The organism is Pseudomonas sp. FP215, from assembly GCF_030687795.1.
In the GTDB taxonomy this organism is placed as follows: Bacteria; Pseudomonadota; Gammaproteobacteria; order Pseudomonadales; family Pseudomonadaceae; genus Aquipseudomonas; species Aquipseudomonas salmasensis.
The window spans coordinates 6,010,086-6,125,428 of sequence record NZ_CP117447.1 but is presented as its reverse complement, the minus strand read 5'-3'; the positions used below and the strand labels follow the sequence as shown (position 1 = coordinate 6,125,428).

At 59.4% G+C, this 115,343-nt stretch carries 97 protein-coding genes, 7 tRNA genes, 3 rRNA genes and 1 pseudogene (2 of these 108 cut by a window edge); 56 read left to right on the top strand and 52 right to left on the bottom strand.

Annotated features, from left to right (window positions below):
- Both creD and PSH76_RS30855 read left to right on the top strand, forming a co-directional pair.
- Positions 1-5: the 3' end of a cell envelope integrity protein CreD gene (gene creD, locus PSH76_RS27845; RefSeq protein WP_098950170.1), read on the top strand. The gene continues 1,345 nt to the left of window position 1, outside the view; 5 of the gene's 1,350 nt are visible here — the last part of the coding sequence; its start codon lies off the left edge, out of view; its stop codon occupies positions 3-5.
- Positions 2-184: a hypothetical protein gene (locus PSH76_RS30855; protein ID WP_032894972.1), complete on the top strand. Its 183-nt coding sequence runs from the start codon at positions 2-4 to the stop codon at positions 182-184. The genes creD and PSH76_RS30855 overlap by 4 nt, the downstream gene beginning before the upstream one ends.
- On the opposite strand, the gene PSH76_RS27835 is transcribed toward PSH76_RS30855, so the two are convergent.
- From PSH76_RS27835 to PSH76_RS27800, 8 genes are all read right to left on the bottom strand, one after another.
- Positions 169-798 carry a glutathione S-transferase family protein gene (locus tag PSH76_RS27835; RefSeq protein ID WP_032894974.1) on the bottom strand — a complete coding sequence of 210 codons (630 nt, stop codon included), beginning with the start codon at positions 796-798 and terminating at the stop codon, positions 169-171. The two genes, PSH76_RS30855 and PSH76_RS27835, sit on opposite strands and share 16 nt — an antisense overlap.
- Before the next feature lie 106 nt (positions 799-904).
- On the bottom strand, positions 905-1,075 hold the full coding sequence (locus tag PSH76_RS27830; RefSeq protein WP_138762863.1) for a DUF4175 domain-containing protein: 171 nt from the start codon (positions 1,073-1,075) through the stop codon (positions 905-907).
- Positions 1,072-2,175, bottom strand: a complete 1,104-nt coding sequence (locus tag PSH76_RS27825; RefSeq protein WP_032894975.1) for a PepSY domain-containing protein — start codon at positions 2,173-2,175, stop codon at positions 1,072-1,074. The genes PSH76_RS27830 and PSH76_RS27825 overlap by 4 nt, the downstream gene beginning before the upstream one ends.
- Positions 2,176-2,237: 62 nt before the next feature.
- Positions 2,238-4,667 carry a TonB-dependent siderophore receptor gene (locus PSH76_RS27820; RefSeq protein WP_305493266.1) on the bottom strand — a complete coding sequence of 810 codons (2,430 nt, stop codon included), beginning with the start codon at positions 4,665-4,667 and terminating at the stop codon, positions 2,238-2,240.
- 208 nt (positions 4,668-4,875) lie between these two features.
- Positions 4,876-5,844: a FecR domain-containing protein gene (locus tag PSH76_RS27815; protein WP_305493265.1), complete on the bottom strand. Its 969-nt coding sequence runs from the start codon at positions 5,842-5,844 to the stop codon at positions 4,876-4,878.
- Positions 5,841-6,359, bottom strand: coding sequence for an RNA polymerase sigma factor (locus tag PSH76_RS27810; protein WP_003194824.1), 519 nt, complete (start codon positions 6,357-6,359; stop codon positions 5,841-5,843). The genes PSH76_RS27815 and PSH76_RS27810 overlap by 4 nt, the downstream gene beginning before the upstream one ends.
- A 154-nt stretch (positions 6,360-6,513) precedes the next feature.
- Positions 6,514-7,221, bottom strand: coding sequence for a PolC-type DNA polymerase III (locus PSH76_RS27805; protein ID WP_305493264.1), 708 nt, complete (start codon positions 7,219-7,221; stop codon positions 6,514-6,516).
- Positions 7,218-9,140: a putative nucleotidyltransferase substrate binding domain-containing protein gene (locus PSH76_RS27800; protein ID WP_098952599.1), complete on the bottom strand. Its 1,923-nt coding sequence runs from the start codon at positions 9,138-9,140 to the stop codon at positions 7,218-7,220. Before PSH76_RS27800 ends, PSH76_RS27805 begins: the two co-directional genes overlap by 4 nt.
- Positions 9,141-9,386: 246 nt before the next feature.
- On the opposite strand from PSH76_RS27800, the pseudogene PSH76_RS27795 reads away from it, so the two are divergent.
- A pseudogene (locus PSH76_RS27795) lies at positions 9,387-9,824 on the top strand (response regulator); the annotation flags it as partial.
- A gap of 231 nt (positions 9,825-10,055) precedes the next feature.
- Here PSH76_RS27795 and PSH76_RS27785 read toward each other — a convergent pair.
- Positions 10,056-12,233, bottom strand: a complete 2,178-nt coding sequence (locus PSH76_RS27785; protein ID WP_305493263.1) for a malate synthase G — start codon at positions 12,231-12,233, stop codon at positions 10,056-10,058.
- Positions 12,234-12,553: 320 nt separating this feature from the next.
- Between PSH76_RS27785 and PSH76_RS27780 the strand changes: the two genes are divergently transcribed.
- Positions 12,554-13,066: a glycine cleavage system protein R gene (locus PSH76_RS27780; RefSeq protein WP_003194815.1), complete on the top strand. Its 513-nt coding sequence runs from the start codon at positions 12,554-12,556 to the stop codon at positions 13,064-13,066.
- A gap of 222 nt (positions 13,067-13,288) precedes the next feature.
- On the opposite strand, the gene rarD is transcribed toward PSH76_RS27780, so the two are convergent.
- The 5 genes from rarD to PSH76_RS27755 form a co-directional block, all read right to left on the bottom strand.
- A complete protein-coding gene (gene rarD, locus PSH76_RS27775; protein ID WP_305493262.1) occupies positions 13,289-14,173 on the bottom strand; it encodes an EamA family transporter RarD in 885 nt (294 codons plus the stop codon).
- A gap of 183 nt (positions 14,174-14,356) precedes the next feature.
- Positions 14,357-15,331, bottom strand: coding sequence for a serine/threonine protein kinase (locus PSH76_RS27770; RefSeq protein ID WP_003194811.1), 975 nt, complete (start codon positions 15,329-15,331; stop codon positions 14,357-14,359).
- A 165-nt stretch (positions 15,332-15,496) separates the two neighbouring features.
- On the bottom strand, positions 15,497-17,395 hold the full coding sequence (locus PSH76_RS27765; protein ID WP_305493261.1) for a PhoX family phosphatase: 1,899 nt from the start codon (positions 17,393-17,395) through the stop codon (positions 15,497-15,499).
- Positions 17,396-17,475: 80 nt separating this feature from the next.
- On the bottom strand, positions 17,476-18,240 hold the full coding sequence (locus tag PSH76_RS27760) for a TOBE domain-containing protein (RefSeq protein WP_305493260.1): 765 nt from the start codon (positions 18,238-18,240) through the stop codon (positions 17,476-17,478).
- A gap of 58 nt (positions 18,241-18,298) precedes the next feature.
- Complete coding sequence (locus tag PSH76_RS27755; protein ID WP_305493259.1) at positions 18,299-19,036, bottom strand: ComF family protein; 738 nt, start codon at positions 19,034-19,036, stop codon at positions 18,299-18,301.
- Positions 19,037-19,128: 92 nt separating this feature from the next.
- On the opposite strand from PSH76_RS27755, the gene bioB reads away from it, so the two are divergent.
- The 10 genes from bioB to PSH76_RS27705 all read left to right on the top strand — a co-directional run bounded on the left by bioB (position 19,129) and on the right by PSH76_RS27705 (position 31,620).
- Positions 19,129-20,184: a biotin synthase BioB gene (gene bioB, locus PSH76_RS27750; RefSeq protein WP_032894995.1), complete on the top strand. Its 1,056-nt coding sequence runs from the start codon at positions 19,129-19,131 to the stop codon at positions 20,182-20,184.
- Positions 20,185-20,249: 65 nt separating this feature from the next.
- Entirely contained in the window at positions 20,250-21,431 is a 1,182-nt protein-coding gene (bioF, locus tag PSH76_RS27745) for an 8-amino-7-oxononanoate synthase (protein ID WP_305493258.1), read from the top strand.
- Positions 21,424-22,155: an alpha/beta fold hydrolase gene (locus tag PSH76_RS27740; protein ID WP_032894997.1), complete on the top strand. Its 732-nt coding sequence runs from the start codon at positions 21,424-21,426 to the stop codon at positions 22,153-22,155. The genes bioF and PSH76_RS27740 overlap by 8 nt, the downstream gene beginning before the upstream one ends.
- On the top strand, positions 22,148-22,960 hold the full coding sequence (gene bioC, locus PSH76_RS27735; RefSeq protein ID WP_305493257.1) for a malonyl-ACP O-methyltransferase BioC: 813 nt from the start codon (positions 22,148-22,150) through the stop codon (positions 22,958-22,960). Before PSH76_RS27740 ends, bioC begins: the two co-directional genes overlap by 8 nt.
- The gene (gene bioD / locus PSH76_RS27730) at positions 22,957-23,637 is read left to right on the top strand and encodes a dethiobiotin synthase (protein ID WP_032895002.1); all 681 of its coding nucleotides are present in this window, start codon (positions 22,957-22,959) and stop codon (positions 23,635-23,637) included. Before bioC ends, bioD begins: the two co-directional genes overlap by 4 nt.
- A gap of 107 nt (positions 23,638-23,744) precedes the next feature.
- A complete protein-coding gene (locus tag PSH76_RS27725) occupies positions 23,745-24,026 on the top strand; it encodes a hypothetical protein (RefSeq protein ID WP_020302162.1) in 282 nt (93 codons plus the stop codon).
- A 324-nt stretch (positions 24,027-24,350) separates the two neighbouring features.
- The gene (locus tag PSH76_RS27720) at positions 24,351-26,156 is read left to right on the top strand and encodes a phenylacyl-CoA dehydrogenase (RefSeq protein ID WP_014720204.1); all 1,806 of its coding nucleotides are present in this window, start codon (positions 24,351-24,353) and stop codon (positions 26,154-26,156) included.
- Between the two features lie 317 nt (positions 26,157-26,473).
- The gene (locus tag PSH76_RS27715; RefSeq protein ID WP_305493256.1) at positions 26,474-27,763 is read left to right on the top strand and encodes a diguanylate cyclase; all 1,290 of its coding nucleotides are present in this window, start codon (positions 26,474-26,476) and stop codon (positions 27,761-27,763) included.
- A gap of 90 nt (positions 27,764-27,853) precedes the next feature.
- Positions 27,854-29,623 carry an acyl-CoA dehydrogenase C-terminal domain-containing protein gene (locus PSH76_RS27710; RefSeq protein ID WP_305493255.1) on the top strand — a complete coding sequence of 590 codons (1,770 nt, stop codon included), beginning with the start codon at positions 27,854-27,856 and terminating at the stop codon, positions 29,621-29,623.
- A gap of 218 nt (positions 29,624-29,841) precedes the next feature.
- Positions 29,842-31,620, top strand: coding sequence for an acyl-CoA dehydrogenase C-terminal domain-containing protein (locus tag PSH76_RS27705; protein ID WP_138762849.1), 1,779 nt, complete (start codon positions 29,842-29,844; stop codon positions 31,618-31,620).
- 226 nt (positions 31,621-31,846) lie between these two features.
- On the opposite strand, the gene PSH76_RS27700 is transcribed toward PSH76_RS27705, so the two are convergent.
- Entirely contained in the window at positions 31,847-32,746 is a 900-nt protein-coding gene (locus PSH76_RS27700; protein ID WP_305493254.1) for a LysR family transcriptional regulator, read from the bottom strand.
- Positions 32,747-32,955: 209 nt separating this feature from the next.
- On the opposite strand from PSH76_RS27700, the gene PSH76_RS27695 reads away from it, so the two are divergent.
- From PSH76_RS27695 to PSH76_RS27680, 4 genes are all read left to right on the top strand, one after another.
- Positions 32,956-34,218: an aspartate aminotransferase family protein gene (locus tag PSH76_RS27695; RefSeq protein WP_305493253.1), complete on the top strand. Its 1,263-nt coding sequence runs from the start codon at positions 32,956-32,958 to the stop codon at positions 34,216-34,218.
- Between the two features lie 225 nt (positions 34,219-34,443).
- Positions 34,444-34,809, top strand: coding sequence for a type II toxin-antitoxin system RelE/ParE family toxin (locus PSH76_RS27690; RefSeq protein WP_305493252.1), 366 nt, complete (start codon positions 34,444-34,446; stop codon positions 34,807-34,809).
- The gene (locus tag PSH76_RS27685; RefSeq protein ID WP_034133912.1) at positions 34,793-35,110 is read left to right on the top strand and encodes a DNA-binding transcriptional regulator; all 318 of its coding nucleotides are present in this window, start codon (positions 34,793-34,795) and stop codon (positions 35,108-35,110) included. Before PSH76_RS27690 ends, PSH76_RS27685 begins: the two co-directional genes overlap by 17 nt.
- Positions 35,111-35,203: 93 nt before the next feature.
- Complete coding sequence (locus tag PSH76_RS27680; protein ID WP_003194776.1) at positions 35,204-35,362, top strand: YqaE/Pmp3 family membrane protein; 159 nt, start codon at positions 35,204-35,206, stop codon at positions 35,360-35,362.
- Positions 35,363-35,367: 5 nt separating this feature from the next.
- Here PSH76_RS27680 and pqqE read toward each other — a convergent pair whose 3' ends face one another.
- The 14 genes from pqqE to rpsU form a co-directional block, all read right to left on the bottom strand.
- Positions 35,368-36,498, bottom strand: a complete 1,131-nt coding sequence (pqqE, locus tag PSH76_RS27675) for a pyrroloquinoline quinone biosynthesis protein PqqE (RefSeq protein WP_019817403.1) — start codon at positions 36,496-36,498, stop codon at positions 35,368-35,370.
- On the bottom strand, positions 36,491-36,766 hold the full coding sequence (gene pqqD / locus PSH76_RS27670; RefSeq protein ID WP_003194772.1) for a pyrroloquinoline quinone biosynthesis peptide chaperone PqqD: 276 nt from the start codon (positions 36,764-36,766) through the stop codon (positions 36,491-36,493). The genes pqqE and pqqD overlap by 8 nt, the downstream gene beginning before the upstream one ends.
- Entirely contained in the window at positions 36,763-37,515 is a 753-nt protein-coding gene (gene pqqC, locus PSH76_RS27665; protein WP_003194770.1) for a pyrroloquinoline-quinone synthase PqqC, read from the bottom strand. Before pqqC ends, pqqD begins: the two co-directional genes overlap by 4 nt.
- An 11-nt stretch (positions 37,516-37,526) precedes the next feature.
- Entirely contained in the window at positions 37,527-38,438 is a 912-nt protein-coding gene (gene pqqB, locus PSH76_RS27660; protein WP_014720194.1) for a pyrroloquinoline quinone biosynthesis protein PqqB, read from the bottom strand.
- A 71-nt stretch (positions 38,439-38,509) separates the two neighbouring features.
- A complete protein-coding gene (pqqA, locus tag PSH76_RS27655) occupies positions 38,510-38,584 on the bottom strand; it encodes a pyrroloquinoline quinone precursor peptide PqqA (RefSeq protein WP_003194766.1) in 75 nt (24 codons plus the stop codon).
- A gap of 158 nt (positions 38,585-38,742) precedes the next feature.
- Positions 38,743-41,112 (bottom strand): pyrroloquinoline quinone biosynthesis protein PqqF, encoded by a 2,370-nt coding sequence (pqqF, locus tag PSH76_RS27650; RefSeq protein ID WP_305493251.1) that lies wholly within the window; start codon positions 41,110-41,112, stop codon positions 38,743-38,745.
- A 48-nt stretch (positions 41,113-41,160) separates the two neighbouring features.
- Positions 41,161-41,955, bottom strand: a complete 795-nt coding sequence (locus PSH76_RS27645; protein WP_305493250.1) for a carbon-nitrogen hydrolase family protein — start codon at positions 41,953-41,955, stop codon at positions 41,161-41,163.
- A 10-nt stretch (positions 41,956-41,965) separates the two neighbouring features.
- Entirely contained in the window at positions 41,966-43,669 is a 1,704-nt protein-coding gene (locus PSH76_RS27640) for an NAD(P)/FAD-dependent oxidoreductase (protein ID WP_098950192.1), read from the bottom strand.
- Positions 43,670-43,816: 147 nt separating this feature from the next.
- Positions 43,817-44,263, bottom strand: a complete 447-nt coding sequence (locus PSH76_RS27635) for an Lrp/AsnC family transcriptional regulator (protein WP_003194755.1) — start codon at positions 44,261-44,263, stop codon at positions 43,817-43,819.
- Between the two features lie 113 nt (positions 44,264-44,376).
- A tRNA-Ile gene (locus PSH76_RS27630) sits at positions 44,377-44,453 on the bottom strand.
- Between the two features lie 15 nt (positions 44,454-44,468).
- Positions 44,469-48,212, bottom strand: coding sequence for a bifunctional diguanylate cyclase/phosphodiesterase (locus tag PSH76_RS27625; RefSeq protein WP_305493249.1), 3,744 nt, complete (start codon positions 48,210-48,212; stop codon positions 44,469-44,471).
- 135 nt (positions 48,213-48,347) lie between these two features.
- Complete coding sequence (rpoD, locus tag PSH76_RS27620) at positions 48,348-50,195, bottom strand: RNA polymerase sigma factor RpoD (protein WP_003194751.1); 1,848 nt, start codon at positions 50,193-50,195, stop codon at positions 48,348-48,350.
- A gap of 67 nt (positions 50,196-50,262) precedes the next feature.
- Positions 50,263-52,233: a DNA primase gene (gene dnaG / locus PSH76_RS27615; protein ID WP_138762841.1), complete on the bottom strand. Its 1,971-nt coding sequence runs from the start codon at positions 52,231-52,233 to the stop codon at positions 50,263-50,265.
- Positions 52,234-52,675: 442 nt separating this feature from the next.
- Positions 52,676-52,891: a 30S ribosomal protein S21 gene (gene rpsU / locus PSH76_RS27610; protein ID WP_002551877.1), complete on the bottom strand. Its 216-nt coding sequence runs from the start codon at positions 52,889-52,891 to the stop codon at positions 52,676-52,678.
- Positions 52,892-53,094: 203 nt separating this feature from the next.
- Here rpsU and tsaD point away from each other — a divergent pair, with 203 nt between their 5' ends.
- Entirely contained in the window at positions 53,095-54,120 is a 1,026-nt protein-coding gene (gene tsaD, locus PSH76_RS27605) for a tRNA (adenosine(37)-N6)-threonylcarbamoyltransferase complex transferase subunit TsaD (RefSeq protein ID WP_098950195.1), read from the top strand.
- Between the two features lie 30 nt (positions 54,121-54,150).
- Here tsaD and plsY read toward each other — a convergent pair whose 3' ends face one another.
- On the bottom strand, positions 54,151-54,720 hold the full coding sequence (plsY, locus tag PSH76_RS27600) for a glycerol-3-phosphate 1-O-acyltransferase PlsY (RefSeq protein WP_032895027.1): 570 nt from the start codon (positions 54,718-54,720) through the stop codon (positions 54,151-54,153).
- A 74-nt stretch (positions 54,721-54,794) separates the two neighbouring features.
- Here plsY and folB point away from each other — a divergent pair, with 74 nt between their 5' ends.
- Both folB and folK read left to right on the top strand, forming a co-directional pair.
- A complete protein-coding gene (gene folB / locus PSH76_RS27595) occupies positions 54,795-55,148 on the top strand; it encodes a dihydroneopterin aldolase (protein WP_032895029.1) in 354 nt (117 codons plus the stop codon).
- Positions 55,139-55,657, top strand: a complete 519-nt coding sequence (gene folK, locus PSH76_RS27590) for a 2-amino-4-hydroxy-6-hydroxymethyldihydropteridine diphosphokinase (protein WP_305493248.1) — start codon at positions 55,139-55,141, stop codon at positions 55,655-55,657. Before folB ends, folK begins: the two co-directional genes overlap by 10 nt.
- A 72-nt stretch (positions 55,658-55,729) precedes the next feature.
- Here folK and PSH76_RS27585 read toward each other — a convergent pair whose 3' ends face one another.
- The 11 genes from PSH76_RS27585 to PSH76_RS27530 form a co-directional block, all read right to left on the bottom strand.
- Complete coding sequence (locus PSH76_RS27585; protein WP_305493247.1) at positions 55,730-56,962, bottom strand: multifunctional CCA addition/repair protein; 1,233 nt, start codon at positions 56,960-56,962, stop codon at positions 55,730-55,732.
- A gap of 63 nt (positions 56,963-57,025) precedes the next feature.
- Entirely contained in the window at positions 57,026-58,591 is a 1,566-nt protein-coding gene (locus PSH76_RS27580; protein ID WP_003194736.1) for a SpoVR family protein, read from the bottom strand.
- Positions 58,588-59,859 carry a YeaH/YhbH family protein gene (locus PSH76_RS27575; protein WP_098950197.1) on the bottom strand — a complete coding sequence of 424 codons (1,272 nt, stop codon included), beginning with the start codon at positions 59,857-59,859 and terminating at the stop codon, positions 58,588-58,590. The genes PSH76_RS27580 and PSH76_RS27575 overlap by 4 nt, the downstream gene beginning before the upstream one ends.
- A gap of 113 nt (positions 59,860-59,972) precedes the next feature.
- On the bottom strand, positions 59,973-61,895 hold the full coding sequence (locus tag PSH76_RS27570) for a PrkA family serine protein kinase (RefSeq protein ID WP_003194732.1): 1,923 nt from the start codon (positions 61,893-61,895) through the stop codon (positions 59,973-59,975).
- Positions 61,896-62,180: 285 nt separating this feature from the next.
- Positions 62,181-62,510 carry a thiosulfate sulfurtransferase GlpE gene (glpE, locus tag PSH76_RS27565; protein WP_032895035.1) on the bottom strand — a complete coding sequence of 110 codons (330 nt, stop codon included), beginning with the start codon at positions 62,508-62,510 and terminating at the stop codon, positions 62,181-62,183.
- Positions 62,511-62,519: 9 nt separating this feature from the next.
- The gene (locus PSH76_RS27560; protein ID WP_305493246.1) at positions 62,520-63,371 is read right to left on the bottom strand and encodes a symmetrical bis(5'-nucleosyl)-tetraphosphatase; all 852 of its coding nucleotides are present in this window, start codon (positions 63,369-63,371) and stop codon (positions 62,520-62,522) included.
- Entirely contained in the window at positions 63,371-63,751 is a 381-nt protein-coding gene (apaG, locus tag PSH76_RS27555; RefSeq protein ID WP_003194726.1) for a Co2+/Mg2+ efflux protein ApaG, read from the bottom strand. The genes PSH76_RS27560 and apaG overlap by 1 nt, the downstream gene beginning before the upstream one ends.
- Positions 63,752-63,963: 212 nt before the next feature.
- Positions 63,964-64,776: a 16S rRNA (adenine(1518)-N(6)/adenine(1519)-N(6))-dimethyltransferase RsmA gene (rsmA, locus tag PSH76_RS27545; protein WP_305493245.1), complete on the bottom strand. Its 813-nt coding sequence runs from the start codon at positions 64,774-64,776 to the stop codon at positions 63,964-63,966.
- The gene (pdxA, locus tag PSH76_RS27540) at positions 64,773-65,762 is read right to left on the bottom strand and encodes a 4-hydroxythreonine-4-phosphate dehydrogenase PdxA (protein WP_003194722.1); all 990 of its coding nucleotides are present in this window, start codon (positions 65,760-65,762) and stop codon (positions 64,773-64,775) included. Before pdxA ends, rsmA begins: the two co-directional genes overlap by 4 nt.
- Positions 65,759-67,093: a peptidylprolyl isomerase gene (locus tag PSH76_RS27535; protein ID WP_138183599.1), complete on the bottom strand. Its 1,335-nt coding sequence runs from the start codon at positions 67,091-67,093 to the stop codon at positions 65,759-65,761. Before PSH76_RS27535 ends, pdxA begins: the two co-directional genes overlap by 4 nt.
- Positions 67,074-69,875 (bottom strand): LPS-assembly protein LptD, encoded by a 2,802-nt coding sequence (locus PSH76_RS27530; protein ID WP_278918223.1) that lies wholly within the window; start codon positions 69,873-69,875, stop codon positions 67,074-67,076. The genes PSH76_RS27535 and PSH76_RS27530 overlap by 20 nt, the downstream gene beginning before the upstream one ends.
- Positions 69,876-70,005: 130 nt before the next feature.
- On the opposite strand from PSH76_RS27530, the gene PSH76_RS27525 reads away from it, so the two are divergent.
- The 3 genes from PSH76_RS27525 to PSH76_RS27515 are packed head-to-tail and all read left to right on the top strand — an operon-like array spanning position 70,006 to position 72,471.
- Entirely contained in the window at positions 70,006-71,031 is a 1,026-nt protein-coding gene (locus PSH76_RS27525; protein WP_305493244.1) for an aminoglycoside phosphotransferase family protein, read from the top strand.
- Entirely contained in the window at positions 71,028-71,702 is a 675-nt protein-coding gene (gene murU, locus PSH76_RS27520) for an N-acetylmuramate alpha-1-phosphate uridylyltransferase MurU (RefSeq protein ID WP_305493243.1), read from the top strand. The genes PSH76_RS27525 and murU overlap by 4 nt, the downstream gene beginning before the upstream one ends.
- A 1-nt stretch (position 71,703) precedes the next feature.
- Complete coding sequence (locus PSH76_RS27515) at positions 71,704-72,471, top strand: TerB family tellurite resistance protein (RefSeq protein WP_032895046.1); 768 nt, start codon at positions 71,704-71,706, stop codon at positions 72,469-72,471.
- Positions 72,472-72,615: 144 nt separating this feature from the next.
- On the opposite strand, the gene PSH76_RS27510 is transcribed toward PSH76_RS27515, so the two are convergent.
- Positions 72,616-73,590, bottom strand: coding sequence for an alpha/beta hydrolase family protein (locus PSH76_RS27510; RefSeq protein WP_032895047.1), 975 nt, complete (start codon positions 73,588-73,590; stop codon positions 72,616-72,618).
- 213 nt (positions 73,591-73,803) lie between these two features.
- Here PSH76_RS27510 and PSH76_RS27505 point away from each other — a divergent pair, with 213 nt between their 5' ends.
- From PSH76_RS27505 to trpE, 4 genes are all read left to right on the top strand, one after another.
- The gene (locus PSH76_RS27505) at positions 73,804-74,952 is read left to right on the top strand and encodes an iron-containing alcohol dehydrogenase (RefSeq protein WP_098950201.1); all 1,149 of its coding nucleotides are present in this window, start codon (positions 73,804-73,806) and stop codon (positions 74,950-74,952) included.
- A gap of 84 nt (positions 74,953-75,036) precedes the next feature.
- Positions 75,037-75,711, top strand: a complete 675-nt coding sequence (gene rpe, locus PSH76_RS27500) for a ribulose-phosphate 3-epimerase (RefSeq protein WP_032895049.1) — start codon at positions 75,037-75,039, stop codon at positions 75,709-75,711.
- Entirely contained in the window at positions 75,708-76,526 is an 819-nt protein-coding gene (locus PSH76_RS27495; RefSeq protein WP_138762834.1) for a phosphoglycolate phosphatase, read from the top strand. The genes rpe and PSH76_RS27495 overlap by 4 nt, the downstream gene beginning before the upstream one ends.
- 69 nt (positions 76,527-76,595) lie before the next feature.
- Complete coding sequence (gene trpE, locus PSH76_RS27490) at positions 76,596-78,077, top strand: anthranilate synthase component I (protein WP_003194700.1); 1,482 nt, start codon at positions 76,596-76,598, stop codon at positions 78,075-78,077.
- Positions 78,078-78,199: 122 nt separating this feature from the next.
- On the opposite strand, the gene estP is transcribed toward trpE, so the two are convergent.
- Entirely contained in the window at positions 78,200-80,122 is a 1,923-nt protein-coding gene (gene estP / locus PSH76_RS27485; protein WP_305493242.1) for an esterase EstP, read from the bottom strand.
- A 412-nt stretch (positions 80,123-80,534) separates the two neighbouring features.
- Here estP and PSH76_RS27480 point away from each other — a divergent pair, with 412 nt between their 5' ends.
- Genes PSH76_RS27480 through PSH76_RS27465 form a run of 4 tightly spaced genes read left to right on the top strand, consistent with a single transcriptional unit; the run spans position 80,535 to position 83,770 of the window.
- Positions 80,535-81,128 carry an aminodeoxychorismate/anthranilate synthase component II gene (locus tag PSH76_RS27480; protein WP_032895052.1) on the top strand — a complete coding sequence of 198 codons (594 nt, stop codon included), beginning with the start codon at positions 80,535-80,537 and terminating at the stop codon, positions 81,126-81,128.
- Between the two features lie 9 nt (positions 81,129-81,137).
- Entirely contained in the window at positions 81,138-82,187 is a 1,050-nt protein-coding gene (gene trpD, locus PSH76_RS27475; protein ID WP_003194694.1) for an anthranilate phosphoribosyltransferase, read from the top strand.
- On the top strand, positions 82,184-83,020 hold the full coding sequence (trpC, locus tag PSH76_RS27470; RefSeq protein WP_305493241.1) for an indole-3-glycerol phosphate synthase TrpC: 837 nt from the start codon (positions 82,184-82,186) through the stop codon (positions 83,018-83,020). The genes trpD and trpC overlap by 4 nt, the downstream gene beginning before the upstream one ends.
- 54 nt (positions 83,021-83,074) lie before the next feature.
- On the top strand, positions 83,075-83,770 hold the full coding sequence (locus tag PSH76_RS27465; RefSeq protein ID WP_305493240.1) for a lipoate--protein ligase family protein: 696 nt from the start codon (positions 83,075-83,077) through the stop codon (positions 83,768-83,770).
- Here PSH76_RS27465 and crp read toward each other — a convergent pair.
- Positions 83,767-84,411: a cAMP-activated global transcriptional regulator CRP gene (crp, locus tag PSH76_RS27460; protein WP_032895057.1), complete on the bottom strand. Its 645-nt coding sequence runs from the start codon at positions 84,409-84,411 to the stop codon at positions 83,767-83,769. The genes PSH76_RS27465 and crp overlap by 4 nt on opposite strands.
- 246 nt (positions 84,412-84,657) lie before the next feature.
- On the opposite strand from crp, the gene PSH76_RS27455 reads away from it, so the two are divergent.
- Entirely contained in the window at positions 84,658-85,080 is a 423-nt protein-coding gene (locus tag PSH76_RS27455) for an OsmC family protein (RefSeq protein ID WP_003194686.1), read from the top strand.
- A gap of 47 nt (positions 85,081-85,127) precedes the next feature.
- Here the strand turns inward: PSH76_RS27455 and coq7 are convergent, their stop codons facing one another.
- The 6 genes from coq7 to hemJ form a co-directional block, all read right to left on the bottom strand.
- A complete protein-coding gene (coq7, locus tag PSH76_RS27450; RefSeq protein ID WP_003194684.1) occupies positions 85,128-85,775 on the bottom strand; it encodes a 2-polyprenyl-3-methyl-6-methoxy-1,4-benzoquinone monooxygenase in 648 nt (215 codons plus the stop codon).
- An 85-nt stretch (positions 85,776-85,860) separates the two neighbouring features.
- Entirely contained in the window at positions 85,861-86,199 is a 339-nt protein-coding gene (locus PSH76_RS27445; RefSeq protein WP_003194682.1) for a histidine triad nucleotide-binding protein, read from the bottom strand.
- Positions 86,200-86,243: 44 nt separating this feature from the next.
- Positions 86,244-87,032: an SDR family oxidoreductase gene (locus PSH76_RS27440; protein ID WP_003194680.1), complete on the bottom strand. Its 789-nt coding sequence runs from the start codon at positions 87,030-87,032 to the stop codon at positions 86,244-86,246.
- Between the two features lie 61 nt (positions 87,033-87,093).
- Entirely contained in the window at positions 87,094-88,050 is a 957-nt protein-coding gene (locus PSH76_RS27435) for a DUF805 domain-containing protein (RefSeq protein WP_098950208.1), read from the bottom strand.
- A gap of 68 nt (positions 88,051-88,118) precedes the next feature.
- Positions 88,119-89,081, bottom strand: coding sequence for a nitronate monooxygenase family protein (locus PSH76_RS27430; protein WP_044269422.1), 963 nt, complete (start codon positions 89,079-89,081; stop codon positions 88,119-88,121).
- Positions 89,082-89,105: 24 nt separating this feature from the next.
- Positions 89,106-89,534, bottom strand: a complete 429-nt coding sequence (gene hemJ / locus PSH76_RS27425; RefSeq protein ID WP_305493239.1) for a protoporphyrinogen oxidase HemJ — start codon at positions 89,532-89,534, stop codon at positions 89,106-89,108.
- A 134-nt stretch (positions 89,535-89,668) separates the two neighbouring features.
- Here hemJ and argC point away from each other — a divergent pair, with 134 nt between their 5' ends.
- Together argC and erpA are read left to right on the top strand one after the other, a co-directional pair.
- Complete coding sequence (gene argC, locus PSH76_RS27420) at positions 89,669-90,703, top strand: N-acetyl-gamma-glutamyl-phosphate reductase (RefSeq protein WP_305493238.1); 1,035 nt, start codon at positions 89,669-89,671, stop codon at positions 90,701-90,703.
- 165 nt (positions 90,704-90,868) lie between these two features.
- A complete protein-coding gene (erpA, locus tag PSH76_RS27415) occupies positions 90,869-91,219 on the top strand; it encodes an iron-sulfur cluster insertion protein ErpA (RefSeq protein ID WP_003176443.1) in 351 nt (116 codons plus the stop codon).
- 65 nt (positions 91,220-91,284) lie between these two features.
- Here the strand turns inward: erpA and PSH76_RS27410 are convergent, their stop codons facing one another.
- Both PSH76_RS27410 and PSH76_RS27405 read right to left on the bottom strand, forming a co-directional pair.
- Positions 91,285-92,376 (bottom strand): anhydro-N-acetylmuramic acid kinase, encoded by a 1,092-nt coding sequence (locus PSH76_RS27410; RefSeq protein ID WP_138762828.1) that lies wholly within the window; start codon positions 92,374-92,376, stop codon positions 91,285-91,287.
- Between the two features lie 3 nt (positions 92,377-92,379).
- The gene (locus PSH76_RS27405; protein WP_032895066.1) at positions 92,380-93,792 is read right to left on the bottom strand and encodes a peptidoglycan DD-metalloendopeptidase family protein; all 1,413 of its coding nucleotides are present in this window, start codon (positions 93,790-93,792) and stop codon (positions 92,380-92,382) included.
- Positions 93,793-94,001: 209 nt separating this feature from the next.
- Here PSH76_RS27405 and tyrS point away from each other — a divergent pair, with 209 nt between their 5' ends.
- From tyrS to rpoC, 21 genes are all read left to right on the top strand, one after another.
- Positions 94,002-95,201 (top strand): tyrosine--tRNA ligase, encoded by a 1,200-nt coding sequence (gene tyrS / locus PSH76_RS27400; protein WP_305494495.1) that lies wholly within the window; start codon positions 94,002-94,004, stop codon positions 95,199-95,201.
- A 513-nt stretch (positions 95,202-95,714) separates the two neighbouring features.
- Positions 95,715-97,249 (top strand): 16S ribosomal RNA (locus PSH76_RS27395).
- 82 nt (positions 97,250-97,331) lie between these two features.
- Positions 97,332-97,408: transfer RNA gene (locus PSH76_RS27390), tRNA-Ile, on the top strand.
- A gap of 30 nt (positions 97,409-97,438) precedes the next feature.
- Positions 97,439-97,514: transfer RNA gene (locus tag PSH76_RS27385), tRNA-Ala, on the top strand.
- 247 nt (positions 97,515-97,761) lie between these two features.
- Positions 97,762-100,651 (top strand): 23S ribosomal RNA (locus PSH76_RS27380).
- Between the two features lie 157 nt (positions 100,652-100,808).
- Positions 100,809-100,924: ribosomal RNA gene (rrf, locus tag PSH76_RS27375) — 5S ribosomal RNA — on the top strand.
- The 16S, 23S and 5S rRNA genes sit together here with 2 tRNA genes alongside, the layout of an rRNA operon.
- A gap of 145 nt (positions 100,925-101,069) precedes the next feature.
- Positions 101,070-102,029: a bifunctional biotin--[acetyl-CoA-carboxylase] ligase/biotin operon repressor BirA gene (gene birA / locus PSH76_RS27370; RefSeq protein ID WP_305493237.1), complete on the top strand. Its 960-nt coding sequence runs from the start codon at positions 101,070-101,072 to the stop codon at positions 102,027-102,029.
- Entirely contained in the window at positions 102,019-102,768 is a 750-nt protein-coding gene (locus PSH76_RS27365; protein WP_305493236.1) for a pantothenate kinase, read from the top strand. The genes birA and PSH76_RS27365 overlap by 11 nt, the downstream gene beginning before the upstream one ends.
- 7 nt (positions 102,769-102,775) lie before the next feature.
- Positions 102,776-103,222, top strand: coding sequence for a hypothetical protein (locus tag PSH76_RS27360; protein ID WP_138761824.1), 447 nt, complete (start codon positions 102,776-102,778; stop codon positions 103,220-103,222).
- 142 nt (positions 103,223-103,364) lie between these two features.
- A tRNA-Tyr gene (locus PSH76_RS27355) sits at positions 103,365-103,449 on the top strand.
- A 24-nt stretch (positions 103,450-103,473) separates the two neighbouring features.
- A tRNA-Gly gene (locus tag PSH76_RS27350) sits at positions 103,474-103,547 on the top strand.
- 26 nt (positions 103,548-103,573) lie between these two features.
- Positions 103,574-103,649, top strand: a tRNA-Thr gene (locus PSH76_RS27345).
- 143 nt (positions 103,650-103,792) lie between these two features.
- Positions 103,793-103,868: transfer RNA gene (locus PSH76_RS27340), tRNA-Trp, on the top strand.
- Positions 103,869-103,913: 45 nt separating this feature from the next.
- A complete protein-coding gene (secE, locus tag PSH76_RS27335) occupies positions 103,914-104,282 on the top strand; it encodes a preprotein translocase subunit SecE (RefSeq protein WP_003194658.1) in 369 nt (122 codons plus the stop codon).
- A gap of 9 nt (positions 104,283-104,291) precedes the next feature.
- Entirely contained in the window at positions 104,292-104,825 is a 534-nt protein-coding gene (gene nusG / locus PSH76_RS27330) for a transcription termination/antitermination protein NusG (RefSeq protein WP_003176436.1), read from the top strand.
- Positions 104,826-104,941: 116 nt separating this feature from the next.
- Positions 104,942-105,373 (top strand): 50S ribosomal protein L11, encoded by a 432-nt coding sequence (gene rplK, locus PSH76_RS27325; protein WP_003176435.1) that lies wholly within the window; start codon positions 104,942-104,944, stop codon positions 105,371-105,373.
- Positions 105,373-106,068: a 50S ribosomal protein L1 gene (gene rplA / locus PSH76_RS27320; RefSeq protein WP_003176434.1), complete on the top strand. Its 696-nt coding sequence runs from the start codon at positions 105,373-105,375 to the stop codon at positions 106,066-106,068. Before rplK ends, rplA begins: the two co-directional genes overlap by 1 nt.
- 199 nt (positions 106,069-106,267) lie before the next feature.
- Complete coding sequence (gene rplJ / locus PSH76_RS27315) at positions 106,268-106,768, top strand: 50S ribosomal protein L10 (RefSeq protein WP_003176433.1); 501 nt, start codon at positions 106,268-106,270, stop codon at positions 106,766-106,768.
- 78 nt (positions 106,769-106,846) lie between these two features.
- The gene (gene rplL, locus PSH76_RS27310; RefSeq protein ID WP_003176432.1) at positions 106,847-107,212 is read left to right on the top strand and encodes a 50S ribosomal protein L7/L12; all 366 of its coding nucleotides are present in this window, start codon (positions 106,847-106,849) and stop codon (positions 107,210-107,212) included.
- A gap of 219 nt (positions 107,213-107,431) precedes the next feature.
- Positions 107,432-111,505 (top strand): DNA-directed RNA polymerase subunit beta, encoded by a 4,074-nt coding sequence (rpoB, locus tag PSH76_RS27305; RefSeq protein WP_010206926.1) that lies wholly within the window; start codon positions 107,432-107,434, stop codon positions 111,503-111,505.
- 64 nt (positions 111,506-111,569) lie between these two features.
- Positions 111,570-115,343, top strand: the 5' portion of a protein-coding gene (gene rpoC, locus PSH76_RS27300) for a DNA-directed RNA polymerase subunit beta' (RefSeq protein WP_305493235.1). Its footprint extends 435 nt past the window's final position; only the first 3,774 of its 4,209 coding nucleotides appear in the window; the start codon lies at positions 111,570-111,572; its stop codon lies off the right edge, out of view.

Sequence of the window (115,343 nt, the reverse complement as noted above, 5' to 3'; positions counted from 1 at the left end):
AATGATCGGACTGCGCGAAGACCAGCAAATGAAAGCCAAGATGGTCAACTTCCTCACCAACGCCACCTTCCACTGTAGGAGCGAGCTTGCTCGCGAAGAACGCAAGAACACCGCATTTAACCAGACGACCCGCGTTATCGTTGACGATTTTCGCGAGCAAGCTCGCTCCTACAGAGGCGGCTGAGTCTGCTGCATCGAAGGCCGCTGGCTGACCTCGGCGTACCAGGCGGCGAGCTTGGGAGTGTCCGAGCGCCATTGCAGATCCGGGTGGCGAAAGTCGATATAGCCCAGTGCACACGCCACGCTGATGGCGGCGATGTCGAAGTGGCTGGCCAGTTCGGCAATGGCGTCCCGCTCCAGTTCGGTGAGGGCGCGGCGGATCTTGTTGCGCTGTTCTTCCAGCCAGGGCGCCCAGTGTTTTTCTGGCGGGCGCATGGCGGTTTCGTAACGCACCAGCACGGCGGCATCCATGATGCCGTCAGCCATCGACGCCAGGGTCAGGCGCCGCCAGCGGGCCGAGCCGTCGCGGGGGATCAGCGGGTTGCCGACATGCTGGTGGTCGAAGTAATCGAGGATCACCCGGCTGTCGTGCAGTACCGAACCGTCGGCCAGGCGCAGGGCCGGGATTTTGCCGGTGGGGTTGCCTTGCACCACATCGGCGTCCGGGGTGATGGGCGTGGGCATGCAAGCGTGCAGGGCCACGCGGTCCTGTTGGCCGGTCTCGATCAGCAGCACGCGGACTTTGCGCACGAAGGGTGACGCCGGGTTGTGGAACAAGGTCATGCTGGGCGCGGACATGGGCATTCCTCTGTAGGAGCGAGCTTGCTCGCGAATAACGCCAACGATAACGCAGCTCGCTTGGTTTAACGCGGTGCTCTCGGGTTTTTCGCGAGCAAGCTCGCTCCTACAGCAGTTTGTAGACGGCAATGGCCGCGGGTATGCCCAACCCGACCCAACTCAAAGAATCCCACCACCCATCCCCCAGCAGCGCCGCAAACAACCCGGCAGCACTGAGCAGGCCAATCCCCAGCGGTAGGGCAAACACCTTCCAGAAATTCGACTGCCGCGGCTTCATACCTTGGCCGCCTTGCGCCGCACGATCCATAAGTAAATGCCGCTCACCAGCACGATGATGGTCAACACATCCAGCACCGCCCACAGGACCTTCATCGGCATGCCGCCGTAATCACCAAAATGCAGGGGTTGGGACATGCCCATGGCGTCCATGTACCAAGGCCGTTCGGCGATGGCGGTGACGGCCAGGGTACTGGCGTCGATCAGGACCGGTGTCAGCAAGTGGGAGGTCAGGTGCGTGCTGCCTTTCATGAACACAGCGTAGTGATGTTCGCTGGAAAAGCGCGTGCCGGGGAAGGCGATAAAGTCTGGCTCCATACCCGGTGCGGCCTTGGCGGCAATGCTCAACAGCTCGGTGGCGGGTGCGCGCTGGGTCAGCGGCGGGGCGCTCTTGTAGGGTTCGATCATGGCGCTGAGGCTGTCCTGGCGCCAGGCGGCGATGATCAGGTCGGCGCAGGCGCTGATCACGCCGGTTACCCCCACCACCAGCGCCCAGGTCAAAGTGACCACGCCGATCAGGTTGTGCAGGTCGAGCCAGCGCAGGCGAGTGGACTTGTCCTGGCGCACGGTGGCGAACTTCAAGCGGCGCATGAACGGCAGGTACAACACCGTGCCCGAGATAATCGCCAGCACAAACAGAAGGCCCATGAACGCCAGCAACAACTTGCCCGGCAGCCCGGCAAACATATCCACATGCAGGCGCAGCAGGAACAGGGTGAAGCCCCCATTGGCAGACGGCATTTCGACGGTTTCGCCAGTGCGGGCATCGAGCATGAAGGTGTGCGACGAGTTCGGCTCCGTGCCGGCGGTGGCCGCCATGATCGCGATCACGCCGTTGTTGTCGTCTTCGTCCCAGGCCAGGTACTGCATGGCCTCGCCGGGGCGATGGGCCTGGGCTTTGGCTACAAGCTGCTCGAGGTTGAGCCGGGGCGTATCGGCAGGCATCTGCGCCAGTTCGGGCTCGTTGCCCAGCAGGTGGTCGATTTCGTGGTGAAACACCAACGGCAGGCCGGTGAGGGCGAGCAGCAGCAGGAATACGGTGCAGATCAGGCTGGTCCAGGTGTGGATGAAGGACCAGCGGCGGATGGTTTTGCTTTTCATTGTCTAGCCTTCAGATGCACCAAAGCCGCCCGGTGGGGCGGCCTGGCTGTTAACTCAGCTGATTACCACTGGTAGGTGGCGCTGGCGACGACGCTGCGTTGGTCGCCGAAGTAGCAATAGGAGCCATCACAGGTGGAAATGTAGTCCTTGTTGAACAGGTTGGTCGCGTTCACTTTCACCGACGCGCCCTTGAGACTGTTGTCCAGGCGGCCGAGGTCGTAGTGCACCGCCCCGTCGAACACGGTGTAGGCGTTGGCCTTGCCGGCCCAGGTATTGGCCTGGTCGCCGTAGGTGTTGCCGGTGTAGCGGGCGCCGAAGCCGATACCGAAACCGTCGAGCGCGCCGGTGTGCCAGGTGTAGTCGGTCCACAAGGACGCTTGCTGGTTAGGCATCAGTTGCAGGCGGTTGCCTTTGAACTCGCCTTTTTGCACTTCGGATTTGGCCAACGTGTAGGCGGCGATCACTTTGAGGTTTTCGGTCACGTCAGATACGGCTTCCAGCTCCAGGCCTTTGACTTTCACTTCGCCGGTCTGGTCGGTGACAGACACACCACCGGACTGGAAGCTGCTGACCAGAACGTTCTTCTGGGTCAGGTCATACAGCGCGGCACTCAGTAGCGTGTTCGAACCCGGCGGTTGGTACTTGATCCCCAATTCCCACTGCTTGCCTTCGGTGGGCTTATAGGACTCTGTAGGAGAGGCACTGGCGTTGCTCGCCGGCTGGAAAGATTCGGCGTAGGAGATATACGGTACGAAGCCCGAGTCGAACACATAGCTCAGTGCCGCGTTCCCGCTGAAATTCTTGCTGCGGTCAGTATTGGTCGCGTCGTTTTTGTTGAGGTACGTAGTGCCTTGGTGCACCCAGTCTTCACGGCCACCCAGGGTCAAGCGCCAGTTATCAAGAGCCATCTGGTCCTGGACGTAGAGGCCGGTCTGGACGGTTTTCTGGTTGTAGTCGTAGAAAGCGCCGGAGCGTGCGGGGCGTTCAACTGGCGTGGTGTTGACCGGGTTGAAGATGTTGACTCGTCCGGCCTGCCCGTAAATCGACAAGTACGAGGTATCGGTACGCTGGTGGTCAAGCCCGAGTAGAAGGGTGTGGGTGACGTCGCCGGTGGAGAAGTCGGCCTGAAAGTTGTTATCTACCGCCAATTGTCCGATGTTCTCGTCCACGTTGGTCGAAGAACGGTCCATATTGCCTTCGGCGTCGACCGGTGCCCAGCCAAAGGCGCCCACGGTCAATTGTTGGAACGACAATTCTGATTTGGTGTAACGCAGATTCTGTTTGAACTGCCAGGTATCGTTGAAGCGGTGCTCGAATGCGTAGCCGAGTGCGTAATAGGTACGGTCGTAGAACTCGTAGTCCGGATCGCCCAGGTTTTTATGATGCGAAACGTCACCCAGTGGCGACTTGATCTTGGTGCCGACTATCGGCAGGAACTGGCTGGTCGCCCCGGTATCGTCACGGGTGAACTGCGACAGCAAGGTCAATTTGGTATCGGTGTCGATGTTCCAGGTCAGGCTGGGCGCGATGTTGTAGCGCTTGTTGTCGATATGGTCGATCTGCGTTCCGGCATCACGTACCACGCCGCCAACGCTGTAGAGAAACTGGCCCTCATCATCGATCTTGCCAGTGCTTTCGAAATCGATCTGGCGGTGGTTGTCACTGCCGTATTGCACCTGGATAGCACTGCTCTGTTCGGCGCTGGGACGGCGGCTGACCATGTCCAGCAAGCCACCAGGTGGAGTTTGACCATAAACCGATGAAGCCGGGCCGCGCAGCAGGGCGAGGCGGTCCAGGTTCCAGGTTTCGGCTTTAGGGTTGGCATACACGCCGCGAGGCAATGGCAGGCCATCAAGGAATTGCGTCGGCTCGAAGCCGCGCACACGCATCCAGTCGTAACGGGTGTCGCTGCCGTAGCTGGCGGACACAATGCCGGGCATGTACTTGACCGCGTCGTCGAGGTTCTGGACGTTACGGTCCTGCATCTGCTCGCGGGTGGCTACCGAGATCGAGCGTGGTGCCTCAACCAGCGCGGTATCGGTTTTGGTGCCGGCGGCGGTGCGCTTTGCTACATATCCCTCCACCGGCCCCCAAGCGCTTTCATAGCTGCCTTGGCCGGTGATGTTGGTGGTCGGCAAGGCGACGATGCCCTCCGGAACCGGCATCAGGGTGTAAGTGCCCGCACTGCTTTGTTCCAACTGCAGCCCCGTCCCCCGCAAGGCCTCACGCAACGCGCCCTGCGCATCGAACTGGCCTTTGACCGGCGCCGAGGTCTTGCCGGCAGCGAGTGCGGGGTTGAGGGTCAGGGCCAGGCCGGCCTGGCTGGCGATCTGGTTCAGGGTGGTGGCCAGTGGCGCAGCGGGCAGGTTATAGGCGCGCACACTGGAGGCTTGTTCTGCGGCGATCAGCGGGGTGCTGGCCAGCGGGGCGCTGAGGGCGATCGCCATGGCTAACAGGCTGGGGCGCAACAAGGTGTCTAGCGTGCGGGACATAGGGGCGGCTCCTGAATGGAAATATTTCTCAATTGCCTAGGTGCCGAGTGAGAATCGAAAAGTGATAGGGCTGGGTGAAAATATTTTTTCGCAGGTGTGCTTGAGGGCCTCATCGCAGGCAAGCCAGCTCCCACAGTTGATGGTGTTCGCAGTTCAAAATGTGGGAGCTGGCTTGCCTGCGATAGCAATCGCCCAGGCACTGCAGGACCTAAGGCTTACCCTTGACGGTCACCCACCACGGCGTGTGCTGCTCGATCTGCACCGGCAAGGTCGGCAACAGCGCATTCAATGCCAACGTGGTGTCGTGCAGCGGGAAACTGCCGGTGATGCGCAGGTCGGCCACGGACTTATCCACACCCAGGTAGCCGGTGCGATAGCGCGCCAATTCCTCGATCACATCCCCCAGCCGGGCGTTGTCGACCACCAGCATGCCGCGGGTCCAGGCATCGGTGGCCGGGGTGACGGCCAGCAGCGGGCCAAGGCCGTCGCTGCGCATCAGCACCTGCTGGCCCGCCTTGAACACCTGTTCCTGGTGCAACGCCTCGGGCTGGGCGGCCACGGCTGACTGCAACACACTCAGGCGCGTGGCATCGTCTTCGCGCTTGACGATAAACCGGGTGCCCAGCGCCCGCAGACTGCCGTCGCGGGTTTGCACGTAGAACGGGCGTGAATCGTCGTGGCCGGTTTCGACGAGGATTTCGCCTGCCTGCAACACGATCAAGCGGCGTGTTTCGTCGAAGCGCACATCAATGGCGCTGTGGGTGTTGAGGTTGACCCGTGTGCCGTCCGCCAGTTTCAGCGTGCGTTGTTCACCGGTGGCGGTGCGTTGGTCGGCCAGCCAATAGTGGATAGGTACGTAACGCTCACCGGCAAACAGCGCCAGGCCGCACACCACAACGATACTGGCCAGGCCCCGGCCCAGTTTGCGCACGCGCTGGCGGATGCCGTGGCGCGATTGCAGCAGCGCCGCCCGGGCCGGGCCTGAGGCCACGCTGAAACGCTGGTCGAGCATGCCCAACTGGCGCCAGGCGCGCGCATGTTCCTCATCGCTGGCCAGCCACTTGCTGAACTCTTCCCGTTCCACCGCGCTGCCGTCGCCCGAGTCGAGGGACAGTTGCCAGGCAATCGCGGCATCCAGCACGCGCGACGACACCGGTTTGGAGCCGATGGCGGTCACGACGGCTCGCCATACAGTGCGATGTAGCACTGGCGAATGCCCTGGGCCAGGTATTGGCGCACGCGGGGCACTGACACGCCCAGGCGCTGGGCGATTTCAGCGTGGCCCAGGCCGTCGAGGCGGTTATAGAGGAACGCAGCGCGGGCCTTGCTCGACAGTTTGCCGAGCAGGCGGTCGATGGCCTTGAGGTCTTCGAGGATCAGTTGCTGGGCTTCCGGCGAAGGCTGTTCGCTTTCCGGGATCAGCATCAATTCGGTGAGGTAGGCCTGCTCCAAAGCTGCACGACGGAAGTAGTCGAACAGCAAACCCTTGGCGATAGCCACCAGGAACGCCCGCGGTTCGCGGGGCTCGCGCAGCTCATCACGGCCCAGCAGGCGCATGAAGGTGTCCTGGCTCAGGTCTTCGGCACGGCTTGGGCACGCCACGTTGCGTCGCAGCCAAGCCAACAGCCAGCCACGGTGGTCGCGATATAACGCACCAACAAGCTCACTGCGTGGGGTCTGGACCGACGACAAGGCATCACCGAATAAACAAGAGGTTTAAACTAACGAGAATTATTCGCGATTGTCGCAGAGGCGTGGGGTGGGCGCAATTGGCGTCTGTCGGGAGATCGTCCCCACGCTCTGCGTGGGAATGCATCCCGCGATGCTCCGCGTCGGGCGCGAAGCGTTAAAGGGAAGGGGACTGTTTGCGCCGTTTCCATTGGGCCAAACGCGCTTGCAGCGCCTGGGGCGTGTCGATCTGTTGCTGCCGCGCCCGGCTGAACAGGATCAGCATCAGCTCCGCCGTCGCCAATGCATCGGCGCTGGCGTGATGGCGTTCGCCGGCCTGTAGCCTGAAGTGGTTGAGCCAATCATCCAGCCCGGCCTCGCGAATGTGCGCCTCAGGGCACAACAGCGGAGCCAGGTCTGCCACATCCAGGAATGGGTGGGCCAGGCGATACCCCAGGCTGTCCTTGAGCGCCCGGCACAGCATGTGTTGATCAAACGGCGCATGAAAGGCCAGCAGAGGGCTGTCGCCCACGAACGCCATGAAATCCAGCAACGCCTCGGCCGGGTCGCTGCCGGCGGCGATTGCACTGGGCCCCAGCCCGTGGATCAGCACACTGGGGCTGAGCTTGGTGTCGGTGCGTTGCAGCGTGCGTTCGAACAGCTGGGAAAAATCCACCGCACCGTCTTCGATGACCACGGCGCCGATGGACAGCACCTGGTCGCGGTGAAGGTTCAGGCCGCTGGTTTCCAGGTCCACCACCACCCAGCGCTGGCTGCGCATTGGGCCGTTGCCCAGCTCGGCGGGCTTGGGTAACTGCTCCAGGCGCTGCTGTTGCGCGGTGCTGAGCCCGGGTTTTTTGGCGCGCAGCCAGCCAAACAAACTCACAGCTGATACCGCAAGCTCAGGCTGCTTTGCAGGCGTTGGGCCTGGCGCAGGGACTCACGCAGGATGCGCCTGTCGAGGTGGTTGAGGCTGTCGGGGTCGACGCGGTTGGAATAGGGCAGGTTCTCGCGGGTCTGCAATTGATGCTGCTGCATACGGGTCTGCTGGATAAAGTGGTAGGCCTCTTCATAAGCGGCGCCATCCAGGGGCTCGATCACGGCCTTGTCCACCAATTGGCGCAGGCGTTCCAGGGTGTTGTTGGCGTGGATGCCATTGGCCAGCGCCAACAGGCGCGCGCCGTCTACAAAGGGCGTAAGGCCCTGCACCTTGAGGTCGAGGGTGGCTTTTTCGCCATTTTTGCGGGTCAGCACAAACTCGCGAAAACGCCCCACCGGCGGGCGGCGCAGCAGTGCGTTCTCGGCCAACATACGTTGGAACAAGCGGTTATCCGCCACCTGATCGAGAATGCCCTGGCGCAGTTGCTCGCAACCGCGCTCGTCGCCCCACACCACGCGCAAGTCAAAATAGATGCTTGAGCCCAGCAGGTTTTCCGGCGTCGCCTCACGAATGAACGCGCCGAAGCGCCGCGCCCACTCCACGCGGGACAAGCACAGCTCGGGGTTGCCGGCCATGATATTGCCCTTGCACAGGCTGAAGCCGCACAGCGCCAAGCTTTGGTTGATGTGCTGCGCCAGGGGCAGCAAGCGGCCACGAAAGTCGGCGGCTTCGACGGCGTCCTTGGCCTCGAACAGGATGCCGTTGTCCTGGTCGGTGTACAGCGTTTGCTCGCGACGGCCTTCGCTGCCAAAACACAGCCAACTGAAGGGCACGCCGGGGTCGCCTTTTTCCGCGAGGGTCAGCTCGATCACCCGGCACACGGTGTGGTCGTTGAGCAGCGTAATGATGTGGGTGATCTGGGTGGATGAGGCGCCATGGGCGAGCATGCGCTCCACCAACTGGCCGATTTCACCGCGAATCGCCACCAGGTTTTCCACCCGGGGCGCGTTGCGGATGGTGCGGGCCAGGTGCACCAGGTCCACGCGCTGCAAGGAGAACAAGTCACGCTCGGAGACCACGCCACACAAGCGCTGATCTTGCACCAGGCACACATGGGCGATATGCCGCTCGGTCATGGCGATGGCCGCGTCGAACGCGCTGTGCTCCGGGCTCAAGTAAAACGGTGCCTGGGTCATGTGCCCGGCAATGCTCTGGCTGAAGTCGCTGGTGCCGTCGGCGACCACCTGGCGCAGATCGCGCAGGGTGAAGATGCCCAAGGGCGCCTTGTGTTCGTTGACGATCACAATGCTGCCGACCTGCTGTTCGTGCATCAAGGTCACCGCTTCACGCAACGGCGTGTGCGGGCTGCAGGTGACCGGGTGGCGCATGGCCAATTCACCCAGGCGGGTATTCAAGGAGTATTGGGTGCCGAGGGTTTCCACGGCTTTTTGCTGTACCTGCTGGTTGACCTGGTCGAGCAGGCTGCTGACCCCGCGCAAGGCGAAATCACGAAACGGGCTGGACAGCGCGAACAGCTTGATAAAGGCCGGCTTGTTCAATTGCAGGCAAAAGGTGTCTTCAGCGGCTTTGTGTTCTGTGCGGGTCGCGCGTTCACCCAGCAAGGCGGCGAGGGGGAAGCATTCGCCGGTGGCGATTTCAAAGGTAGTGTCTGCCGAGTCTGGGCGCTCACCCACGACCCGCCCCTGCTTGACGATATAAAAATGCTCGACCGGGCCGCCCGACGGTTTGAGGATGCTGTCGCCAGGGCCGTAGAAACGCAGCTGGCACTGTTCCACCAGGAAGGCCAGGTGCGCTTGTTCCATCTGGTTGAACGGCGGGAAGCGTTGCAGGAATTGCAGGGTGCCGTGGATGTTCTGCAACACCGCGGTTTTACCCGCCTGTGCGAATGCATCAGCTTTACTCATAACAGTGACCGCAGTGTTTTTGTCGTTATCGTGCTGCATGGTCGACTCCTGCGCGGTGGGTGCCCATTGGACGTAAGTCTAGGTCGAGGAATACCGCGCAAAACTAGGGAAAAACCTTACATGACAATCGTCCAAAACCCGTAGAACGCCCACTAGGCAAACTTTCCGACGAAGTGCACATTGATCGCCCTTCCGCAGATGTCTGACGAGTGTGCTGGGAGATTGATGAGAACTGCTGAGAAACGTATGTCCGACCACGATATTTTGAGTGATGCCGAGCGCGAGGCGCTGAGCGCCGTGATGCTGGAGCCCGATTTACCCCCCCAACGCGTATTGATCGTGGACGACGACAAGGACGCGCGTGAACTGTTGGCGGAAATCCTTGGGCTCGACGGTATTCGCTGCATGACAGCCGAAAGTGGCGAGGCAGCGTGGGAGTTGTTGAAGACGCACAGTTCCATCGGTTTGTTGATCACCGACCTGCGCATGGCGCCCAGCAATGGCCTGGAATTGATCCGCCAGGTGCGTGAGTCCACCCGTGCGGCGTTGCCGATCATCATCATGTCTGGCGACGCGGAAGCCCCGGATGTGATTGATGCGATGCATTTGAGCGTGGTGGATTTCTTGCTCAAGCCGATTGATAGCGTGAAGTTGGCGAAGCTGGTGAAGCGGGAGTTGGGCATCGCAATGCCTGAAGGAAATGAAAAAACCCTTTCTCCCAAGCAACCGCAGAAGCCGCACAGACACCCTTGGGGCAAGAAAAAGTAGTTTCAATTAAAAAGCCCCGATCTTTCGATCAGGGCTTTTTTGCATCTGTAGGAGCGAGCTTGCTCGCGAAGAATGCACAGGCACCGAGTTTGTCCAAGGTGCCTGCGTTATCGTTGACGTTTTTCGCGAGCAAGCTCGCTCCTACCATTACAGGCCGTTCTTGGCCTTGAACTCCCGACGCCTGCGGTGCAACACCGGCTCGGTATAGCCATTGGGCTGCTTGGTCCCTTCAATCACCAACTCCACCGCTGCCTGGAACGCGATGTTGCTGTCGAAATCCGGAGCCAGTGGGCGGTACAACGCATCCCCGGCATTCTGACGGTCTACCACCGGCGCCATGCGCTTGAGGCTTTCCATCACTTGAGCTTCGTTGACGATGCCGTGGCGCAGCCAGTTGGCGATGTGCTGGCTGGAAATACGCAGGGTGGCGCGGTCTTCCATCAGGCCGACATCGTTGATGTCCGGCACCTTGGAGCAGCCCACACCCTGGTCGATCCAGCGCACTACATAGCCGAGGATGCCTTGGGCGTTGTTGTCCAGTTCGTTGCGGATTTCTTCCTCGGACCAATCGGTATTGCTGGCCAAAGGAATGGTGAGGATATCGTCCACCGAAGCGCGTTCGCGCTTGGCCAGCTCGGCCTGGCGGGCGAACACATCAACCTTGTGGTAATGCAACGCATGCAGGGCCGCGGCGGTCGGCGACGGTACCCAGGCGGTGTTGGCGCCGGCCAGTGGGTGAGCGATTTTCTGTTCGAGCATCGCCGCCATCAGGTCGGGCATGGCCCACATGCCTTTGCCGATCTGTGCACGACCTTGCAGGCCAGTGCTCAGGCCGATATCGACGTTCCAGTTCTCATAGGCGCCGATCCATTTTTCTGCCTTCATGGCCGCCTTGCGCACCATCGCGCCGGCTTCCATGGAGGTGTGGATTTCATCGCCGGTGCGGTCGAGGAAACCGGTGTTGATAAACACCACACGCTCGCTGGCCGCCTTGATGCAGGCCTTGAGGTTGACCGTGGTGCGGCGCTCCTCGTCCATGATCCCGACCTTGAGGGTGTTGCGCGCCAGGTTCAGCACCTCTTCGATGCGGCCGAACAGTTCGTTGGTGAACGCGGCTTCTTCCGGGCCGTGCATCTTCGGTTTCACGATGTACACCGAACCGGTGCGGCTGTTCTTGCGGGTGTTGTTGCCGTTGAGGCTGTGGATCGCCGCCAGGCTGGTGATCAGGCCGTCAAGAATACCTTCCGGTACTTCGTTGCCGTCTTTATCGAGGATCGCATCGATGGTCATCAAGTGGCCAACGTTGCGCACGAACAACAGCGAACGGCCGTGCAGGGTCACGTCGCTGCCATCCACGCCGGTGTAGACGCGGTCAGGGTTCATGGTGCGGGTGAAGGTCTGGCCGCCCTTGGCCACTTCTTCGGCCAGGTCGCCCTTCATCAGGCCGAGCCAGTTGCGGTAGATCACCACTTTGTCGTCGGCGTCCACAGCCGCCACGGAGTCTTCGCAGTCCATGATGGTGGTCAGCGCGGCTTCCATCAGCACGTCTTTGACGCCGGCAGCGTCGGTCTGGCCGACTGGGGTGCTGGCGTCGATCTGGATTTCGAAGTGCAGGCCATTGTGCTTGAGCAAGATTGCAATCGGCTCGGCCGCAGGGCCCTGGAAGCCGATCAACTGGGCATCGTCACGCAGGCCGCTGTTGCTGCCGCCTTTGAGGCTGACGATCAGCTTGCCATCGACGATCTTGTAGCCGGTGGAATCGACGTGGCTGCCGGCGCTGAGCGGTGCGGCTTCGTCGAGGAAGGCGCGGGCGAAGGCAATCACCTTGTCGCCACGCACTTTGTTGTAGCCCTTGCCTTTCTCGGCGCCGTTGGCTTCGCTGATGGCGTCGGTGCCATACAGCGCGTCGTACAGCGAGCCCCAGCGCGCATTCGAGGCATTGAGGGCGAAGCGGGCATTCATCACCGGCACGACCAGCTGTGGGCCGGCCATACGTGCGATCTCGTCATCGACGTTTTGGGTCGAGGCCTCAAAGTCTGGGGCTTCTGGCAGCAGGTAGCCGATGTCTTGCAGGAAGGCTTTGTAGGCCACCGGGTCATGGGCCTGGCCTGCGTGGGTCTGGTGCCAGGTATCGATCCGCGCCTGGAAGTCGTCGCGTTTGGCGAGTAGGGCTTTGTTCTTCGGGGCCAGGTCATGGATGACCTTGTCGGCACCGGCCCAGAACTGGTCGGCAGTGATGCCGGTACCGGGAATGGCTTCGTTATTCACGAAGTCGAACAGGACTTTGGCGACCTGCAGGCCACCGACTTGAACGTGTTCAGTCATTGCTTGCCTCACTCTGCGGAGCTTATGCGCTTTTTCAGATTTTCATTATGTAGTGCACGGTTGGGCATACTACATGATGACTTGCGGTTGTGAAAATTAGACTAAATACGTCGTTTAGCGACCCACTTTGGTCGTACGGTCACAGCGGAGAACCGAATGTTCTCAAAAAACTATTGGATTGTTCCAGATAAATATCAAAATGGTACACGATTTGTCTGTGGGAGCTGGCTTGCCTGCGATGGTCGTTAACGATCACGCAGACCTTCTGGATAAACGCGGCCTGTCTATAATCGAGGATCAACCAACCGAGGGACTGCGCCATGGACCATCTTGTACTCACTATTATCGCCGCCGACAAACCCGGCCTGGTTGAACGCATCGCGCAGAACATTGCCAGCCATGGTGGCAACTGGCTGGAAAGCCGCATGGCACACATGGCCGGGCAGTTTGCCGGGATCCTGCGGGTCAGCGTGCCGAGCGAGCAGCGCCAGGCATTGGTGGGGGCGCTGGAGGATTTATCCACCCACGGCATTCGCGTGTTGGTGGGTGAGGGCAGCAGCGGCCAGGCATCGGCGTCCAAGCCGATCCTGATGACCCTGGTGGGCAATGACCGCTCGGGCATCGTGCGTGAGATCACCGCGCTGTTGAGCCAGCAGGGCGTCAACCTGGAACGCCTGAGCACCGATGTGCGCCCGGCGCCCATGAGTGGTGATCCGCTGTTCAACGCCGAGGCGTTGCTGCAAGTGCCGGCCACGCTGTCGCTGGAAACCTTGCAAGAGGCTTTGGAAACCTTGGCCGATGACTTGATGGTGGAGCTGCGTCAGGAGGAATAACGATCCACAAGGTTATGCATCGAAATCTTGCATGGGCCTGTGGATAACCTGTAGAGACCCGACCCTAGGCCGCGCCGGCTGGGCGTTTGCGCAAGTTGAGCAAAAAACGAGCAGTTTCAAGGGCTTGTGCACAAATGGCGGGGATCAGGTTGTGGATAACCTTGGGGTGGAACGCTGCAAGCCACGAAAGCTGTGGCTTGCAGAGGTTTGTACGTTATTTGATCAGCGTTTGCGCACGGTCAGCCAGGCATCCAGGCTGTACACCACCAGCCCGGCCCAGATAAAGGCGAAGGCAATCAGCGTGCTCGGTGCCAGGTGTTCACCGAACAACAGCACGGCTTCGAGCAACACCAGCGTCGGCGCCACATACTGCAAAAAGCCCAGGGCGGTGTAGGGCAAATGCCGTGCAGCGGCGTTGAAGCACACCAGGGGAATCAGCGTCACCGGGCCTGCGGCCACCAGCCACCAGGCTTCGGAGGTGCTCCAGAATGCCAGTTGCGCGCTGTGGGCACTCGGGTTGAACAGCAACCAGGCGATGGCAATGGGTACCAGCATCCAAGTTTCCACCACCAGCCCTGGCAGCGCCTTGACCGGCGCCTGCTTGCGGATCAAACCGTAGAAACCGAACGTCAGCGCCAGCGCCAGCGACACCCACGGCAGGCTACCGACCTGCCACACCTGCTGCGCCACACCCGCCGCAGCCAACCCGACAGCCACCCATTGCAAACGGCGCAGGCGCTCGCCGAGGATCAGCATGCCCAGCAGCACATTTACCAGCGGGTTGATGTAGTAACCCAGGCTCGCTTCGAGCATGCGCCCGGTGTTCACCGACCACACATAGGTCAGCCAGTTAGCGGCGATCAACGAACCACTGAGGGCCAGGATCGCCAGGCGCTTGGGGTTGTCGCGCAGCTCGCGGAACCAGCCGGGATGTTTCCACACCAGCAGCAACAGCCCACCGAACAGCGCCGACCACAACACGCGGTGCACGATGATCTCGGCGGCGGGCACGCTGGCGATGGCTTTGAAGTAGAGCGGGAACAGACCCCAGATGACATAGGCGCTCAGGCCCAGGATGTACCCCTTGCGAGGGTTGGCGGCTTGCATTGCAGAATCCTTGCTTAGGCAGCTAACAAAGCGCAATTGTAAGGATATTTGTCAGACAACGCTCGTTCCCACGCTCTGCGTGGTAACGCCGCCTTGGACGCTCTGTGTCTGCTCTTAAATCGTGACGCGGAGCGTCACAGGATGCGCGCCCACGCAGAGCGTGGGCGCGATCATGGAACGCGTTCAGAAGAGCTTCAGCGGTTCTTCATTGAGCGCCGACAGTTGCTCGCGCAATGCCAGCACTTGGTCACCCCAATACCGCTCGCTGCCAAACCACGGAAAGCTATGGGGGAAGGCGGGGTCGTCCCAGCGTCGCGCCAGCCAGGCGCTGTAGTGCATCAGGCGCAGGGCGCGCAGCGGTTCGATCAGCGCCAGTTCGCGGGGGTCGAAGTCGTGGAATTCCTGGTAGCCATCCATCAGCTCCGAGAGCTGGCCCAGGCATTCCTGGCGGTCGCCCGCCAGCATCATCCACAGGTCTTGCACCGCCGGGCCCATGCGGCAGTCGTCCAGGTCGACGATATGGAACATCTCGTCGCGGCACATCATGTTGCCGGGGTGGCAATCGCCGTGCATGCGGATGTTCTTGTGCGGGGTGGCCTTGTAAACCTCTTCCACACGCTTGAGCAGGTCGCGGGCTACGGATTCATAAGCCGGCAGCAGGCTCTTGGGAATGAAGTTGCCTTCAAGCAGGGTGGTAAGGGAGTCATGACCGAAATTCTTCACCCCCAGGGCTTCGCGGTGTTCGAACGGGCGGGTGGAGCCCACCGCGTGCAAACGCCCGAGCAGTTGCCCAAGCCGATAAAGCTGATCGAGGTTGCCAGGCTCCGGCGCGCGGCCGCCACGGCGGGGGAACAGGGTGAAGCGGAAACCTGCATGTTCGAACAGGCTCTCGCCGTTGTGGACCAACGGGGCGACCACCGGTACGTCGCATTCGGCCAGTTCGAAGGTGAAGCGGTGTTCTTCCAGGATCGCCTCGTTGGTCCAGCGCTGGGGGCGATAGAACTTGGCAATCAGCGGTTCGGCGTCTTCGATGCCCACTTGGTACACGCGGTTTTCGTAGCTGTTGAGCGCCAGAACCCGCGCGTCGCTGAGGAAACCGATGCTTTCGACGGCGTCGAGCACCAGGTCTGGGGTGAGTGTTTCAAACGGGTGGGCCATGCGAACTCCTGCGCGCAGCAGGGCGCCGCGTCCGGCCGGGTATGGTAACGCTGTAGGAGCGAGCTTGCTCGCGAAAAACCAGAGAGCGGCGCGGGGAGTCAGGTTCCCCGCGTTATCGTTGACGGTCTTCGCGGGCAAGCCCGCTCCTACAGGGATAGCGGTGTGTCAGGCGCCTACGATCCCGCCGTCATCCCGCCGAATCGCCATCACCGAGGAACGCGGCTTGCCGTTGGGCAGGTGTTCCGGCCAGGTCGAACCACCGGTTTCCCCTGGGTGTTGAATGCCCACGAACAGCGTCTTCTGGTCCGGCGAAAAACTGATCCCCGTCACCTCACACGCCACCGGCCCCACCATGAAACGACGGATCTCACCGGTGCTCGGGTCGGCACACAGCATCTGGTTATTGCCCATGCCCGCAAAGTCGCCGGCGTTGCTGTAGTCGCCATCGGTGAGGATCCACAGGCGCCCGGCTTTGTCGAAGCCCAGGCCGTCGGGGCTGTTGAACATGTTTTGCGGGTTGATGTTGGACGAACCACCCTTGGGGTTGCCGGCATGTACGCCGGGGTTGCCGGCCACCACGAACAGGTCCCAGGTGAAGTCCGTGGCACCGTGGTTATCGGCGTCGGCTTTCCAGCGCAGGATCTGGCCGTAGACGTTTTTCTCCCGTGGGTTGGGGCCGCCCACCGGCTGGCCCTCTTCGCCGCGCTTGGCGTTGTTGGTCAGGGTGCAATAGACCTGGCCGTCGGTGGGGCTGACCACGATCCATTCCGGGCGGTCCATGCGTGTGGCTTTCACCACGCTGGCGGCCAGGCGCGCGTGAATCAACACCTCGGCCTGGTTGGCGAAACCGCTGCTGGCGTCGATGCCGTTTTTGCCATGGGTGAGTTCAACCCACTGGCCTTTGCCCTTGGGGTGGTCGGCGTTGCCGTCGCCCGCGTCGAAGATCGCCACGTACAAGGTGCCGTGGTCGAGCAGGTCTTTGTTGGCCTTCGGATTGTTGTGGTTGATCTGATCGCGGCTGACGAACTTGTAGATGAACTCACCGCGTTCATCGTCGCCCATGTACACCACGGCGCGGCCGTCACGGGTTTCGGCGAGGGCTGCGTTCTCGTGCTTGAAGCGCCCCAGGGCCGTGCGTTTTACCGGGGTGGATTGCGGATCGAACGGGTCGATTTCCACCACCCAGCCATGGCGATTGAGTTCGTTGGGGTTCTTGGCCATGTCAAAGCGCGGGTCGTGCTGATGCCAGTTGATGTCCTTGCTGGCGGCCACCACGCCGTAGCGCTTCTGCCCGGCGTCGAAGGTTTGCTGCGGGTTGCTGCTGCCAAAGCAATCGGTGAAGTTTTCTTCGCAGGTCAAATAGGTGCCCCACGGAGTCTTGCCGTTAGCGCAGTTCTGGAACGTGCCGAGGACTTTTTTGCCGGTCTTGTCGGCGCTGGTTTTCAGCCAATCATGGCCGGCAGCAGGGCCGCTCAAGCGGAGCGGTGAATTGCCGTGGATGCGCCGGTTGTAGCGCGAGTCCTGGACGAACTGCCAGGTGTCACCCTGGCGCCGTACTTCGATCACCGACACGCCTTCGCTGGCCAGGGCCTTGCGCACGTCTTCGGCGGATTGCGGCGCGCCGCCGTGAGCGAAGAGGTAACGGTAGTTGGTGTATTCGTTGTTGATCGCCATCAGCGCGCGGTTGTCGTCGCCAGGGAATGGGAACAGGCTCATGCCGTCATTGTTGTCGCCGAACTGTTGTTCCTGGGCCTTGGCGGTGCCATGGCCGGTCGGGTCGAAGGCTGGGGCGTTCTTGTGCAGGGGCTGGCCCCAGCTGATCAGCACCGAAGCGCTGTAGCCCGGTGGCAGGGTGATGGTGTCGCTGGTGGCGGCGGCGATGCTGGTGAACCCCAGCAGCGGGCTGGCGGAAGCGGCATTCACCGCCAGGGCGCTACGGCTCAGCAGGTTACCGCCGAGGAACATCGCGGCGCCGCACAAGGCGCCTGCGCCGATAAAGCGACGGCGGGTCAGGCCCACCATCTGTTCAAGGTCGGTGGCTTGGTGTTCTTCTAATAGGCTCATCACAGGCTCCTTTAAGGTTTTTGCAGACACCTTAAGCAGCGCTTGTGACCGAATTGTTGCAGCTTGAAGACGCGGGCCCGTTACACCGGGGTGCCGAGCAACACATGGCTGGGTGCAAACTGCACGCGGATCGGCTGGCCCTGCGCTGCGTCGATGGCCTTGAGTGCGACGGGCTGCGCCAGTGCGCACAACACTTGGCCGTTGGGCAGGGCGATACGCACCTCGCTGGGGCCGTCTTCGGCGGCGAGAATGGTCTCGATCACTCCGCTCATGCAATTGTGTCCAAGTGTTTCGGTTTGCCCGTCCGCCAGCAATTCCAGCCATCCGGCCTTGATCAGCGCGACCACTTCCACGCCAGTCTGCAGTTCCAGGCGCAGGGTGCTGTCGTGGGTGATCTGTGCGTCGAGGTGCAGGCCGCCGGCCAGTTGCAGGCGGATCATGTCGTTGTGGCCATGGCTCTCTATGGCGCTGACCTGGCCGTGCAATTGGTTGCGCGCGCTGGTGCGCAGCATCAAGCGGCCCAGCAGGTTGAAGTCGCTGGCCGCTTCGTCCGAGCCAAGGATCTCGGCCTGTAGCAGTTGCAGGCGCTGATAAAGGCGCAGCACCCGCTCACCTTCTTGCGTCAGTTTGGCGCCGCCACCGCCCTTGCCGCCGACGCTGCGTTGCACCAGCGGTTTTTGCGCCAGGTTGTTCAGTTCATCGATGGCGTCCCAGGCGGCCTTGTAACTCAACCCGGCACTCTTGGCCGCACGGGTGATGGAACCCTGCTCGGCGATATGCCCCAGCAAGGCGATACGCTGGGGGCGGCGGATGATGTGTTGGTTGAGAGGGCTGGGCACAGACATGGCAGATACGCTTGGGTGAGATGCGCCGACGTTGCCGCGCTGGCGCGGGGGAGTCAAGTCAGCTGCCGGGTTTGGGCGTACGGGCCAGGCAATACACGTCCACCTGGCGGGCGCCGGCATTTATCAACAAGCGCGCCAGGCTGTGGGCCGTGGCGCCGGTGGTGAGGACGTCGTCTACCAGCGCCAGATGTTGCCCGGCAACCTGGATGCCGGGAGCCAGGGCGAAGGCGTTGAGCAGGTTGCGTTTGCGGGTCTTGGCATCGAGGTCTTGCTGCGCCACGGTTTCGTGGGGGCGCAGCAGCGCATGTTCATCAACGGGAATGTCGAGGGCGTGACTGAGCCAGCGGGCCAGCATCAACGCTTGATTAAAGCCGCGTTCGCGCAGGCGTTTACGCGCCATGGGCACGGGCAGCAGGCAGTCGGGGCGCTCCAGTTCGGCGTTATCGAGGCGATGTTGCAAGTGCTGCCCCAGCAGGCGCGCCAACAGGTGCCCCAGCGGCCAACGCGCCTGATGCTTGAAGCGGCTGATCAGGGTGTCTACAGGAAAGCTGTAGGTCCATGGCGCGACCACTTGGTGAAAGGCCGTAGGCTGTTTTTGGCACTGGCCGCAGATCAACCCATCCATGGGCAAGGGCAGGGCGCAGCGCTCGCATTGCTCCATCAGCCATGGCAGTTGCGTTTCGCAGGCGCTGCACACGGCCTCGGCCGATTCGGTGCACTCATCGCAAATCAAACAGGGTTGTATGTTTTTTAACCAGATGTAAACCTGGTGTTTGTACTTGGGTTGACAGTGCATGGATCTTCCTTAAATATGCCGAGCATCCGTGTCGTGCCTGTGGGTATTGCCCTTCCCACAGCGCTTGCCAAAGCATAATCAAGGAATCGCCCATGAGCGCCAGCACCTCTGCCACCCTGCGTCACGATTGGTCTTTAGCTGAAGTCAAAGCCCTGTTCGTGCAGCCCTTCAACGACCTGTTGTTCCAGGCGCAGACCGTGCACCGCGCGCATTTCGACGCCAACCGCGTGCAGGTGTCGACCCTGTTGTCGATCAAGACCGGCGCCTGCCCGGAAGATTGCAAATATTGTCCGCAGTCAGGCCACTACAACACTGGCCTGGAAAAAGAGAAGCTGATGGAGGTGCAGAAGGTCCTCGAGGAGGCCGCTCGCGCCAAGGCCATCGGTTCGACGCGTTTCTGCATGGGCGCGGCGTGGAAACATCCATCGGCCAAAGACATGCCCTATGTGCTGGAAATGGTCAAAGGCGTGAAGGCCATGGGCCTGGAAACCTGCATGACCCTTGGTCGCCTCGACCAGGACCAGACCGAAGCCCTGGCCCAGGCCGGCCTGGACTACTACAACCACAACCTCGATACGTCGCCTGAGTTCTACGGCTCGATCATCACCACCCGCACCTACAGCGAGCGCCTGCAAACCCTGGCGTACGTGCGTGAGTCGGGGATGAAGATCTGCTCGGGCGGCATCCTCGGCATGGGCGAGTCTCTCGACGACCGCGCCAACTTGCTGATCCAACTGGCCAACCTGCCGGAGCATCCGGAATCGGTGCCGATCAATATGCTGGTGAAGGTAGCGGGTACGCCGTTGGAAAACGCCGATGACATCGACCCCTTCGATTTCATCCGCATGCTGGCGGTGGCGCGCATCCTGATGCCGCAGTCCCACGTGCGCCTGTCGGCCGGCCGCGAAGCCATGAACGAGCAGATGCAGGCCCTGGCGTTTTTTGCCGGCGCCAACTCGATCTTCTACGGCGACAAACTGCTGACCACCGCCAACCCCCAGGCTGACAAAGACATGCAACTGTTCGCACGCCTGGGCATCCTGCCCGAAGCCCGTGAAGAGCATGCCGACGAAGTGCACCAGGCGGCGATCGAGCAGGCGTTGGTGGAGCAAAAGAGCAGCGAGCAGTTCTACAACGCTGTGGTGTAACCACCTTTGGAATGCATTCCAGCTCCCCCATTGGACCCAGTTGAACCTGTTAAATCGAGGCCAGCATGTCTTTCGATCTCGCCGCGCGCCTCGCTGCCCGCCGTGCCGACCATCTTTACCGTCAGCGCCCCTTGCTGCAGAGCCCCCAAGGCCCGCAGGTGGTGGTGGACGGGCAACCGTTGTTGGCCTTCTGCAATAACGATTACCTGGGCCTTGCCAGTCACCCGCAAGTGATCGAAGCCTGGCGCGCCGGTGCGTCCCGTTGGGGCGTGGGCGGTGGCGCTTCGCATTTGGTGGTGGGCCACGCCACGCCGCACCATGAGCTGGAAGAAGCCCTGGCTGACTTGACCGGTCGTCCGCGTGCCTTGCTGTTCACCACCGGCTACATGGCCAACCTCGGCGCGGTCACGGCGCTGGTGAGGCAGGGCGATACGGTATTGGAAGACCGGCTTAACCACGCGTCTTTGCTGGATGCCGGTTTGCTGTCCGGTGCGCGTTTCAACCGCTACCTGCATAACGACGCGGGCAGCCTGGCCAAGCGCCTGGAGAAAGCCACCGGCAATACCTTGGTGGTCACCGACGGTGTGTTCAGTATGGACGGCGACCTCGCCGACCTGCCCGCGCTGGCCCGTGAAACCCGGGCCAAAGGGGCCTGGCTGATGGTGGATGACGCCCATGGCTTCGGCCCGCTGGGCGCCAACGGCGGCGGTATCGTCGAGCATTTTGGCTTGAGCCAGGACGACGTGCCCGTGCTGGTTGGCACCTTGGGCAAAGCGTTCGGCACCGCCGGGGCTTTTGTGGCTGGCAGTGAGGACTTGATCGAGAGCCTGATCCAATTCGCCCGCCCCTATATCTACACCACCAGCCAGCCACCGGCCCTGGCCTGCGCCACCCTCAAAAGCCTGGAACTGCTGCGCAGCGAACATTGGCGACGCGAGCACCTCAACGCGTTGATTCGCCAGTTCCGCCATGGCGCCGAGCAGATAGGCCTGGCGTTGATGGACAGCTTTACGCCGATCCAGCCGATCCTGATTGGCGACAGCGCCCGGGCACTGCGCCTGTCGCAGATGCTGCGCGAGCGCGGCCTGATGGTGACCGCCATTCGCCCGCCGACGGTGCCGGCCGGCAGTGCCCGTCTGCGGGTGACATTGACGGCGGCCCACAGCGAGGCGCAGGTACAGCTATTGTTAGAAGGGTTGCAAGCGTGTTTTCGCTTATTAGGCGACTCGGAGCCTGGCAATGCGTAATCGACTGATATTGCTACCGGGCTGGGGCCTGGGTGTGTCACCGCTGGAGCCGTTGGCCGCTGCGCTGCACGGCCTGAACGAGCACTTGCAGGTACAGATCGAACCCTTGCCGGCGCTTGAGGCCAGCGAGCTCGGTGAATGGCTCGACGAACTCGATGCGACGCTGCCGGACAACGCCTGGCTCGGGGGCTGGTCGCTGGGCGGCATGCTCGCGTCCGAGTTGGCGGCGCGCCGTGGCGAGCGGTGCTGCGGCTTGCTTACCCTGGCGAGCAACCCGTGCTTCGTCGCTCATGATGGCTGGCCTCACGGGATGCCTGCCGAAACCTTCGATGCATTCTTGGCCGGCTGTCATGCTGATTCCCAAGTCACGCTCAAGCGTTTTGGCCTGTTGTGCGCCAAGGGTGCCGAAGACCCACGCGGCTTGTCGCGCTTATTGGTCAGCGGCGCGCCGAATACCTCCCCCAGCGTGTTGATGCCCGGCCTGGAACTGCTGGCCCAACTGGATACGCGGGCGGCCTTGCAGGCTTTTCGCGGCCCACAGTTGCACCTGTTTGCCGGCCTGGATGAGCTGGTGCCTGCCGAAGCCGCCAGTGACCTGCTGGCCTTGCTCCCCGATGTGGAAATCGGCCTGATTGAACAGGCCGGTCACGCGTTTCTTCTGGAAGACCCTCACGGAGTCGCCGGGGCTATCCAGGCTTTTTTGCATGAGTGTGTTGATGACTGACCTATCCCACCCGCCCTTGCCTGGGGGCTTGCCGGACAAGCGCCAGGTCGCGGCCTCGTTCTCCCGTGCGGCGGCCAGTTACGACAGCGTCGCCGAGTTGCAGCGTGCTGTCGGGCATACACTGCTCAGCCGCTTGCCGCACGGGCTGGTGCCCCAGCGTTGGCTGGACATGGGCTGTGGCACGGGTTACTTCAGCCGGGTATTGGGCGAGCGTTTGCCCGGCAGCCAGGGTGTGGCGTTGGATATTGCCGAGGGCATGCTCAACCACGCGCGTCCACTGGGTGGCGCTGCGCACTTTATAGCCGGTGATGCAGAACGCTTGCCGCTTGCAGCGGACAGCTTCGAGCTGCTCTTCTCCAGCCTCGCGGTGCAGTGGTGTGCCCACTTTGATGCGGTGCTCAGCGAAGCCCAGCGTGTGCTGCGACCAGGTGGCGTGCTGGCCTTTGCCAGCCTGTGCGTAGGCACCTTGGATGAGTTGCGCGAAAGTTGGCGGGCGGCGGACGGCCTGGTCCACGTCAATCGCTTCCGCACCTTCGAGGCTTATCAGCAACTGTGTGCGGCCAGTGGTCTGCGCGTGATCAGCCTGGAGCGACAGCCCCATGTGTTGCATTACCCGGATGTGCGCAGCCTGACCCATGAGCTCAAAGCATTGGGCGCCCATAACCTCAACCCAGGCCGCCCGGGAGGGTTGACGGGCCGTGCGCGGATTGTCGCGCTGGTAGAGGCCTACGAGCAGTTCCGCCAGGCCCAGGGCCTGCCCGCCACGTACCAAGTGGTGTATGCCGTACTGGAGAAACCGCTATGAGCGCCGCGTACTTCATCACCGGAACAGACACGGACGTCGGCAAGACCACTATCGCCGCCGGCCTGTTGCATGCCGCCAGGCTCGCCGGCAAAAGCACGGCCGCCGGCAAGCCGGTGGCGTCGGGTTGCCAACTGACGGCCCAGGGCCTGCGCAATGCCGATGCCTTGGCGTTGCTGGCCGAGTGTTCCGTACCGCTCAGTTATGCCGAGGTCAACCCGGTGGCCTTCGAGCCGGCTATCGCGCCGCATCTGGCGGCGCGCGAGGCGGGCGTCGGGCTCACGGTGCAATCGCTGCTCAAGCCGATGCAGCAGATCCTGGCACGGGGCGCGGACTTCACCTTGATCGAAGGGGCGGGCGGTTGGCGCGTGCCCTTGGCCGACCAGGCCAACCTGTCGGACCTGGCCATGGCGCTCAAGCTGCCGGTGATCCTGGTGGTGGGCGTGCGCCTGGGGTGCATCAGCCACGCGTTGCTCACCGCCGAAGCCATCGCACGGGACGGCTTGCCGCTGGCGGGTTGGGTGGCAAACATAATCGACCCCAAGACCTCTCGTCTGGAAGAAAACCTCGCCACCCTGGCTGAGCGCCTGCCAGCGCCTTGCCTGGGGCGAGTGCCGAAACTCAAGCACGCCGGGGCTGCCGCGGTGGCCGAGTACTTGGAGCTGGACCTGCTTGACTGATTTTGGCTATCGCTAAGGCAATATGCCATTAGTGTTTTTGACGGGCCTTTTGCCAGGATGTCTGGTTCAATCGGGCTTCACGATTTTCTCAAAGGCAGGCTTACGCCATGGACATCTCTGGAAGCAGCGCGTTTTATTCGGGCCTGAGCACCATTCAGACCGGGCAGAACCGCGTCGACCAGGCGGCCGGCAAGATTGCCAGCGCCGCGACCACCCAGCCATCGGCCGCGCAAAGCGACCGCCTGCAAGCCAATGACCGTGCCCAAGCGTCCAACTCGGCGAGCAACATGGTGGAAATGGCCCAGGGCAAGTTTCAAGTCGAGCTGGGGGCGAAAGTCGCCAAGGCTTCGGATGAAATGCTCGGTACGTTGATCGATACCTACGCTTAACGTCTCTAATCGCACGCCCGCTCTTCTGTGGGAGATGGCTTGCCTGCGATAGCATTAACGCGTACTGCCTGATACACCCTGGCGTCTGCATCGCAGGCAAGCCAGCTCCCACAGTCGTTCGGCGACATTCTGCTTTTTCTTAAATCATGAGGCATCCCGCCGCAGGCCTTGCCGTGCCTGACGCTGACCCGCGTCAAGACAAACGGCATCTGGCCGACGCTTGACAACCCTGGGTCGTAAACGTATGTTTCAAACACCTGTTTGACCGCCATAACAAATCCACGCGGTTGTTCATCCCAGCTACATCAGCAGAGGTTTATCGCTATGCCTGACTACAAGGCCCCCTTGCGTGATATTCGCTTCGTTCGTGACGAACTGCTCGGTTATGAAGCGCACTATCAGAGCCTGCCGGCTTGCCAGGACGCTACCCCGGACATGGTCGACGCCATCCTCGAAGAAGGCGCCAAGTTCTGTGAGCAAGTACTGGCACCGTTGAACCGCGTGGGCGACATCGAAGGGTGTACCTGGAGTGAGTCAGGCGTTAAGACCCCAGCGGGCTTCAAAGAAGCCTACAAACAATTCGTCGAAGGCGGCTGGCCAAGCCTGGCCCACGACGTGGAGCACGGTGGCCAAGGCCTGCCGGAATCCCTGGGCCTGGCTGTGAGCGAAATGGTCGGCGAAGCCAACTGGTCGTGGGGCATGTACCCTGGCCTGTCCCATGGCGCGATGAACACCATTTCCGAGCACGGCACCCCCGAGCAGCAAGACGCTTACCTGACCAAGCTGGTGTCGGGCGAATGGACCGGCACCATGTGCCTGACCGAGCCACACTGCGGCACCGACCTGGGTATGCTGCGCACCAAGGCCGAGCCTCAGGCTGACGGTTCCTACAAAGTCTCCGGTACCAAGATCTTCATCTCGGCCGGCGAACACGACATGGCCGACAACATCGTCCACATCGTACTGGCCCGCCTGCCGGACGCACCGGCCGGCACCAAAGGCATTTCGCTGTTTATCGTGCCCAAGTTCCTGCCCAATGCCGATGGCTCGGTGGGCGAGCGCAACGCGGTCACCTGTGGTTCCCTGGAACACAAGATGGGCATCCACGGCAACGCCACCTGCGTGATGAACTTCGACGCGGCCACCGGTTTCCTGATCGGCCCGGCGAACAAAGGCCTGAACTGCATGTTCACCTTTATGAACACCGCTCGCCTGGGCACCGCGCTGCAAGGCCTGGCTCACGCCGAGATCGGCTTCCAGGGCGGCTTGAAATATGCGCGTGATCGCCTGCAAATGCGCTCCCTGACCGGCCCGAAAGCACCGGACAAAGCCGCTGACCCGATCATCGTGCACCCTGACGTACGCCGCATGCTGCTGACCATGAAAGCCTTCGCCGAAGGTAACCGTGCGATGGTGTACTTCACCGCCAAGCAAGTGGACATCGTCAAGTACGGCACCGACGACGAAGCCAAGAAGCAGGCCGATGCCCTGCTGGCCTTCATGACTCCAATCGCCAAGGCGTTCATGACCGAAGTCGGTTTTGAATCGGCCAACCACGGCGTGCAGATCTACGGTGGCCACGGCTTTATCGCTGAGTGGGGCATGGAGCAGAACGTTCGCGACAGCCGCATTTCGATGCTGTACGAAGGCACCACCGGCATCCAGGCGCTGGACCTGCTCGGCCGTAAAGTGCTGATGACCCAAGGCGAAGCGCTCAAGGGCTTCACCAAGATCGTGCACAAGTTCTGCCAGGCCAACGAAGGTAACGACGCGGTCAAAGAGTTCGTTGCACCGCTGGCGGCACTGAACAAAGAGTGGGGCGAGTTGACCATGAAGGTCGGCATGGCCGCGATGAAAGACCGCGAAGAAGTCGGCGCCGCCTCGGTGGACTACCTGATGTACTCCGGCTACGCCTGCCTGGCTTATTTCTGGGCCGACATGGCGCGCCTGGCTGCCGAGAAACTGGCCGCCGGCACCAGCGAAGAGGCGTTCTACACCGCCAAGTTGCAGACTGCGCGTTTCTACTTCCAGCGCATCCTGCCGCGTACCCGCACCCACGTGGCAACCATGCTGTCGGGCGCCAACAACCTGATGGACATGAAAGAAGAAGACTTCGGCCTGGCTTACTAAGCCTTACCGGGTCCCTAAAAAACCGCCGCCTCCTTCGGGACGCGGCGGTTTTTTTTGCACTCCTGTAGGAGCGAGCTTGCTCGCGAAGGTCGCTAACGATAACGCGGGCATTCTGGATAAGCGCGGTGCCTATGGGATCTTCGCGAGCAAGCTCGCTCCTACAGAAGGCGCGCATAAAAAACCGCAGTAAGGCACTCAGGGATTGCAACCCGCTGCCGTTACAGTGATGGCAATGTGATACATGCCCGGTCGGTTGTGCTTAACTGACCGCTTAGAGGCACAGTGCCATTATTTGTTTGCGGGTCGGAGTTTTACCCTTGTCACGCGTGTCCGCTGTACGTTTCAGCCATTTCCTCCCTTCGCTGCTGCTGTTGCTGGCCGGGCTTTCGGCTGCGTACGTCAAGGACCTCAGCGTTTTCTTCACCTCTCTGTTCAACGTGCTGCCCACCCTGGTCCTGCTGCTCGGCGGTGCCTACTGCGCGGTGTATCGACGCCAGCGTGAACTGTTCCTGATGGTCACGGTGTACGTCGCCTATTTCCTGCTGGATACCCAGACCGACTTCTACCGTGACAACGGCCGCGTGCGTGAAGACGCTGCGGTGGTGTTCCACCTGTGCTGCCTGCTGTTGCCCTTGCTGTTCAGCATCTATGCGCTGTGGCAGGAAAAGACCCATCTGTTCCGTGACTTCGTCGCCCGCTGCGCGGTGCTGCTGGCGGTGGGCAGTGTGGCGCTGGCCCTGGAGCAAAGCTTCCCCCAGGCCTTGCTGGGCTGGTTGGCGGAGATTCGCTGGCCGATGCTGCACGGCGCGTGGATGAGCCTGATCCAACTCTCGTACCCGATGTTCCTGATTGGTTTCCTCACCCTGGCCGCCCAATACTGGTACCAGCCGCGCCCGCTGCACGCCGCACAACTGGTGGGGTTGCTGGGCATGTTCTGGATGTTGCCGCAAACGTTCATCTTGCCGTTCACCCTCAACATCATGTGCAGCCAGGTGATGCTGATGATCGCTGCAGGCGTGGCGCACGAGGCGTATCAAATGGCGTTTCGTGATGAACTCACCGGCTTGCCGGGGCGCCGTGCGCTCAACGAGCGTATGCAACGGCTGGGGCGCAACTATGTGCTGGCGATGAGCGACGTCGATCACTTCAAGCGTTTCAATGACACTCACGGCCACGACGTCGGTGACCAGGTGCTGCGCCTGGTGGCGAGCAGGTTGTCCAAGGTCAACGGTGGTGGGCGGGCCTACCGTTACGGCGGTGAAGAGTTTGCCGTGGTGTTTGCCGGCAAGACTCTGGATGAGTGCATGCCGCACCTGGAGGAGATCCGCGAGATCATCGCCAGCTACGACATCAAGTTGCGCAACCCGGACCGTCCCCAGGACGACCATCAAGGCCGCCAACGCCGTGCGGGCAGCGGTGCATCCAGTGTGTCGGTGACGGTAAGCATCGGCGTGGCCGAGCGCCAGGCCGAGCAACGCAGCCCCGACGAGGTGCTCAAGTCCGCCGACCAGGCGTTGTACGCCGCCAAGGGCGCGGGGCGTAATTGTGTGGTCGCGGCCGGGCAAACCCGCCGTGGCGCGGTGCGCATGCAAAGCGCTGCCGGTTGAGTAATGGCGCTGTATTCAGCAGCGCTACAGTGATTGTCCACGGCCATGGCCGGCAGTAGGTTAACCCTATCTGCTGCCGGAGACATTGCCATGCCTGAGTACAAAGCTCCCCTGCGCGACATGCGCTTTCTGATCGACACCGTATTCGATTTCCACGGCCACTACGCGGCCCTGGGTGCCACGGATGCCAGCCCGGACATGGTCAGTGCGATCCTCGAAGAAGGCGCCAAATTCTGCGAAAACGTACTCGCGCCGCTCAATCGCAGCGGCGATGAAGAGGGCTGCCATTTCGATAATGGCGTGGTGACCACGCCTAAAGGCTTCAAGCAAGCCTTCGCCCAGTATGTGGAAGGCGGCTGGCATGGCGTGGCGGCAGACCCGGCCTACGGTGGCCAGGGCTTGCCCCATTCCCTGGGCCTGGTGCTGAGCGAGATGATCGGCTCCAGCAACACCTCCTGGGGCATGTACCCGGGCCTGACCCACGGCGCGATGTCGGCGATCCACGCCCACGGCACCGACGAACAGAAAGCCACTTACCTGAGCAAACTTACCGCCGGCGAATGGACCGGCACCATGTGCCTGACCGAAGCCCACTGCGGCACCGACCTGGGATTGATCAAGACCCGCGCCGTGCCGCAGGCAGACGGCAGTTATGCGCTCACCGGCAGCAAGATCTTCATCTCGGCCGGCGAGCATGACATGAGCGCCAATATCATCCACTTGGTGCTGGCCAAGCTGCCGGACGCACCGACGGGCACCAAGGGCATCTCATTGTTTATCGTGCCCAAGTTCCATGCCGACTCCGGCGAGCGCAATGCGGTGCACTGCGGCTCCATCGAACACAAGATGGGCATCAAGGCCTCGGCCACCTGCGTGCTGAACTTCGATGGCGCCAAAGGCTATTTGATTGGCGAGGCGAACAAGGGCCTCAACTGCATGTTCACCATGATGAACCACGCACGCCTGGGTACCGGCATGCAGGGTCTGTGCAACGGCGAGGCGAGCTTCCAGGGCGCGATCAAGTACGCCAACGACCGCCTGCAAATGCGTTCGCTCACCGGCGCCAAGTCCCCGGAGAAAGCCGCCGACCCGATCATCGTGCACGCCGATGTCCGTCGCATGTTGCTGACCATGAAAGCCTTCAACGAAGGCAACCGCGCTTTGACCTATTTCACCGCGCAACTGCTCGATACCGCGCATCTGGGCAGCGACGCCGGCCAACGCCAGGAAGCCGAGGACCTGTTGGCCTTCCTCACCCCGATCTGCAAAGCCTTCATGACCGAAACCGGGCTGGAGGTGACCAACCACGGCATGCAGGTATTCGGTGGCCATGGCTATATTCGTGAGTGGGGCATGGAGCAACTGGCCCGTGACGCACGTATCGCCCCGATCTATGAAGGCACCAACGGCATTCAGGCTCTGGACCTGCTCGGACGCAAGGTGCTGGGCAGCCAGGGCAAGTTGCTGCGTGGGTTTACCAAAATTGTGCATAAGTTCTGCGCGACCAATGCCGAGCATGCGCAGCTCAAGGCCCAGGTGGCGCAACTCAATGAGCTGAACCAGCAATGGGGCGAACTGACCCTGAAGGTCGGCACGGCGGCGATGAAAAACCCTGACGAAGTGGGCGCGGCGGCGATGGATTACCTGATGTACAGCGGTTACATCATCCTCGCCTACCTGTGGTTGCGCATGGCGATCGCGGCGCACGCCCAGGATGACCAAGGATTTGCCCAGGCGAAGCTTGCGACCTGCGACTTTTATTTCAAGCGCCTGTTGCCGCGTACGGCCATGCACCGCGCTGCGGTGGAGGCAGGGAGCGAATGCCTGATGAGTCTCCCAGCCGACGCTTTCTCCTTGTAGGAGCGAGCTTGCTCGCGAAGAACTTCAACGATTCGCACACGCCTGGTTTAACGGGGTGTTCTTGAGTTTTTCGCGAGCAAGCTCGCTCCTACAGTGTGACTTATAAATACTTAATGGTCACGAACGGACCCTATGTGTCTGAAAAGTTGTTCGGGTACACTCGGCGTCTGTAAAACCGATCCTATCGAATCACTTTTCACGTTCTCACGAGGTTTGCCATGGCTGATTACAAAGCGCCGTTGCGTGATATGCGCTTCGTCCTCAACGAAGTTTTTGAGGTCGCTAATACTTGGGCCCAGTTACCGGCATTGGCAGACAGCGTTGACGCCGAAACCGTCGAGGCGATCCTGGAGGAGGCCGGCAAAGTCACCGCCAAGTCCATCGCCCCACTCAGCCGCGGCGGCGATGAGCAAGGCTGCCACTGGGCAGACGGCGCCGTCACGACCCCCGACGGTTTCCCCCAGGCCTACAGCACCTACGCCGAAGGCGGCTGGGTAGGCGTGGGCGGCGATCCGACCTACGGCGGCATGGGCATGCCCAAGGCCGTGTCGGCGCAGGTTGAAGAGATGATCAACTCGTCGAGCCTGGCTTTCGGCCTGTACCCGATGTTGACTTCCGGTGCCTGTGTATCGATCAACACCCACGCCAGCGAAGAGCTCAAGGCCACCTACTTGCCGAAGATGTATTCCGGTGAGTGGGCCGGTTCCATGTGCCTGACGGAGGCTCATGCCGGTACCGACCTGGGGATGATCCGCACCAAGGCCGAGCCTCAGGCGGACGGCTCCTACAAGGTCAGCGGCACCAAGATCTTCATTACCGGTGGCGAGCACGACCTGACCGACAACATCATCCACCTGGTGCTGGCCAAACTCCCGGACGCACCGGCCGGGCCCAAGGGCATCTCGCTGTTCCTGGTACCGAAGTTTTTGGTGAATGCCGATGGCAGCCTGGGCGCGCGTAACCCGGTGAACTGCGGTTCCATTGAACACAAGATGGGCATCCAGGCCTCCGCCACCTGCGTGATGAACTTCGACGAAGCCGTGGGCTACTTGGTTGGTGAGCCCAACCGTGGCTTGGCGGCGATGTTCACCATGATGAACTATGAGCGACTGGGTGTTGGCATTCAGGGCTTGGCATCGGGCGAGCGCTCCTATCAGAACGCGATTGAATATGCCCGCGACCGCCTGCAAAGCCGCTCCCCGCTAGGCGCGCAGGCCAAGGACAAGCCGGCAGACCCGATCATCGTGCATCCGGATGTGCGTCGCATGTTGCTGACCATGAAGGCGGCGAACGAAGGCGGCCGGGCGTTCTCCACCTACGTGGCGACGCAGTTGGACATCGCCAAGTTCAGCGACGATGCGCAGGCCCGCGAGCGTGCCGATAACCTGGTGGCGTTGTTGACCCCGGTTGCCAAGGCGTTCCTCACTGACCTGGGCCTGGAAACCACCGTGCTCGGCCAGCAGGTATTTGGCGGCCACGGTTACATCCGCGAGTGGGGCCAGGAGCAGTTGGTGCGTGATGTGCGCATCACCCAGATCTACGAAGGCACCAACGGCATTCAGGCCTTGGACCTGATGGGCCGCAAGATCGTCGGCAGCGGCGGTGCGTTCTATACCTTGTTCGCCGATGAGATCCGCCAGTTCATCGCCGCATCGGGCCCTGAGTTGGCCGAATTCACTAAGCCGCTAAGTGCGGCTGTGGATAACTTGGATGAGCTGACGGCCTGGGTGCTGGACCGCGCCAAGAGCAACGCCAATGAAATCGGCGCGGCCTCGGTGGAATACCTGCATGCGTTCGGCTACATGGCCTATGCCTATATGTGGGCGCGCATGGCCAAGGCGGCGTTGGGCAAAGAGGGCGAAGAGGATTTCTACGCCAGCAAACTGGGAACTGCACGGTTCTACTTTGCCCGTCTGTTGCCGCGTATCCACTCGTTGAGTGCGTCGGTAAAAGCCGGTAGCGAATCACTGTTCCTGATGGATGAAGCCCTGTTTTAAGGGCGGGGAGGGCGTGTAAGCATTCTCTTACATGACGTGCTGCTAATCGTCCTCTATCGCCACATTGGATCCACGGCTAATCTACTTCACATGGACGTCGCGCAGGAAGCGCAAAGCAACAACACGGACACGTAGGATTCTGCCAGGACGGCGGAGTGAAATGGATGTCAGGGAAACAGTCTGCAAAGCCCCGCTTCGGCGGGGTTTTCTTTTGCCCGCGAAAAAGTCAGGCGCTTGCCGGCGGGGCATTCATCACGTCTTCCAGCAGGGTGCGCAGCAACGCCACCGTCGCCTGCTGGCGTTGCACATCGCGACACACCAACCCGACTTTCAGCACTACCCTGGGCTCGCTCAAGGGTTTCCACAGCAGCGCCTTGCTGTTGTGTTCGTCCTGGGAGCGCCCGGGCAGCACCGTCGCCAAGCGGGTGTGAGGCAGGCTGTCGAGAATGCCCAGCATGGTATTGAGCTCCGCCTGCACTTGCGGACGCCGCCCGAGGTTAGACAGTTGGCCTTGCCAGATCTGCCGAACCTGAAACTCCTCCCCTAGCAGCAACATCGGTAATTCGGCGGCTTGTTTGAGCGAGACCTTCTTGAACTCGCGCAACGGATGGTCCTCGGGAATCACCACTTTCAACTCGTCTTCATACAGCAGCACGCCATGCAGGCCCGGTTGACGGGGTGGCAGGTAACTGATGCCGATATCGAGTGAGCCATTGAGCAATCGCCGTTCAATCTCAAGCCCGGTCAGTTCGTAGATCTGCACCACCAAATGAGGCTGGGCCTTGCGCACGCGCTCAAGCATCTGCGGCACCAGGCTGGTGTGCACGGTTTGCAGCACGCCGATGGCCAGGGTGCGCATGGCCTGGCCCTTGAAGTTGCGCAGCGCCTCGACGGCTTGTTGCATGCCATCAATCAGCGGCAACGCATGGTTGTATAGGGTGTGGGCCGCCAGGGTTGGCAACAGGCGCTTGCTGCTGCGTTCGAACAGGCTGACGTCGAGGTTCTGTTCCAGTTGGCGAATCTGTTGCGACAGCGCTGGCTGGGAGATCGACAGACGCTCCGCGGCACGGCCTACGTGGCCTTCCTCATACACCGCGACGAAATAACGCAGTTGCTTGAAATCCATAAGGTTTGCTTATCGAAAAAGCTGGAAAATCGAAATGGCCGCTGGCCCCCGAGGCGCCTAGTCTAGCGCCTATTCGCAGGGCTTACAGGGCCGGATCGGACAATGAACAGCGTTTTTGTTGATAGCGTTTACATAGGCAAGGCAAAAAATCTGAAGGCCTCATTGGCCGGCGGTATCGACCAAGGTCAGGTTGCCAGCGGAGGTGAAGTGTGAACTTGTTCCGTCGCTTCGCGCCGAGTCTGGATGACCTGGTTGTGCATGCCCCGCGTACAGAGGTTTCCAGCCAGTGCCTGATGCCCACTGTGGCGCGCCCGCCCCAAGTATTTGTGCAGGGGCAGGGCTCCTGGCTTTCGGACGCTGACGACCGCGCCTATCTGGATTTCAGTCAAGGCGGTGGTGCCAACAGCCTGGGCCACAGTCCCCAGGCCGTGCGCGACGCCATTGCCGAACAGATGCACACCGTGATCAACCCCGGCCTGGGCTTGCACAACCGTGCGCAACTGGACCTCGTCGACCGTCTGTGCCACCACACCGGCAGTGATCAGGCCTACTTGCTCAACACGGGTGCCGAAGCCTGTGAAGCGGCGATCAAGCTGGCACGTAAGTGGGGCCAACGGCATCGCGGTGGCGCTTACCACATCATCACCGTGAGCAATGGCTGTCATGGCCGTAGCTTGGGGGCGATGTCGGCGTCGGCTGTGGCCTGCGAAAACCGTTTCGAACCGCAGTTGCCAGGTTTCAGCCAGGTGCCGTTCAACGATCTGCCGGCCCTGCACGCAGCGGTGGATGCGCAGACCGTCGCTATCATGCTGGAGCCGATCCAAAGCGGCGGCGCTGTCATCCCCGCGACAGAGCATTACCTCAAGGGCGTCGAACGCCTGTGTCGTGAGTTGGGGATCCTGCTGATCTTCGACGAAGTGCAAACCGGCGTGGGCCGCTGCGGCAGCTTGCTGGCCGAACAGCAATACGGCGTGCGCGCCGACATCATTGCCCTGGGCAAAGGCCTCGGCGGGGGCGTGCCCCTGGCGGCGCTGCTGGCGCGTGGCACTGCCTGTTGCTTCGAGCCGGGCGAGCTGGACGGTACGCATCATGGCAATGCGCTAATGGCATCTGCGGGTATCGCGGTACTCGACGCTGTATTGGCGAACGGCTTTCTCGAGCATCTGCGCGAATCCGGCTTGTACCTGGCAGAAGGCCTTGCCCGTCTGGCCTACCGTTACGGCCATGGGCCCTTGCGCGGCAACGGGCTGCTTTTGGGCCTGACACTGTCGGACGATTGCGCCGCAGCAGTGGTCAAGGCCGCGCTGCACGAAGGCCTGATTCTCACCGCCTCACAACCTGACTGCCTGCGCTTTACCCCTGCGCTGAACATCAGCAAAACCCACATCGACGAAATGCTGCTGCGGCTTGCCCGCGCCTTTTCTCGGGTGCGCACCGCTCAAGTGCAATGCCGCAAGGGCATCGCCGTTTGACCCCAGTTTCCTGAACCGTCTCGCGGCATACGCGGCGCCTCCAGCCTGATTCTTTTGGCTGGGGGCGTTTTTTTGTCTGGGTAATTTCTGGTGTGAAAACGTTGATTGAGTCTCTCTGGAAACAGTGGTTTTTTAGCGGGCGTCGGCAAGGACTGCCGATCGGGTACGACGTGCTCGACTTTCAATCTATACCACTGGGTGGTATGTTTTTCGGAAGGGATCTCCATGAAGCTCAGGTTGTTCAAAACACGGCGATTTGCCGAGGCGGCTACAAAAGCCTGGATCTGCGATTCGGAGTTGAGGGAGGCGTTTGGCGAAATGTTGAGGGGGCAGGCAGATAATCTGGGAGGTGGTGTCTGGAAAAAGCGCCTCAATCAAAATCGACATCGTTCCATCGTATTGGCCAAGGGTAGACACTATTGGGTCTATCAGTTGCTATTCGCGAAGAAGGATCAAAGCAACATTACTCAACGCGAACTGGTTTGGTTTCGATCACTGGCCAAAACTTATGAAGGGTTAAATGAGGCACAGATTCAGCAAATGCTGGATCTCAAGGAGTTTGTGGAGATACATCATGACCAAGAAGTATAAAAGCGAGGCGTTTGAGTCCATTCACGAGTCAGCCAAAGCGCTTCATGCTGTCGGCGCCATCAGCAAAACCACTTTGCGAGAATATGATGAGGCATGTTTATCCATGCCAGACCAAATCCCTGCCGAACAGATCAAGCAACTACGGGAAAGCAGCCATGTCAGCCAACCTGTATTCGCCCGCTACCTGAACACCAGCGCGTCCACGGTCAAAAAATGGGAGTCGGGAGAGAAACGCCCTAGCGGCATGGCGCTCAAGTTATTGAGCATCGTGCAAAAACATGGCCTGGAGATCCTAGCCTGAGATGGCCCAATGCCAGAATCCACTGAACCCTCACGAACCGCCAAGGTCGATTAGCTACACGGCTCACACGAGCCGATTTTCTGGAGCTGACCCATGGACATTATTCGTATCATCATCGCCATTCTGCTGCCGCCATTGGGTGTGTTCCTGCAAGTAGGCTTCGGCGGTGCCTTCTGGCTGAATATCCTGCTGACCCTGTGCGGTTACTTCCCGGGCATCATCCACGCGGTGTACATCATCGCCAAGCGTTGAGGCCCTCAGCCTTTTGCAATGAGCCTGGAGTTGCGCTCATTGCGAAAGGCAAGTTGCTCGATGGTCTGGGTGGCCTGTTCGGCCTCTTCCCGCGCCTGAAGGATGATGCCGTGCTGCTCGGATTTGCTGCATACCGGGTCGGCGTTGCTGGCGTCACCGGTGAGCATGAAGGCCTGGCAACGGCAGCCGCCGAAGTCTTTTTCTTTTTCGTCGCATGAACGGCACGGCTCGGGCATCCAGTCGTAGCCACGAAAGCGATTGAAGCCAAACGAGTCGTACCAGATGTGCTGCATGCTGTGGTCGCGCACATTGGGAAACTGCACGGGCATCTGCCTTGCGCCGTGACAAGGCAGGGCGGTGCCGTCGGGCGTGACTGTCAGGAAGATGCTGCCCCAGCCATTCATGCAGGCTTTGGGGCGCTCCTCGTAATAATCCGGTGTCACGAAGATCAGCTTGCACGGGTGGCCTTCGGCTTCCAGCTTGGCGCGGTACTCATTAGTGATGCGTTCGGCGCGCACCAACTGCTCGCGGGTGGGCAGCAAGCCCACGCGATTGAGCTGCGCCCAACCGTAGAACTGGCAGGTGGCGAGCTCGACGAAATCCGCTTCCAGCGCAATGCACAGCTCGATGATGCGGTCGATCTTGTCGATATTGTGCCGATGGGTGACGAAGTTCAGCACCATCGGGTAGCCGTGGGCTTTCACCGCTCGGGCCATTTCGAGTTTTTGCGCGAAGGCTTTTTTCGAGCCGGCCAGCAGGTTGTTCACCTGCTCGTCACTGGCCTGGAAGCTGATCTGGATATGGTCCAGGCCGGCTTTCTTGAAGTCGCTGATTTTTTGCTCGGTGAGGCCAATGCCCGAGGTGATCAGGTTGGTGTAGAAACCCAGCTTGCGCGCCTCGCCGATCAGTTCGGCCAGGTCCTGGCGCACCAGCGGCTCACCGCCGGAAAACCCTAGCTGCGCGGCGCCCATTTCACGGGCTTCGCGAAAAACCTTGATCCATTGTTCGGTGCTCAGCTCCTTGCCCTGCTCGGCGAAATCCAGCGGGTTGGAGCAATACGGGCACTGCAACGGGCAGCGATAGGTCAGCTCGGCCAGCAGCCACAGCGGCAGGCCGATGGCGGGTTTCTCAGGCAAGGGTGATCCAGTGCTCAGCACGGGCGACCTCCATGAATTGCTCGATGTCGTCACCCAGCTCCGGCACGCCGGGGAACTGCTTGTCCAGCTCGGCAATGATGGCCGCCACGTCGCGCTCGCCGTCGATCAGGCCGCCGATCAATGCGGCGCTGTCGTTGAGCTTGATCATGCCTTCGGGGTAGAGCAGAACATGGCCTTTCTGTGCAGGCTCGTACTGGTAGCGATAGCCCTGGCGCCAGGTCGGTTTTTTGCTGCGATCAAAGCTCATAGGGTGATCCCTTTATGCCATACCCGCTGCTCGGTCACGCTGTGGTAGGGCGGGCGTTTGAGTTCGTAGGCCATGCTCATGGCGTCCAGCATGCTCCACAGGATGTCCAGTTTGAACTGGAGAATTTCCAGCATGCGCTCCTGCCCCTCGCGGGTGGTGTAGTGCTGCAGGGTGATCGCCAAGCCGTGTTCCACATCGCGACGGGCCTGGCCCAGGCGTGTGCGGAAGTACTCGTAACCGGCCGGGTCGATCCACGGGTAATGCTGGGGCCAGCTGTCGAGGCGCGACTGGTGGATTTGCGGCGCGAACAGCTCGGTCAGCGAGCTGCTGGCGGCTTCTTGCCAGCTGGCGCGGCGGGCGAAGTTGACATAGGCGTCCACGGCGAAGCGCACGCCGGGTAGCACCAGCTCTTGAGAGCGCAATTGGTCGGGGTCCAGGCCCACAGCCTGGCCCAGGCGTAGCCAGGCTTCGATACCACCGTCTTCACCGGGCGCGCCGTCATGGTCGAGCAGGCGCTGGATCCATTCGCGACGGATTTCACGGTCTGGGCAGTTGGCCAGGATCGCCGCGTCTTTCAGCGGGATATTCACTTGATAGTAGAAGCGATTGGCGACCCAGCCCTGGATCTGCTCACGGCTGGCGCGGCCTTCGTACATCGCCACATGGTAGGGGTGATGGATATGGTAGAAGGCGCCCTTGGCGCGCAAGGCGGCTTCGAACTCAGCCTTGCTCAACGGTGTGTCGGTCATTTCGATCGCTCCTACAATTCAATGCTCATGCCGTCGTAAGCCACTTCGACATTGCGCCGCACCAGCTCCGCTCGCTCGGGGGAGTCTTCATCGAGGATCGGGTTGGTGTTGTTGATGTGGATAAGCACTTTGCGCTGCTTGGGCAGCTGCTCCAGCACTTCAAGCATGCCGCCGGGGCCGTTCTGGGCCAGGTGGCCCATCTCGCGCCCGGTGCGGGTGCCGACGCCACGGCGCTGCATTTCATCGTCGTCCCACATTGTGCCGTCGACCAGCAGGCAGTCACTGCCGGCCATGATGTCCAACAGCGGCGCGTCGACCTTGCCCAGCCCAGGGGCGTAGAACAATTTGCCGCCGGTGCGCAGGTCTTCGACGATCAGGCCAATGTTGTCACCGGGGTGCGGATCGAAGCGGTGTGGCGAATAGGGCGGTGCGGCGCTGCGCAACGGCAGCGGGGTGAAGCGCAGGTTGGGGCAGGCCGGGATGGTGAAGCTGGCGTCCAGCTCGATGCGGTTCCAGGCCAGGCCACCGTTCCAGTGGGTCAGCATGGTGAACAACGGGAAACCGGTGCTCAGGTCTTCGTGGACCATGTCGGTGCACCACACCTGGTGCGGGCAGCCTTCGCGCAGGCTCAGCAGGCCGGTGGTGTGGTCGATCTGGCTGTCCATCAGGATGATTGCGCTGATGCCGGTATCGCGCAGGGCGCGGCCCGGTTGCATGGGCGCAAAGCCCTGGAGTTGCGCGCGAATATCCGGCGAGGCATTACAGAGCACCCAATTCACGCCATCGTCGGAGATCGCGATGGACGACTGGGTACGCGCGTGGGCCCGCAGGCTGCCATCGCGAAAACCTGCGCAGTTCACGCAGTTGCAGTTCCACTGCGGGAAGCCACCGCCGGCGGCGGAACCTAGAATCTGGACAAACATGATCGCTCCATCAAGCACAGCTCAAAACAAAAACGCCCCGGGCGAACCGAGGCGTTGTATTACTCAGCCAATCAACGGCTGGCGAAGTACATGGTGACTTCGAAACCAATACGCAGATCAGTGTAAGCAGGTTTGGACCAGGTCATATTCTTACTCCTATCAAGGGATGGGACGTTCACTACCAAGTAATACATATAGTCCACCTCCCATTGGAGATGTTCAGATATTGCTGCGCAATGTTACGCAATTTTATTCGAGTTAGCGCTGTCTCGGTGGAGAAAGCCTGTTGCAGGGTTGGCAATGATCACGGCGCTGCTTGCCAGTCGTCGTTGATACGCGGCCCGTTGGCCACGCAACGCCAGCCGCCTGCAGCGTCATTGAGTTGCTGCGCGGCGTGCTGCACATCTTCGCGCGTGCATTGTTGAATCAACGCTTGAAGCTGATCCAGATAACCCGACGAATGACCTGCCAGATGCGCATGCCAGAGCAACTCGGCAGCTTCGTTGATGGGCAGCGTCTGGGCCGAGAACTGCTGCGCGAGGGCCTGGTTACCCAAGTCGGGGCAGCGCGCGATCAACGACGGCAGTTGCCCGAGGAAGGCCTGCAACTGTTCGACGATGCCGTCCAGGGAAGTGCTGGGCGATTGCACCCCAAACAGCAGGCCGGTTTGGCCGTTGATCTGTCGGATGCCGCTGAACACGGCGTAGCCGATTTGCAGTTCGACTCTCAGGCGCTGGTAGAACGGCCCCTGGAGCACATGCGCGAGCAAGCGCCAGTTGGCTTCATCGGCGAGAGATTGCGTCGGTGCTGGGCAAAATAGCAGTAGCGCCGCCTCGCTGGATTCGGTGTGGACTGCGTGCCAGCGCTTTTGTCCGTCAAGGGGCTGAGGTGTGAAAGGCATAGTTGCCGGTTGCCCCGGCAGCCGGGCCGCTGCGGCTTTGATTGCGGCTTCACAGGCGGCGGGCAGACCTGCGCCCATCCCCTGCCAACGCGCAGTGGCCCAGGACGCTGTCGTCCCCTGAGGCTCGGGTTGAACACCGGCACAGCAAGCAGGCAACGCCTTGAGCAGTTCCCGGATGGCCATCGTCGGCGCGGGCGCAGGCGACGGTTCATCCGAGCCAATCAGGCACCGCGCCAACACTTCGAGCACCGCCGGCATGGGCTCATGAAGGCCGTGCATCTTCACCTGCCAGTCAGTGGCGATCGTTTCGCAAGACAACTCGACGCCCGCCTGCCGTGCCTGTTCGCACAGCGGCCGCAACAGGCTTTCCAGCCCTGTGGGTACCGCCGAGTCAAACCGCCAGTGCAGGTACAGCGCGCCTTCGCCAGTGTCCTCCGCCAACGCCTGGCTGAAGGTCAGCGCTGACAGCTCCCGTCGGCCCCGTGAGCGATCCTGGGCAAAGGTACGCAAGCCACGATGGGCGCTGGTTTGGCCGCGAATCAGGCCGGCGCGTTCGTCCTTGGCGGGTGCACGGAGAAAGGGATTGTTAGGCGGCAGTTGCCAAGGGTGGCGGGAGGCAGGCAGGTGCAGTGATTCGAGCATGGCCTTGAGGGCTGCGGCGCCTTGTTCCGACAGGTCTTGGGCATCGTTGCGCGCCAACGCCAGGGCGCCTTGGACCTGTTGTTGGCGAGCATTGAGCAAGGCGAACTCTTCGCGTAACGCTGTCCAGTCGCTGTGTGCGAAGAAACTCAGCCAGTCGTGCAGTAATTCTTCGATCTGCGTGGCCGGTTCGCGCTCGCTGCCGAGAGTGAAGTGGATATCCAGCACGGCTTGATCCGCAAACTGGTACAGCACGGACGCCTGCAGCGCGATGGCCAGTCGTTGTGCTTGCAGTTCGGCGAGCAGCCCGCCGGGGGCCGAGGCGTTGAGCCAGGTGCAGAGAAACGCCAGCGCTTCCCGTGGCGCGTTACAGGTAATGACTTGGTGCAGGTGTTGGCCGGCGACGTGTTGATAGCGGTGTGCCGAGCCTTGCATCAAGACCGGTGGAGCGGCCTGCGGGTGCAATGGCCCGGGTGTCAGTTGGTCACTGAACTGCTGGGCCATGGCCTGCAGGTCCGTCAGCGATTGTGGGCCGGCAAGGCTCAAAGTCATCTGCCCGCTTTGATAAAAGTGTGTGTGGAACCCGCGCAAGGCTTGCTGAAAGGCGTCGCTTTCCACTGGCAGGCTGTCGCGGTTGCCGGCATGAAAACCGCGCAACGGATGATCCGCTGCCAAGCCTTGCAGCAGCGCCACTTGTTGTTGGGCCTTGGCATCCTGGGACCAGGCTACAAACTCCGCGTCGAGCACTTCGCGCTCACGCTGTTGATCATCGAGGGCCAGGCGTGGGTGAGTCAGCATATCCGCCAACCGCATCAGCCCGTCTGCAAACACCGGCACCGGCAGTTCAAAGAAGAACTCGGTGGTGCGCTCACGGGTGCTGGCGTTGATCTGCCCACCGTGGCGTTGCACGTAGGTCATCAGCCCTTCGCCGGCTGGAAAACGCTCGGTACCGAGAAACAATAAGTGCTCAAGAAAATGCGCCAGCCCAGGCCAGGCCAGTGGCACGTCATGGCTGCCGGCAGCCACTTGTAAAACGGCGGCGCAGCGCTTCAAGCGTGGCGCATGGCGCAGGCAAACCCGCAGGCCATTGGCGAGAGTCAGGTGAACGGGATGAGGGTGAACCGGCGCAGGCATGGGCACTTCCGAGGCGTGGGAAGTGCCTATGCTAGCAAACCCAATGGGTCAGGGCTTGTGCAGTGCGCCGTAGAGTTCGGCGCGACGGTCTTGCAGGTAGTGGTTGGCGGCGCGGGCGTCGAAGATCGATTGGCGCTCCAGGGTGCCGACGATCAAGGCTTCATCCAGGCCGGCCTGGGCAATTCGCTGGCCGTCCGGCGCGGCAATGCTGCTTTGCCCGCAGTAGTGGATCTCGTCTTCGTGCCCGCAGTAGTTGGCATAGGCCACGAAACATTGGTTTTCAAAGGCTCGTGCCCGTACGGTGACGTCGGCAACAAAGTCGAACGGCACCATATTGGCGGTGGGCACCAGGATCAGTTCGGCGCCGGCCAGGGCCAGGCGGCGGGTGTTTTCCGGAAACTCCAGGTCGTAGCAAATCAGCATGCCCACCTTCCACCCGTTCAATTCCACCACCGGGAAATCGTCGGGGCCGGCGCTGAACATCGAGTGGTCAAGATCGCCAAACAGGTGGGTCTTACGGTAGTTGCACAGGCGCTTGCCCTGAGCGTCGATCAACTGCACGGCGTTGTAGATCTGGCCGTCCTCGGCCCGCTCCGGGTAGCCATACAGGATTGCCAACCCGGCACCTTGCGCCAGTTCGGCAATTGCCTGCGCCGACGGCCCGTCCTGTGCCTCGGCCAGTGCGCCAACGGCTTCTGCGCCAATGTTATAGCCGCTGAGGAACATCTCTGGCAGCACCAGCACATCGGCGCCGTGTGCCTCATGGGCCAATCGGTGCAGGCGCTGCAGGTTAGCGGCCACATCCAGCGGCAGCGGCGGGCATTGGTACAGGGCGACACGCATGCTCAACTCCTTATTCTGCCAGGGCGATGGGCCCTATTTCATCGAACACGTCGCCCGGGCCTGGGTTCTGCGGGTGGGTGCTGCCACCGAAGTGGGTCATGATGCCCCACACCGCGTTGAGCGAGGTTTGTACTGCACCTTCGACCCAGGCGGGCGTCCACGATACATCATCACCGGCGATGAAGATCCCGCGTTGTTCGGCGGGCATATCCTTTTGCATGAAGTGCGCATACATCCGCTGGTTATAGCGATAGTGACCGGGCAAGGCGCCTTTGAAGGCCCCGAGGAAATGCGGATCGGCCTCCCAGGATACGGTGATCGGGTCGCCGATGATGCGCGCCTTGATGTCGACCTTGGGGTAGATCTTCTTCAGTGCATCGAGGGCCAGTTTCACCCGCTTGTCGATAGGCTGGGGCAGCATCTTCAGCGCATCGCTCATCCACGAATAGGACAAGCAGATCACCCCAGGCTTGTCGTCGCCGTTATCGAACAGGTAGGTGCCACGGGTCAGGCGGTCGGTGAGGGTCATGCTCATCAGGTCGCGACCGGTTTGTGGGTCTTTGTCTTTCCAGAATGGGCGGTCAACCATCACGAAGGTTTTCGATGACTGCATGTAGCGAGTGCGGTCCAGGGCCATCCACATTTTTTGCGAGAACAGGGTTTCGTCGCATTCGATCTGGGTGGTCAGCAGCCAGCTTTGGCAGGTGGTCAGCACTGCCGCGTATTCGCGGGTGTCGCCGTAGTTGTCGGTAACGGCGAAACGGCCATCGGCGGCGTGGGCGATGCGCTTCACGCCGGCCCGTGGCGCACCTCTATGCAGCGAGCTCAGGCTGGTACCGGCCGGCCAGTGGGCGCAGCGTTCCGGCACATGGCGCCAGATGCCCATGGGCACTTGGGCCACGCCACCGACGATCAGGTGTTGATGATCATCGCAGTTGGTCATCACCACGCGGAAGATTTCCAGCATGGAGTTGGGGAAGTCCGAGTCCCAGCCGCCGGTGCCGAAACCGACCTGGCCAAACACCTCGCGGTGGTGGAACGACAACTTGGCGAAGGCCTTGGAGGTGGCGACGAAGTCGTAGAAGGTACGGTCATCCCACAGCGGCACGAGCTTGTTCCACAGCTCCTTGAGCCGCGGCACGTCGCGGTCGCGGATTGCCTGCTGGATATCGCCGAACTGCGAACCGGCTTCCAGAGCGTCGGCCCAGGCATCGGCGACTTCCTGGAACAATGCAGGTAAATCGGAGAGTTTTTGCGCGTAGTGGGTCTGGCCTTCCAGATCGATCACGGTGCTGCCGGACGCCGGCGTCAGCGGGTTGGGGAAGGGCTTGGTCTCCAGCCCCAGCTTATCCACGTAATGGTAGAACGCCGTGGACGACACCGGGAACCGCATGCCGCCCAGCTCGGCGATGATGCCTTCGGCGCCTTCAAAGGCCTGCGAGCGCAAACGACCGCCCATCTTCGAGGCTTCGTACACAACGGGCTTGAGCCCCAGCTTCATCAACTCGTAGGCCGCAACCAGGCCCGCGATCCCGGCGCCGACGATCGCCACTTCGGCGCCGTGATTAGCCGCAGGAATACTGCCCAGCCCGGCGGGGTGTTCGATCCAGTCATCAAAGGCAAACGGGAAATCCGGGCCGAAGATGGTGATGGGTTTCTTGCCATCGCCCGGGTGGCGATTGGGCTTGCTGAGGGTGCTGGACGGAATGCTCATGGCTGACCTTACTGACGGCTCGGCGGGAGGAGGGCCCGTTGAGTATAAGAAAAGATGGCAGCCAGTTTAGGGAGCGTAGCGCTCGTTAATAAGACGCAATGTGTCGTCGTATTGCACTAGTTTTAGTCAATATGACGAATATAATGATCAGATTGGTTGTCCGCGATCCAATTTGTTACTGAGGATGATCGAGGTGGTGGTTTTCTCCACGCCGTCGACACTGCCGATCTGGTCCAGCAATTGGTCCAGTTGCTCCGGCGAATCGGTGCGCAGCCAAGCCACGTAATCGAACTCCCCACTCACTGCGCACAACTGCTGCACCTGGGCCATGGCGCTCAGCCTGCGCAACACCTCTTTGCCCGAACGGGGTTGCACGGTAATGCCCACATAAGCCTGCAACCCACCATCCGCAACGCGCTGGCCCAGGCGCACGCCGTAACCGGTGATGACCTGGGTCTTCTCCAGGCGTGCCAGACGCGACGTGACGGTGGTACGCGCGATGCCCAACTGCCGGGCGAGCATGGCCACGCTTTCACGGGCGTTGAGCTGCAGGGCGGCGATCAGTTGGCGGTCGATTTCGTCTAGGGCGGGCAAGGGGAGAGCTCCAGTGCGGGAGGGCAGTGAGCAGGCATGTTACAGGCTTGGCCCTGCTGACAAAATGATTCAGCCAGATACGCAAAAGCCGCGCAATGCGCGGCTTTTTTGTGTGGTGGGCCCAGTAGGACTCGAACCTACGACCAAGGGATTATGAGTCCCCTGCTCTAACCAACTGAGCTATAGGCCCTCAGTAGGTCGCGGATTATAACGATGGATTGTTCACTGTGCCATCCGAAAAATCCTCCAGCTTCGTACGAAGGAAGCTGGCGGCAAAAAGCTCCGGCGGCAGGGGCAGGCTGACGATGTAGCCTTGCATCTGTTCGCACCCTTCAGCCGCGAGGAATGCTTGTTGCGCCGGGGTTTCCACGCCTTCGGCGATGATGGTGAATTGCATGCTGTGGCCCAGGGCGATGATGGCGCGCACGATGGCTGCATCGTGAGGGTCGTCGGGCAAGCCGCGGACGAAGGATTGGTCGATCTTGAGGAAGTCCAGGGGCAGGCGCTTGAGGTAGCTGAGGGATGAATAACCGGTGCCGAAATCATCGATTGCCAGCTGGACGCCCAGGCGCTTGAGTTGGTGCAATACCGCGAGCGCTTCTTCGGCTTGGCTCATGATGAAGTTTTCGGTGATTTCCAGTTGCAGGCAGCCGGGTTCGAGGCGGTAATCGCGCAGCAGTTGTTCTATACGTGACAGCAGGTTGGGGTGACGCAGTTGCGCGCCTGCGAGGTTGACCGACAGGGGGCCGAAATCCTCGAAAGCCGCTTGCCACGCATGCAGCTGCCGGCAGGCCTGTTCCAGTACCCAGTCGCCGATTTGCAGGATCGTGCCGTTCTCTTCGGCCAGGGCAATAAAGTGCTCGGGCGGGACCTCGCCCAGCGTCGGGTGATGCCAGCGGATCAAGGCTTCGGCGCCGATCAGTTGCTGGGTGACCAGGCTGCGTTTGGGTTGGTAATACAGGCTCAATTCTTCACGCTCGATGGCGCGGCGCAGTTCGTGCTCCAGCGCTACGCGTTCATTGGCCTGGGCGGTCAGGTCGCGGGTATAGCGCTCGACCCGGTTACGCCCTTTGGCCTTGGAGCGATACATTGCGGCGTCGGCATTTTTGACCAGGGTGGCCACGTCGGTACCGTCTTGTGGATACAGGCTGGTGCCGATACTGGCGCTGATAAAGAACTCATGCTCGCCGGCCTGGAAGGGCGGGGTAAAGCAGTCGAGCAGTTTATTCGCCAAGTGTTGGGCGTCGCTGGCCTGTTGCAAGCCGGGCAGCAGGATGATGAATTCGTCGCCGCCCAGGCGAGCAACGGTGTCCACGTCCCGCAATTGCTCCTTGAGGCGTACCGCGATGTCTTTGAGCAGCAGGTCGCCGACCGGGTGGCCGAGGCTGTCGTTGATGTGTTTGAAGCGGTCGAGGTCGAGAAACAGCACAGCGCCCTGCTTGCCACTTTCCTGCTGGCCGTTGAGGGCGGCCTGCAGCCGGTTTTCAAACAGGGTGCGGTTGGGCAGGCCGGTCAATGGGTCGTGGTGGGCCTGATAGTCCAGGCGTGCCTGGGCCAGTTTGAGGCTGGAGATGTCGGCGAACACGGCAACGAAATGCGTAACCAAGTGCTCGCGGTTACGCACGGCACTGATGGTCAACCAACTCGGGTACACCTCGCCGTTCTTGCGGCGGTTGGAAATCTCGCCTTGCCAGTGGCCGTGGGTCGTCAACTGGTGCCACATGGCCGCATAGAACGCGCTGTCATGCAGGCCGGAGGCAAGCAGACGCGGGGTATGGCCAAGGGCTTCAACCTCGCTATAGCCGGTAATCTCAGTGAAGGCGCGGTTGACGGCGCTGATGTTCTGCCGTGTGTCGGTAATCAAGACACCTTCGGCGGTACTTTCGAACACCGTGGCGGCCTGCTGCAGTTTTTCCTGCATCAACTGGCGTTCGGTGATGTCCCGGGCGATGGTCAGCATGCAATCTTCGTCGCCAATCGGCAGCGGGCGGCTGGACACTTCGCACAGGCGAATCTGGCCGTCGGCACGACGGATATGGCAGATGAAATCGCGGACAAAACCGTCGCGCTGCATCAATTCCAGCATGTGCTTGCGTTCGTTGAGGTCGACCCAGATGCCCAGGTCGAGGGCTGATTGGTCGAGTGAAGAGGCGCTGGTGAAGCCGGTCAGGTGGCTGAAACCCTCGTTTACTTCGATCAGCAGGCCGTCGCTCTGGCGGCTCAGCAGCAAGCCATCGGGGGAGGCATGGAAGGCTTTGGCAAACTTTTCTTCGGAGGTTTGCAGTCGCTGTTGGGTTTCCTTGAGCTGGGTGATATCCCGCACCACCACCACCAAGGCTTCGGTGGTGTCGAGTTGGAACGGCTCGGCTGAGATCAGCCCGGTAAAGGCCTGGCCATTGCTGCGCAGAAAGGGCATTTCCAGGTTGCGGATGCTGGTGGTCTGTACTCGTTGCAGCAAATCCGGGCCGCCCCCTTGAATACCCCATATATTCAGGTCGGGGGCGGTTTTGCCCACCACCTCGTCGGCGCGCAGGCCAATCTGGTCCTCGAATGCCTTGTTGACCTCCAGCAGGCAGCCATCAGACAACCGGGCAATCACCAGAATGTCGGGGCACTGCTGAAACACCGAGGCAAATTTCTGCTCGGACAGTTGCAGGGCTTCTTCGGTGCGCTTGGCTTCGCTGATGTCGATCATCAGGCCGCGCAGCACCGGCTCATGGCCGTGTTCGATCAGGCTGACAATGTCACGTACCCACAGGCAGCGGCCATCAGCGGTGATGACCCGGTAATCAATGCTGTGATCACGATTGGCACGGGTTTCCCGATAGCAATAGGCCTCGGCACGGGTCAGGTCGGCGGGGTGGATGATGTTGCGCCAGAAACCTGGAATCAGCCAATGGGCGCGGGGATAGCCGAGCAGCTCTTCAGCATGGGGCGACACGTAGCTGTAGGTGAAGTCGCTGATGCTTGCTTCCCAGGCGATGGCGGACAAGCTCTCCACCAGGCCGCGATAGTGGTACTCGCTGCTACGCAATTCTTGCTCAAGGGCGACCCGGCGGGAAATTTCCGAGCTGAGCCGGCGATTGATCCGAATGACGATTGCCAGCACCGTGCTCAATAGCAGCACCGCTGGCAGGCCGTACGTGAGCAGGTCAGCCCAGAAGGTGCGGTGATCGGTGAAACTACCGACCCAGTGTTGCTGGATCGCATCAGTTTCGGCTGAACTGAGGTCGGCGAGGACTTTGTCCAAGATGCCCACCAGGATTTTCTCATCCCGCGGCACGCCCATGGCCAGTTGGTAGCGGTAGGGCGTTTCGCCGCTGACGTACAGGCCGTCGAGCTTGAGTTGGCGCAAGCTCCAGACGCTGGAGGCCAGGTCGCCGACTACGGCATCCACTTCATCGGTGGCCAGGGCTTGCAGCGTCGAACTGACGTTGGGCATCGCCACCAGATTCAGGTCCGGATGGTGGGTACGCAGCAGTTCATGGGGCGCGTAGTTTTCCACCACGGCAATTTTCAGCCCGTACAAATCCTTGAGGCTGCGGGGTTTCGCGCCGCCTTCATGGGCCAGGATGACGATGGGAAAGTCGAGATAGGGGCGTGTGAAGGCCAGGAAATTCTGGCGTTCGGGGGTGGACATGATGCCAGGCAGCAGGTCGAGCTGGTTATTGCGGGCTTGTTCAAGCACCGCGGTCCAGTTAACTGGTTCGATCAGTTTGATTCGAACGCCCAGACGGTCTTGGAGTAGGCGTACGTAATCGGCCGCCAGGCCCTGATATCGGCCATTTTCATCGCGATATTCAAACGGTGGCCAGGACGCGTCCACGCCGAGGCGCAGCTCCTGATGGTCCGCCAACCAGCTACGCTCATCATCCGTAAGAGTCAACGCGCCAGCCGTTGCGGTCCAGGTCAGCAGCGACAGCAGTATCACGGTCGGCAATCTGGGCATAACGGTCTCGTTATGGCACGGGGAATGTCTCGAGTGTAGACGGGCATTGCGGGGGCGGGGTGATGCGGGGCAGTTAATCTGTGGAAAGCGGTCGGTAGAAAGCAAAACCCCCGGCCTGGGCCGGGGGTTCTGGTATCACTCGTCGAGGAAGGAGCGCAGATGCTCGCTTCGCGTCGGGTGGCGCAACTTGCGCAGCGCCTTGGCTTCGATCTGACGGATCCGCTCACGGGTCACGTCAAACTGCTTACCGACTTCCTCAAGGGTGTGGTCGGTATTCATGTCGATGCCGAAACGCATGCGCAGTACCTTGGCTTCACGGGCAGTGAGGCCGGACAGTACGTCGCGAGTCGCTTCTTTCAAGCTCTCAACAGTGGCGACATCGATTGGCGACTGCATGGTCGAGTCTTCGATGAAGTCACCCAGATGGGAGTCTTCGTCATCACCAATCGGCGTTTCCATGGAGATCGGCTCTTTAGCGATCTTCAATACCTTGCGGATTTTATCCTCAGGCATCTCCATGCGTTCACCCAGCTCTTCCGGGGTCGGTTCGCGACCCATTTCCTGCAACATCTGCCGGGAAATACGGTTGAGCTTGTTGATGGTCTCGATCATGTGCACCGGAATACGGATGGTGCGGGCCTGGTCGGCGATCGAGCGAGTGATCGCCTGACGGATCCACCAGGTGGCATAAGTCGAGAACTTGTAGCCGCGACGGTATTCGAACTTGTCCACCGCCTTCATCAAGCCGATGTTGCCTTCCTGGATCAGATCAAGGAATTGCAGGCCACGGTTGGTGTACTTCTTGGCGATGGAGATCACCAGACGCAAGTTCGCTTCAACCATCTCTTTCTTCGCGCGGCGGGCCTTGGCCTCACCGATCGACATGCGACGGTTGATGTCTTTGATTTCTGCAATCGTCAGGCCGGTTTCGGTCTCAAGCGCGGTCAGCTTCTGCTGGCAACGGATGATATCGGGCTGCAGGCGACCAATGGCTTCGGCGTATTTCGCCTTGCCCTTGGCCAGTGCGTCGCTCCAGCTTTCGTCAACTTCGTTGCCCGGGAACTGGCGCAGGAAATCGGTACGCGGCATGCGCGCATCACGCACACAGAGCTGCATGATTGCACGCTCTTGGGCACGCAGACGCTCAAGGGCACTGCGAACACGCTCAACCAGGCCTTCGAACTGCTTGGGCACTAGCTTGATCGGCATGAACAGCTCAGCCAGGGCCACCAGCTCGGCAATCGCCTGCTTGTTGCCACGACCGTGCTTTTTCAGGGCCTTGCGGGTGATTTCCATTTGATCGGAAACCGCACCGAAGCGCTGGGCAGCGATAACCGGGTCTGGACCGCTTTCGGCTTCTTCTTCGTCGTCGCTGCTTTCAGCTTCGTCGTCGTCGGTGTCGTCGTCCGCTTTTGCGGCTTTCGCATCAACAGGCGGCGGCACTTCGGCGGCAGGCGGCGCAATGCCGTCGTCCGGGTCGATATAACCGCTCAGGACGTCGGAAAGGCGGCCACCTTCGGTGGTGACGCGGGTGTACTCGGAGAGAATGTGGTCAACCGTGCCAGGGAAGTGCGCAATTGCGCCCATCACTTCGCGGATGCCCTCTTCGATACGCTTGGCGATTTCGATTTCGCCTTCGCGTGTCAGCAGCTCGACGGTACCCATTTCGCGCATGTACATGCGCACCGGGTCTGTCGTGCGGCCGATATCGGTCTCTACTGCAGCCAGCGCGGCAGCAGCTTCCTCAGCGGCGGCCTCGTCGGTATCAGCGTCGGCCAGCATAAGGGAATCCTTATCTGGCGCGACTTCGAATACGTTGATCCCCATGTCGTTAATCATGCGGATGATGTCTTCCACCTGCTCAGGATCTGAAATATCCTCAGGCAGGTGGTCGTTGACCTCCGCGTAAGTCAGGTAACCCTGCTCACGACCAAGAAGTATCAACTCTTTGATACGAGACTGCTGTTGCGCTTTTCCGGACATAACACCCTATCCACTGAAGGTCTTGGCGGGCAAAAAACAAGCCGAGGATTATACCCGAGCTATGACCTCACACGCCAGCTGAGGTCGGGTTTGATGCGTAAACATTCTGTTTTAAGAGGTCGCGCATCTGTTTTGCTATCTGAATTTGCTCTTCAGCCGATAATCCCGGCTGCCTCGCTCTCTTGATAAGTTCGTCGAGGGTCTGAGTGTGTTGACCCGCGGATAACCTATTAATGGTGTCTAAAAACTGTTGTTCAAGGTTGTCGCCGTCAATTAGCCACTCCTTTTCCGCCAGTGCCCGCAATAAACGGCCCTGTTCCGTGCCATGCCAGCGAGCCATCAACTGAATTGAGTTTAGCTTAGGGTTTTTCTGCACGGCTTCGATCAGTGCGATAAGCACCTGGGCGTAGGTGTTGCTCTCGTTGGCAAAGTGGTCGGCACTTTCAACCTTGCCGGCCAATTGCGGGTGGTGAATCAGTGTGCGCAGTGCAATCAGTGTGGGGGCTTCCACCGCTACGGGTGTGCGTGGCGCGTAGGCTTCATCGCGGTCACCGCGTTTGCCGTTTTTGCTCCAGGGCTTTTTGTCCCACTTCTTGCCGCCGGCGCCGGGCTTCTTCGGCGTCCATTCCTGCTGGGGCGCGAAGGCCTCCTGAGGTTGGTGAAAATCAGCGTAGTCCGGCATAGCGTCGTAATCCATGCCGGGGTCGTAGGCTGGCGGCGCATCCTGCGGGGCGCTGTGCACCAGCTGGCTTACGGCTTCGCCGCTCAAACCGGTGATCTCCAGCAGGCGCTGACGCATCAGCGTGCGCAAGTTGGCGCCCGGGACTTTATCGATCAGCGGCGCCGCAAGGGTGGCCATATGGGCCTTGCCTTCGAGGGAGCGCGGGTCGGCCTCTTCGGTCAGTTGCTGGAAAAAATAATCCGCCAGCGGCTGTGCATGTTGATTGATGCGTGCGCGGAACGCGTCGGTACCTTCCGAACGCACCAGGGTGTCCGGGTCTTCGCCTTCGGGCAGGAACAGGAAGCGTGCGCGGCGGCCATCCTGCAGGCTCGACAGCGTGGCTTCGAGCGCGCGCCAGGCGGCGTTGCGGCCAGCCTGGTCGCCGTCGAAGCAAAACAGCACGCTGGGCACGACGCGAAACAGGCGCTTCAAATGTTCTTCGCTGGTGGCGGTGCCGAGGGTGGCGACCGCATTGCGCAAGCCTTGTTGGGCCAGGGCAATGACGTCCATATAGCCTTCAACCACGATGATTTCGTCGAGGTTGCGGTTGTTCTTGCGCGCTTCGAACAGGCCGTAGAGTTCCTGGCCCTTGTGGAACACCGGGGTCTCCGGAGAGTTCAGGTACTTGGGCTTGTCGTCCCCGAGTACGCGGCCGCCAAAGGCGATGATACGGCCACGGCTGTCGCGTATCGGGAACATCACGCGGTCGCGGAAGCGGTCATAGCGCTTGCCGGTCTCGGCGTTTTCTACCAGCAGGCCGGCATCGATCATGGCCTTTTGCTGGAGGGTGTCGCTGCTCAGGTGTTTATACAGGTTGTCCCAGCCCGGCGGGGCGAAGCCGAGACCAAAATCCCGAGCGATTTCGCCGGTGAGGCCGCGCCCTTTAAGGTAGTCGACAGCGGCCTTGCGCTGCGGATGGCTCTTGAGTGCCTGGCGGTAAAAGTCGGCAGCGGCGGTCAGTAGCGGGTACAGCGGCGAGTCGGTGGGTTGCCGGGGTTTGTGCGGGCGACCACTGTCCTCGCGGGGCACCTCCATGCCGGCGGCTTTCGCCAGGTCCTCGACGGCCTGGGGGAAGTCCAGGTTGTCGTGGTCCATCAGGAAGCCCAGGGCGTTCCCGCCCGCGCCGCAACCGAAGCAGTAATAAAACTGTTTGTCGGGGCTGACGCTGAACGATGGGGTTTTTTCTTTATGGAAAGGGCAGCAGGCGGTGTAGTTTTTGCCGGCTTTTTTCAGCTGTACGCGTGAGCTGACAACATCGACGATGTCGGTGCGGTTCAGAAGGTCGTCAATAAAGCTCTGGGGAATCAGCCCGGCCATGGCGTTCTCGTCATCACTGCGTATAAATGAGGGCCCGTGACGTGTTCAAGCGCACGTATGGAGTGCTTGAGCATCATCGTCTGCATGGGTCATCAGGAAGTGTATCTGCCGAATATTCACTGAGGGTAGTTTCTGATCAGTCTTCGGCATGGAAATGTTGCCCGGGCGTCCGGTCTTGGCCAATGGCGGCCTCGGAAACGCATCGATGGGCACAGCCGACACGGTTGATCGTCTGTTTGAAGAATAGGTGTGCTCGTCAGTAGCCTTGTTAGGCTCGTCAGAAGAGACGTGCACCGCTGGCAAAAGAGCCAGCCCTGACGTGTGAAGCAGTGTCTCGGTCGCATGTGCGGCGTCGACGGTGAAGCATCAAGCGATATCCGCAAATGCCAACAGCCCGGCTGAGGGCCGGGCTTGGCAGAAGCTTGCTACGAACGTCTGTGTATTAGTACAGACGAACGGCGCGGCGCTGTTCGCGCTGAACTTTCTTAGCGTGACGCTTAACAGCGGCTGCTGCTTTGCGCTTACGCTCAGAAGTTGGCTTCTCATAAAATTCGCGGCTACGAACTTCAGCCAGAACACCGGCTTTTTCGCAGGAGCGCTTGAAACGACGCAGAGCTACGTCGAAGGGTTCGTTCTCTTTTACTTTGACGGCTGGCATCCAGAGCTACCTTCTTTCATTACCGGGAATCAACGTTCTCGTCGCAAAAAATTCGCGGCTGAGGTCGTCGGTTTTTAAGGGTTGCGGATGTTAACCCCTCATTGCCCGGAATGCAAAGCCTCTGATCGAAAACCGCTAGTCGGGAGGGGGAGTGGCGACTATTATGCGCGCCTTCGAATTCAGCCTCTACAAGGCGCAAACCCATGCTAGTACTGGGACTTGAAACCTCCTGCGACGAAACCGGAGTCGCACTATACGACAGTGAACGCGGGCTTTTGGCCGATGCACTGTTCAGTCAAATCGACCTGCATCGCGCCTATGGCGGCGTGGTGCCGGAGCTTGCCAGCCGCGATCACGTCAAGCGCATGCTGCCGCTGATCCGCCAGGTGCTGGATGAGGCCGGCTGTGTGGCAACCGAGATCGATGCCATCGCCTACACGGCAGGGCCAGGATTGGTCGGAGCCCTGCTGGTTGGGGCCTCTTGCGCCCAGGCGCTGGCCTTTGCCTGGGGCATTCCTGCCCTCGGCGTGCACCATATGGAAGGCCATTTATTGGCGCCCATGCTGGAAAAAACACCGCCAGAGTTCCCGTTCGTCGCTTTGTTGGTTTCGGGGGGGCATACGCAGCTGGTTCAGGTGGATGGGATCGGCCAATACACGCTGTTGGGCGAGTCGCTGGACGATGCTGCCGGCGAAGCGTTCGACAAAACCGCGAAGATGATGGGGCTTAATTATCCGGGCGGTCCGGAAATCGCCCGCCTGGCTGAGAACGGCGTTGCCGGTCGCTACACCTTCCCGCGGCCGATGTGTGATCGTCCTGGCTTGATGTTCAGTTTCAGCGGCTTGAAAACCTCTGCCTTGAACACTTGGCAGCAGAGCGTCAGCGCCGGGGACGACGGCCAGCAAGCCCGTTGCGACATCGCGCTGGCGTTCCAGCAGGCTGTGGTGGAGACTTTGACCATCAAGTGCAAGCGCGCCCTGAAGCAGGCGGGCATGAAGCGGCTGGTGATCGCAGGCGGCGTCAGCGCCAACAAGGCATTGCGTAGCTCCCTCGAAACGATGCTCGGCGACATGAATGGCAATGTGTTTTACGCACGCCCTGAGTTCTGCACTGACAACGGCGCGATGATCGCCTACGCCGGTTGCCAGCGCTTGCAGGCCGGGCAGCACGAAAGCCTGGCGATCAGCGTGCAGGCGCGCTGGCCGATGGAGCAATTGCCGCCGTTGTAAGGTTCAAGGGCGCCGGGTTCAGGCGGGTATTTAAAAATGCCGTTCGCGCCCGGCAAACAGGTCGCGTAGATTGCCGCGATGGCGCCAGACGATCAGCAGTGTCAGCACGCTCATCGGCACCAGTGCTTGCGGTTCCTGCCAAGCCAGCAACGGTAGGGTCAGTGGCGTGGCAATCAGCGCGGCCAGTGAGCTGGTGCGGGTCAGGTAGAACGTCAGCAGCCAGGCGAGCATGGCCAGTAACGCCGCCGGTGGGTAAATGCCCAGCAGCATGCCGGCCGCTGTGGCGACGCCCTTGCCGCCGCGAAAGCGGAAGTACAACGGGAACAGGTGGCCCAGGACGGCACATAGGCCCACCCAGGCTTGCTGTTGCAAGCTAAGGCCGACGAGGCTGGCGATCAGCACGGGCAGCAGGCCCTTGCACAGGTCGCCCAGCAAGGTCAGGACGGCGAGTTTCTTGCCGGCCAGGCGCAACATATTGGTGGCGCCGGCATTGCCTGAGCCACTCATTCGCGGGTCGGGATTTCCCGTCAAGCGGCTGAGCAAAATGGCGAAGGACAGCGAGCCGAGCAGGTAGGCGAAAATCGCCAGTGACCAAAACATGCTAACTATTCCGGGCGAGGACGCCCTGATTCTAACGGGGCATCGCGCCCTTGTCGTGCTGCGGAGAAAAGTGCTTGGACAGAGTGTTTATCGAAGGCCTGGAAGTCGACACCGTGATCGGGGCTTACGACTGGGAGCGCGGAATCCGGCAATGCCTGCGCCTGGACCTGAGCTTCGCCTGGGATAATCGCCCAGCTGCGGCCGGTGATGACCTGACCCTGGCACTGGATTACGCCAGGGTGTCTGCGCGTATCCAGGCCTTTGCCGAGCAGTCCCAGTACCAGTTGGTGGAAACCTTTGCCGAGCGCCTGGCCGAAGTGCTGATGAGTGAATTCCAGATTCCCTGGCTGCACCTCAAGTTGACCAAGCCCGGCGCGGTACCGGCTGCCAAGGGCGTGGGCGTGGAGATCGAGCGCGGATGTCGTTGACTCAGGTTTATCTCGGGCTTGGCAGCAATATCGAGCGCGAGGCTCGTTTATGCGCCGGCTTGGATGCGTTGGCGGGCTTCTTGACGAATATGCGCTGTTCAGCGGTGTTCGAAAGCCAGCCGGTGGGTATCAAGAGCGGGCCGTTTTTCAATCTGGTGGTGTCGGCTTATACCGACCTGCCATTGATGGAGTTGGATCGCCGCTTGAAATCCATCGAGGCCGACAATGGCCGCTACGCGCCCGACCGCAAAGGCCTGCCGCTGGATATCGATGTGTTGTTGTATGGCGATCTGGTGGGCGATTTTGATGGCTTGGTCCTGCCGCGAGCCGAAATTCTGAAAAACGCCTTTGTGTTGTGGCCGCTGTCGATGATGGCGCCGCAGCGTCTGCACCCGGAGGCGGGCAAGACAATGGCCGAGTTGTGGCGAGACGCGCAAATTGATCAGGTATTGGCGCCTGTGGCGTTCGAGTGGCAGGGTCAGCCACTCACGCCGCTAGCTCTTTTGTAGGCGCCGAGCTTGCTCGCGAAAAACCTGAGGGCGCTGCGTCATCGTTGAGGTTCTTCGCGAGCAAGCTCGCTCCTACAGGGGCTTTTGCTGTTCCTTGTAGGCTTTCAATGCGTTTAGTCGTTCGCGCTTGAGCGCCTCGCCCAGTTCGGGGCCTTTGAAGCCTTTTTCCAGCAACGGCGCGACCGGCACTTCGCGTGCAGCCTTCGCCGCTGCCCGCAAATAATCGGCCTGTGGATAACTGCGTTGCTCAAAACCCTGTCGGCCCCGAGCGTCCATTTCGCAGGCCGCCACGAATTCTTCAAAGCGTTGCGGCCGACGGTAAACGTCGAAACTTTGCAGCAACTCCAGCAATGTCGAGGCCTTGAGCTCCAGCGCACGATGCCCATGGGTATGATATTGCCCCACCAGCAAGGCCAATTCCTGGCAATCCCTCGGCACCTTGAAACGCTCGTTCACCGCTTTGATCAGCTTCAGGCCGCGTTGCTCGTGGGCAATATGCTGCGGCAACTTATCCACAGGCGTCAGGCCTTTGCCCAAGTCATGCAGCAGGCAGGCCCAGCGCACGCTCAGCGGTTGCTTGTGCAGGGCGGCTTGCTCCAGCACGCTCAAGGTGTGCACGCCGGTGTCTATTTCCGGGTGGTGCGCTGCGGGCTGCGGCACGCCGAACAGCGCGTCCAACTCCGGCATAAAGGTTTTTAGCGCATCGCAGTCACGCAGCGCTTGGATAAATACCTGGGGTTGAGCTTCCATCAGCGCCCGTGAGATTTCCTTCCAACTGCGCTCGGGGGTAAGGGCCTCCAGCTCGCCGGACTCACTGAGTTGGCGCATTAACGCCAGGGTCTCAGGGGCGACTGTGAAGCCCAGAGGCGCATAGCGCGCGGCGAAGCGTGCAACACGCAGCACTCGGAGTGGATCTTCGGCGAACGCGGGAGAAACATGCCGTAAAATACGCGCTTCAAGGTCGCGTTGGCCGTGGTAAGGATCAGTCAGATTACCTTCGTCGTCCTCCGCCATGGCATTGATGGTCAGGTCACGCCGGATCAGGTCTTCTTCCAGCGTAACGTCGGGGCTCGCATGGAATATAAAGCCGCCGTAACCCCGGCCATTCTTGCGTTCGGTGCGAGCGAGGGCGTATTCGTCACCGTTCTTCGGGTCGAGAAATACCGGGAAATCAGCGCCCACCGGTTTATAACCTTTGGCGAGCATCTCTTCGGCCGTCGCGCCAACGACGACGCGGTCGATATCGGTGACCTCGATGCCCAGAAGGCGATCACGCACGGCGCCGCCGACTTTGTAGATTTTCATGAAAAAGCCTCCATTAGCGGCACAGGATAACGCCTGAGCCTGGCCAATGGAGGCTTTGCTGTTTCAGAGGTGAACGACGGCCATGTCCAGGCGGCCGTAGTCATTGTCGTTATGATCGCTGCGCGGTGGCACATGGTGGGTTTTCATCACTTGATCGCCCTGCAGGGTTTCCAGATGAATATCAAAACCCCAGAGCCGATGCAGGTGCTTGAGCACTTCCTCAGTGGATTCGCCCAAGGGTTTGCGGTCGTGCTGCTGGTGACGCAAGGTCAGCGAACGGTCGCCACGCACATCGATGCTGTAGATCTGCACGTTAGGCTCGCGGTTACCGAGGTTGTATTGGGCGGCCAGGGTTTCGCGAATGATGCGGTAGCCGGGTTCGTCGTGGATGGCAGGCACCACCAGGTCATCCTTGAGGTCGTCGTCCAGGATGCTGAACAGCTTGAGGTCGCGAATCACCTGGGGCGACAGGTACTGCAGGATAAAACTCTCATCCTTGAAGCTACTCATGGCGAACTTGATGGTCGATAGCCAGTCGCTGCCGGCGATTTCCGGGAACCAGCGGCGGTCTTCCTCGGTGGGGTGCTCGCACATACGGCGAATATCGCGGTACATGGCAAAACCCAGCGCATAGGGGTTGATGCCGTTGTAATACGGGCTGTCGAAGCCTGGTTGGAAGACCACGCTGGTATGGGACGTGAGGAACTCCATCATAAAGCCGTCAGTGACCAGGCCTTCGTCGTACAGGTCGTTCATCAGGGTGTAATGCCAGAAGGTGGCCCAGCCTTCGTTCATCACCTGGGTTTGGCGCTGTGGGTAAAAATACTGCGCGATCTTGCGCACGATGCGCACGATTTCACGCTGCCAGGGTTCCAGCAGCGGTGCGTGTTTTTCCAGGAAGTACAGGATGTTTTCCTGAGGTTCGGCGGGGAAGCGTGCATTGTCCTTGTCGCTGTTCTTGTCAGCGCGCTTGGGGATGGTGCGCCACAGGTCGTTGATCTGTTTCTGCAGGTGCTCCTCGCGTTCCTTCTGGCGCAGGCGCTCCTCTTCGGCGGAAATAGGATAGGGACGCTTATAGCGATCGACCCCGTAATTCATCAGCGCATGGCAGGAGTCCAACAGATCTTCCACCGCATCGATACCGTGGCGTTCTTCGCACTGCATGATGTATTGCTTGGCGAACACCAGGTAATCAATGATCGAACTGGCATCGGTCCAGGTGCGAAACAGGTAATTGCCCTTGAAGAAACTGTTATGCCCATAGCAGGCATGGGCCACTACCAGCGCCTGCATGCAGATGGTGTTTTCTTCCATCAGGTACGCGATGCACGGGTCGGAGTTGATCACGATCTCGTAGGCCAGGCCCATCTGGCCACGGGTGTAGGACTTCTCGGTACTGAGGAAGTGTTTCCCGTAGGACCAATGGTGATAGCCCAGCGGCATGCCCACCGAGGCATAGGCATCCATCATCTGTTCAGCGGTGATGACTTCTATCTGGTTGGGGTAGGTGTCCAGGGCATAACCCGCCGCGATACGGCTGATTTCCCGGTCATAGGCCTGGATCAGTTCGAAGGTCCACTCGGAGCCGGTGGAAATGGGTTGGCGCTTGTTCTCTTTTTTGGCGGTCATGTCACTAACCTGCGCTGGAAGAGTTCACGGAAGACCGGGTAGATATCGCCGGCCGAGACCAGTTGCTGCTGGGCGAACGTATCGGCAAAGGCTTCGCCGATGCGCTCGTATTCGAACCACAGGGCCTGGTGCTCACGGGGGGTGATTTCGACGTAAGTGTAGTACTGCACGAACGGCATGATCTGGTTGATCAAAATGTCCCGGCAGATCGGTGAGTCGTCGTTCCAGTTGTCGCCGTCGGAGGCCTGGGCGGCGTAGATGTTCCACTCGTTGGCGGGGTAGCGCTCGGCCATGATCTCCTGCATCAGCTTCAGTGCGCTGGAAACGATGGTGCCGCCGGTTTCCCGCGAGTAGAAAAACTCCTCTTCGTCCACTTCCCGGGCGCTGGTGTGATGGCGGATGAACACGACGTCGATCTTGTCGTAGTTCCGTTTCAGGAACAGGTACAGCAGGATAAAGAAACGCTTGGCGATGTCCTTGGTGGCTTGGGTCATGGAGCCGGAAACGTCCATCAGGCAGAACATCACCGCCTTGGAGCTGGGGTTGGGTTGCTTGACCAGCAGGTTGTACTTCAAGTCAAAGGTATCGAGGAACGGCACGCGGTGAATGCGCGCGCTGAGTTTTTCAATTTCTACCTCGATTTCCTGGATATCGCCGAAGTTGTCCGGTTCTTCGCGCTTCAAGCGTGCCAACTCTTCCTTGGCCTGCTTGAGTTTGGCGCGGCTGCTGCCCGACAGGGCGATGCGCCGTGCATGGGCTGAGCGCAGGGTACGGATGATATTGATGCGCGAAGGGTTGCCCTCGTTGCTGATGCCTGCGCGTACGGTCTTGAAGGTGTCGGTGCCGGTGAGGTTGCGCTTGACCAGGTTGGGCAGTTCCAGGTCTTCGAACATGAATTCGAGGAATTCTTCCTGGGTGATCTGGAACACGAATTCGTCCATGCCTTCGCCGGAGTTGCCGGCCTTGCCCGGGCCTTTGCCACCGCCGCCGCCTTGTGGGCGCTGGATATGTTCGCCGGTGGTGAATTCCTTGTTGCCGGGGTGCACCACAGTCTGTTTGCCGCCGCGGCCATGGTGAAGCACCGGTTCATCGATGTCCCGGCCGGGAATGCTGATTTGTTCGCCATGCTCCATGTCGGTGATGGAGCGGCGGCTGACGGCCTCTTCTACCGCCTTTTTGATGTGGTCACGGTAGCGCCGCAGGAAACGCTGACGGTTTACCGTGCTCTTGTTCTTGCCATTGAGGCGTCGGTCGATCACATAGCTCATGGGGAGCCCTCCGGGCAGCTTCACGTTACAAGCTTCAAGCCGCGAGCTGGAAGCTTAGGGACAAGCGGTCAACTGCCAGGCCGGATGCCTGGCAGTGTGCGCTTGCCGCTGCCTTACTGTGATTTGCGAACCCGCAGGTACCACTCGGAGAGCAGCCGTACCTGTTTGTCGGTGTAGCCTCGCTCGACCATGCGTGTGACGAAGTCGTTGTGTTTTTGCTGATCCTCCTTGCTGGCTTTGGCGTTGAAGCTGATGACGGGCAGCAGGTCCTCGGTGTTGGAGAACATTTTCTTCTCGATGACCACCCGCAGCTTCTCGTAGCTGAGCCAAGTGGGGTTCTTGCCGTTGTTGTTGGCACGGGCGCGCAGTACGAAGTTGACGATTTCGTTGCGGAAATCCTTCGGATTGCTGATGCCGGCGGGTTTCTCGATCTTTTCCAGCTCTTCGTTGAGGGCCACGCGATTGAGGATTTCGCCGGTTTCCGGGTCGCGGTATTCCTGGTCCTGGATCCAGAAGTCGGCGTACAGCACGTAGCGGTCGAAGATGTTCTGGCCGTACTCGCTGTAAGACTCCAGGTAAGCGGTCTGGATTTCCTTGCCGATAAACTCGATGTAGCGCGGCGCCAGGTATTCTTTGAGGAAGCGCAGGTAGCGCTCGCGGGTTTCGGCCTGGAACTGCTCCTGTTCAATCTGCTGCTCAAGCACATAGAGCAAGTGCACCGGGTTGGCGGCAATCTCGTGGGGGTCGAAGTTGAAGACTTTAGACAGGATCTTGAACGCAAAGCGCGTCGACAGACCGTTCATGCCCTCGTCCACACCGGCTGTGTCACGGTACTCCTGGATCGACTTGGCCTTGGGATCGGTGTCCTTGAGGTTTTCGCCGTCGTAGACGCGCATCTTCGAATAGATATTGGAGTTCTCCGGCTCCTTGAGGCGCGACAGCACTGTGAACTGGGCAAGCATCTTCAGGGTGTCGGGCGCGCAATGGGCCTTGGCCAGGGAACTGTTGAACAGCAGTTTGTCGTAAATCTTGATTTCATCGCTGACCCGCAGGCAGTACGGCACCTTGACGATATAGATCCGGTCGATGAAGGCTTCGTTGTTCTTGTTGTTGCGGAAGGTATGCCATTCCGATTCGTTGGAGTGGGCCAGCAGGATCCCGGTAAACGGAATCGCCCCCAGGCCTTCAGTACTGTTGTAGTTGCCTTCCTGGGTAGCGGTCAGCAGTGGGTGCAGCACCTTGATTGGTGCCTTGAACATCTCCACGAATTCCATCAGGCCTTGGTTGGCCCGGCACAGTGCGCCCGAATAGCTGTAGGCATCGGCATCGTTCTGCGGGAATTCTTCCAGTTTGCGGATATCGACCTTGCCCACCAGCGCCGAAATGTCCTGGTTGTTTTCATCGCCCGGTTCGGTCTTGGCCACGCCGATCTGGTTGAGGATCGACGGGTAGAGTTTCACCACGCGGAACTGGCTGATATCACCACCGAACTCGGCCAGGCGCTTGGTGGCCCAAGGCGACATGATGGTGTTGAGGTAGCGCCGCGGGATGCCGAAGTCTTCCTCGAGGATCGCGCCATCTTCCGTGGCGTTGAACAGGCCCAGGGGCGACTCGAAGACGGGCGAGCCCTTGATCGCGTAGAAGGGCACCTTCTCGATCAATTGTTTGAGCTTTTCTGCCAGGGACGACTTGCCGCCGCCGACCGGGCCGAGCAGATAGAGGATCTGCTTCTTCTCTTCCAGGCCTTGGGCGGCATGGCGGAAGTAGGAAACGATCTGGTCGATGCATTCTTCCATCCCATGGAAGTCTTCAAAGGCCGGATAGCGGCGGATCACCTTGTTGGAAAATATCCGCGACAGGCGCGAATTATTGGCGGTTTCCACCAGTTCTGGCTCGCCAATCGCCAGTAGCAGGCGTTCGGCGGCAGAGGCGTAGGTGCTGCGGTCCTGTTTGCACAGCTCGAGATACTCCTGAAGCGTGAGTTCTTCCTGCTGTGTGGACGCAAAGCGTTGTTGGAAGTGGCTAAAGATACTCATGACGTCGTCACCTCGCTCGATACGTGGAGCCGACGCCGGATCAATCAGTCGATGCTGGCAGTCATTGGCGCACGCCAATGGCTGTTTTCCCCCCAGAACACCCTGAAACGCTACCGATGACCCGAACGCCGGTGTACCGGCTCTCCCCTGATTCGGATGGCCTGCGCTTAAGGATAGTTCGGAATCCGGGAGGTCAAGGCGCGATGCGCAATTAGTTTGGCTGCGCCGTTCGTCAGAAACGGCGCAAGCCCAAGCGTCACGCGGGGTGGCGGGGTGTGAAAAAAATTATTGCGAATCGCCTGAAGAAATTTCCGCAGGAAAGGTCGCACGCCACAGCTCAAACCCGCCGTCCAGGCTATAGACGTCGGAGAAACCCTGGCTGATCAGATACGCGGCTGCGCTCTGGCTGGAATTGCCGTGGTAGCAGGCCACGATCAGCGGCGCATCGAGGTCAGCGGCGCGGATGAAGTCGGCGATGTTGACGTTGTCCAAGTGCTGGGCGCCGGTGATGTGAGCGGCGGCATAAGTGGGCTGGTCGCGGATGTCGACGACTACCGCACCTTGCTCGCGCAGGGCTTGTGCTTCTTGGGGAGGGATACGTTTGAATTCGGTCATGGCGGGCTCCTATTGCTTGGCGGTGGCCGGCTGGGTAATGGAAAGGGGCGATTCGCACTGGCAGTCGAGGCGCTTGCCCGTGTCGATGTTCATCAGGGTCATGGCACCGCCCCACACGCAGCCGGTGTCGAGGGCGAACACGCCGGGCTCATCGCACTTGCCTTCCAGCGCGGCCCAGTGGCCAAAGATGATCTTTGTGTCTCGGGTCTTGCGTTCCTTGTAGGCGAACCAGGGCTTGTAGCCGGGAAGGGCGGTGTCGGCGCCTTCCTTGCTCTTGAGGTCCAGTTTGCCTTCGGCCGTGCAGAAGCGCATCCGCGTAAAGTAGTTGGTGATCACTCGCAGGCGGGCCACGCCCGTGAGGTCGTTGTCCCACTTCACTGGGTCGTTGCCGTACATGCCGTCGAGGTACGCGGTGTACAGGTTGTCATCGGCCAACGCAGTTTCAACTTCGGCAGCGCATTTGAGGGCTTTTTTCAACGTCCACTGGGGCGGGATGCCGGCATGCACCAAGGCCATGTTACGGTCCTCATCGTAGTGCATGAGTTTTTGCCGGCGCAGCCAGTCGAGCAGTTGAGCGCGGTCTGGGGCTTCGAGGATTTCCCGCAGGGTGTCGCCTTTTTTGAGGCGCTCGATATTGTTGCCGGCCGCAAGCAAGTGCAGGTCATGGTTGCCCAGCACGCATACCAGAGAGTCGCGCAGGCTATAGAGGTAGCGCAGGGTTTCCAGGGACTGTGGGCCGCGGTTGACCAAGTCGCCCACCAACCACAAGCGATCATTTGCCGGGTCGAAGGCTACGCGCTCCAGCAGGCGCTTGAGAGGGTCCAGGCAGCCTTGCAGGTCGCCGACCGCGTACGTCGCCATCAGTGCAGCGCTCCTGGCACGGCCAGGCGGAAGGGCTTGATGATTGCATCGAACAGTTGGCCGTCGGTGGCCTTCATTTGATACGAGCCTTGCATGGTGCCGACCTTGGAGGTCATCACCGTGCCGCTGCTATAGGTGTGGCTAGCGCCGCTGTCGATCAACGGCTGCTGGCCGACAACGCCTGCCCCGCGCACTTCCTCGACCTGGCCGTCGCCATCGGTGATGACCCAGTGGCGCGACAGCAGCTTGGCCGGCACCAGCCCGTTGTTCTTCACTGTGATGGTGTAGGCAAAGGCGAAGCGGTTATGTTCGGGTTGCGATTGGTCCGCCAGGAAGCGGGTGACGACGCTGACGTCTATCTGATAGCGAGGATCGGACATGCAAGAGGCCTTAAAAGCGAAGGACAGCAGATGCGGGTCAGTCTAGGCCAAGAGGAGGGCACTAGGCCAGACATGCTGTCTGGGCTCTTGAAGCGCGGTTAAACCTGTGGGAGCGGGCTTGCTCGCGAATGCGGTGTATCAGTTGACGAAAATGTTGACTGACACACCGCATTCGCGAGCAAGCCCGCTCCCACATTGGAGGGTGTTGAACCTTATTCCGCTGTTGGCGCTGGCTGGATGGCAAGCTGGTCAGCCAGGCGCACGAACGCGGCCAGGTCCAGTTGCTCGGGGCGCAGGCCGCCGTCGACGCCGGCGGCTTCGATTTCAGCGTTGCTCAGCAGGGCCTTGAGGGTGTTACGCAGGGTCTTGCGGCGCTGGTTGAACGCTTCGCGTACCACACGCTCCAGCAGTTTGTGGTCCTTGGCCGGGTGCGGCAGCACGGCATGCGGCACCAGGCGCACGATGGCCGAATCAACCTTCGGCGGCGGGTTGAACGCGCCCGGGCCGACGTTGAACAGGTGCTCCACGCGGCAGTGATACTGGACCATGATCGACAAGCGGCCCCAGTCACCACCGCCAGGGCCTGCGGCCAGGCGCTCCACCACTTCCTTTTGCAGCATGAAGTGCATGTCGCGGATGATCCCTGCGTTGTTCAGCAGGTGGAAAATCAGCGGCGTGGAAATGTTGTATGGCAGGTTGCCCACCACCCGCAGGCTGCTGGGCGCAGCGTTAAGGCTGTTGAAGTCAAACTTCAGTGCATCGCCCTGGTGCAGGTTGAAGTTGGGCTTGCCGGCAAACTGCTGGTTGAGGATCGGGATCAGGTCCTTGTCGAGCTCAACGACGTCCAGTTGCCCGCCGCTGGCCAGCAGGCCTTGGGTCAGCGCGCCCTGGCCCGGGCCGATTTCCAGCAGGCGGTCTTCTGGCTTGGCGTGGATGGAGCGCAGGATACGGTCGATCACGCCAGCGTCGTGCAGGAAGTTTTGCCCGAAGCGCTTGCGCGCCCGGTGTTGGTAATGCTCAGTCATATACGGGTCTCGGCCATCTGATAGGCGGTTTCCAGGGCCACGTGCAGGCTGCCGGTATCGATCTTGCCGCTGCCTGCGAGGTCCAGAGCAGTGCCATGGTCGACGGAGGTGCGGATGATCGGCAGGCCCAGTGTCACGTTGACTGCGGCGCCAAAGCCTTTGTATTTCAGCACGGGCAGCCCCTGGTCGTGGTACATCGCCAGCACTGCGTCGCAGTGCTCCAGATATTTGGGGGTAAACAGAGTGTCTGCAGGCAATGGGCCGCGTAGGTCCATGCCTTCTTGGCGCAGGCGCTCTAATGTCGGTTCAATGATGTCGATTTCTTCATGGCCCAAGTGGCCGCCTTCACCGGCGTGGGGGTTGAGCCCACAGACCAGGATACGCGGTTGGGCAATGCCGAATTTGTGTTGCAGGTCGCTGTGCAGGATGCGCGTGACACGCTCTACACGTTCGGCGGTGATGGCATCGGCGATTTCACGCAACGGCAAGTGCGTGGTCACCAGGGCCACGCGCAGGCCACGGGTGGCAAGCATCATCACTACTTGGGCGGTATGGGTCAGTTCCGCGAGGAATTCGGTATGGCCGGAAAAGGCAATGCCGGATTCGTTGATCACGCCTTTGTGCACGGGTGCGGTGATCATGCCGGCAAAGTCGCCGTCGATGCAGCCTTGGCCCGCACGGGTCAGCGTCTCTAGCACAAATGCCGCGTTGGCCGTGTTCAACTGCCCGGCCACTACCTTGGCCTGCAGCGGGGTGTCCCACACATACAGACTACCGGCGGGGGCCGGCAGGTCGGGCCAGTTGCCCGGCGCCACGTCCAGCAGATTGACGGCCACACCCAGCTGCGCGGCCCGCTCAAGGAGCAGGTCGCGGCTGGTAATCGCAATCAGGGGGTGTGGCTGGGGTTGCGAGGCGAGCAGCAGGCACAGGTCTGGACCAATGCCGGCTGGCTCGCCGGGTGTCACCGCGAAACGCTGGGGTTTCACTGGGGTGCCTGGTCGGTGCCTGTTTGCTCGGCGCCTGACAGCTTGTTCTCTACATACGCTTCGTCACGGATCTGACGCAGCCAGGTTTGCAGCTCTTCGTCGTATTTGCGGTTACGCAACACGGTCAGGGCTTGTTGCTCGCGGGCCTGGGTGGTGTTGTCCGTGGCGCGACGGCCAAGCACTTCCAGCACATGCCAGCCGTACTGAGTCTTGAACGGCTTGGACAATACGCCTTGTGGCGTCTCGGCCATAACCTGCTGGAACTCAGGCACCAGGGCTTTCGGGTCGATCCAGTTCAGGTCGCCGCCGTTAAGGGCAGAACCTGGATCTTCCGAGAAGCTTTTGGCCAGGGTGGCGAAGTCTTCACCGCTTTCAATGCGGTCGTAGATCTTCTGGGCCAGTTCCTTGGTTTGGGCCTCGGTGCGGATTTCGCTCGGTTTGACCAGGATGTGACGAACATGCACTTCGTCTTTCAGCGAGGTCTCGCCGCCGCGGCGTTCCAGCAACTTCAGGATGATGAAACCACCCGGAGTGCGTGCCGGCTGGGTAATGCCGCCGACTTCCATAGCGCTCAATTCGCGATCAAACGGAGGTGGCAATTGAGCGGCTTTACGCCAGCCCATGTCACCGCCTTCAAGGGCGTTGTCGCTGCCGGACTGAGCAATGGCCATCTGGGCAAAGTCTGCACCCGCTTTCAGACGCTCGTAGATCGACTGGGTTTTAGCGGCGGCGGCATTGAGCTGCTCAGAGTTGGCTGCGTCCGGGGTGGGAATCAGGATATTGGCCAAGTGCAGTTCTTCGGAGAGCTGCATCTTGCCCAGGTCCGAGGCCAGGAAATTCTTCACTTCCTGCTCGGACACCTGAACCCGCTCGGCCACACGGCGCTGGCGCACACGGCTGATGATCATTTCACGCTTGATCTGGTCACGGGCGTCCTCATAGGACAAACCATCGCGAGCCAGGGCGGCGCGGAACTGATCAATGCTCATGTTGTTACGCTGAGCGATGGTGCCAACGGCCTGGTTCAGTTCTTCGTCCGAAATACGGATGCCGGAACGGTCGCCAATCTGCAATTGCAGGTTTTCGACGATCAGACGCTCCAGCACCTGGGGTTCCAGGACGCTGCTCGGTGGCACACCACCGCCACGCTTGGCGATGGTTTGCTGAACTTCCTTGACCCGTTGGTCCAACTGGCTCTGCATGATCACGTCGTTGTCGACGATGGCCGCTACTTTATCCAACTGTTGAACCGCGGCGTGTGCCGAAACAGTACCCAGGAACAGCGCGCCCAGCACTAGCGGGCGCAAACACTCAGAAAGCTTTGTCTTCACGTTCACGATAACCTTCAATGCCTTTGTCGAGGAAGCTCTCTACCTTGGCGCCGGTCAGGCCGCCGAGTCCTTTAAGGACGATCTGGAAGAAGAGCCCGTGGTCACCCTTTTCGTTCTGAGGGGCGAGCTGCGTGTATTCGTCGTTGGAAACCCAGTAACGGTTGATGACGCGCAGTTTCCAGCAGCAGTTGTCGTACTCGAAACCACCGAAGGCTTCCAGGGTACGGTTGCGGGCATAGTCGTACTGCCAGCGGGTGATCAAGTTCCACTGGGGAATGATCGGCCACATCATCGAGAAGTCGTGTTGTTGGATTTTGTAGTAATCCTTCACGAAATCCTTGTCACCTTCCTGGCCAAAGTCACCGCCGAACTGCCATTTGCCGGTCAGTTGGTTGTAGACAACCTGGTCGTTGCGATAGCGGTAGCCCAGGTTGACGACCTTGTTCGGGTTGTCTTCCGGCTGGTAGTGGAACATTGCGCTGCCGGAGCGAGGACTATGGGTCTCGGTATCCCAGTTGTAGTCGGCTGTGGCGCGCCAGTCGCGGTTGAAGCGGAACTCGTACTCCAGTGCAACAGGAGATACGTTCGAGTGCGCGTCATCACGTGTCTTGGCATCTACGCCCGGCAATTGAACTTCGCGATCCTTGAAGTACACCGCTTGGCCGATGGAAGCGCGTTGACGTTCGAAACCGTTCTCTTCAATCCAGCGGCTGGTGAGACCAAAGGACAGCTTGTTCTCGTCGCCGATACGGTCGGAACCGCTGAAGCGATTATCCCGGAACAGTGAGGAGTAGCTGAACGAGTTCTCGCTGGTGTCGAAGACAGGGATCTCGGTCTGGTCTTTATTCGGTACGTAGAGGTAGAACGCACGAGGTTCGAGGGTCTGGTTGTAGTCTTTACCGAACCAATTGGTTTTGCGGTCGAAGTACAGGCCGCTGTCGATACTGGCAATAGGCACGGAGCGATCTTGCGAGCTGTTAAACGTCTGGCCGGCCAAGGCCATTTGGTCCTTGCCTTTACCATCGAGATCCAAGTCGTATTTGGTATAGACGTACTTCAGCTTCGGCGTGATAAAGCCGTAACTCCAGTTCATCGGGTACGAGACTGCGGGCGCAACGTTCAGACGGGTACCGTTTGCACGGGTCAGGCCTGTTACGTTTTCATCCAGGCGACGTTCTCCGATGGTGCCATCAGCATTAAACGGGCCACCGTCCTGGTTGCGAACTCTACCGCTGCGCAGGTCACGATCAAACCTTACTGCTTCTGTCTCATAGGAGAAGTTCAGCCCTGCCGGTTGAAACGGGAGGGTACCGTTAAATGTAATTTGCGGTAGTCGATCATACGGAGTGATCTGGGAAATCGTTGCCAGTTGGTACGACTGCAAGTTCACGGCAGCCTGGTAGCTGTCGCCACGGTAACTCACGGTACCCTGCTGGTTCAGGAAGTCCTGGCTCTGAACGCCTTCCTGATAGGACTTCAAGTCCTGGAAGTAGAACGGATCACTGATCTTGGTGTAATCGACCAAGGTCGTCAGGCGCGAATCCAACCCGCCCTTATGCTGCCAGTTGAGCATATAACGGGTTTTTTCGGAGTCGGTCTGCTTGCTTCGCTCGTCATTGTCATCGTTGAGATACGCCCCACCAAACTGCCCTTCACTCGACTTGGTCAGATAGCGGAACTCGCCCTCCATCAACATGCCGCGCTTGGTCATGTACTGCGGGTACAACGTGGCATCGTAGTTCGGCGCCAGGTTGAAGTAGTACGGCGTTACCAGCGTAAAGCCAGTTTCCCCACCGGTGCTGAAGCTCGGCGGCAGGAAGCCGGATTGACGACGGTCGTCGATCGGGAAATAGATGTACGGGGTGTACAGGATCGGGATGTTCTTGACCCGCAACGTCGCGTTGGTCGCCGTACCGAAACCGGTGGCCGGGTTCAACGTGATGTTGTTGCCCTTCAGCTGCCAGGCGTTGCTGTCCGGCTCGCAGGTGGTGTACGTACCGTCCTTGAGACGGATGATCGCGTTTTCTGCACGCTTGGCGTACAGCGCGTTACCGCGGATGCGTGACTTGTGCATCACGTATTCGGCGTTGTCGATCTGGGCGGCGCCGGTGTCGAGCTGGACCTGGGCATGGTCGCCCACGATCAGGGCGCCGTTGTCGCGCAGGCGCACTTTGCCGTTCAGTTCGCCACGGTTCTCGGCCTGGTACAGGCTGGCTTCGTCCGCTTCCAGCTGCATGCTGCCCTGGCGCATGACCACGTCACCGGCCAGGGTGGCAACCTGCTGCTCCTGCTCGTAACGCGAAGCCTTGGCGCCGATGAAGGTCGGCGCATCGCTTTTGTCCGTCTTGTCGTTCATGCCAGGACGAGTCGGCTCGATGTACGCGCCGCCGCAGTAAGGGCCGGTTTCGGCCAACTGTGCTGCGGTCAGCTTGTCGCGAGGTACCCAGTCCAGGTGGCTGTAGTCGGCACTGCGCGAACGCAGGCCACGGCCCTTGGATTCGGTGACCAGCATGGTCTTGGGCTCGGCGTCGACGCTGCCGCCAGCTTTGCCTTGCGGCGTGCTGTTGGCCGAGCTGACGGCAGCGCCGTCATGCACCGGGCGCGGCGGCAATGGGGCGGCGGCCGTCTTCGGCGCGCAATCCCAGGCACCCGAAGCAGAGACTGAGCAGTCATACTGTTCCGCGGCGACCACGAATGAGGTGGCGAAAGGTTGCAAGGCCAGCAGACTGCCGGTTACCAGCAACGGAAATTTTCTACGAAACGCGGGGGATTTCAATGCCATCTTATTAGTCCGGGCTTCCTGCGTGCCATCTGCCCGCGGTTTGGGCCGCACGCCTCTCGATGGTCTGAAAAAGATGCGTGATAATAAAGCATGCCCCGCTTGACGGCTAGCGCCGTCGGAGACCCTTGTAATGCCCGAGCAAGATCTACGTTTACAACAGCTGGAAGTCTGGCTGGATGAGCAGTTGCCGATCCTCTTCAACGCTCAGGACTGGGGCCCCGTGCCCCCGGCCACATTGACCGCGGCCAGCAGCGACGCGAGTTTCAGGCGTTACTTCCGATGGGAGGGCGGTGCCCATACGGTCGTCGTCATGGACGCGCCACCCCCCCAGGAAAACTGCAAACCTTTCGTCGATATCGCGCATTTGCTCGCGAAATCGGGAATAAATGTGCCAAAAATTTATGCAGAAGATTTGCCCCGAGGCTTTCTTTTGCTCAATGACCTGGGCACAAAAACCTATCTGGACGTGATTGACGGTGAAAACGCCGACCAATTATTTGCCGATGCCATCGAAGCGCTGCTGGCTTTTCAGCAATTGCCGATGGATGCACCGTTGCCCAGCTATGACGTGGCTTTATTGCGTCGCGAGCTGGAATTGTTCCCGGAATGGTACGTGCGTCGTCACCTAGGCATCGACCTCGATGCTGAGCAACAGGCCCTTTGGCAACGCGCCAGCCAGCAGTTGATCGACAGCGCCCTGGCCCAGCCCAAGGTGCTGGTGCACCGCGACTACATGCCGCGCAACCTGATGATCAGTGAGCCGAGCCCTGGCGTGCTGGATTTCCAGGACGCGGTCTACGGCCCGGTGACCTACGACATTACCTGCCTGTTCAAGGACGCCTTCCTCAGTTGGCCCCAGGCCCGCGTACGCGAATGGCAGCGTGGCTATTGGCAGCGTGCCGGGCAGTTGGGCATTCCCGTACAGGACGACTTTGAAGAGTTCCTGCGTGCCAGCGACCTGATGGGCGTGCAGCGTCACCTCAAGGTCATCGGCATTTTTTCGCGTATCTGCCACCGCGACGGCAAGCCACGCTACCTGGCCGACGTGCCGCGTTTCTTTGCTTATATAGAAGCGGTGCTGGCCGACCGACCTGAGTTGAGTGACCTGGGCGAGTTACTCGCCAGCCTGCGCGAACCTGTCGAGGCTAGCGTATGAAGGCGATGATCCTGGCGGCGGGAAAGGGCGAACGCATGCGTCCGCTCACCCTGCATACGCCCAAGCCGCTGGTGCAAGCCGGCGGCAAGCGGCTGATCGAGTATCACCTTGAAGCCTTGGCGAAGGCCGGCTTTACCGAGATCGTGATCAATCACGCCTGGCTAGGCCAGCAGATTGAAAACTACTTGGGCGACGGCGCCCAGTTTGGTCTGCGCATCCGCTACTCCCCAGAGGGTGAACCGCTGGAGACGGGGGGTGGGATATTCCAGGCGTTGCCGCTGCTGGGCGACGAACCGTTTCTGGTGGTCAATGGCGATATCTGGACGGACTACGATTTCACCCAGCTCAAGCAGCCGATCCGGGGCCTGGCGCACTTGGTGATGGTCGACAACCCAGCGCACCACCCGTCGGGCGGGGATTTCTACTTGGATCACGGCGTGCTTCATGATGCCGCGCCCGGTGCCGATAAACTGACCTTCAGTGGCATTTCAGTGCTCGACCCTAAATTGTTCGCGGGTTGCAGCGCTGGTGCCTTCAAGCTGGCCCCGCTGTTACGCGCGGCCATGGCCAAAGGTTTGGTAACGGGGGAGCACATGGCAGGACGCTGGGTGGATGTGGGGACGCTGGAGCGACTGGCGCAGGTCGAAACCTTGCTGACAGCGGGGCAGTAGGATGTTGTGGCCAGGGACGCTGATCGGCGCCGGGGCTGGCTTTGCCATTGCCAGTATTCCGGGGGCTCTGTTGGGAGCATTGCTGGGGCAGGCGCTGGACCGCCGCCTGCAATTGCACAGTTGGGCGCAGTTGCGTGAACGCCTGGGTGGGCGCCCGGCCTTGCGCAACGATGAACTGTTGTTTGTGCTGCTGGGGCGCTTGGCCAAGAGTAACGGCCGGGTAGTCGATGGGCATATCCAGCAAGCGCGCCAGGAAATGCGTGCACTGGACATGACTGAGCCGGCCCAGCGCCGCGCGATCAGCGCCTTCAATCGTGGCAAATCTGGCAGCGACCGGGTACGCAGTTACCTGCGGGTGCTCAAGACGCAGCCCCATGCGGCGGAAGGCGTGCTGCGCGCCTGTTGGCGCATGGCGTGGGCGGACGGTCGGGCGGATACTGCCGAGCGCGACCTGATCGACCAGTGGGGCAAGTGGTTGGGCTGGACGCCGCAACAGCTACAGGCATTGGCGAGCGATTACGCGCCGGAGCGCAAGCCATTGGCCAATCGTGGCGGGGCCTATCAGGAGGCGTTGCGTATTTTGGGGGTGACGGCAACCACTGAGCCATCGGTGATCAAGCGCGCCTACCGCCGCCTGCTCAGCCGCCACCATCCGGACAAGATCGCCGGCACGGGTGCCAGCCCCGCGCAAGTGCGTGAGGCGACCGAGCGAACCCGAGAGCTGCATAACGCCTATGCATTGATTCGTGAACGGCGGGATTTTCGCTGAGGGGCCATCGCCACTCCACTCCATGTTGTAGGAGCGAGCTTGCTCGCGAAAAACTCCCAGGCGCCGCGTTTATTCAGGAAGCACGCACTATCGTTGACGTTTTTCGCGAGCAAGCTCGCTCCTACAGAAAGCGATGTTGCCCTGTCAGTCAGCGCTGCCCTGCGGGCTCAACCACCCGCGCACCCTGCGGTATAACTGCTCTTGCTGCGCCGCGCTATTACCGGGCAACGCCGTGAGCGACACCTGCTTATAGCCGTCATTCTTCGAGCGCTTGGCCGCTTGAAGTCGTTCCTGAGCGTTTTTGCGGTCCTGGGCGCCTTCTTGATAGAACACGTCCGCCGTGGGCACCTTCAAAGCCGGCGCCAGTTGTTGCAGGTCCGGTTGGCGAGCCGCAGGCGTCTTGCCGGCCACCATCACCAGCCTTTGCACCTGGGAAGGTTGTTTCTCGCTCAGGTAGCGGGCTGCCCACCAGGCCCCGGTGCCATGGCCGAGCAACACCACGCTGCGGGCGCTTTGGGTCTGGGCGAAGGCGACGGCGGCGTCGATACGGTCGAAGATGCGCTTGGCGTCGGTCTTGTCCTGTTCATCCGCCCCCGGCACCACCGCCGGGTCAGTGCCTTCGGCCTCGGCGCTGGCGGCCTGTTCGACCGGCTTGGCTGCGGTGCTGCCTTCCTTGCTGCTGGTATCGACCGCCGCTGTCGGCGGCTCGATGACCCGTGGCGGCAGGGTGTCTACATTGACGTCAGGCAATGACAGGCTGAGGGTGCCCCAGGCGGCGTCCGGCAACTTGCGCCGCAGAGGCGCGATGGCCTGCGGCCAGTCCGCGTTCTCCCCAGCACCTGGTATGAGGATCACCACACCCTCGGCTTCGGCGCTGTTGGCAGGTTTCCACAGCGCCAGGAACGAATCGCTACCCGCCTGCAATTGTTGTTGCTCCTGCTGCGGCACCTGGCGTTCGAGCGCACTGGCTTCTTGCTGGCTACGCTCGGGCAAAGGCTGGCGTTCAGCCGGTTTTTCGACGGCAGGCGAGGGCGCATCCTCGGCCTGGACAGGCAGTGCGCTGGTAAACAGAAGTGACAGGCACAATGCTGGCAGTGCCGAACGGTGAAGAAAAAGCATCGTTGATTCCCGGCCAGAAGTGATTCCAGCAGCCTAATGGGTTGGTCGGTATTTGTCAGGGGTATGCGGCGCGGTTCTCGTTACCAACAGGCTATCGGCGGTTTGTACGCCGCCTTGATGGGCGCGGCGCGACCATTCAACCAATGAATGGCAGACAACACGCCAGGGGCGGCTATTCTTGTGCCAGCCCATCATTCATAAGAGGCCGCGCACATGAGTACTTCCTCATTCAAGATCGCCCACAAACTGCTGACCGGCGCAGGTGCCATCGAACAACTGGCTGCCGAACTCACGCGCCTGGATGTGGATAACCCGCTGATCGTCACCGACGCCGCGTTGGTCCAGTCCGGCACCGTGGCGCTGGCCCTGGAGCATCTGGGCGATCGAGCCTATGAAATTTTCGACCGAGTACTGCCCGACCCGGAAATTGCCATCGTCGAAGACTGCATGCGTGCGTACCGCGAAGGCGGGCATGACGGCCTGATTGGTGTGGGTGGCGGCAGTGCCATCGACATCGCCAAGAGCGTGGCGGCCTATGCCGGTTATCACGGCGCGCTGGCGGACTTGTTTGGCGTCGATCAGGTGCCGCGCAAAGGCCCGCCGTTGATCGCCATCCCCACCACGGCGGGCACCGGCTCGGAGGTGACCAATGTGGCGATACTGTCTGACAAGGCTGCACAGCTGAAAAAAGGCATCGTCAGCGATTACTTGTTGCCCGATGTCGCGCTGATCAGCCCGCAAATGACCTTGACCTGCCCACGGGGTGTCACGGCTGCCAGTGGTGTAGACGCCTTGGTGCACGCCATCGAGTCCTACCTGTCGCTGAATGCCTCGCCGATCACCGACGCCCTGGCCATCGGAGCAATCAAGCTGATTGCCAGCGCGTTGCCCAAGGCTTACGCGAACCCGGCGAACCTGCAGGCCCGTGACGACATGGCCACCGCCAGCCTGATGGCCGGCATGGCCTTTGGCAACGCGGGCGTCGGTGCGGTGCATGCACTGGCGTACCCGTTGGGTGGGCGCTTCAACATTGCCCATGGCGTAAGCAACGCGCTGTTGTTGCCGTATGTGATGCACTGGAACAAGTTGGCCTGCGTCGAGCGCATGCAGGACATTGCCCAGGCCATGGGCGTCAATACTGCCGGGCTGAGTGTGAATGACGCTGCCGACCAGGCGGTAGAGGCGATGACGCGACTGTGTGCGGCAGTGGAGATCCCGTCCGGCCTGCGCAGTTTCGGCGTGCCCGAGGACGCCATCCCGGCCATGGCCAGCGAAGCTGCAGGCATTGAACGCTTGATGCGCAACAACCCGCGCAAGCTCAGCGCCGCCGATATCGAAAAAATCTACCGGGCAGCTTACTAACCGTTGAGATAGGTCACGGTGCGCGCAGCAAAGCATGAGGTATACAATGCGCGCCATCGTGATTTAGCTCAAAAAAGGTGCGTCATGCAGCCCTTCGTCATTGCTCCATCGATTCTCTCTGCCGACTTCGCCCGCCTGGGTGAGGAAGTGGACAAGGTGTTGGCCGCCGGTGCCGACTTCGTGCACTTCGATGTCATGGACAACCACTACGTACCCAACCTGACCATCGGCCCGATGGTGTGCGCCGCACTGCGCAAGTACGGCATCACCGCGCCGATTGATGCGCACCTGATGGTCAGCCCCGTGGACCGTATCGTCGGTGACTTCATCGAGGCGGGTGCGACCTACATCACCTTCCACCCGGAAGCCACGTTGCACGTTGACCGCACTTTGCAACTGATCCGCGAAGGCGGCTGCAAGGCGGGCCTGGTATTCAACCCGGCCACGCCGCTGAGCGTGCTTGAGTACGTGATGGACAAAGTCGATATGGTCTTGCTGATGAGCGTCAACCCAGGCTTCGGCGGGCAGAAGTTCATCCCTGGCACCTTGAATAAGCTGCGTGAAGCCCGTGCGCTGATCGATGCGTCGGGGCGTGACATTCGCCTGGAGATCGACGGTGGGGTCAACGTCAACAATATCCGTGAGATCGCCGCAGCGGGTGCCGATACTTTCGTGGCCGGCTCGGCGATCTTCAACGCCCCGGACTACCAGGCCGTCATCGACCAGATGCGTGCCGAACTGGCGCTGGCGCGTCCATGAGCGGTTTTGAGCAGTTGTTCCCCGGCAAATTGCCACGGCTGGTGATGTTCGATCTGGACGGTACCTTGATCGACTCGGTGCCCGACCTGGCGGCCGCGGTGGACCAGATGCTGCTCAAGCTGGGGCGCAAGCCGGCAGGGATTGATTCGGTGCGCGAATGGGTCGGCAATGGCGCGCCGATGTTGGTGCGCCGGGCCTTGGCCAACGACATCGATGCCACGGGTGTGGATGAGGTCGAGGCAGAACATGCCTTGGAGCTGTTCAATGCCGCTTATGAAAGCAGCCACGAACTGACCGTGGTTTACCCCGGCGTGCGCGATACCCTCAAGTGGTTGAACAAGCAGGGCGTGGAAATGGCCCTGATCACCAACAAGCCGGAGCGCTTCGTTGCGCCGTTGTTGGACCAGATGAAAATCGGTCGCTACTTCCGCTGGATCATCGGCGGCGATACCTTGCCGCAGAAAAAGCCCGACCCGGCGGCCCTGTTTTTCGTGATGAAAATGGCCAATATCCCGGCGTCTCAATCGCTGTTTGTCGGCGATTCGCGCAGTGATGTGCTGGCGGCGAAAGCGGCGGGCGTGCAGTGTGTGGCCTTGAGTTATGGTTACAACCATGGCCGGCCGATTGCGGAGGAGTCCCCTGCGCTGGTGATTGACGACCTGCGACTGCTAATCCCCGGTTGCTTGGGCGCTGGCGCTGAGATAACGTTGCCCGACATTGAATCGTCCCCTTCTGGAAATTCCATCGTGGTGGTCACTCGCAAACTCTGGATGAAAGTCATCAAGGCCTTGGCCCGCTGGCGTTGGCGCGCCTGACTGATCCTGGCCGCGTGTGCGGCACGTTTGCCTACCTGACTGTTTGACCCTCACACCACGAGGCACCTCATGACCCGCGAAGAATTCCTGCGTTTGGCCGCTGCCGGCTATAACCGTATCCCCATGGCTTGCGAAACCCTGGCCGACTTCGATACGCCGCTGTCGATCTACCTGAAGCTGGCCGACGAGCCCAACTCCTACCTGCTCGAGTCGGTACAGGGCGGTGAGAAGTGGGGCCGTTACTCGATCATTGGCCTGCCATGCCGCACGGTGCTGCGGGTACACGACCATCATGTGAGCATCACCCATGACGGCGTGGAGATCGAAAGCCATGACGTAGAAGACCCGCTGGCCTTTGTCGAAGCCTTCAAGGCGCGCTACAACGTGCCGACCATTGCTGGCCTGCCGCGTTTCAATGGCGGGCTGGTGGGGTACTTCGGCTATGACTGCGTGCGCTATGTGGAGAAGCGCCTGGGCAAATGCCCGAACCCGGACCCGCTGGGCGTGCCGGACATTTTGCTGATGGTGTCCGACGCGGTGGTGGTGTTCGACAACCTAGCCGGCAAGATGCATGCGATTGTCCTGGCCGACCCCGCCCAGGCTGATGCCTTCGAACAAGGCCAGGCCAACCTGGAAGCGCTGCTTGAGAAACTCCGCCAGCCGATCACCCCGCGTCGCGGCCTGGACCTCAGCCGCCCACCCGCGGCCGACCCGGTGTTCCGCTCAAGCTTTACCCAGGATGACTACGAGCGCGCTGTCGATACCATCAAGGAATACATCCTTGCCGGTGATTGCATGCAAGTGGTGCCGTCGCAACGCATGTCCATCGACTTCAAGGCGGCGCCGATTGACCTGTACCGCGCACTGCGTTGCTTCAACCCGACCCCGTACATGTACTTCTTCAACTTCGGCGACTTCCACGTCGTGGGCAGTTCGCCGGAAGTGCTGGTGCGGGTTGAAGACAACCTGATCACCGTGCGCCCGATTGCCGGTACGCGCCCCCGTGGTGCGACCGAAGAAGCTGACGTGGCTCTGGAAGAAGACCTGCTCAGCGATGAAAAGGAAATCGCCGAACACCTGATGCTGATCGACCTGGGGCGCAACGACACCGGGCGTGTCTCGGAAATCGGCTCGGTGAAACTGACTGAGAAGATGGTCATCGAGCGGTATTCCAATGTGATGCATATCGTGTCCAACGTCACCGGCGAGCTGAAGGCCGGGCTGACGGCGATGGACGCCCTGCGGGCGATTTTGCCGGCGGGCACCTTGTCGGGGGCGCCGAAGATCCGTGCGATGGAAATCATCGACGAACTGGAGCCGGTCAAGCGCGGTGTCTATGGCGGCGCCGTCGGGTATTTTGCCTGGAACGGCAATATGGACACCGCCATTGCGATCCGTACGGCGGTGATCAAGGATGGCGAACTGCATGTGCAGGCCGGTGGCGGGATTGTGGCGGACTCGGTGCCGGCCCTTGAATGGGAAGAAACCCTGAACAAGCGCCGGGCGATGTTCCGTGCGGTGGCACTGGCAGAGCAAACCCCACAAGACTAAAGCTGAAATAAAAAATGTGGGAGCGGGCTTGCCCGCGATGGCGGTGTGTCACTTGAGATATTCAGTGACTGATCCACCGCCATCGCAGGCAAGCCAGCTCCCACATTTGTTTTGCGCAGTATTTAGAAATCCAGACTGACCCCGACATTGACCCCTTGCTGGGTCAAATTGTCATCCTTCCGCACGTTATAAGCTGCCCGCAACGCCAGGTCCTGAGTCAGCTTGTGGCTGACACCCAGGCTCAAGCGGTCAGAGTTACTGCGAGGCGTATACCCGTCCAGCTTGAAGTCGATTCCCTGCACGCTGTTGAGCGAAATGTTCACCTTCTGGGTGTCATTTTCAAACTCATGCTCATGGGCCACTTCGCCAAAAACTTGCGTTTGCGGCGTGATGCGGTAGCTGCCTTGCAGGCCGACGCCCAGACGCTTGGAGTCACGTTGTTGATCGTCAAAGGTCAGGGCGGTGGAGCGGCTGTTTTTCTCCGAGTAACCATTGACTTCAACCCGCGCGTAATCGGCGCTGATGAAGGGCGACAGGTGCCAGTCGCTGCCCGGTGCGGCGATGTCATACCCCACGCGGCCACTCAAGGCCCAGAGCCAGCCATCGGTATCACCTTTCTCCGAACCTTCGCTGACGCCCAGGGCGAACTTGCGCTTGAGGCTGTCGAAGTCCAGCTTGCCGCCGGTCAATGCAGCATCGGCCCACCAGTGATTTTGCTGGTACTGAGCGAAAGCCGTGCCCATATAACTGTTGAGCTTGTAGTCCGAATCATTGGCACCGGCTTCGAGTGTCTGCCGATACAGGCCGGCGGCAACGCCCACGCGCCAGTTTTCATCGAGCCGGTAGCTGCCACCGATATTCAGGTTATAGCCGCTGCCGTCGCCACTGGCCGAGCTGTTTTGATCATCGAAATCCAGGCGTTGGCCGCCACCGGCCACGATGGCGCGCCATTGGCCGACGGCTTGCCAGCTGCCGTTGTCTGCTTGCCATTGGTTGCGCAGTTCGTCCTGGTGGGCGCGCAAGGTGCCTTGGGCCATTTCCGGCAGCAAGGTCAGTTCCCACGGCGCGGCGAGTAGCGAATAGGCGTAGTCGGCAATCAAGCGTTGCCCGGCCACGGTAGGGTGGACCGAGTCGTTGTAGATCAGCTTGGTCGGGTCCGGGTTGGTACCACCGATGCCGTAGGTTGGGTTGGCGGTGCAACTGTTACCGCTGAAGCAGGTGCCCGTCAGGTTCTGCCCGGTGGCGAGGCCGAAGCGGGCCGGATCGGCGAAAGCCTCGTTCAACAACAGCGGGATGTTCAGCGGGATAACCTGCGCATCCACTTGTGACAGACGCTGTACCAGGGACTGGTTGAAAATATTACTCAGGGCCGAAGTCGCTGCTTGCTGTGGGGTGCCATTGATGGCCGGCGTCAGCCCCAGGTCGGGTAGCATCCAGACCATGATGTAGCGCGCGCCGGCTTGTTGCAGGGCCTGGGCGCTGTCCGCCAGCCTGCCACCGGCGGCGACCGCTTGAGCGGGGCTGAGCACCCGGCCCTGCAGGAAGTCATTGCCGCCCCCTGAAAGAAAGTAAAGCGCGTTCGGGTCGGCTCTCCCACCATTAGCCGGCAGATAGCCCTGCCGGCTGCGCAACACAGTGCCGCCCCCGGGGTTGCCTGGGGGAATCGCAGCATTGGAGACTGAGGTAATGGAGTCGAGGATATTGTCGGTGCGGTAGCCACCCACTGCCCAGTTGTTTCCGTCTGGCAAACCCTGGGCTGCGCGAACCGGTGAGGTGGAGGCATTCAGGTCGTTGGGAGCGACGCCCAGTTTTGCGCCCAGCAGGGTCGAGGAGACCAGGCCGTATTCACCCTGGAAGTTCGCCCCGGTTCGGTTGGTAAAACGTAATGTGGCGCCGGCCGAACCGTCGGGAAACTGGCCCGCATCCGCCAGGCTGTCACCGAAAACCACCATGGTTGAATAAGGTGACGGGGCTGCGAACGCCTGGGCACAGGCCAATGACAGAAGGCAGCCGGCAAGGGGCGCGTAAAACGCTGGTCTGAGCATGCAAGATTCCATTCGGTTGTTTTTATGTTGGAGGTGAAACACTAGCAAAGTTTTTGGCATTTTTTGTAAGGAAAACCGGAATCCGCCTACGTTGCGCCCCCGTATTTGCGGCTCCATATTGCACCGCTGGCGAGCCTACGTTACTGTGCCTGAACGTATGAATGAGACCCTCCCCGTGTTGATCATCAGCAAACTCTTGATGCGAGTAGTCAAGGCACACGCCCGTTGGCGTTGGCGCGCCTGACATTTTTCTCTGCCGGCCTGGCCGGACCTGTACCGATTTGCCTTCTTCACCCGTTGTCTGACGCCCCTTGCCAACTCCCCCTGGCAACCGGAACGTGCGTCTGGTAGCGGGTCACACGCTTGGAAGGCGGTCATTTGAAATCAGTGAATTCAAGAGGTTTGAACCCACATGTTGCTGATGATTGATAACTACGACTCCTTTACCTACAACGTTGTGCAGTACCTGGGCGAACTGGGTGCCGAGGTCAAGGTGGTGCGCAACGATGAACTTACTGTTGCCGAAATCGCCGCGTTGAACCCCGAGCGCATCGTCGTCTCACCTGGCCCGTGCACGCCGACCGAGGCGGGCATCTCTCTGGAAGCCATCCAGTATTTCGCCGGCAAGCTGCCGATCCTGGGCGTCTGCCTGGGCCACCAGTCCATCGGCCAGGCGTTTGGCGGTGACGTGGTGCGCGCGCGCGAGGTGATGCACGGCAAGACCAGCCCGGTGTTCCATCGCGACCTGGGTGTGTTCCATGGCCTGAACCTGCCGGTGACCGTGACCCGTTACCACTCACTGGTGGTCAAGCGTGAAACCTTGCCCGAATGCCTGGAGCTGACCGCCTGGACCCAGCTGGAAGACGGCTCGGTTGACGAGATCATGGGCTTGCGTCACAAAACACTGAACATCGAAGGGGTGCAATTTCACCCTGAATCAATCCTGACCGAGCAGGGCTACGAGCTGTTCGCCAACTTTCTCAAGCAGAGCGGCGGCACGCGCTAAGGACTTTTCATGGATATCAAGACTGCCCTGAGCCGTATCGTCGGCCATCTGGACCTGAGCACCGCGGAAATGAGCGATGTGATGCGCGAGATCATGACCGGTCAATGCACCGATGCTCAGATCGGCGCTTTTATGATGGCGATGCGCATGAAGAGCGAAAGCATCGACGAAATCGTCGGTGCGGTGTCGGTGATGCGTGAGCTGGCGGACAAGGTCGAACTCAAGACCCTCGACGGCGTCGTCGATGTAGTGGGCACCGGCGGTGACGGTGCGAATATTTTCAACGTGTCGACCGCCTCATCCTTTGTGGTGGCCGCGGCTGGTTGCACCGTCGCCAAGCACGGTAACCGTGCAGTGTCTGGCAAGAGCGGCAGTGCCGACTTGCTGGAGGCGGCCGGTATTTACCTGAACCTCACGCCGGTGCAAGTAGCGCGCTGCATTGACAGCGTTGGCATTGGCTTCATGTTTGCCCAATCCCATCACGGCGCGATGAAGCACGCTGCCGGCCCGCGCAAGGACCTTGGCCTGCGTACCTTGTTCAACATGCTCGGCCCGCTTACGAATCCGGCCGGTGTGAAGCATCAGGTGGTGGGCGTGTTCAGCCAGGCGCTGTGCCGGCCATTGGCCGAAGTCTTGCAACGCCTGGGCAGCAAGCATGTGCTGGTGGTGCATTCCAAGGATGGCCTCGACGAATTCAGCCTGGCAGCGCCGACCTTTGTGGCGGAGCTCAAGAACGACGAGGTCACCGAATATTGGGTCGAGCCCGAAGACCTGGGGATGAAAAGCCAGAGCCTGCACGGCCTGGCGGTGGAAAGCCCGGCAGCTTCGTTGGAGTTGATTCGTGATGCCTTGGGGCGTCGCAAGACCGAAAACGGTCAGAAAGCTGCGGAAATGATTGTGCTCAATGCTGGCGCAGCCCTTTACGCCGCCGACCACGCCTATAGTCTCAAGGAAGGTGTCGCCTTGGCCCACGATGCGCTGCACACCGGCCTGGCTCGTGAGAAGCTCGAAGAGCTGGGAGCATTCACCGCCGTATTCAAGATGGAGAATGAAGGATGAGTGTGCCAACCGTTCTGGAAAAGATCCTGGCCCGTAAGGCTGAAGAAGTGGCCGAGCGCCGCGCCCGTGTGAGCCTGGCCGAGTTGGAAGCGCAGGCTAAAAGCGCCGAGGCGCCACGCGGCTTTGCCAATGCCTTGATCGCTCAGGCCAAGCTCAAGCAGCCGGCCGTGATCGCCGAGGTCAAAAAGGCTTCGCCGAGCAAAGGGGTGATTCGCGAACACTTTGTACCTGCTGAAATCGCCGCCAGTTATGAGAAGGGTGGGGCGACCTGCCTGTCTGTGCTGACCGATATTGACTACTTCCAGGGTTCCGACCTGTTCCTGCAACAGGCGCGCGCTGCGTGCAAGTTGCCGGTGATCCGCAAGGATTTCATGGTTGACCCGTACCAGATCGTTGAAGCGCGTGCCCTGGGCGCTGACTGTGTGCTGCTGATCGTTTCCGCGCTGGATGACGTGAAGATGGCCGAGCTGGCGGCCGTGGCCAAAAGCGTCGGCCTGGATGTGTTGGTTGAAGTGCACGACGGCGACGAGCTGGAGCGCGCATTGAAGACCCTCGATACTCCGCTGGTGGGCGTCAACAACCGTAACCTGCATACCTTCGACGTCAGTCTGGAAACCACCCTCGACCTGCTGCCGCGTATTCCGCGCGATCGTCTGGTGATTACCGAAAGTGGCATCGTCAACCGCGCCGATGTGGAACTGATGGAAATCAGTGACGTGTACTCGTTCCTGGTGGGCGAGACGTTTATGCGCGCCGAGAACCCAGGGGCGGAATTGCAGCGCTTGTTCTTCCCGGAGCGTGGTACGACGATCAGCGGCTCGACATTGGATTGATGTGAAGCCAGCTCCCACATTGGTGTTGTGTTTATTCAGGTAGGTAGGTGTTCGATGCTCCAGCCCGTGATCATGACTGTCGAAGCAGGCCTTGCCGCCGAGCAAGACCTATTGGCAGCCGTTTGCGCGGGTGAGCAGGCGTTCGGATTGCTGTTCTGGCAGCCCAGTGACCAAGCGCTGGTTATGCCGCGCCGTTTGAGCCGGTTGCCGGCATTCGAGGCGGCGAGCCAGGTCTCGGTCGATGCGGGTTGGCCGGTGTTGCTGCGTGAAACCGGCGGTGAGCCGGTGCCGCAGTCCGGCGCCACGGTCAATATCGCCCTGGTCTATGCCCCGCCGCGCAGTGAAGGCGACCAGGGGCGTATCGAAACCGGCTATCGGCGCTTGTGCCAACCGATCTGTGATCTGTTGATCGAGTTGGGCGGCGATGCGTCCGTCGGCGAAATTGACGGTGCTTTTTGCGACGGTCGTTACAACGTCAACCTCAATGGCCGCAAAATGGTGGGCACTGCCCAGCGTTGGCGACAAAGCGGTGGCCGCCCGGTAGGGTTGGTGCATGGGGCGATGTTGCTGGAGAATGATCGTGAGCAATTGATTGCGGCGGTCAACCGCTTCAACCAAGCCTGCGGCTTGGAGCAGCGAGTTCGCGCCGACAGCCATATCGCACTGCACGAAGCGTTTCCCGCGCCGGATGCTATCAGTCGGCTCGACACGTTGTACCGTCAGATGCTGGCTGGCTTCCTGCCGGTTTAACGGGTGCCGAACACCACCATCGTCTTGCCTTTGACGTGCACCAGATTGCGTTCTTCCAAGTCCTTGAGCACGCGGCCGACCATTTCCCGCGAACACCCCACAATACGTCCGATCTCCTGGCGCGTGACTTTGATCTGCATGCCGTCGGGATGGGTCATGGCATCGGGTTGCTTGCATAGCTCCAGCAGGCAGCGAGCAACGCGACCGGTGACATCAAAGAACGCCAGGTCGCCGACTTTGCGCGTGGTGTCGCGCAGGCGCTGGGCGATCTGTCCGCTCAGGGCGTACAAGATATCCGGATCATGCTGGGCCAGTTCGCGAAATTTCGTATAGCTGATCTCGGCCACTTCGCACTCAACTTTGGCCCTTACCCAAGCGCTGCGTTCCTGCTCTTTGCCTGCTTGTTCAAACAGGCCCAGCTCCCCGAAGAAATCCCCGGTGTTGAGGTAGGCAATGATCATCTCACGGCCATCTTCATCCTCGATCAGGATGGTGACCGAGCCCTTGATAATGAAGAACAGGGTTTCTGAACGCTCGCCGGCGCAGATGATGTTGTGCTTGGCCGGATGACGTCGGCGCTGGCAATGCAACAGCAGCTTGTCGAGGTTCTTGATCTTGGGTGTGGGAGTAAGAGCAACCATGGTTGTATCCCGAAAAGACTGCAAGGTGTAGTTGGCGTTGTTTTTATCCAGCGGCCTCTCATTGATAGACGCTGTACAAGTCATGGCAATGCGCCATTCATTTGGCGCCAGCTTACCAGACACCTTCTGTCACGATTAGCCAATTTACCGGGCAAACGCTGTCATTTATCGAATTTATGCAGGGCGCTGCTGTTTCAAAGCCCTGTGCTAAGCTGGCGACCCTTTTTTAGCAGTGGAGTCTGGGCGATGAAGGCACGCATCCAATGGGCGGGCGAAGCCATGTTCCTCGGTGAGTCGGGCAGCGGCCATGTGGTGGTCATGGACGGTCCGCCGGAAGCCGGCGGGCGTAACCTGGGTGTACGCCCGATGGAAATGTTGCTGCTGGGTGTGGGCGGTTGCAGCAATTTCGATGTGGTCAGCATCTTGAAGAAGTCGCGCCAGGCCGTGGAAAGCTGCGAAGCCTTCCTGGAAGCCGAACGCGCCACTGAAGACCCCAAGGTCTTTACCAAGATCCATATGCATTTCGTGGTCAAGGGCCGGGCGCTGAAAGAAGCCCAGGTCAAGCGTGCCATCGAGTTGTCTGCCGAGAAGTACTGCTCAGCATCGATCATGCTGGGGGCGGCGGGCGTGGTCATTACCCACGACTACGAAATCATCGAGTTGGGTTGATTGCAGCAGGGAAAAGAAAGGGCGCTTCGGGCGCCCTTTTTTTCGGTTCAGATTCGATAGGTGCTTTTGGTCATGACCTTGGCCAACAGGCTCATGCCGAACCGTACCGGGGCTGGAAAGCGGAAGCCGCCCGCATCCAGCGCGCTTTCTGCATGGTGTTCTTCGTCGATACGCATCTGCTCAAGAATGGCCCGGGACTTTTCGTCTTCGGCCGGCAGTTGCTCCAGGTGTTCATCCAGGTGCTTGCACACCTGATGTTCTGTCGCGGCTACAAACCCCAGGCTGACTTTGTCGCTGATCAGCCCGGCAGCCGCGCCGATACCAAACGACAAGCCATAAAACAGTGGGTTGAGCACGCTGGGATGGCTGCCCAACTGGCGGATGCGTTGTTCGCACCAGGCTAGGTGGTCGATCTCTTCCTCGGCCGCGTGCTCCATCGCCGTGCGTACCTGCGGCAACTTGGCGGTCAGCGCCTGGCCCTGGTACAGCGCCTGGGCACAGACTTCACCGGTATGGTTGATGCGCATCAGGCCAGCCACGTGACGGGTATCGGTCTCGCTTAGCTGTACATCTGGCTGCACGATGGCGGGCGATGGACGGTAAGGTTGGCCGCTGAACGGCAGCAGGGTGCGCATGGCCATGTCGGCTTGCAGCAACAGACGGTCAATCGGCGAGTAGTGACGTTGGGTAGTCATGCTGACCTCCGGGAAGAATCTCGGCGGCCAGTTTACCGCAAGAGAGCGTCCAGCGTTTGTGCTGAGTCAATTTGCCCTTGTGCACTCAGCCCGGCGGCCAGTTCATCTGGCGCTGACCCAGCACGTGCATATGGATGTGGTAAACGGTTTGCCCGCCGTCTTCATTGCAATTCATCACCACGCGAAAGCCTTTTTCGCAACCCTGTTCCACGGCCAGGCGCTGGGCGGTGAACAGGATATGGCCGGCCAGCGCCTTATCGTCCTCGGTCAGGTCATTGAGGGTACGAATGGGCTTTTTCGGGATAACCAGAAAATGCACCGGCGCCTGTGGGGCGATATCGTGAAAAGCCAGGACCTGGTCATCTTCATAGATGATCTTCGCCGGTATTTCTCTGTTGATGATCTTGGTGAACAGAGTATCCACAGCTGTATCTCCATTGTGAAAGTGAGGTGAGTGTACGCAGGCCATCAGCGTGGGCAATAGGCCTTGTTGATGGCGCCGGCAATTTTGCGGGTCAGCCAGCGGGGGCTCAGGCGTGGGCTGAACGTCAGCCAACGGTTGCGTCGCCCGGGAATGATGATGGCTTTGTTCTTTTCCAGCGCACGCACGGTGTAGAGCGCGACTTCTTCCGGGCTCATCAGTTGCTGGCTGCGGTCGAGTTTCGCCGTATCCATCTGTGCGGTGCCGAAGAATGCGGTGCGCGTAGGGCCAGGGCACAACACTGAGACCTTGATGCCGCAGGTCTTCAATTCTTCGCGCAACCCTTCGGAAAAGTGCAATACGTAGGCTTTGCTGGCGTAGTAGCTGCTCATCCACGGCCCAGGCTGGAAGGCGGCGACCGAAGCCACATTGAGGATTTGCCCGCCGCCATGCAGGGCCATGGCATTGCCGAGCGCGTGGCACATGCGGGTCAGGGCCAGGATGTTGACTTCGATGAGGTCCTGCTCGGTCATCCAGTCCTGGGCCAGGAACGGCCCGCTGGTGCCGATGCCGGCGCAGTTGACCAGCAGGTCGATCTGCCGCTCACCCTCTTCGAGCTCCAGCAAAAAGCCGGACAAACGCAGCGGTTCGCCCAGGTCACAGGCACGAAACAGCACCTCGACGCCGAAGCGTTGGGTCAATTCCAATGCAATGCTTTCCAACTGATCACGCTGGCGGGCCACCAGAATCAAACTGCGGCCGCGCCGTGCCAAGGCTTCGGCCAATGCCAGGCCGATGCCGCTGGAGGCGCCGGTGATCAGAGCGTAACGGGTCATGCCTTTCTCCATCGCAACGCCGCCGGCCCATGACAGTGCGTCACAGGCGGCGGGCGTTTCTTCACTGTTCTGGAGAGTCTACAGGTTCGGCTGCGTCGTCAGCACTTTGCGCTGCGGCTTCATCAACGATAACGCTTTGTTCTGCGTCTGCATCGGAGGTGATGGAGCTGCTTTCGTAGCTGCTGTCCATGTTGGCTTCAAGCTGGTCCAGGTAACCGTTCATGCCCAAGGTGACGACGATGATTAGCATCAAAGGGATAAAAGCCAACCACAGCGAAGCCAGGATTTTCACCGCCGTAGAGTTGCGTGGTGGTGGCGCGCCGTATTGGTTGGCGCCCGTGTTGCCTGGCAATACCAGCAACAGCAGAGGGAAAACACTGTTGACCAGCGGAACCAGGTTCAGCAGGTAAAGCCAGCCAGACCAGCCCAGGTCATGCAGGCGCTGCACGCCGATTTGCACGCTCACCACTACCAGTGCCACAAACAGCGCGAAGCCCAGCAGTGAGCCAATAATGATGGCGATGGTTGGCGAGGCTGTCGCCACCGCGAAGCCCACGGTACTGATGATGCCCGCGGCCACCAACATCGCGACGGTCAGTGCCAGCGTCCAGGCCAGGTAGCGCAGGCGCCCGATGCGACCGTGGATGGTGAACACCTTTAGAGTGGCGAACTCCGGCAGGTCATCGCCAACAGCGGCGCGTGGCGGTGCATACGGTGAAGCGGCGGCGCGGTCAGCGGTTGACGAGCCTGTCTCGTGGGTTTCTGCCAGGCTGAATGCCACGGGGTGTTCCTCTTCGATGCGTGCGTCCACCCCGGCATTGTGCAGTGCCGTGAGGTAGGTTTCAGCGTCGGGGCGCGACAGGTCGCGCTTGAGCGCGACGGGGCGGCCGGTGAAGAGCTTTTCGATCGCTTCAACATCGCTTTTGAATAACTCGGCGAGGTTCAGCTTGGCGGTGGTGCTTTCGACACCTGGGCGCAAGGCTCCGTCAAACACAATCTTGAAACGGCTGTCGCTCATGCGGGCATCCTTGTCACTTAATCAGGGGGAGTATGCAGGCCTGTCCGATGGGCAGGCCCGGCAGTGGGTCAGCGTGGCCAGCGCAGTTGCGCGGCATGCTCGCGTGCTTTGCGGTATTCGGCATCCAGGCGCGCTATGAGCTCATCCACACTGGGCACATCATTGATTTCACCGACGCCTTGGCCGGCAGACCATACAGTTTTCCACGCTTTGGCCTCATCGCTCAATGGCTTGAGCTTGGAACCGAAGTTGACTTCCCCTTTGCCTTGAAGCGCAGCGAGGTCAAAACCGGCATTTTCCAGGCTCTGGCGCATAAAGCTGGCAGGTACGCCGGAGACAGCAGGAGTGTGCACGATGTCGGCGGCGCGCGATGTGAGCAGCATCTCCTTATAGGCATCCGGTGCCTGGCTTTCGGTGGTGCCGATAAAGCGCGTGCCGAAATATGCCAGGTCTGCCCCCAGCACCTGAGCGGCAAGAATTTCGTGCCCATGGTTAAGGCAGCCCGCCAGCAGCAGGGTTTTGTCGAAGAACTGGCGAATCTCGGCAATCAGTGAAAAGGGGCTCCAGGTGCCAGCGTGGCCACCCGCACCAGCGGCTACGGCAATCAGGCCGTCGACGCCCGCTTCAGCGGCTTTCTCGGCATGGCGTCGGGTAGTGACGTCATGAAATACCAGGCCGCCGTAGCTGTGAACGGCATCTACCAATTCCTTTACCGCACCCAGGCTGGTGATGACGATGGGCACCTTGTGTTCGACGCAGATCGCCAGGTCGGCCTCCAGCCGCGGGTTGCTGTTGTGCACGATCAGGTTCACGGCATAGGGCGCAGGGTTGTCCAACTGCGCCAAACCCGCTTCGATTTCTTCCAGCCAGGCCTTGAAACCACTGCTTTCGCGTTGGTTGAGCGCCGGGAAACTGCCAACTACCCCGTTGCGGCAGCAGGCCAGGACCAGTTGCGGATTGGAGATCAGAAACATCGGCGCGGCCACCACGGGCAGGCGCAAACGTTGTTCCAGCAGAGCGGGCAGCGACATTGGAGGTTCCCCGAGTAATTGAAGTTAGAATGGTTTGACCACGACCAAAATTACGATAGCCAGCAATATCAGAACCGGGACTTCATTGAACCAGCGATAAAAGACATGGCTGCGGGTGTTTTCGCCACGGGCGAAGCGCTTTACCTGTGCGCCGCACATGTGATGGTAGCCAATCAGCAGGACGACCAGGGTCAGCTTGGCGTGGATCCAGGCGCCCGACTGGAAAATGCCGGGGTTGAGGGCCAGCATCCAGATGCCGAAGACCAGTGTGGCAACCATCGCCGGGCCCATGATGCCCCGGAACAACTTGCGCTCCATGATGCTGAAGCGTTCCTTGCTGACGGTGTCTTCGCTTTGGGCGTGGTAGACGAACAGGCGCGGCAGGTAGAACAGCCCGGCAAACCAGCAGACGATGCTGACGATATGGAAGGCTTTGACCCATAGATAGAGCATTTTAGTTATTCCCAGGTTCACGGTAGCGAAGATAGTAGTGGCTCATGCGCCCGTACGTCACGTTGACGGTTGTCGCAGGACGATACGGCCCCTATTATCGACGGCTTTCCAGTGGGTTCGTTGAGGGCAGGTTTATGGTCAAGGTCGGTATCGTCGGCGGCACGGGTTACACCGGTGTCGAATTGCTGCGTCTGTTGGCTCAGCATCCGCAAGCTGAGGTGGTGGTCATCACTTCCCGATCCGAAGCCGGGCTGGCCGTGGCCGATATGTACCCGAACCTGCGAGGCCACTATGACGGCCTGGCGTTCAGTGTGCCGGACACCAAGACCCTGGGGGCCTGCGACGTGGTGTTCTTCGCCACGCCTCACGGTGTAGCCCATGCGTTGGCCGGTGAGCTGTTGGCGGCGGGTACCAAGGTTATCGACTTGTCGGCAGACTTCCGCCTGCAAGACGCCGATGAGTGGGCCAAGTGGTACGGCCAACCCCATGGTGCGCCGCAGCTGTTGGTAGAGGCAGTCTACGGCCTGCCGGAAGTCAATCGCGAGCAGATCAAGCAAGCACGCCTGATTGCGGTGCCGGGTTGCTATCCGACGGCGACGCAATTGGGCTTCCTGCCATTGCTGGAAGCTGGTCTGGCGGATGCGTCGCGCCTGATCGCCGACTGCAAGTCGGGCGTCAGTGGTGCGGGCCGTGGCGCGGCGGTCGGTTCTCTGTACTCCGAAACGTCGGAAAGCATGAAAGCCTATGCGGTAAAAGGTCATCGTCACTTGCCGGAAATTCGCCAGGGCCTGCGCCGCGCTGCCGGCCGGGAGGTAGGGCTGACCTTCGTGCCGCACCTGACGCCGATGATCCGCGGGATTCACTCCACGCTGTATGCGACTGTCACTGATCGCTCGGTGGACCTGCAGGCGCTGTTTGAAAAACGTTATGCCAGTGAGCCGTTCGTCGATGTGATGCCGGCCGGCAGCCATCCGGAAACGCGCAGCGTGCGAGGCGCCAATGTGTGCCGTATTGCGGTGCATCGTCCGCAGGATGGCGACCTGGTGGTGGTGTTGTCGGTGATCGACAACCTGGTCAAGGGCGCGTCGGGCCAGGCGGTGCAGAACATGAACATCCTGTTCGGCCTGGACGAGAAGTTGGGCCTGTCCCACGCGGGCATGCTGCCTTAACGCAGACTTACCGTTGTGCAAAAGGCCCGTTGATCGGGCCTTTTGCATTTTTAATGGTCGCTGGGCAGATTGATATACCGTAACAATAGTTGACCGCTTTTCTAGGAGAAGCGGATAATACCGGCCATTACGCATATGGCGGCGCTACGCCGGGAGATTATCAGCATGAGCGTTGAATCCTTCACCCCCACGGCTTTGCAATTCACCCACGGTGCTGCGCACAAGGTGAAGAGCCTGGTCGATGAAGAGGGTAATGATCGCTTGAAGCTGCGCGTATTCGTTACGGGCGGCGGTTGTTCAGGGTTTCAGTACGGTTTTACCTTCGATGAAGATGTGGCCGATGACGACACTATCGTTGAGCGCGAGGGTGTGAGCCTGGTCGTGGATCCGATGAGCTTCCAATACCTGGCGGGTGCCGAGGTGGATTATCAGGAAGGTCTGGAAGGCTCGCGTTTCGTGATCAAGAACCCTAATGCCACCACGACATGTGGTTGCGGGTCTTCGTTCTCGATCTGATCGGTAGCAGATACAAAAACGCCGCTTGGCTCTTACGGGCCAAGCGGCGTTTTGCTGTCTGGGGTTCAGGCGGGGTAGATCGCGCCAAGCACTCGAAGCCCGCGAGCGCCAGTGACGCTGGGGCGATTGGCGGCAATGCCTTCAAGGCAGCAATGGGCCAGCCAGGCGAAGGCCATTGCTTCTACCCAGTCCGGGTCTACGCCGTAGGCCGCTGTAGTGCTGACATGGGTGGAAGGCAGTAGCGCGGTCAGCCGGCTCATCAGTGCCCCGTTATGGGCGCCTCCGCCGCATATCAGCAAGGTCGTAGTGTCAGTTTGGGCGCTTTGCAGGGACTCGACGATGGTCAGGGCCGTCAGTTCCAGCAGGGTGGCCTGTACGTCTTGGGGTTCAAAGGCGGGCAAGCGGCCAAGGTGCTGCTGCAGCCAGGCCAGGTTGAACACCTCTCGGCCCGTGCTTTTCGGGCCTTTGGTCAAGAAGAACGGATCGCTGAGCAACGTGGTGAGCAACTGGGGCTGGACCTTTCCGCTGGCCGCCCATTGCCCGTCCCGATCGAAGTGTTCGCCGCGCTGCAGATGAATCCAGGCATCGAGCAGCACGTTCCCTGGGCCGCAGTCGAAACCGGCCACAGGCTTGCCCGTCTCGATCAGGCTGAGGTTGCTGAACCCGCCGACATTCAATACCGCGCGATTGCCCGTCTGCTCGCCGAACAAGGCTTCATGAAAGGCAGGAACCAAAGGAGCGCCTTGGCCGCCGGCAGCGACATCGCGGCTGCGGAAGTCGCTGACGACGGTGATGCCTGTGAGTTCGGTGAGAAGGGCAGGGTTGCCGATCTGAACGGTAAAGCCTCGGGCGGGTTCATGGCGAATCGTCTGGCCATGGCTACCAATCGCCCGAATGTCCTGAGGCTTGAGGTTCTGTTGATCCAGCAAGGCGTGGATGCCTTGGGCGGCGAGCGTGACCCATTGTTGCTGGGCGATTGCCGAGCGGGCGATCTCATCCGGGCCGCTGGCGCATAGGCTCAGCAGTTCTGTGCGCAAGGCGTCAGGCATCGGGATGTAGCGGGTGGCGATCAGATTGATCGCCGCACCTTGTTCGATAAGGGCGATATCCAGGCCGTCGAGGCTGGTCCCGGACATCACGCCGATATAGAGCGGCATACCTTAACGCTTCGCCGAAGCCAGCAAGGTGGAGCGCTCTTGATCCATCCGTGCCATCAGCGGCTGGCTCTGCTGCATGAAGCGCGCGCGTTCGGCCTTGGCAATCGGGTCGGCCATCGGCAGCTTCTGGCCCAATGGGTCGACGTGTACGCCGTTGACCTGGAACTCGTAGTGCAAGTGCGGGCCGGTGGAGAGGCCGGTGGTACCGATGTAGCCGATCACTTGGCCTTGTTTCACGTTGCCGCCAGTCTTGACGCCCTTGGCGAACCCTTGCATGTGGCCGTACAGCGTGCGGTAAGTGTTGCCGTGCTGGATGATCACCGTATTGCCATAACCGCCACGGCGCCCCGCCAACAAGACCTTGCCGTCGCCAGCCGCCTTGATTGGCGTGCCACGCGGCGCGGCATAGTCGACGCCCTTGTGTGCGCGAATTTTGTTCAGAATTGGATGCTTGCGGCCCATGGAGAAACGCGAGCTAATACGGGCAAAGTCAACGGGTGTACGGATGAAGGCCTTGCGCATGCTGTTGCCATCAGCCGTGTAGTAGCTGCTGTTGCCTTGTTTGTTGGTGTAGCGCACGGCGGTGTAGGTTTTGCCGCGGTTGGTGAAGCGTGCAGACAGAATGTTGCCAGTGCCGACTACTTTCCCGTTGGCCACTTTCTGCTCGTAGATCACGTCGAATTCGTCGCCTTGACGGATGTCCTGAGCGAAGTCGATGTCGTAGCCAAATACGCTGGCCATGTCCATGGTCATGCTATGCGACAGGCCCGCACGCGCGGCCGATTGCGACAGGGAGCTGTTGATCACGCCGTGTACGTAGGCGGAACGCATGACGGGTTTGGTGGTGATTCGGTTGAATGCGAAACCTTTGGCGCCTTTGCTCAGGCTGATGCTTTCCAAGTCACTGATGCTGGTATGCAGGTTGTTCAACTGGCCGTCTGGCGTCAGCTCAAATTCAAGCTTTTGGCCACGTTTGAGCTGAGTGAATTGCTTGGCTTGTTTATCGCTGGCGAGCACGTCATTTACAGCGGCGGCAGGCAACCCAACCTTTTCGAACAGGGTAGAGAGAGTGTCGCCTTTGCCCACGATGACTTCGCGATGCTGGGGATTCTTGGCTGCGGCGGCCGCAGGCGCTTCCTGGGCGGCTTGCTGGGTGTCTTCGGGAGTGCTTTCGATCTGTGCGAAAGGTGATTCAGTTGCAGTGTTTGTGGCTTGTTGTGCGTCGGAAGCGTCTTGATCTTGTGTCAGTTGTTCAACTGGGCTTTCCAGATCAAGGCTCAGGGATGTTCGTTTGGCTTCAACGTCACTGGAAGGGAATACCAGCAGTGCCAGGCTGAGAAGGGCGGCGATACCACTTGCGGCGAGCAGGTGGGTCTTCGGGTAAAGCGGCGGCGCTTTAGACGGTTCAGTGGTCATAGGTAATTTTGACTTTGAAGATGAAATGGAAAAGATGAATGACATGATGAAGATGAAATAACTGTATAAAATATAACCAAATCATCTGTGGCGCAAGCTCGCGAACGCTGGGCTTGCTGAACGGTGTCCGTGCGCAGGGCAAAACTTGTAATTAGTCCCTGATCTTGTATGGTTGGTTCCCTTTTGAATCTGAGCCTTGCGGGTCTGTTATGAAGTCGGTTGAAGAGCAGCTAGCGCTGATAAAACGTGGTGCGGAAGAACTGTTGGTCGAGTCCGAGCTGATCGAAAAGCTCAAGCGTGGCCAGCCCCTGCGTATCAAGGCTGGCTTTGATCCGACTGCGCCGGATCTGCACTTGGGTCATACCGTGCTTATTAATAAGCTGCGTCAGTTCCAGGAACTGGGCCATCAGGTCATCTTCCTTATAGGTGACTTCACCGGGATGATCGGTGATCCAAGCGGCAAGAGCGCTACGCGCCCGCCGCTGACTCGCGGGCAGGTGCTCGATAATGCCGAGACCTATAAGACCCAGGTATTCAAGATCCTTGATCCAGCCAAGACCGAGGTGGCGTTCAACTCCACCTGGATGGACAAAATGGGGCCGGCAGATTTCATTCGCCTGACTTCCCAATACACCGTGGCGCGCATGCTTGAGCGCGATGACTTCGACAAGCGCTACTCGACCAATCAGCCAATCGCCATCCATGAGTTCCTCTATCCGCTGGTTCAGGGGTACGACTCGGTGGCGCTGCGTGCGGACGTTGAGTTGGGCGGCACCGATCAGAAGTTCAACCTGTTGATGGGGCGTGAATTGCAGCGCGCCTATGGTCAGGAGGCTCAGTGCATTCTGACCATGCCATTGTTGGAAGGCTTGGATGGCGTCAAGAAGATGTCCAAGTCCTTGGGTAACTATGTCGGTATCCAGGAAGCGCCGGGTGTGATGTACGGCAAGCTGGTGTCTATTCCGGATGCACTGATGTGGCGTTACTTTGAGTTGTTGAGCTTCCGCTCGATGGACGAAATCAATGCGCTGCGTGCGGATGTCGAGGCGGGCGCTAATCCTCGGGATGTGAAGATTAAGCTGGCTGAAGAAATCGTTGCGCGCTTCCATGGTGAGGAGGCTGCGGCCAGCGCTCACCGTGCGGCAGGTAATCGCATGAAAGATGGCGAGCTGCCTGACGATCTGCCGGAGATTGAGCTGACTGCTGCCGAGGCTATGCCGATTGCGGCTGTGCTTAATAAGGCTGGCCTGGTGAAGAATTCGGCGGTAGCGCGTGATCTCTTGGGTTCGGGTGGTGTGCGTATAGATGGTGAGGTGGTTGATCGCACCTTTATATACGAGCTGGGCGCCACTCACGTTTGTCAGGCGGGGAAGAAGGCATTTGCGCGTATTACGCTCAAATCCGAATAAGTCTGAAATAGGTGTTGACGGCGAATTATATCTGTCTATAATACGCCCCACTTCCGGCGCAGTCGAAACGGAAAACTCCTTGGTAAACAAAGAGTTACGCAGTTCTCGACAGCAAGTTGCTTCAGTTCATCGAAGCCAAAAGGAAGTTGAAAAAGAGGTGTTGACGGCAGCGTGTAACGCTGTAGAATTCGCCTCCCGCTTACGAGAGATCGCAAGCGCAAGTGGTTGAAGTTGTTGAAGAAATCTTCGAAATCTTCGAAATCTTCGAAAACTTCTGAAAATAACCACTTGACAGCAAATGAGGCTGCTGTAGAATGCGCGCCTCGGTTGAGACGAAAGATCTTAACCAATCGCTCTTTAACAACTGAATCAAGCAATTCGTGTGGGTGCTTGTGGAGTCAGACTGATAGTCAACAAGATTATCAGCATCACAAGTTACTCCGCGAGAAATCAAAGATGTAACCAACGATTGCTGAGCCAAGTTTAGGGTTTCTTAAAAACCCAAAGATGTTTGAACTGAAGAGTTTGATCATGGCTCAGATTGAACGCTGGCGGCAGGCCTAACACATGCAAGTCGAGCGGTAGAGAGAAGCTTGCTTCTCTTGAGAGCGGCGGACGGGTGAGTAATGCCTAGGAATCTGCCTGGTAGTGGGGGATAACGTTCGGAAACGGACGCTAATACCGCATACGTCCTACGGGAGAAAGCAGGGGACCTTCGGGCCTTGCGCTATCAGATGAGCCTAGGTCGGATTAGCTAGTTGGTGAGGTAATGGCTCACCAAGGCGACGATCCGTAACTGGTCTGAGAGGATGATCAGTCACACTGGAACTGAGACACGGTCCAGACTCCTACGGGAGGCAGCAGTGGGGAATATTGGACAATGGGCGAAAGCCTGATCCAGCCATGCCGCGTGTGTGAAGAAGGTCTTCGGATTGTAAAGCACTTTAAGTTGGGAGGAAGGGTTGTAGATTAATACTCTGCAATTTTGACGTTACCGACAGAATAAGCACCGGCTAACTCTGTGCCAGCAGCCGCGGTAATACAGAGGGTGCAAGCGTTAATCGGAATTACTGGGCGTAAAGCGCGCGTAGGTGGTTTGTTAAGTTGGATGTGAAATCCCCGGGCTCAACCTGGGAACTGCATTCAAAACTGACTGACTAGAGTATGGTAGAGGGTGGTGGAATTTCCTGTGTAGCGGTGAAATGCGTAGATATAGGAAGGAACACCAGTGGCGAAGGCGACCACCTGGACTAATACTGACACTGAGGTGCGAAAGCGTGGGGAGCAAACAGGATTAGATACCCTGGTAGTCCACGCCGTAAACGATGTCAACTAGCCGTTGGAAGCCTTGAGCTTTTAGTGGCGCAGCTAACGCATTAAGTTGACCGCCTGGGGAGTACGGCCGCAAGGTTAAAACTCAAATGAATTGACGGGGGCCCGCACAAGCGGTGGAGCATGTGGTTTAATTCGAAGCAACGCGAAGAACCTTACCAGGCCTTGACATCCAATGAACTTTCTAGAGATAGATTGGTGCCTTCGGGACATTGAGACAGGTGCTGCATGGCTGTCGTCAGCTCGTGTCGTGAGATGTTGGGTTAAGTCCCGTAACGAGCGCAACCCTTGTCCTTAGTTACCAGCACGTATGGTGGGCACTCTAAGGAGACTGCCGGTGACAAACCGGAGGAAGGTGGGGATGACGTCAAGTCATCATGGCCCTTACGGCCTGGGCTACACACGTGCTACAATGGTCGGTACAGAGGGTTGCCAAGCCGCGAGGTGGAGCTAATCCCATAAAACCGATCGTAGTCCGGATCGCAGTCTGCAACTCGACTGCGTGAAGTCGGAATCGCTAGTAATCGCGAATCAGAATGTCGCGGTGAATACGTTCCCGGGCCTTGTACACACCGCCCGTCACACCATGGGAGTGGGTTGCACCAGAAGTAGCTAGTCTAACCTTCGGGAGGACGGTTACCACGGTGTGATTCATGACTGGGGTGAAGTCGTAACAAGGTAGCCGTAGGGGAACCTGCGGCTGGATCACCTCCTTAATCGACGACATCAGCTGCTCCATAAGTTCCCACACGAATTGCTTGATTCATTGAAGAAGACGAAAAGAAGCAGCCCGAAATTGGGTCTGTAGCTCAGTTGGTTAGAGCGCACCCCTGATAAGGGTGAGGTCGGCAGTTCGAATCTGCCCAGACCCACCAATTTTGTGTGGGAAACGCCTGTAGAAATACGGGGCCATAGCTCAGCTGGGAGAGCGCCTGCCTTGCACGCAGGAGGTCAACGGTTCGATCCCGTTTGGCTCCACCACTACTGCTTCTGTTTGTATAAAGCTTAGAAATGAGCATTCCATCGTTGTGATGGTGAATGTTGATTTCTAGTCTTTGACTAGTTCGTTCTTTAAAAATTTGGGTATGTGATAGAAAGATAGACTGAACGTTACTTTCACTGGTAACGGATCAGGCTAAGGTAAAATTTGTGAGTTCTCTTAATTGAGAAATTCGAATTTTCGGCGAATGTCGTCTTCACAGTATAACCAGATTGCTTGGGGTTATATGTTCAAGTGAAGAAGCGCATACGGTGGATGCCTTGGCAGTCAGAGGCGATGAAAGACGTGGTAGCCTGCGAAAAGCTTCGGGGAGTCGGCAAACAGACTTTGATCCGGAGATGTCTGAATGGGGGAACCCAGCCATCATAAGATGGTTATCTTGTACTGAATACATAGGTGCAAGAAGCGAACCAGGGGAACTGAAACATCTAAGTACCCTGAGGAAAAGAAATCAACCGAGATTCCCTTAGTAGTGGCGAGCGAACGGGGACTAGCCCTTAAGTGGCTTTGAGATTAGCGGAACGCTCTGGAAAGTGCGGCCATAGTGGGTGATAGCCCTGTACGCGAAAATCTCTTAGTCATGAAATCGAGTAGGACGGAGCACGAGAAACTTTGTCTGAATATGGGGGGACCATCCTCCAAGGCTAAATACTACTGACTGACCGATAGTGAACTAGTACCGTGAGGGAAAGGCGAAAAGAACCCCGGAGAGGGGAGTGAAATAGATCCTGAAACCGTATGCGTACAAGCAGTGGGAGCCCACTTTGTTGGGTGACTGCGTACCTTTTGTATAATGGGTCAGCGACTTATTTTCAGTGGCGAGCTTAACCGAATAGGGGAGGCGTAGCGAAAGCGAGTCTTAATAGGGCGTCTAGTCGCTGGGAATAGACCCGAAACCGGGCGATCTATCCATGGGCAGGTTGAAGGTTGGGTAACACTAACTGGAGGACCGAACCGACTACCGTTGAAAAGTTAGCGGATGACCTGTGGATCGGAGTGAAAGGCTAATCAAGCTCGGAGATAGCTGGTTCTCCTCGAAAGCTATTTAGGTAGCGCCTCATGTATCACTGTAGGGGGTAGAGCACTGTTTCGGCTAGGGGGTCATCCCGACTTACCAAACCGATGCAAACTCCGAATACCTACAAGTGCCGAGCATGGGAGACACACGGCGGGTGCTAACGTCCGTCGTGAAAAGGGAAACAACCCAGACCGTCAGCTAAGGTCCCAAAGTTATGGTTAAGTGGGAAACGATGTGGGAAGGCTTAGACAGCTAGGAGGTTGGCTTAGAAGCAGCCACCCTTTAAAGAAAGCGTAATAGCTCACTAGTCGAGTCGGCCTGCGCGGAAGATGTAACGGGGCTCAAACCATACACCGAAGCTACGGGTATCACGTAAGTGATGCGGTAGAGGAGCGTTCTGTAAGCCTGTGAAGGTGAGTTGAGAAGCTTGCTGGAGGTATCAGAAGTGCGAATGCTGACATGAGTAACGATAATGGGTGTGAAAAACACCCACGCCGAAAGACCAAGGTTTCCTGCGCAACGTTAATCGACGCAGGGTTAGTCGGTCCCTAAGGCGAGGCTGAAAAGCGTAGTCGATGGAAAACAGGTTAATATTCCTGTACTTCTGGTTATTGCGATGGAGGGACGGAGAAGGCTAGGCCAGCTTGGCGTTGGTTGTCCAAGTTTAAGGTGGTAGGCTGGAATCTTAGGTAAATCCGGGATTCTAAGGCCGAGAGCTGATGACGAGTTACTTTTAGTAACGAAGTGGTTGATGCCATGCTTCCAAGAAAAGCTTCTAAGCTTCAGGTAACCAGGAACCGTACCCCAAACCGACACAGGTGGTTGGGTAGAGAATACCAAGGCGCTTGAGAGAACTCGGGTGAAGGAACTAGGCAAAATGGCACCGTAACTTCGGGAGAAGGTGCGCCGGTGAGGGTGAAGGACTTGCTCCGTAAGCTCATGCCGGTCGAAGATACCAGGCCGCTGCGACTGTTTATTAAAAACACAGCACTCTGCAAACACGAAAGTGGACGTATAGGGTGTGACGCCTGCCCGGTGCCGGAAGGTTAATTGATGGGGTTAGCTAACGCGAAGCTCTTGATCGAAGCCCCGGTAAACGGCGGCCGTAACTATAACGGTCCTAAGGTAGCGAAATTCCTTGTCGGGTAAGTTCCGACCTGCACGAATGGCGTAACGATGGCGGCGCTGTCTCCACCCGAGACTCAGTGAAATTGAAATCGCTGTGAAGATGCAGTGTATCCGCGGCTAGACGGAAAGACCCCGTGAACCTTTACTATAGCTTTGCACTGGACTTTGAATTTGCTTGTGTAGGATAGGTGGGAGGCTTTGAAGCGTGGACGCCAGTCTGCGTGGAGCCATCCTTGAAATACCACCCTGGCAACTTTGAGGTTCTAACTCAGGTCCGTTATCCGGATCGAGGACAGTGTATGGTGGGTAGTTTGACTGGGGCGGTCTCCTCCTAAAGAGTAACGGAGGAGTACGAAGGTGCGCTCAGACCGGTCGGAAATCGGTCGTAGAGTATAAAGGCAAAAGCGCGCTTGACTGCGAGACAGACACGTCGAGCAGGTACGAAAGTAGGTCTTAGTGATCCGGTGGTTCTGTATGGAAGGGCCATCGCTCAACGGATAAAAGGTACTCCGGGGATAACAGGCTGATACCGCCCAAGAGTTCATATCGACGGCGGTGTTTGGCACCTCGATGTCGGCTCATCACATCCTGGGGCTGAAGCCGGTCCCAAGGGTATGGCTGTTCGCCATTTAAAGTGGTACGCGAGCTGGGTTTAGAACGTCGTGAGACAGTTCGGTCCCTATCTGCCGTGGACGTTTGAGATTTGAGAGGGGCTGCTCCTAGTACGAGAGGACCGGAGTGGACGAACCTCTGGTGTTCCGGTTGTCACGCCAGTGGCATTGCCGGGTAGCTATGTTCGGAATAGATAACCGCTGAAAGCATCTAAGCGGGAAACTAGCCTCAAGATGAGATCTCACTGGAACCTTGAGTTCCCTGAAGGGCCGTCGAAGACTACGACGTTGATAGGTTGGGTGTGTAAGCGCTGTGAGGCGTTGAGCTAACCAATACTAATTGCCCGTGAGGCTTGACCATATAACACCCAAGCAATTTGCGAACTCGAGAGAGACCAGATTGCGGTGTGTGAAGACGAAGATGAACCGAAAGTTCGACGCTCACAAAACACCGAGATCTATCACGTACCCAATTTGCTGAAGCGAGGCCAACTGGCCGCGACTCAGTACCCGAATTTCTTGACGACCATAGAGCATTGGAACCACCTGATCCCATCCCGAACTCAGCAGTGAAACGATGCATCGCCGATGGTAGTGTGGGGTTTCCCCATGTGAGAGTAGGTCATCGTCAAGATTAAATTCCGAAACCCCAATTGCGAAAGCAGTTGGGGTTTTGTTTTGGGCGCTCGAAAATCTCGATCCAGGCTGATATCCAGCCTTTCTATGCAATGACCCTGCGCATGGCTATCATGCGTGCCTCATTCTGAGGCGATATGTGCATGCTGACGTTGTTGAAACTTCTGAAAGATGGTCAGTTCCATTCTGGAGAAGCGCTTGGCGCTGCCTTGGGCGTTAGTCGCAGTGCCGTGTGGAAGCAGCTTCAGCATCTTGAGGCAGAATTGAATCTCCCCATTCATAAGGTGCGGGGCCGCGGATATAGATTGGCTGCGCCATTGGTGTTTTTGAATGCGCAGGAGATTTCTCTGGGCGCGGCTTCCTTGGCTTGGCCCGTTCACATTTTCGACTCCATTGATTCCACTAATGCTGAGGCTTTACGTCTTATCGGTGCGGGCAGTGCGGCTCCTTTTGTTGTGCTGGCGGAGCAGCAAACGGCTGGTAGGGGGCGACGAGGCCGAAAGTGGGTCAGCCCATTTGCGCAAAACGTTTACTACAGCCTTGTATTGCGTATTGAGCGCGGTCTGCGGCAACTGGAAGGGCTGAGTCTGGTGGTGGGGCTGGCAGTCCTGCAGGCTCTGCGTGAGTCGGGTGTGCGGGGCGCAGCTTTGAAGTGGCCAAACGACGTCCTGGTTGGGCAAAAGAAAATCTCAGGCATCTTGCTTGAGTTGGTGGGAGATCCTGCAGATATCTGTCACGTTGTGCTAGGGATAGGTATCAATGTGAATATGCAGAAGGCTGTAGAGGTTGATCAGCAATGGACTTCGATGCAGCTCGAGGCTGGCTCTCCTGTGGATCGTAATCACCTGGTGGCGCGTTTGGGTTTGCAACTACAAGCCTACCTGGACCGACACAAGGCTGCGGGTTTTGCAGGGTTGCAAGAGGAATGGGAACAGCATCACGCGTGGCAGGGGAAGTCCGTGTCGCTTATCGCGGGGGTCAATCAGGTTGATGGGGTTGTGCTGGGCGTGGATCGTCAGGGCGCCTTGCGTTTGGATGTCGGTGGCGTTGAGAAAATATACAGCGGTGGTGAGTTAAGCCTGAGGTTGCGTGATGATTCTTGAGCTCGACTGTGGAAATAGCTTTATCAAATGGCGTGTTCTTGAGTCGAGTGAGGCAACTGTTCGCGCGGAAGGCATCGCAGGTTCGGATATCGCGCTGATCGATAGTTTGGTGGCTTTGCCTGGTCTATTGCTCACGCGTTGTCGGTTGGTGAGTGTTCGCGCGCTTGAGGAGACCGATAAGCTGATAGCAGCCTTGGTAGCGGCATTTGGCGTTGCTGTTTCCTGTGCAACGTCTGCTCAAGAAATGGGCGGAGTGCGCAATGGCTACGAGGACTTCCAGCGCCTGGGGATGGATCGATGGCTGGCCATGCTAGGCGCGTTCAAGTTGGCGTCAGGTGCATGCTTGGTTCTCGACTTTGGTACAGCGGCGACAGCAGATTTTATTGGTCCGGACGGTGGGCACCTGGGTGGGTTTATTTGCCCGGGTATGCCGCTTATGCGGAATCAGCTGCGAACCCATACCCGCAAGATACGCTATGACGACGCGGCCGCTGAGCGGGCTCTGGAGCGTCTCTCTCCTGGTCGTACCACCGTAGAGGCTGTCGAGCGTGGTTGTACGCTCATGCTTAGAGGGTTCGTGCTGACCCAGCTCGAGTTGGCCCGAGGCTATTGGGGGGAGGATTTCACGGTCTTCCTCACTGGAGGCGATGCCGACCTGGTCAGGGAAGCTGCGCCTCAGGCTCGGCTGGTCCCGGACCTGGTGTTTGTTGGTTTGGCGATGGCGTGTCCTTTGTCTTGAGGTGATTATGCGCTGGCTGTTTTTACTTTTACTGGTTCTCAATGTTTTCTATTACGTCTGGCATCAGCAAGAGGCGCCATTGCGGGCCAAGGATGTCACGCCCTTGAGTCTCCATCGGGGAGCACAACAAGATATTCGCCTGCTGAGTGAGTCGGCAGATGCAGTGGCGCGGCGTGATCGGGCTAGGCCGGCGGAGGCGCAAAATACCTGCTTATACATCGGTGGGTTCTCTGATCGACGCCAAGCCTCCTCTCTCGAGCAGAGGCTCACGAGCCTGGATATCAAGGTCAAGGTCCAGTTGCTGAACGCACCGGACGCCTCGGGTTATTGGTTGCGCGTAGCCCCTGAGAGCCGTCGCCTGGCTGACGATCTGCCCTTTGAAAGCCTTGCTAATGAATTCAATGAGTTAAAACATAAAATAATGCTGTGTGAAGGCATTGCAACTCTCGAATAGTTTGCATAGAATGGCGCCCGCTTCGCAGTGAAGACCTTTAAGGGCTACAGTGCAAAGCTACCGTCAATGCAGCTAACCTCATAATTTAAATGAGAAAATGCTTGACAGAAGGTCGGCGTGATGTAAAATGCCGGCTCGCTTAGGAGGGGTTCCCGAGCGGCCAAAGGGATCAGACTGTAAATCTGACGTCTACGACTTCGAAGGTTCGAATCCTTCCCCCTCCACCATTTTTAGCGTGAGCTGCAAGCTCCGCGGGTATAGTTTAGTGGTAGAACCTCAGCCTTCCAAGCTGATGATGCGGGTTCGATTCCCGCTACCCGCTCCAAGTTTGCAGGTTGTGCAAGGTGTTTCGCTCTTGTAGCTCAGTTGGTAGAGCACACCCTTGGTAAGGGTGAGGTCAGCGGTTCAAATCCGCTCAAGAGCTCCATATAACAAGGCAGATATGAAAATATCTGCCTTTGTTTTAACAGCTGCCTCGGCTTGAATGTTGTTCGATGTTTCAGGTCTTGTGGGGTTGGTTGTTGTAAAGTCTTTTTCAGGCCTGCATAATGGTCGGCCTGATTTTGTTTTAGGTCAGTAGCTCAATTGGCAGAGCGACGGTCTCCAAAACCGTAGGTTGGGGGTTCGATTCCCTCCTGACCTGCCAGATTCACGTGGTGTGTCTGGCTTTCTTTTCACAGGATCTTCATAGATGACTCCTAAGGCTGAAGCTCAAAGCTCTCGTTTCGATCTGGTAAAGTGGCTCGCTGTAGTCGCCTTGGTGGTCGTAGGCGTTGTTGGCAATCAGTACTATTCTGCTTCGCCGATCCTGTACCGTGTACTCGCTTTGCTTGCCCTTGCTGCTGTAGCTGCCTTTGTAGGCCTGCAGACTGCCAAAGGCAAGTCCTTCGCGGTACTGGTTAAGGAAGCTCGCACCGAAATCCGTAAAGTCGTTTGGCCGACTCGCCAAGAAACCACGCAGACCACATTGATTGTCGTGGCTGTTGTTCTGGTTATGGCGTTGCTGTTGTGGGGGCTTGATTCCCTGCTCGGCTGGCTTGTTTCCTTGATTGTTGGCTAAGGGTGTCCCGTGGCTAAGCGTTGGTACGTTGTGCATGCTTACTCGGGTTACGAGAAGCATGTTATGCGCTCTTTGCTGGAGCGCGTAAAGCTGGCAGGCATGGAAGATGGCTTCGGCGAAATTCTGGTTCCCACTGAAGAAGTGGTTGAAATGCGGAATGGGCAGAAGCGCAAGAGCGAACGCAAGTTCTTCCCTGGCTACGTGCTGGTACAGATGGACATGAACGAAGGTACTTGGCACTTGGTCAAGGATACCCCTCGCGTCATGGGTTTCATTGGCGGTACTGCCGATAAGCCTGCTCCGATCACCGACAAAGAGGCGGAAGCAATTCTGCGTCGTGTTGCTGACGGTAGTGACAAGCCCAAGCCGAAGACGTTGTTTGAGCCGGGTGAGGTCGTTCGCGTTACAGATGGTCCGTTCGCTGATTTCAACGGTACGGTCGAAGAAGTTAACTACGAAAAGAGCCGGATCCAAGTGGCAGTGCTCATTTTCGGTCGCTCTACTCCGGTAGAGTTGGAGTTCAGCCAGGTCGAGAAGGTCTAGCTGGGCAAGCATCCCAACCCCGCAGCTTCGGCTGTGGGGTTTTGTCGTCACTGGGATAAACGCGCAAGTAACCGGGGAGCCTTTCGAGGCGTTTGAACCCGTAATTGGAGTGCCTCATGGCCAAGAAGATTACCGCTTACATCAAGCTGCAAGTGAAGGCCGCTCAGGCCAACCCTAGCCCACCCGTCGGTCCAGCTCTGGGTCAGCACGGCGTGAACATCATGGAATTCTGCAAGGCCTTCAACGCCCGTACTCAGGGTCTTGAGCCAGGTCTGCCGACTCCAGTGATCATCACTGTATACAGCGACCGTAGCTTCACCTTCGAAACCAAGTCGACCCCGGCTTCGGTTTTGCTGAAGAAAGCTGCCGGTCTGACCAGCGGTTCCGCTCGTCCTAACACCGTTAAGGTTGGCACTGTAACCCGTGCTCAGCTGGAAGAAATCGCGAAAACCAAAAACGCGGATCTGACTGCAGCTGATATGGATGCAGCCGTGCGTACCATCGCCGGTTCTGCTCGTAGCATGGGCCTTAACGTGGAGGGTGTGTAATGGCTAAGCTGACCAAGCGCCAAAAGGCTATCGCCGGCAAAATCGAAGCAGGCAAGTCCTACAACTTCGTAGACGCTGCTGCCCTGCTGACCGAGCTGTCGACTGTCAAGTTCAGCGAGTCTGTTGACGTTGCTGTAAACCTGGGTGTTGACCCACGTAAATCCGACCAGGTCGTTCGTAGCGCTACTGTGCTGCCACACGGTACTGGCAAGACTGTACGTGTTGCTGTCTTCACCCAAGGCCCAGCTGCTGAAGCTGCTCTGGCCGCTGGTGCTGATCGCGTTGGCATGGACGACCTGGCTGCCGAAATGAAAGGCGGCGACCTGAACTATGACGTCGTAATTGCTTCCCCGGATGCAATGCGCGTTGTAGGTCAGTTGGGTCAGATCCTCGGTCCACGTGGCCTGATGCCTAACCCTAAAGTCGGCACCGTAACGCCAGACGTAGCTACCGCGGTTAAAAACGCCAAGGCTGGTCAGGTTCGTTATCGCACCGACAAAAACGGCATCATTCACACCTCCGTTGGCAAAGTCGGCTTCGATGCCGTCAAGCTGAAGGAAAACGTTGAAGCCCTGATCGCTGATCTGAAGCGTATCAAGCCGGCTTCCTCGAAAGGTATCTACGTCAAGCGCGTTACCCTGAGCACCACTATGGGCCCAGGTCTGGTCATCGACCAAGGCTCGCTGGACGTATAAGACATAAATTGGCGCAAGTAATTGCGCCAATTGAAAGATTGGGGTCCCTGCCTGGCGGGGGCTATCCAAGACCGTAGGCGACGCAAGTCTTAAACCAACAAGCCTACGCAGATGGTGCTCCCGGTTCCTTACCGAATCAGACACCAAAACGACATCAGGCCTAGGCCAGATGAAACGGTAACAAGCAGGAGTTAAACCCGTGGCAATTAATCTCGAAGACAAGAAGGCCATCGTCGCTGAAGTCAACGAGGCTGCCAAAGCTGCTCTGTCCGCTGTCGTGGCTGATGCCCGTGGTGTGACAGTAGGCGCTATGACCGGACTCCGTAAAGAGGCTCGTGAAGCTGGCGTATACGTACGTGTTGTACGTAACACCCTGCTCAAGCGCGCCGTTGCTGACACTGAATACAGTGTTCTCAACGACGTGTTCACCGGCCCGACTCTGATCGCGTTCTCTAAAGATCATCCAGGCGCTGCTGCCCGTTTGTTCAAAGAATTCGCCAAGAGTCAGGATAAGTTCGAGATCAAGGCAGCTGCGTTCGAGGGCAAGTTCCTCGCAGCTAACCAAATCGACGTACTGGCAACACTGCCGACCCGTAACGAAGCTATTTCGCAGCTGATGAGCGTGATTCAAGGCGCTACCAGCAAGCTGGCTCGTACTCTGGCTGCAGTTCGCGAGCAAAAAGAAGCTGCCGCAGCCTAAGGCTGAGCAAATTCTCTCGCGTATTTTTGTTTATTTCGATGGCCGCGTAGGCCGTCCCCCAATTCAGGAAATACAGCAATGTCTATCTCCCAAGACGATATCCTCAACGCCGTAGCTGAAATGTCGGTTCTGCAGGTTGTTGAGCTGATCAAAGCTTTCGAAGAAAAATTCGGCGTTTCCGCTGCCGCTGCTTCCGCTGGCCCAGCTGTTGCTGCTGTCGCTGCTGAAGAGCAAACCGAATTCAACGTCATGCTGCTGGAAGCTGGCGAGAAGAAAGTAAACGTGATCAAGGCAGTACGTGAACTGACCGGTCTGGGCCTGAAAGAAGCCAAGGCTGTAGTTGACGGCGCTCCTGCCCAGGTTCTGGAAGCTGTGTCGAAAGACGCCGCTGACAAAGCCAAAGCTACTCTGGAAGAAGCAGGCGCTAAAGTCGAGCTGAAGTAAGCATCGACCTTGCGTCTCCAGCCCAAGCGTTAAGCTGAAGGCTGATGGCTGGTGGCTCTTGCCACCGGCCTTTTTCCGTTCTTGGCTGTCGACTCGGTCGCCGCCATTAACGCGCTGTAGCCACCCGAAGCGGTGGTGCAAACCATGGGGTTTGCAAGATTTTCTGGCTGCTCCCGTCGGAGGGGCCAAACAAGCAGGTGACCAAGCTGGGGAACGCTGATGGCTTACTCATATACTGAGAAAAAACGTATCCGCAAGGACTTTAGCAAGTTGCCGGACGTCATGGATGTCCCGTACCTTCTGGCTATCCAGCTGGATTCGTATCGTGAATTCTTGCAGGCGGGAGCGACCAAAGATCAGTTCCGCGACGTGGGCCTGCATGCGGCCTTCAAATCCGTTTTCCCGATCATCAGCTACTCCGGCAATGCTGCGCTGGAGTACGTCGGTTATCGCCTGGGCGAACCGGCATTTGATGTCAAAGAATGCGTGTTGCGTGGCGTTACGTACGCCGTACCTTTGCGGGTAAAAGTCCGTCTGATCATTTTCGACAAAGAATCGTCGAACAAAGCGATCAAGGACATCAAAGAGCAAGAAGTCTACATGGGCGAAATCCCACTGATGACTGAAAACGGTACCTTCGTAATCAACGGTACCGAGCGTGTAATCGTTTCCCAGCTGCACCGTTCCCCGGGCGTGTTCTTCGACCACGACCGCGGCAAGACGCACAGCTCCGGCAAACTCCTGTACTCCGCGCGGATCATTCCGTACCGCGGTTCGTGGTTGGACTTCGAGTTCGACCCGAAAGACTGCGTGTTCGTGCGTATCGACCGTCGTCGCAAGCTGCCGGCCTCGGTATTGCTGCGCGCGCTCGGTTACACCACTGAGCAAGTGCTGGACGCTTTCTACACCACCAACGTATTCAGCCTGAAGGATGAAACCCTCAAGCTGGAGCTGATCGCTTCGCGTCTGCGTGGTGAAATTGCTGTCCTGGACATCCAGGACGAGAAGGGCAAGGTCATCGTTGAGGCTGGCCGTCGTATCACTGCGCGCCACATCAACCAGATCGAAAAAGCCGGTATCAAAGAGCTGGAAGTGCCACTGGACTACGTCCTGGGTCGCACTACCGCCAAGGTCATCGTTCACCCGGCTACAGGCGAAATCCTGGCTGAGTGCAACACCGAGCTGAACACCGAGATCCTGGCCAAGATCGCCAAGGCCCAGGTTGTTCGCATCGAGACCCTGTACACCAACGATATCGACTGCGGTCCGTTCATCTCCGACACACTGAAGATCGACTCCACCAGCAACCAATTGGAAGCGCTGGTCGAGATCTATCGCATGATGCGTCCTGGTGAGCCACCAACCAAAGACGCTGCCGAAACCCTGTTCAACAACCTGTTCTTCAGCCCTGAGCGCTATGACCTGTCTGCGGTCGGCCGGATGAAGTTCAACCGTCGTATCGGTCGTACCGAGATCGAAGGTTCGGGCGTGCTGTGCAAGGAAGACATCGTCGCGGTATTGAAGACCCTGGTCGACATCCGTAACGGCAAAGGCATCGTCGATGACATCGATCACCTGGGTAACCGTCGTGTTCGCTGCGTAGGCGAAATGGCCGAGAACCAGTTCCGCGTTGGCCTGGTACGTGTTGAGCGTGCGGTCAAAGAGCGTCTGTCGATGGCTGAAAGCGAAGGCCTGATGCCGCAAGACCTGATCAACGCCAAGCCAGTGGCTGCGGCGGTGAAAGAGTTCTTCGGTTCCAGCCAGCTTTCGCAGTTCATGGACCAGAACAACCCGCTCTCCGAGATCACCCACAAGCGCCGTGTTTCTGCACTGGGCCCGGGCGGTCTGACCCGTGAGCGTGCTGGCTTTGAAGTCCGTGACGTACACCCGACGCACTACGGTCGTGTTTGCCCGATCGAAACGCCGGAAGGTCCGAACATCGGTCTGATCAACTCCCTGGCTGCTTATGCGCGCACCAACCAGTACGGCTTCCTCGAAAGCCCGTACCGTGTGGTGAAAGACGCCCTGGTCACCGACGAGATCGTATTCCTGTCCGCCATCGAAGAAGCTGATCACGTGATCGCTCAGGCTTCGGCCACGATGAACGACAAGAAAGTCCTGGTCGACGAGCTGGTAGCTGTTCGTCACCTGAACGAGTTCACCGTCAAGGCGCCGGAAGACGTCACCTTGATGGACGTTTCTCCGAAGCAGGTAGTTTCGGTTGCAGCGTCGCTGATCCCGTTCCTGGAACACGATGACGCCAACCGTGCGTTGATGGGTTCCAACATGCAGCGTCAAGCTGTACCAACTCTGCGTGCTGACAAGCCGCTGGTAGGTACCGGCATGGAGCGCAACGTAGCGCGTGACTCCGGCGTTTGCGTCGTGGCTCGTCGTGGCGGTGTGATCGACTCCGTTGATGCCAGCCGCATCGTGGTTCGTGTTGCCGATGACGAAGTAGAAACTGGCGAAGCCGGTGTCGACATCTACAACCTGACCAAATACACCCGCTCGAACCAGAACACCTGCATCAACCAGCGTCCGCTGGTGAGCAAGGGTGATCGCGTTCAGCGTAGCGACATCATGGCCGACGGCCCGTCCACCGACATGGGTGAACTGGCTCTGGGTCAGAACATGCGCATCGCGTTCATGGCATGGAACGGCTTCAACTTCGAAGACTCCATCTGCCTGTCCGAGCGTGTGGTTCAAGAAGACCGCTTCACCACGATCCACATTCAGGAACTGACCTGTGTGGCGCGTGATACCAAGCTTGGGCCTGAGGAAATCACTGCAGACATCCCGAACGTGGGTGAAGCTGCACTGAACAAGCTGGACGAAGCCGGTATCGTTTATGTAGGTGCTGAAGTTGGCGCTGGCGACATCCTGGTCGGTAAGGTCACTCCGAAAGGCGAGACCCAACTGACGCCGGAAGAGAAGCTGCTGCGTGCCATCTTCGGTGAAAAAGCCAGCGACGTTAAAGACACCTCCCTGCGTGTACCTACCGGTACCAAGGGTACTGTCATCGACGTACAGGTCTTCACCCGTGACGGCGTTGAGCGTGATGCTCGTGCACTGTCCATCGAGAAGACCCAGCTCGACGAGATCCGCAAGGATCTGAACGAAGAGTTCCGTATCGTTGAAGGCGCGACCTTCGAACGTCTGCGTTCCGCTCTGGTAGGCCACAAGGCTGAAGGCGGCGCAGGCCTGAAGAAAGGTCAGGACATCACCGACGAAATCCTCGACGGTCTTGAGCACGGCCAGTGGTTCAAACTGCGCATGGCTGAAGATGCTCTGAACGAGCAACTCGAGAAGGCCCAGGCCTATATCGTTGATCGCCGCCGTCTGCTGGACGACAAGTTCGAAGACAAGAAGCGCAAACTGCAGCAGGGCGATGACCTGGCTCCAGGCGTGCTGAAAATCGTCAAGGTTTACCTGGCAATCCGTCGCCGCATCCAGCCGGGCGACAAGATGGCCGGTCGTCACGGTAACAAGGGTGTGGTCTCTGTGATCATGCCGGTTGAAGACATGCCGCACGATGCCAATGGCACCCCGGTCGACGTCGTCCTCAACCCGTTGGGCGTACCTTCGCGTATGAACGTCGGTCAGATCCTTGAAACCCACCTGGGCCTCGCGGCCAAAGGTCTGGGCGAGAAGATCAACCGTATGATCGAAGAGCAGCGCAAGGTCGCAGACCTGCGTAAGTTCCTGCACGAGATCTACAACGAGATCGGCGGTCGCAACGAAGAACTGGACACCTTCTCCGACCAGGAAATCCTGGATCTGGCGAAGAACCTGCGCGGCGGCGTTCCAATGGCTACCCCGGTGTTCGACGGTGCCAAGGAAAGCGAAATCAAGGCCATGCTGAAACTGGCAGACCTGCCAGAAAGCGGCCAGATGCAGCTGTTCGACGGCCGTACCGGCAACAAGTTCGAGCGCCCGGTTACTGTTGGCTACATGTACATGCTGAAGCTGAACCACTTGGTAGACGACAAGATGCACGCTCGTTCTACCGGTTCGTACAGCCTGGTTACCCAGCAGCCGCTGGGTGGTAAGGCTCAGTTCGGTGGTCAGCGTTTCGGGGAGATGGAGGTCTGGGCACTGGAAGCATACGGTGCTGCATACACTCTGCAAGAAATGCTCACAGTGAAGTCGGACGATGTGAACGGTCGTACCAAGATGTACAAAAACATCGTGGACGGCGATCACCGTATGGAGCCGGGCATGCCCGAGTCCTTCAACGTGTTGATCAAAGAAATTCGTTCCCTCGGCATCGATATCGATCTGGAAACCGAATAACACGTGACGCGAATCGAGAGCGGGGCTGTTTAGCCCGCTCTCTGCTCCGCCAGGAGGAAAGGCCTTGAAAGACCTACTGAATTTGCTGAAAAACCAGGGTCAAGTCGAAGAGTTCGACGCCATCCGTATTGGATTGGCATCGCCTGAGATGATCCGTTCGTGGTCGTTCGGTGAAGTTAAAAAGCCGGAAACCATCAACTACCGTACGTTCAAACCTGAACGTGACGGCCTGTTCTGCGCCAAGATCTTTGGCCCGGTAAAGGATTACGAGTGCCTGTGCGGTAAGTACAAGCGCTTGAAGCACCGTGGTGTGATCTGCGAGAAGTGTGGCGTTGAAGTCGCACTGGCCAAGGTTCGTCGTGAGCGCATGGCGCACATCGAACTGGCTTCGCCGGTTGCCCACATCTGGTTCCTGAAATCGCTGCCGTCCCGTATCGGCTTGCTGATGGACATGACCCTGCGCGATATCGAACGTGTTCTCTACTTCGAGAGCTATGTCGTTATCGACCCAGGCATGACCACCCTTGAAAAAGGTCAGCTGCTGAACGACGAGCAGTACTTCGAAGCGCTGGAAGAGTTCGGCGACGATTTCGATGCTCGCATGGGTGCCGAAGCTGTCCGCGAACTGCTGCACGCTATCGACCTGGAGCACGAGATTGGTCGTCTGCGCGAAGAGATTCCGCAAACCAACTCCGAAACCAAGATCAAGAAGCTGTCCAAGCGTCTGAAGTTGATGGAAGCCTTCCAGGGTTCCGGCAACTTGCCAGAGTGGATGGTGCTGACCGTTCTGCCGGTTCTGCCGCCAGACCTGCGTCCGCTGGTACCGCTGGTACCGTTGGACGGTGGTCGTTTCGCGACGTCCGACCTCAACGACCTGTACCGCCGCGTGATCAACCGTAACAACCGCTTGAAGCGCCTGCTTGATCTGTCCGCTCCGGACATCATCGTGCGCAACGAAAAGCGTATGTTGCAAGAAGCGGTCGATGCCCTGCTCGACAACGGTCGTCGTGGCCGCGCTATCACAGGTTCCAACAAGCGTCCTCTGAAATCCCTGGCTGACATGATCAAGGGTAAGCAAGGTCGTTTCCGTCAGAACTTGCTCGGTAAGCGTGTTGACTACTCCGGTCGTTCGGTAATTACCGTAGGCCCGACCCTGCGTCTGCACCAGTGCGGTCTGCCTAAGAAGATGGCACTCGAGCTGTTCAAGCCGTTCATCTTCGGCAAGCTGGAAATGCGCGGTCTCGCGACCACCATCAAAGCGGCCAAGAAAATGGTCGAGCGCGAACTGCCAGAGGTTTGGGACGTTCTCGCTGAAGTGATCCGCGAACACCCGGTTCTCCTCAACCGTGCACCGACCCTTCACCGTCTGGGTATCCAGGCGTTTGAACCGGTACTGATCGAAGGTAAGGCTATCCAGCTGCACCCTCTGGTCTGTGCTGCGTACAACGCCGACTTCGACGGCGACCAAATGGCCGTGCACGTACCGCTGACACTGGAAGCCCAGTTGGAAGCGCGTGCGTTGATGATGTCGACCAACAACATCCTGTCGCCAGCCAACGGTGAGCCAATCATCGTTCCGTCGCAGGACGTTGTATTGGGTCTGTACTACATGACCCGTGAAGCGATCAACGCCAAAGGCGAAGGTCGTGTGTTCGCTGACCTGCAAGAAGTTGACCGTGTGTTCCGTGCCGGCGAAGCCGCACTGCACGCCAAGGTCAAGGTGCGGATCCACGAAACGGTCAACGACCGTGACGGCGGCAGCGTGAGCAACACCCGTATCGTCGACACCACTGTCGGCCGTGCGCTGTTGTACCAGGTTGTGCCAAAAGGTCTGTCGTACGACGTCGTCAACCTGCCGATGAAGAAAAAGGCGATCTCCAAGCTGATCAACCAGTGCTACCGCGTGGTTGGTTTGAAAGAGACCGTTATCTTCGCTGACCAGTTGATGTACACAGGTTTCGCTTACTCGACTATCTCCGGCGTTTCCATCGGCGTTAACGACTTCGTTATCCCGGATGAAAAAGCTCGCATCATCAGTGCTGCTACTGACGAAGTGAAAGAGATCGAGAGCCAGTACGCCTCCGGCCTGGTAACCCAGGGCGAGAAGTACAACAAGGTGATCGACCTTTGGTCCAAGGCGAACGACGAAGTTTCCAAGGCGATGATGGCCAACCTCTCGAAAGAGAAAGTCATCGACCGTCACGGCGACGAAGTTGACCAGGAATCCTTCAACTCGATGTACATGATGGCCGACTCGGGCGCGCGGGGTTCTGCTGCGCAGATCCGTCAGCTCGCCGGTATGCGTGGCCTGATGGCCAAGCCGGACGGTTCCATCATCGAAACGCCGATCACTGCGAACTTCCGTGAAGGTTTGAGCGTACTTCAGTACTTCATCTCCACTCACGGTGCTCGTAAGGGTCTTGCGGATACCGCGTTGAAAACCGCTAACTCCGGTTACCTGACTCGTCGTCTGGTAGACGTTGCACAAGATCTGGTTGTAACCGAGATCGATTGCGGCACCGAGCACGGCCTGCTGATGACTCCGCACATTGAAGGCGGTGACGTTGTAGAGCCACTGGGTGAGCGCGTATTGGGTCGTGTTATTGCCCGTGACGTATTCAAGCCAGGTACCGAGGAAGTTATCGTTCCTGCCGGCACCCTGGTTGACGAGAAGTGGGTCGAGTTCATCGAACTCAACAGCATCGACGAAGTGATCGTTCGCTCGCCGATCAGCTGCGAAACCCGCTACGGCATCTGCGCCAAGTGCTACGGCCGTGACTTGGCTCGTGGTCACCAGGTGAACATCGGTGAAGCGGTCGGCGTTATCGCTGCCCAGTCCATCGGTGAGCCGGGTACCCAGCTGACCATGCGTACGTTCCACATCGGTGGTGCGGCAAGCCGGACCTCCGCAGCCGACAGCGTTCAGGTGAAGAATGGCGGTACCGTCCGCCTGCACAACCTCAAGCACGTTGAGCGAGTGGATGGCCACCTGGTTGCTGTGTCCCGTTCCGGTGAGCTGGCCATCGCTGATGACTACGGTCGTGAGCGTGAGCGTTACAAGCTGCCGTACGGTGCTGTGATTTCGGTTAAAGAAGGTGACAAGGTCGACGCTGGCGCAATCGTGGCCAAGTGGGATCCGCACACTCACCCAATCGTTACCGAAATGAAAGGTACCGTGACCTACGTGGGCATGGAAGAAGGCATCACGATCAAGCGTCAGACTGACGAATTGACCGGTATGACCAACATTGAAGTACTCGACGCCAAAGATCGTCCAGCTGCCGGTAAAGACATCCGTCCTGCCGTGAAGATGGTCGATGACAACGGCAAGGATCTGTTGCTGCCAGGCACTGACGTAATCGCTCAGTACTTCCTGCCAGCCAACGCCCTGGTCGGTGTAGCGGATGGTGCGAAGATCGCGATCGGTGATGTTATCGCGCGTATCCCGCAAGAAACTTCGAAAACCCGTGACATCACCGGTGGTCTGCCGCGTGTTGCCGACTTGTTCGAAGCTCGTCGTCCGAAAGAAGCGTCGATTCTGGCTGAAGTCAGCGGCACCATCGCGTTCGGTAAAGAGACCAAGGGCAAGCGCCGTCTGGTCATTACCCCGAACGACGGTAGCGATCCGTATGAAGAGCTGATTCCGAAGTGGCGTCACCTGAACGTGTTCGAAGGCGAACAGGTAAACCGCGGCGAAGTTATCTCCGACGGCCCGAGCGATCCACACGACATCCTGCGTCTGCTGGGTGTGAGTGCGCTGGCCAAGTACATCGTTAACGAGATCCAGGACGTTTACCGTCTGCAAGGCGTGAAGATCAACGACAAGCACATCGAGACC

Coding starts and splice junctions, on each gene's coding strand:
- PSH76_RS30855 (WP_032894972.1), top strand. CDS start 2: ATGATCGGACTGCGCGAAGACCAGCAAATGAAAGCCAAGATGGTCAAC.
- PSH76_RS27835 (WP_032894974.1), bottom strand. CDS start 798: ATGTCCGCGCCCAGCATGACCTTGTTCCACAACCCGGCGTCACCCTTC.
- PSH76_RS27830 (WP_138762863.1), bottom strand. CDS start 1,075: ATGAAGCCGCGGCAGTCGAATTTCTGGAAGGTGTTTGCCCTACCGCTG.
- PSH76_RS27825 (WP_032894975.1), bottom strand. CDS start 2,175: ATGAAAAGCAAAACCATCCGCCGCTGGTCCTTCATCCACACCTGGACC.
- PSH76_RS27820 (WP_305493266.1), bottom strand. CDS start 4,667: ATGTCCCGCACGCTAGACACCTTGTTGCGCCCCAGCCTGTTAGCCATG.
- PSH76_RS27800 (WP_098952599.1), bottom strand. CDS start 9,140: ATGAGTAAAGCTGATGCATTCGCACAGGCGGGTAAAACCGCGGTGTTG.
- PSH76_RS27785 (WP_305493263.1), bottom strand. CDS start 12,233: ATGACTGAACACGTTCAAGTCGGTGGCCTGCAGGTCGCCAAAGTCCTG.
- PSH76_RS27780 (WP_003194815.1), top strand. CDS start 12,554: ATGGACCATCTTGTACTCACTATTATCGCCGCCGACAAACCCGGCCTG.
- rarD (WP_305493262.1), bottom strand. CDS start 14,173: ATGCAAGCCGCCAACCCTCGCAAGGGGTACATCCTGGGCCTGAGCGCC.
- PSH76_RS27770 (WP_003194811.1), bottom strand. CDS start 15,331: ATGGCCCACCCGTTTGAAACACTCACCCCAGACCTGGTGCTCGACGCC.
- PSH76_RS27765 (WP_305493261.1), bottom strand. CDS start 17,395: ATGAGCCTATTAGAAGAACACCAAGCCACCGACCTTGAACAGATGGTG.
- PSH76_RS27760 (WP_305493260.1), bottom strand. CDS start 18,240: ATGTCTGTGCCCAGCCCTCTCAACCAACACATCATCCGCCGCCCCCAG.
- PSH76_RS27755 (WP_305493259.1), bottom strand. CDS start 19,036: ATGCACTGTCAACCCAAGTACAAACACCAGGTTTACATCTGGTTAAAA.
- bioB (WP_032894995.1), top strand. CDS start 19,129: ATGAGCGCCAGCACCTCTGCCACCCTGCGTCACGATTGGTCTTTAGCT.
- bioF (WP_305493258.1), top strand. CDS start 20,250: ATGTCTTTCGATCTCGCCGCGCGCCTCGCTGCCCGCCGTGCCGACCAT.
- PSH76_RS27740 (WP_032894997.1), top strand. CDS start 21,424: ATGCGTAATCGACTGATATTGCTACCGGGCTGGGGCCTGGGTGTGTCA.
- bioC (WP_305493257.1), top strand. CDS start 22,148: ATGACTGACCTATCCCACCCGCCCTTGCCTGGGGGCTTGCCGGACAAG.
- bioD (WP_032895002.1), top strand. CDS start 22,957: ATGAGCGCCGCGTACTTCATCACCGGAACAGACACGGACGTCGGCAAG.
- PSH76_RS27725 (WP_020302162.1), top strand. CDS start 23,745: ATGGACATCTCTGGAAGCAGCGCGTTTTATTCGGGCCTGAGCACCATT.
- PSH76_RS27720 (WP_014720204.1), top strand. CDS start 24,351: ATGCCTGACTACAAGGCCCCCTTGCGTGATATTCGCTTCGTTCGTGAC.
- PSH76_RS27710 (WP_305493255.1), top strand. CDS start 27,854: ATGCCTGAGTACAAAGCTCCCCTGCGCGACATGCGCTTTCTGATCGAC.
- PSH76_RS27705 (WP_138762849.1), top strand. CDS start 29,842: ATGGCTGATTACAAAGCGCCGTTGCGTGATATGCGCTTCGTCCTCAAC.
- PSH76_RS27700 (WP_305493254.1), bottom strand. CDS start 32,746: ATGGATTTCAAGCAACTGCGTTATTTCGTCGCGGTGTATGAGGAAGGC.
- PSH76_RS27690 (WP_305493252.1), top strand. CDS start 34,444: ATGAAGCTCAGGTTGTTCAAAACACGGCGATTTGCCGAGGCGGCTACA.
- PSH76_RS27685 (WP_034133912.1), top strand. CDS start 34,793: ATGACCAAGAAGTATAAAAGCGAGGCGTTTGAGTCCATTCACGAGTCA.
- PSH76_RS27680 (WP_003194776.1), top strand. CDS start 35,204: ATGGACATTATTCGTATCATCATCGCCATTCTGCTGCCGCCATTGGGT.
- pqqD (WP_003194772.1), bottom strand. CDS start 36,766: ATGAGCTTTGATCGCAGCAAAAAACCGACCTGGCGCCAGGGCTATCGC.
- pqqC (WP_003194770.1), bottom strand. CDS start 37,515: ATGACCGACACACCGTTGAGCAAGGCTGAGTTCGAAGCCGCCTTGCGC.
- pqqB (WP_014720194.1), bottom strand. CDS start 38,438: ATGTTTGTCCAGATTCTAGGTTCCGCCGCCGGCGGTGGCTTCCCGCAG.
- pqqF (WP_305493251.1), bottom strand. CDS start 41,112: ATGCCTGCGCCGGTTCACCCTCATCCCGTTCACCTGACTCTCGCCAAT.
- PSH76_RS27645 (WP_305493250.1), bottom strand. CDS start 41,955: ATGCGTGTCGCCCTGTACCAATGCCCGCCGCTGCCGCTGGATGTGGCC.
- PSH76_RS27640 (WP_098950192.1), bottom strand. CDS start 43,669: ATGAGCATTCCGTCCAGCACCCTCAGCAAGCCCAATCGCCACCCGGGC.
- PSH76_RS27625 (WP_305493249.1), bottom strand. CDS start 48,212: ATGCCCAGATTGCCGACCGTGATACTGCTGTCGCTGCTGACCTGGACC.
- rpoD (WP_003194751.1), bottom strand. CDS start 50,195: ATGTCCGGAAAAGCGCAACAGCAGTCTCGTATCAAAGAGTTGATACTT.
- dnaG (WP_138762841.1), bottom strand. CDS start 52,233: ATGGCCGGGCTGATTCCCCAGAGCTTTATTGACGACCTTCTGAACCGC.
- rpsU (WP_002551877.1), bottom strand. CDS start 52,891: ATGCCAGCCGTCAAAGTAAAAGAGAACGAACCCTTCGACGTAGCTCTG.
- tsaD (WP_098950195.1), top strand. CDS start 53,095: ATGCTAGTACTGGGACTTGAAACCTCCTGCGACGAAACCGGAGTCGCA.
- plsY (WP_032895027.1), bottom strand. CDS start 54,720: ATGTTTTGGTCACTGGCGATTTTCGCCTACCTGCTCGGCTCGCTGTCC.
- folK (WP_305493248.1), top strand. CDS start 55,139: ATGTCGTTGACTCAGGTTTATCTCGGGCTTGGCAGCAATATCGAGCGC.
- PSH76_RS27585 (WP_305493247.1), bottom strand. CDS start 56,962: ATGAAAATCTACAAAGTCGGCGGCGCCGTGCGTGATCGCCTTCTGGGC.
- PSH76_RS27580 (WP_003194736.1), bottom strand. CDS start 58,591: ATGACCGCCAAAAAAGAGAACAAGCGCCAACCCATTTCCACCGGCTCC.
- PSH76_RS27575 (WP_098950197.1), bottom strand. CDS start 59,859: ATGAGCTATGTGATCGACCGACGCCTCAATGGCAAGAACAAGAGCACG.
- PSH76_RS27570 (WP_003194732.1), bottom strand. CDS start 61,895: ATGAGTATCTTTAGCCACTTCCAACAACGCTTTGCGTCCACACAGCAG.
- glpE (WP_032895035.1), bottom strand. CDS start 62,510: ATGACCGAATTCAAACGTATCCCTCCCCAAGAAGCACAAGCCCTGCGC.
- PSH76_RS27560 (WP_305493246.1), bottom strand. CDS start 63,371: ATGGCGACGTACGCGGTCGGCGACCTGCAAGGCTGCCTGGACCCTCTC.
- apaG (WP_003194726.1), bottom strand. CDS start 63,751: ATGTCCGATCCTCGCTATCAGATAGACGTCAGCGTCGTCACCCGCTTC.
- rsmA (WP_305493245.1), bottom strand. CDS start 64,776: ATGACTGAGCATTACCAACACCGGGCGCGCAAGCGCTTCGGGCAAAAC.
- PSH76_RS27530 (WP_278918223.1), bottom strand. CDS start 69,875: ATGGCATTGAAATCCCCCGCGTTTCGTAGAAAATTTCCGTTGCTGGTA.
- PSH76_RS27525 (WP_305493244.1), top strand. CDS start 70,006: ATGCCCGAGCAAGATCTACGTTTACAACAGCTGGAAGTCTGGCTGGAT.
- murU (WP_305493243.1), top strand. CDS start 71,028: ATGAAGGCGATGATCCTGGCGGCGGGAAAGGGCGAACGCATGCGTCCG.
- PSH76_RS27515 (WP_032895046.1), top strand. CDS start 71,704: ATGTTGTGGCCAGGGACGCTGATCGGCGCCGGGGCTGGCTTTGCCATT.
- PSH76_RS27510 (WP_032895047.1), bottom strand. CDS start 73,590: ATGCTTTTTCTTCACCGTTCGGCACTGCCAGCATTGTGCCTGTCACTT.
- PSH76_RS27505 (WP_098950201.1), top strand. CDS start 73,804: ATGAGTACTTCCTCATTCAAGATCGCCCACAAACTGCTGACCGGCGCA.
- rpe (WP_032895049.1), top strand. CDS start 75,037: ATGCAGCCCTTCGTCATTGCTCCATCGATTCTCTCTGCCGACTTCGCC.
- PSH76_RS27495 (WP_138762834.1), top strand. CDS start 75,708: ATGAGCGGTTTTGAGCAGTTGTTCCCCGGCAAATTGCCACGGCTGGTG.
- trpE (WP_003194700.1), top strand. CDS start 76,596: ATGACCCGCGAAGAATTCCTGCGTTTGGCCGCTGCCGGCTATAACCGT.
- estP (WP_305493242.1), bottom strand. CDS start 80,122: ATGCTCAGACCAGCGTTTTACGCGCCCCTTGCCGGCTGCCTTCTGTCA.
- PSH76_RS27480 (WP_032895052.1), top strand. CDS start 80,535: ATGTTGCTGATGATTGATAACTACGACTCCTTTACCTACAACGTTGTG.
- trpD (WP_003194694.1), top strand. CDS start 81,138: ATGGATATCAAGACTGCCCTGAGCCGTATCGTCGGCCATCTGGACCTG.
- trpC (WP_305493241.1), top strand. CDS start 82,184: ATGAGTGTGCCAACCGTTCTGGAAAAGATCCTGGCCCGTAAGGCTGAA.
- PSH76_RS27465 (WP_305493240.1), top strand. CDS start 83,075: ATGCTCCAGCCCGTGATCATGACTGTCGAAGCAGGCCTTGCCGCCGAG.
- crp (WP_032895057.1), bottom strand. CDS start 84,411: ATGGTTGCTCTTACTCCCACACCCAAGATCAAGAACCTCGACAAGCTG.
- PSH76_RS27455 (WP_003194686.1), top strand. CDS start 84,658: ATGAAGGCACGCATCCAATGGGCGGGCGAAGCCATGTTCCTCGGTGAG.
- coq7 (WP_003194684.1), bottom strand. CDS start 85,775: ATGACTACCCAACGTCACTACTCGCCGATTGACCGTCTGTTGCTGCAA.
- PSH76_RS27440 (WP_003194680.1), bottom strand. CDS start 87,032: ATGACCCGTTACGCTCTGATCACCGGCGCCTCCAGCGGCATCGGCCTG.
- PSH76_RS27435 (WP_098950208.1), bottom strand. CDS start 88,050: ATGAGCGACAGCCGTTTCAAGATTGTGTTTGACGGAGCCTTGCGCCCA.
- PSH76_RS27430 (WP_044269422.1), bottom strand. CDS start 89,081: ATGTCGCTGCCCGCTCTGCTGGAACAACGTTTGCGCCTGCCCGTGGTG.
- hemJ (WP_305493239.1), bottom strand. CDS start 89,534: ATGCTCTATCTATGGGTCAAAGCCTTCCATATCGTCAGCATCGTCTGC.
- argC (WP_305493238.1), top strand. CDS start 89,669: ATGGTCAAGGTCGGTATCGTCGGCGGCACGGGTTACACCGGTGTCGAA.
- erpA (WP_003176443.1), top strand. CDS start 90,869: ATGAGCGTTGAATCCTTCACCCCCACGGCTTTGCAATTCACCCACGGT.
- PSH76_RS27410 (WP_138762828.1), bottom strand. CDS start 92,376: ATGCCGCTCTATATCGGCGTGATGTCCGGGACCAGCCTCGACGGCCTG.
- PSH76_RS27405 (WP_032895066.1), bottom strand. CDS start 93,792: ATGACCACTGAACCGTCTAAAGCGCCGCCGCTTTACCCGAAGACCCAC.
- tyrS (WP_305494495.1), top strand. CDS start 94,002: ATGAAGTCGGTTGAAGAGCAGCTAGCGCTGATAAAACGTGGTGCGGAA.
- birA (WP_305493237.1), top strand. CDS start 101,070: ATGCTGACGTTGTTGAAACTTCTGAAAGATGGTCAGTTCCATTCTGGA.
- PSH76_RS27365 (WP_305493236.1), top strand. CDS start 102,019: ATGATTCTTGAGCTCGACTGTGGAAATAGCTTTATCAAATGGCGTGTT.
- PSH76_RS27360 (WP_138761824.1), top strand. CDS start 102,776: ATGCGCTGGCTGTTTTTACTTTTACTGGTTCTCAATGTTTTCTATTAC.
- secE (WP_003194658.1), top strand. CDS start 103,914: ATGACTCCTAAGGCTGAAGCTCAAAGCTCTCGTTTCGATCTGGTAAAG.
- rplK (WP_003176435.1), top strand. CDS start 104,942: ATGGCCAAGAAGATTACCGCTTACATCAAGCTGCAAGTGAAGGCCGCT.
- rplA (WP_003176434.1), top strand. CDS start 105,373: ATGGCTAAGCTGACCAAGCGCCAAAAGGCTATCGCCGGCAAAATCGAA.
- rplL (WP_003176432.1), top strand. CDS start 106,847: ATGTCTATCTCCCAAGACGATATCCTCAACGCCGTAGCTGAAATGTCG.
- rpoB (WP_010206926.1), top strand. CDS start 107,432: ATGGCTTACTCATATACTGAGAAAAAACGTATCCGCAAGGACTTTAGC.